This is a genomic window from Actinomadura barringtoniae, from assembly GCF_017573505.1.
In the GTDB taxonomy this organism is placed as follows: Bacteria; Actinomycetota; Actinomycetes; order Streptosporangiales; family Streptosporangiaceae; genus Spirillospora; species Spirillospora barringtoniae.
Genome location: NZ_JAGEOJ010000033.1, coordinates 1 through 91,639, shown reverse-complemented (window position 1 = coordinate 91,639; position 91,639 = coordinate 1). Strand labels below are relative to the sequence as shown.

General features: G+C 69.9%; 53 protein-coding genes. 24 read left to right on the top strand and 29 right to left on the bottom strand.

The genetic code is table 11. The features are described from left to right. The first annotated feature begins 171 nt into the window (after window positions 1–171). The 4 genes from J4573_RS49540 (at window position 172) to J4573_RS49525 (ending at window position 4,319) form a co-directional block, all read left to right on the top strand. Window positions 172–639 carry a hypothetical protein gene (locus J4573_RS49540; protein ID WP_208263433.1) on the top strand — a complete coding sequence of 156 codons (468 nt, stop codon included), beginning with the start codon at window positions 172–174 and terminating at the stop codon, window positions 637–639. Then, window positions 606–3,329 (top strand): HAD-IC family P-type ATPase, encoded by a 2,724-nt coding sequence (locus J4573_RS49535; protein WP_208263432.1) that lies wholly within the window; start codon window positions 606–608, stop codon window positions 3,327–3,329. The genes J4573_RS49540 and J4573_RS49535 overlap by 34 nt, the downstream gene beginning before the upstream one ends. Beyond that, window positions 3,326–3,763 (top strand): pyridoxamine 5'-phosphate oxidase family protein, encoded by a 438-nt coding sequence (locus J4573_RS49530; protein WP_208263431.1) that lies wholly within the window; start codon window positions 3,326–3,328, stop codon window positions 3,761–3,763. Before J4573_RS49535 ends, J4573_RS49530 begins: the two co-directional genes overlap by 4 nt. A gap of 106 nt (window positions 3,764–3,869) precedes the next feature. Then, window positions 3,870–4,319, top strand: a complete 450-nt coding sequence (locus J4573_RS49525; RefSeq protein WP_208263430.1) for a hypothetical protein — start codon at window positions 3,870–3,872, stop codon at window positions 4,317–4,319. On the opposite strand, the gene J4573_RS49520 is transcribed toward J4573_RS49525, so the two are convergent. The 6 genes from J4573_RS49520 to J4573_RS49495 all read right to left on the bottom strand — a co-directional run bounded on the left by J4573_RS49520 (window position 4,288) and on the right by J4573_RS49495 (window position 10,681). Further along, a complete protein-coding gene (locus J4573_RS49520; protein ID WP_208263429.1) occupies window positions 4,288–4,743 on the bottom strand; it encodes an RDD family protein in 456 nt (151 codons plus the stop codon). The two genes, J4573_RS49525 and J4573_RS49520, sit on opposite strands and share 32 nt — an antisense overlap. After that, window positions 4,740–5,246 carry a hypothetical protein gene (locus J4573_RS49515; protein WP_208263428.1) on the bottom strand — a complete coding sequence of 169 codons (507 nt, stop codon included), beginning with the start codon at window positions 5,244–5,246 and terminating at the stop codon, window positions 4,740–4,742. The genes J4573_RS49520 and J4573_RS49515 overlap by 4 nt, the downstream gene beginning before the upstream one ends. A gap of 66 nt (window positions 5,247–5,312) precedes the next feature. Further along, a complete protein-coding gene (locus J4573_RS49510; RefSeq protein WP_208263427.1) occupies window positions 5,313–6,191 on the bottom strand; it encodes a universal stress protein in 879 nt (292 codons plus the stop codon). Next, window positions 6,188–7,057, bottom strand: a complete 870-nt coding sequence (locus J4573_RS49505; RefSeq protein WP_208263426.1) for a universal stress protein — start codon at window positions 7,055–7,057, stop codon at window positions 6,188–6,190. The genes J4573_RS49510 and J4573_RS49505 overlap by 4 nt, the downstream gene beginning before the upstream one ends. Window positions 7,058–7,087: 30 nt before the next feature. After that, window positions 7,088–9,739: a bifunctional acetate--CoA ligase family protein/GNAT family N-acetyltransferase gene (locus J4573_RS49500; protein WP_208263425.1), complete on the bottom strand. Its 2,652-nt coding sequence runs from the start codon at window positions 9,737–9,739 to the stop codon at window positions 7,088–7,090. Window positions 9,740–9,892: 153 nt separating this feature from the next. Next, window positions 9,893–10,681 carry an acyl-CoA dehydrogenase family protein gene (locus J4573_RS49495; RefSeq protein ID WP_208263424.1) on the bottom strand — a complete coding sequence of 263 codons (789 nt, stop codon included), beginning with the start codon at window positions 10,679–10,681 and terminating at the stop codon, window positions 9,893–9,895. Between the two features lie 186 nt (window positions 10,682–10,867). Here J4573_RS49495 and J4573_RS49490 point away from each other — a divergent pair, with 186 nt between their 5' ends. Genes J4573_RS49490 through J4573_RS49480 form a run of 3 tightly spaced genes read left to right on the top strand, consistent with a single transcriptional unit; the run spans window position 10,868 to window position 14,279 of the window. Further along, complete coding sequence (locus tag J4573_RS49490) at window positions 10,868–11,974, top strand: 3-oxoacyl-ACP synthase III family protein (RefSeq protein ID WP_208263423.1); 1,107 nt, start codon at window positions 10,868–10,870, stop codon at window positions 11,972–11,974. Beyond that, window positions 11,958–12,845, top strand: a complete 888-nt coding sequence (locus tag J4573_RS49485; protein ID WP_208263422.1) for a 3-oxoacyl-[acyl-carrier-protein] synthase III C-terminal domain-containing protein — start codon at window positions 11,958–11,960, stop codon at window positions 12,843–12,845. Before J4573_RS49490 ends, J4573_RS49485 begins: the two co-directional genes overlap by 17 nt. A gap of 30 nt (window positions 12,846–12,875) precedes the next feature. Next, window positions 12,876–14,279 carry a WS/DGAT/MGAT family O-acyltransferase gene (locus J4573_RS49480; protein ID WP_208263421.1) on the top strand — a complete coding sequence of 468 codons (1,404 nt, stop codon included), beginning with the start codon at window positions 12,876–12,878 and terminating at the stop codon, window positions 14,277–14,279. A 28-nt stretch (window positions 14,280–14,307) separates the two neighbouring features. On the opposite strand, the gene J4573_RS49475 is transcribed toward J4573_RS49480, so the two are convergent. Continuing rightward, window positions 14,308–15,348, bottom strand: a complete 1,041-nt coding sequence (locus tag J4573_RS49475; protein WP_208263420.1) for a zinc-dependent alcohol dehydrogenase family protein — start codon at window positions 15,346–15,348, stop codon at window positions 14,308–14,310. Window positions 15,349–15,380: 32 nt separating this feature from the next. Next, a complete protein-coding gene (locus J4573_RS49470) occupies window positions 15,381–16,412 on the bottom strand; it encodes an Acg family FMN-binding oxidoreductase (RefSeq protein WP_208263419.1) in 1,032 nt (343 codons plus the stop codon). 203 nt (window positions 16,413–16,615) lie between these two features. On the opposite strand from J4573_RS49470, the gene J4573_RS49465 reads away from it, so the two are divergent. Next, complete coding sequence (locus J4573_RS49465; RefSeq protein ID WP_279575863.1) at window positions 16,616–16,852, top strand: CBS domain-containing protein; 237 nt, start codon at window positions 16,616–16,618, stop codon at window positions 16,850–16,852. Window positions 16,853–16,962: 110 nt separating this feature from the next. On the opposite strand, the gene J4573_RS49460 is transcribed toward J4573_RS49465, so the two are convergent. After that, complete coding sequence (locus J4573_RS49460) at window positions 16,963–17,163, bottom strand: hypothetical protein (protein ID WP_208263418.1); 201 nt, start codon at window positions 17,161–17,163, stop codon at window positions 16,963–16,965. A gap of 366 nt (window positions 17,164–17,529) precedes the next feature. On the opposite strand from J4573_RS49460, the gene gap reads away from it, so the two are divergent. After that, the gene (gene gap, locus J4573_RS49455; protein ID WP_208263417.1) at window positions 17,530–18,528 is read left to right on the top strand and encodes a type I glyceraldehyde-3-phosphate dehydrogenase; all 999 of its coding nucleotides are present in this window, start codon (window positions 17,530–17,532) and stop codon (window positions 18,526–18,528) included. Window positions 18,529–18,915: 387 nt separating this feature from the next. Here gap and J4573_RS49450 read toward each other — a convergent pair whose 3' ends face one another. Together J4573_RS49450 and J4573_RS49445 are read right to left on the bottom strand one after the other, a co-directional pair. Next, entirely contained in the window at window positions 18,916–21,858 is a 2,943-nt protein-coding gene (locus tag J4573_RS49450; RefSeq protein ID WP_208263416.1) for an ABC transporter permease, read from the bottom strand. Between the two features lie 8 nt (window positions 21,859–21,866). Continuing rightward, window positions 21,867–22,652 (bottom strand): ABC transporter ATP-binding protein, encoded by a 786-nt coding sequence (locus J4573_RS49445; RefSeq protein WP_208263415.1) that lies wholly within the window; start codon window positions 22,650–22,652, stop codon window positions 21,867–21,869. Window positions 22,653–22,887: 235 nt separating this feature from the next. Between J4573_RS49445 and J4573_RS49440 the strand changes: the two genes are divergently transcribed. The 3 genes from J4573_RS49440 to J4573_RS49430 are packed head-to-tail and all read left to right on the top strand — an operon-like array spanning window position 22,888 to window position 25,435. Further along, complete coding sequence (locus J4573_RS49440) at window positions 22,888–23,268, top strand: STAS domain-containing protein (protein WP_208263414.1); 381 nt, start codon at window positions 22,888–22,890, stop codon at window positions 23,266–23,268. 20 nt (window positions 23,269–23,288) lie between these two features. Beyond that, complete coding sequence (locus tag J4573_RS49435) at window positions 23,289–23,909, top strand: CBS domain-containing protein (protein WP_208263413.1); 621 nt, start codon at window positions 23,289–23,291, stop codon at window positions 23,907–23,909. Next, entirely contained in the window at window positions 23,906–25,435 is a 1,530-nt protein-coding gene (locus J4573_RS49430) for a bifunctional aminoglycoside phosphotransferase/ATP-binding protein (RefSeq protein ID WP_208263412.1), read from the top strand. The genes J4573_RS49435 and J4573_RS49430 overlap by 4 nt, the downstream gene beginning before the upstream one ends. 41 nt (window positions 25,436–25,476) lie before the next feature. Here J4573_RS49430 and J4573_RS49425 read toward each other — a convergent pair whose 3' ends face one another. Further along, on the bottom strand, window positions 25,477–25,929 hold the full coding sequence (locus J4573_RS49425) for a pyridoxamine 5'-phosphate oxidase family protein (protein ID WP_208263411.1): 453 nt from the start codon (window positions 25,927–25,929) through the stop codon (window positions 25,477–25,479). Next, the gene (locus J4573_RS49420; protein ID WP_208263437.1) at window positions 25,919–26,185 is read right to left on the bottom strand and encodes a hypothetical protein; all 267 of its coding nucleotides are present in this window, start codon (window positions 26,183–26,185) and stop codon (window positions 25,919–25,921) included. Before J4573_RS49420 ends, J4573_RS49425 begins: the two co-directional genes overlap by 11 nt. On the opposite strand from J4573_RS49420, the gene J4573_RS49415 reads away from it, so the two are divergent. Next, the gene (locus J4573_RS49415) at window positions 26,087–26,566 is read left to right on the top strand and encodes a pyridoxamine 5'-phosphate oxidase family protein (protein ID WP_208263410.1); all 480 of its coding nucleotides are present in this window, start codon (window positions 26,087–26,089) and stop codon (window positions 26,564–26,566) included. The two genes, J4573_RS49420 and J4573_RS49415, sit on opposite strands and share 99 nt — an antisense overlap. Here the strand turns inward: J4573_RS49415 and J4573_RS49410 are convergent. From J4573_RS49410 to J4573_RS49395, 4 genes are read right to left on the bottom strand one after another with little or no spacing between them, the layout of a single operon-like run. After that, window positions 26,471–26,890, bottom strand: coding sequence for a hypothetical protein (locus tag J4573_RS49410; protein ID WP_208263436.1), 420 nt, complete (start codon window positions 26,888–26,890; stop codon window positions 26,471–26,473). The two genes, J4573_RS49415 and J4573_RS49410, sit on opposite strands and share 96 nt — an antisense overlap. A 40-nt stretch (window positions 26,891–26,930) precedes the next feature. After that, entirely contained in the window at window positions 26,931–27,845 is a 915-nt protein-coding gene (locus J4573_RS49405; protein ID WP_208263409.1) for an RNA polymerase sigma-70 factor, read from the bottom strand. Window positions 27,846–27,847: 2 nt separating this feature from the next. After that, window positions 27,848–28,216, bottom strand: a complete 369-nt coding sequence (locus J4573_RS49400) for a DoxX family protein (protein WP_208263408.1) — start codon at window positions 28,214–28,216, stop codon at window positions 27,848–27,850. Between the two features lie 28 nt (window positions 28,217–28,244). Next, a complete protein-coding gene (locus J4573_RS49395; protein ID WP_307797523.1) occupies window positions 28,245–28,688 on the bottom strand; it encodes a nuclear transport factor 2 family protein in 444 nt (147 codons plus the stop codon). Between the two features lie 163 nt (window positions 28,689–28,851). On the opposite strand from J4573_RS49395, the gene J4573_RS49390 reads away from it, so the two are divergent. Together J4573_RS49390 and J4573_RS49385 are read left to right on the top strand one after the other, a co-directional pair. Beyond that, window positions 28,852–29,388 carry a hypothetical protein gene (locus J4573_RS49390; protein WP_208263407.1) on the top strand — a complete coding sequence of 179 codons (537 nt, stop codon included), beginning with the start codon at window positions 28,852–28,854 and terminating at the stop codon, window positions 29,386–29,388. A 60-nt stretch (window positions 29,389–29,448) separates the two neighbouring features. After that, window positions 29,449–30,735 carry an MFS transporter gene (locus J4573_RS49385; RefSeq protein WP_208263406.1) on the top strand — a complete coding sequence of 429 codons (1,287 nt, stop codon included), beginning with the start codon at window positions 29,449–29,451 and terminating at the stop codon, window positions 30,733–30,735. A 206-nt stretch (window positions 30,736–30,941) separates the two neighbouring features. On the opposite strand, the gene J4573_RS49380 is transcribed toward J4573_RS49385, so the two are convergent. Next, the gene (locus tag J4573_RS49380; protein WP_208263405.1) at window positions 30,942–31,289 is read right to left on the bottom strand and encodes a VOC family protein; all 348 of its coding nucleotides are present in this window, start codon (window positions 31,287–31,289) and stop codon (window positions 30,942–30,944) included. Window positions 31,290–31,582: 293 nt separating this feature from the next. On the opposite strand from J4573_RS49380, the gene J4573_RS49375 reads away from it, so the two are divergent. The 5 genes from J4573_RS49375 to J4573_RS49355 all read left to right on the top strand — a co-directional run bounded on the left by J4573_RS49375 (window position 31,583) and on the right by J4573_RS49355 (window position 39,422). Then, on the top strand, window positions 31,583–32,503 hold the full coding sequence (locus tag J4573_RS49375) for a hypothetical protein (protein ID WP_208263404.1): 921 nt from the start codon (window positions 31,583–31,585) through the stop codon (window positions 32,501–32,503). 610 nt (window positions 32,504–33,113) lie between these two features. After that, window positions 33,114–34,238, top strand: coding sequence for a 5-methyltetrahydropteroyltriglutamate--homocysteine S-methyltransferase (locus J4573_RS49370; RefSeq protein ID WP_208263403.1), 1,125 nt, complete (start codon window positions 33,114–33,116; stop codon window positions 34,236–34,238). 412 nt (window positions 34,239–34,650) lie between these two features. Further along, window positions 34,651–34,893, top strand: a complete 243-nt coding sequence (locus tag J4573_RS49365; protein ID WP_208263402.1) for a hypothetical protein — start codon at window positions 34,651–34,653, stop codon at window positions 34,891–34,893. A 130-nt stretch (window positions 34,894–35,023) separates the two neighbouring features. Further along, a complete protein-coding gene (locus tag J4573_RS49360; RefSeq protein WP_208263401.1) occupies window positions 35,024–35,677 on the top strand; it encodes a hypothetical protein in 654 nt (217 codons plus the stop codon). A gap of 505 nt (window positions 35,678–36,182) precedes the next feature. Beyond that, complete coding sequence (locus tag J4573_RS49355) at window positions 36,183–39,422, top strand: ATP-binding protein (protein ID WP_208263400.1); 3,240 nt, start codon at window positions 36,183–36,185, stop codon at window positions 39,420–39,422. 158 nt (window positions 39,423–39,580) lie between these two features. Here the strand turns inward: J4573_RS49355 and J4573_RS49350 are convergent, their stop codons facing one another. The 3 genes from J4573_RS49350 to J4573_RS49340 form a co-directional block, all read right to left on the bottom strand. Next, complete coding sequence (locus J4573_RS49350; protein ID WP_208263399.1) at window positions 39,581–39,916, bottom strand: ricin-type beta-trefoil lectin domain protein; 336 nt, start codon at window positions 39,914–39,916, stop codon at window positions 39,581–39,583. Between the two features lie 110 nt (window positions 39,917–40,026). Further along, entirely contained in the window at window positions 40,027–42,057 is a 2,031-nt protein-coding gene (locus J4573_RS49345) for a sensor histidine kinase (RefSeq protein WP_208263398.1), read from the bottom strand. Beyond that, a complete protein-coding gene (locus J4573_RS49340) occupies window positions 42,047–42,736 on the bottom strand; it encodes a response regulator transcription factor (protein ID WP_208263397.1) in 690 nt (229 codons plus the stop codon). The genes J4573_RS49345 and J4573_RS49340 overlap by 11 nt, the downstream gene beginning before the upstream one ends. 93 nt (window positions 42,737–42,829) lie before the next feature. On the opposite strand from J4573_RS49340, the gene J4573_RS49335 reads away from it, so the two are divergent. From J4573_RS49335 to J4573_RS49325, 3 genes are all read left to right on the top strand, one after another. Beyond that, window positions 42,830–43,591: a L,D-transpeptidase gene (locus J4573_RS49335; protein ID WP_208263396.1), complete on the top strand. Its 762-nt coding sequence runs from the start codon at window positions 42,830–42,832 to the stop codon at window positions 43,589–43,591. Window positions 43,592–43,614: 23 nt separating this feature from the next. Then, complete coding sequence (locus J4573_RS49330) at window positions 43,615–43,887, top strand: hypothetical protein (protein WP_208263395.1); 273 nt, start codon at window positions 43,615–43,617, stop codon at window positions 43,885–43,887. A gap of 154 nt (window positions 43,888–44,041) precedes the next feature. Next, window positions 44,042–45,367 (top strand): aspartyl protease family protein, encoded by a 1,326-nt coding sequence (locus tag J4573_RS49325; RefSeq protein ID WP_208263394.1) that lies wholly within the window; start codon window positions 44,042–44,044, stop codon window positions 45,365–45,367. A gap of 387 nt (window positions 45,368–45,754) precedes the next feature. Here the strand turns inward: J4573_RS49325 and J4573_RS49320 are convergent, their stop codons facing one another. Beyond that, complete coding sequence (locus J4573_RS49320; RefSeq protein ID WP_208263393.1) at window positions 45,755–48,067, bottom strand: ATP-binding protein; 2,313 nt, start codon at window positions 48,065–48,067, stop codon at window positions 45,755–45,757. 798 nt (window positions 48,068–48,865) lie between these two features. Continuing rightward, complete coding sequence (locus J4573_RS49315; RefSeq protein WP_208263392.1) at window positions 48,866–50,029, bottom strand: acyltransferase domain-containing protein; 1,164 nt, start codon at window positions 50,027–50,029, stop codon at window positions 48,866–48,868. A 218-nt stretch (window positions 50,030–50,247) separates the two neighbouring features. Here J4573_RS49315 and J4573_RS49310 point away from each other — a divergent pair, with 218 nt between their 5' ends. Continuing rightward, window positions 50,248–50,721 (top strand): XRE family transcriptional regulator, encoded by a 474-nt coding sequence (locus J4573_RS49310; RefSeq protein ID WP_208263391.1) that lies wholly within the window; start codon window positions 50,248–50,250, stop codon window positions 50,719–50,721. A gap of 29 nt (window positions 50,722–50,750) precedes the next feature. On the opposite strand, the gene J4573_RS49305 is transcribed toward J4573_RS49310, so the two are convergent. The 6 genes from J4573_RS49305 to J4573_RS49280 form a co-directional block, all read right to left on the bottom strand. Further along, window positions 50,751–51,965 carry a cytochrome P450 gene (locus J4573_RS49305; RefSeq protein ID WP_208263390.1) on the bottom strand — a complete coding sequence of 405 codons (1,215 nt, stop codon included), beginning with the start codon at window positions 51,963–51,965 and terminating at the stop codon, window positions 50,751–50,753. Window positions 51,966–52,039: 74 nt separating this feature from the next. Next, window positions 52,040–53,206 (bottom strand): MAB_1171c family putative transporter, encoded by a 1,167-nt coding sequence (locus tag J4573_RS49300; protein WP_208263389.1) that lies wholly within the window; start codon window positions 53,204–53,206, stop codon window positions 52,040–52,042. A gap of 11 nt (window positions 53,207–53,217) precedes the next feature. Beyond that, a complete protein-coding gene (locus J4573_RS49295; RefSeq protein WP_208263388.1) occupies window positions 53,218–53,934 on the bottom strand; it encodes a hypothetical protein in 717 nt (238 codons plus the stop codon). Window positions 53,935–54,535: 601 nt separating this feature from the next. Continuing rightward, window positions 54,536–65,026 (bottom strand): non-ribosomal peptide synthetase, encoded by a 10,491-nt coding sequence (locus J4573_RS49290; protein ID WP_208263387.1) that lies wholly within the window; start codon window positions 65,024–65,026, stop codon window positions 54,536–54,538. Next, window positions 65,023–81,204 (bottom strand): non-ribosomal peptide synthetase, encoded by a 16,182-nt coding sequence (locus tag J4573_RS49285; protein ID WP_208263386.1) that lies wholly within the window; start codon window positions 81,202–81,204, stop codon window positions 65,023–65,025. Before J4573_RS49285 ends, J4573_RS49290 begins: the two co-directional genes overlap by 4 nt. After that, on the bottom strand, window positions 81,201–91,562 hold the full coding sequence (locus J4573_RS49280; protein WP_243774860.1) for a non-ribosomal peptide synthetase: 10,362 nt from the start codon (window positions 91,560–91,562) through the stop codon (window positions 81,201–81,203). Before J4573_RS49280 ends, J4573_RS49285 begins: the two co-directional genes overlap by 4 nt. Window positions 91,563–91,639 lie beyond the last annotated feature (77 nt).

The following is a 91,639-nucleotide window of genomic DNA, read 5'->3' as shown; positions in this document are numbered from 1 at the left end:
AACGATGTCTCCGCAGGCCGGACGCCGGTAGGAGGCGTTGGGCGCAATGATCAGGGCCGTTGGACCCGTACCGAGATCACCCGAAGGACCCTGTCGATCAGGGCCGAATGGATCTCCTCTCGCCTCTCTCCGGCGGCTTACGGTCGCTGCAGGCCGACTGGGGAGTCCACAATGAACGTTCGTTTCGCGCGCAGAGCCTGGATCTCGGGCGACCGCCTGCGCCGGCGTTGGGGATTCGACCGCAACCGGCTCCGGCGGGGCATAGACCGCCTACAGCAGCTGGTGGCTCTGACCCTCCTGCTGCTGTACGTGGCGACGGCCACCGTCCTCACTGCCCAGGCCTGCCATCGCGTCTACGCCGCAGGGCTCCGCACCGAGAAGACCCAGGCCGCCACTCGGCACCGGGCCCCGGAAAGTGACTACCGAACGTGGCTGGACTCCCGGGGCAACCCCACAAATCCGCCGCAGACGCGCAGTGACACGCTCGCCGACACGCTCATGGCCGGTTCGTTCGTGCCGCTCCTGACCGGCATCCCGTTCCTGACCGCCTACGGGCTGGTCCGCCGCCGCCTCGACGTCAGGCGCGAGCAGGCGTGGGACCGCGAATGGCAGCACCTCGACCGGCGCCCGACACCATGACCGAGGTGCCCAGCGAGCCGAGCGGGGATCTCCGGGATGTCCGGGACGGGCTCACCTCAGCCGAAGCCAGGGAACGGCTGGAACGGTTCGGCCCCAACACTCTTCCGGCGATGCGCCGCAGAGGGCCTGTGGCACGGTTCCTCCTGCAGTTCCACAGCCCGCTCATCTACGTTCTGCTGGCGTCGGCCGTTGTCACGACGGTCCTCGGCGATCACGTGGACTCCGCGGTCATCTGCGGCGTCGTCATCGTCAACGCCATCGTCGGGTTCGCCCAGGAGGCCCGTGCCGAGAAGGCACTCACCGCTTTGATGGCCATGACGTCGACCACCGCCGAGGTGGTCCGCGACGGCTCGCTCATGACTCTGCCCTCCACCGAACTCGTCGTCGGCGACCTGGTGATCCTGGAAGCCGGGGCCAAGGTCCCGGCCGATGTCCGGTTGCTGGTCGCCGACGGCCTGGAGGTCGATGAGGCGGTCCTGACCGGCGAGTCGATCCCGAGCGCCAAGGATCCGCGGCCGCTCGAGGGCGAGGTTCCGCTGGCTGACCGGCGCGACATGGCGTTCTCGGGAACCGTGGTCACCCGCGGACGCGGCACGGGTACCGTGACCGCCACCGGATCCGCGACCCAGCTGGGCCTCATCCATCGTCTCGTCGGCCAGGCCCAGGGAGTGCAGACTCCCCTCACTCGCAAGATCGCCCATTTCAGCCGCTTGATCACTGCGGCGGTCCTCGGCCTGGCCGCCCTCACGTTCCTCATCGGCGTACTGCGCGGCCAGGCCGTCGCGGAGATGCTCACGGCCGCGGTGGCGCTGGCGGTCGGAGCCATCCCCGAGGGCCTGCCGGCGCTCGTCACCATCACCCTGGCGTTCGGCGTGGCACGGATGGTCCGCCGCAACGCGATCATCCGGCGGCTCCCCGCGGTGGAGACCCTCGGCAGCACGACGGTGATCTGCACCGACAAGACGGGCACCCTCACCGAGAACCGCATGACCGTGCGCGCGATCGCCGCGGGTGGCCGGCTCTACGCGGTCGGTGGCACCGGGTACGCCCCGGACGGTGACATCGTCGAGATGGAGGGGCACGCCCCCGTGGCCCTCGATGCGCATCCGGCCTTGGCCGCCTGTCTGACATCCGCGTTGGCCTGCAACGACGCGCAGATCACGCGAGGCACGGACGGATGGGAGGTGATCGGAGACCCGACCGAGGGAGCTCTGGTGGTCAGCGCCGCCAAGGCAGGGATCACCTCTGTTCCCCAACGACTGGAGACCTTGCCGTTCTCCTCCGAGCGGCAGTACATGGCCACTCGCCACGAGGACGGCGCGGTCCATGTCAAGGGTTCGATCGAACGAGTGCTGGCTCTGTGCGACCGCCAACTGGGACTGGACGATCAGAGAGAGCCCTTCGACCACCGAGCCGTGAAAGCGGTGACCGAGCTCGCCGAGGCGTTCGGCCGCCAAGGCCTGCGAGTGCTCGCGTTCGCCCGCGCTGAGGCGGAGGCGTCTTCGACCCCGCTCACCCGGTCTTCGATCCCGCTCACCCGGCTGTCCCACCTCACGTTCGTGGGACTTCAGGCCATGCAGGATCCGCCGCGGCAGGCCGCGGCGGACGCCGTGCGCGCCTGCCACGACGCCGGCATCCAGGTCAAGATGATCACCGGGGATCATGCCGAGACCGCAGCCGCCATCGGCACTCAGGTCGGGCTCCACGGCGAGGTTATGACGGGCACCGACATCGACGCCTGCCCTGGTGATCGGCTGCCCGGCGCGGTCGAGCGGACCGCCGTGTTCGCCCGTGTCTCGCCTGCCCAGAAGCTGCTGTTGGTCCGTGCCCTGCAGAGCAGAGCCCACGTCATCGCCATGACAGGGGACGGGGTCAACGACGCTCCGGCGCTCAAGCAAGCCGACATCGGCGTCGCCATGGGCCGTGCCGGCACCGAGGTCGCCAAGGAGGCCGCGGACATGGTGCTGACCGACGACGACTTCGCCTCGATCGAGGCCGCCGTCGAGGAGGGCCGCGGCGTCTTGGACAACCTGGTCAAGTTCATCGTCTGGGCCCTGCCCGCCAACATCGGCCTCGGACTCGTCCTGGTCGCCGCGATCGTGACGGGCGGCGAGCTGCCGATCCTCCCCGTCCAGGTCCTCTGGCTGAACATGACCGCCGTTCTGGTGCTGGGCCTGCCGTTCGCCGTCGAGCCCCGCGACGACGACATCATGCACCGGCCTCCACGCGACCCGCGTCTCCCGCTGTTGCCCCGCCCCCTGGTAGCACGGATCATGTTCGTTTCAGCGATCCTGCTGGCCGGAGCGTTCGGTCTCTTCCACTGGGAACAGGCCCACGGCGCCTCGTCGGCCGAGGCTCGCACGGTCGTGGTCAGCGTGTTCGCGGTGACGCTGGCGACCTACCTGTTCAACTGCCTGTCCCTGGACCACCCGATCCTGGTCCGTGGTGTGCGCCGCAACCCCTGGGTCGGCGCCGGCGTGGCCGGCCTGATCGTGATCCAGCTGATCTACACCTACGTGCCTGTGATGAACGACCTGTTCCGCTCCGCCCCCATCGGCCTGGCGGCCTGGGGACGCGCCCTCACCGTGGCGGTCGTCTCCTATGCCCTCGTCGAGGGGGCGAAACGCTGCTCCACGAGGACCTTTGCCCCTGCGTCCGAGCACTCACGGCCGGGGATCCTGAAACCATGAGCTACGGAACCGATGACAGCAGGCGCCTCGAACGCTCCGAGTGCCTGGAGCTGCTGCGGTCGGTGCCGATCGGCCGGATCGCCTACACCGATCGGGCATTGCCCGCCGTCGAGCCGGTCCGCTTCGCCGTCGGCGACAACCATGTGATCTTCCGGATCGAGGAGGGCACGGCTCCCGCACTGGCCATCCAGGGAGCCATCGTCGCTTTCCAGGCGGACGACGTCGACGGCGTCACCGGCGACGGATGGACGGTCAGCATCATCGGCCGTGCCCATGCCGCCCGCGACGCCGCTGCGAGCACCCGGCCGCCACGGCCCACGACGCTCCCGCCCCTCGACGGGACGGACGTCGTGTACATGCGCATCCCCAGCCAGCAGATCTCGGGCCACTGGATCGGCTCGACGGCCCCCCGCGCGAACGGCAACGCCGCCTAAGCCGAAGCGCGGCCCGACGCCCTATCGGTCCTCCGGGACTTTGGTCCCTGGCCGACGTCCGCTGACCGCCGTGGAATGGACTCTCAGCGCACGAAGGAGGCGTCAGATGATCGCAACGGAGGAGACGCAGGAACGCCGTCGACGGTGCGGGCACCACCTGGCCCGCCTGCGGATGCTGGCAACGCCCGATCACGTGCTGAGCAGCGGCTGCCCCGTCAGTGAGGTCGAGGCGGGGGTCCGTGCCGTGCTCCAGGAGGTCGAGGCCGCTCACGGCGCCGCGCCGAACGCCGCTGATCGTCTCACGCCGGTGCCCGGGATCCTGGCGGCGCGTCTTGAGAGACTGCGCGTCGCCGCCGATGACCTCGTGGACGCCGCCACCGCGGGAGACGCTCCCGGGTTGCGCCGACGGCTGTGGACGTTCGAATCGCTGACCGAAGCCATGTGGACCGTCCAGGCCGGCCTCGTCCCGGAAACACCTCGGCGTGGTCGGCGGTCGCCGCGGAGCGGCCGGGCCGAACGGCCGGTCAGGACGGCCGACGGCCCCAGTCGTAGATGACGGCGCTGCCCACCATCAGGTCCTGCAGTGAGGATCTGTGGCGGCTGACGGTGATCCACAGAAGGCCGATGGGAAAGGCCGTGCAGAGGACGGCCCGTATCAGGGCGCGCACGAAGCCGAGCGGCAGCTCCGACTGCGAGCGCACTCTCAGGCCCATGACCTGGTCCCCTGCCGTGCGCCCGCCGTTCACCCAGCCCCAGGTGAGGTAGACGACCGACAGGGTGCCGCCGATGACCGGCAGGAGCCGGCGCGGCGGGTCCGGCAGGGTGAACGGCCCGCCCAGCAGCAGATAGCGGACCGCCCCCGCGCAGACCAGGGCCAGGACACAGACCGCCGACACCGCGAACGCGTCGATGAGCGCCGCCGAGCAGCGCGACACCAGCCCCGCGCGTTCCCCCTGCAGGGCGGCCGGGTCGTCGGTCATCGTCGGTCCCGGCCGCCGCGATGTCGGGTGATGCGATCGACGAAGCGGTCCGCGCGCATGGTCTGCGCACGGAACGCGTCGACCGTCTCCTGGGTCATGGTCCCGCCCGAGTCGCGCACCAGCGCCGGGATGTCGACCTGCTGGAGCACCTGATCGACGATGGCGGCGATGTCGACGCGGTCCACCACCGCGTCGACGTCGACGCGCTCGGCGACCCGGTTCGGATCGACCCGGGCGACGACGGCGTCCAGGTCGATCCGGTCCAGCACCGCCCCGACCAGCAGGTCCAGCAGCTCACGGCCCGCCGTCCCCGCCTCGTGCTCATAGCGGATCCGTACCGCGTGACCTTGTGCGTTCCACGCCTCCAGCCGCCGGCGCACACCGTCCGGAAGCCCTGGGACGGCCGGGAGATGAGGTACGGGACGGCTGAACCGGGTGCGGCGGACGGCCGCGGTGGCCCGGCACCCCGCGTCCACGCTGAGGCCGATCAGTGTGTCGGGCATGCTCGCCAGCCCCGCCCGCGGTCCCGTGTCAGTTCTGGCGTCGCCGGCCATCACGACCGCCTCCCATCAAGGCCGGAACCCGACCGAGGACGGCACGACGGTGAGGGGACAGTGAGCCAGGTGAAGCATGGACTGCCCCACCGAACCCAGCATCAGTCCTGTGAAGCCTCCTCGCCCGCGTGAGCCCAGCACGAGCAGGTCGGCCCGCGCCGACTCGCCCGCGAGTGCGCGCGCGGGGCGGGCGTGGACGACCTCGTAGACGAGCCGGACCTCTGGGTACTTCTCACGCCAGCCGGCCAGGCTTTCGGCGAGGACGCGTTCTTCGCCGGCGGTCACGGTCTGCGCGTCGTACACCGGCGGCTGCTGGTCGCCGGACCTGGACGCGTGGGGATGCGACCAGGCCAGGACCGCCCTCAGCCTGGCGTGTCGCAGCGCCGCCTCCTCGAAGGCGAACCCGGCCGCCGCCGAGCTCTCGGTCGAGCCGTCGATTCCGACGACGATCTCGCCGTACTCGGGATGCTCCTCGCCCCGGACGACGACCGCCGGACAGGGAGCGTGGGAGACGAGCTGGAAGGCCACCGACCCCAGCAGCAGGCCGGACACACCGCTCGTCCCCCGGGTGCCCACGACGACCATCGCCGCGTGCCGCGCCTCCTCGATCAGCCTGGCGGCGGGCTGGCCTTCGGCCATCGCGCCGGTGACCCTCAGATCGGGTACGGCCCGGAGGGCACGGGCGATGCTGCGGTCGACGACGTCCTGGCCGTCGCCGCGGATCCAGTCCCGGACGGCGCCGACCCCCGGATCGACCGGAGTGTCGAAGAGCCACGGAGCGATCGCGTACACGATCCGCAGCGAGGCGTTCCGGCGCCCGGCCTCGCGTGCCGCCCAGTCGATGGCGACCAGGCTGTTCTCCGAGCCGTCGGTGCCGACGACGATCTCGGTCATGACGGTTCCTGCCGGACCACGGCCACCGGGCAGTGCGCGTGATGCACGACGCCATGGCACGTCGACCCCAGACGATGGTCCCGCTGGCTCTTGCCATGTCTGCCGACCACCAGCAGGTCGACCTCCATGGAGGCCTCCACGAGGCCCTCGACCGCGTGAATGCGAGGAACCTCTTCGACGACCTCGACGCCGGGGAATCGGCGGCGGTAGGGAGCGTGCGCCTCGACGACGCTCCAGCGGGCCTTCTCTTCCAGCTCGTCCAGGTTGATCGCCTTGTGCGAGTCCAGCAGCCATTCGGGGATGTGCCAAGCGTGGACGACCCTCAGACGCGCTCCGCGCACGGCGGCGGTCTGGAACGCATACTCCAGCGCGGGCGCGTCATCGACGAGGTCGATCCCGACGGCCATCTCCCTGCGTTCGGGGAACGTGTCACCGCGGACGATCACGACCGGCGCCGACGCGCGCTCGGAGACGCGCAGGCTCACCGAGCCCAGAAGCAGGCTGGAGAAGCCGCCGAGCCCGCGATGGCCGACGACGACCTCCGAGGCCTTCTCGGAGCGTTCCCGGAGCGCCTCCACGGCCGACTGCGTGGCGAGCTCGGTCGTCACCGCGAGGTCCGGGCGGCCCTGGCGGGCGCGCTCCTCGGCCGCGGTGAGCATCTGACGTACCGCCTCGTCGAACCGCGCGGCGCTTTCGCCTGGAACGAGCGAGGTGGGCAGGTCGAACGGCCAGCTGTAGGGCCAGGTCTCCTGGGCGTGCACGATATGCAGCTCGAGACCGCGGCGGACCGCCTCGTCGGCGGCCCAGTCCAGCGCTCGGTCGGAGGGCGCGGACCCGTCGACGCCCACGATGATCGGATCGGACATGTTCTTCTCCTCACAGGTCACGCGACGAGCTCAGCGGAGCCGTCGCAGGTAGGGGTCCCAGACACGCCGCGGTGCGAGGCGTATGCGGGCGTCGACCGCCTGGACGCCGTCCGGCCTGACGATCGTCGGATTGAGGTCGAGCTCGGCGATCTCGGGATGGTCGTGGATGAGCTGCGACAACCGCATCAGCGTGTCCCGCAGCCGGTCGAGGTCACCCGGCCGGCGGCCCGGGTGGCCGTGCAGCAGCGCGGCCGCGCGCACCTGGTCGATCAGCTCACCGGCGTCGGCTTCGGTCAGCGGGGCGAGGCGGGCGGCACGGTCCGCGGCGGCGTCGGTGTCCACTCCCCCGGTTCCGAAGACCACCACCGGACCGAAGACGTCGTCCTGGACGGCTCCGCAGAGAACCTCGACTCCGGTATCTCCCATGGCCTGAACCAGGACGCCCTGAAGAGAGTCGCCGAAACGGCGCTTCAGCCATCGGTGGGCACGCCGGACCTCTGCGGGCCCGCGCAGGTCGAGCTGCAGCGCTCCGGCCGCGGACTTGTGCACGACCCCGGGAACGTGCGCCTTCAACGCGACGCGTCCGCCCAGTTCGGCGGCCGCTCTCACGGCCTCCTCGCTCGATTCGGCCCAGCGCCACGGGACCAGAGGCAGACCGTAGGCCGCCAGAAGCCGCAGCGTCTCGCGCGGCGGAAGCCAGGAGCCCTCGGGCGCCGTCTCCAGGCAGGAGTCGATGATCGCTCGGACGTCCGCCGGACGTATCCCGTCCAGCTGGGGGACCTGTTCGGCCGGCTGCGCGCGCCAGCGCCCGTAGGACCAGGCATGGGCAAGAGCCCGGGCCGCGTTCTCAGGGAAGGCGTACGAGGGCAGGCCTCCCGCTCCCATCTGCACCGTCTCGGCCTGGCCGAGCACCACCCCGGCCACCGGTTTCCGAGTGCCGGTAACGGCCACGCGCAGATCGCCCAGCGCGGTGGGCGAGACGACGGCGAGCACGGCGTCGACGTTCTGATCGGCCGCGATCAGCTCGATCGCCTCGTGGAAGAGATCGGCTCCGACGGCCGCGGTGGTGTCGACCGGATTGCTGACGGCCGCGCAGGTGGGCAGCAGCGCCGCGAGCTTGTCCCGCACCGCGGGGTCGAGCTCGGGCACGGACAGACCCGCGTCCACGCACGCGTCGGCGGCGAGCACCCCCGCTCCCCCGGCGTTGGACACGATCGCCACCCGCGGCCCCTGCGGGAACGGCTGCCCGGCGAGCAGCGCCGCGACGTCCACCAGGTCGCCCAGGCAGTCGGTCGCCACGATGCCAGCCTGGGTGAACAGGGCGCGGCGTACGACCTCGGAGGTCAGCGCGGCGGCGGTGTGCGAGGCGGCGGCCCGGGCGCCGGGAGCGGACCGCCCGGCGATGACCGTCAGGAGGGGCAGGGAACGCCCGACGCGCCGCGCCGTCCGCGCGAACTTGCGCGGGTTGCCGAACGACTCCACATGGACGATGCCCAGCCGGGTCGTGGCGTCCGCCTCCCACCACATCAGCATGTCGTTGGCGCTGACGTCGTACTTGTCGCCCACCGAGGCGAACGACGAGACGCCGATCCTCAGCCGGGACAGGTGATCGAGAAGGCCGATGCCGACTCCGCCGGACTGGACCACGACGCCCGCGACCCCGGCCCGCGGGTGCCCGGCCGCGAACGTGGCGTCCAACCCCGTCTCGGAATTGGCGATCCCCAGGCAGTTCGGCCCGACCACGCGCATCCCGTGCCGGTGCGAGAGGGCCATGAGCTCGCGTCCCTGCTCGGCCGTCAGCCCCGAGGTGATCACGACGAGGGCCGAGACGCCTCGCCGCGCGCAGTCGGCGGCGGCTTGAACGACCCCGGCGGCCGGTACGGCGATCACCGCGAGCTCCGGCGCCTCGGGAAGATCGGCGATCGAGGCATAGCACCGGATCCCGCGCAGATCGGCGCCGGCCGCATGGGAGTTGACCGCGTACAACGCACCGGTGAAGCCGCCCGAGCTCAGGCTGCCGAGCACCGCCCCGCCGGGCGACGACGCGCCGCGGCCCGCTCCGACGACGGCCACCGAGGACGGACGCAGCAGCGGCTCCAGGCTCGCGACATCGGCGCGGCGCTCCCGTTCGGTCACCGCGTCCAGATAGTGATCGCCGAGGTCGAGCGGCATGGACACGTCCATGACGCCGTTCGCGAACCGTTGCCGGACGGGCAGCCCGGCGTCGGCGAAGACCCGCAACATGGGCGTGTTCTCCGCGAGGGTGTCCGCGCGGAAGACACGGATGCCGCGAGACCGTGCCAGCGACGCCAGATGCTCCAGCAGGAGGGTGCCGACACCGCGGTGATGCATGTCGTCGGCGACCGCCAGGGCGACCTCGGCGATCTCGGCGGCGCCGTGCGCCTCATAGGTCTCGTACTCGGCGACACCGACCAGCCGACCGTCCAGCCAGGCACCCAAGGCCCCGTGATCGGGATCGGGCTCACGGCAGATCCGTTTCGCCACCTCCTCGGCCACCCGCCGGTTGAATCCGAAGAACCGCAGGTAATGGCTTTCCGTGGAGAGGCCCTCATGGAGTGCGCGGACCGCCTCGTGATCATCGGACATGGGCTGCCTGATCTCCACCTGGGCGCCGTCCATGAGCAAGGCGAACACCGGCGTGGCCGGAATCTGCTGCGTCATGTCCCTCAGGCTCGATCCACTCGGCCGCGCGGACCACCGGCCGGAGGTCATCACGGGCAAGGACCTTCGGCCCTGCCTGGGCCTATGACCGCCGACCGAGACTGCCACGAGATCCACCATGGCCCTCGCATGCCGGAGGTGACGGGGATGGGGCTACCGAAGGTGACGGGAAAGGGACCGCCGAAGGCGAGCGCCGAGGTGGAAGACGCGCTGGGCGATGACCAGCCCGCGGCCTTCCTCGCCGCCGACCAGGTTCTCCGCCGGCACGGTCACGTCGTCGAGGTAGAGCGCGGCGGTGTTGGACAGCCGGATCCCGTGCTTGTCCTCAGGGGTCGCCGTGGAGAAGCCCTCGGTCCCCTTTTCCAGGACGAACCAGGAAGGGCCGCCGGGGGTGCGAGCCAGGACCGTGCAGACGTCGGCGATGGAGCCGTTGCTGATCCACTGCTTGCGCCCGTTGATGCGGTAGCCGGTGATCCGGCCGTCCGATTCCAGGGGGACCGCGATCGTGCGGAGTGCGCCGAGGTCGCTGCCTGCCTCCGGCTCGGTGGCGCCGTAGGCGAGCAGGATGCCCTCCTTGACGATCCGGCCGAGCCAGCGTTCCTTCTGCTCGGCGGTGCCGCCGAACAGGATCGGGTCGCAGCCGAGGAAGGTGGCGAAGACGGAGGTGGCGAGGCCGATGTCGATCCTGGCCAGCCGTTCGCAAACGCGGTAGGAGTCGAAGGCGCCGCCGCCCATCCCGCCGTACTCCTCGGGGATGAAGACGAGCTGGACGCCCAGGTCGTCGCCGCACATGGCGCGGACGATCTCCTCTGGGCAGACGTCCTCGTGGTCGAGTTCCAGCCGCCGTTCCTCCGGCAGGGCGGACGCGGTGAACTCGCCGAGCGCCTCGAGCATGAGATTGAGGGTGCCGAGGTCGAGCCCCCGGCTGTTTTCGCTGGTCATGGCCTGCTCTCGCCATCCGAGGGAGTGGGTCTTGTACCGAAGTTAGGTAAACGTCCGAGTTCTCCCTAGATGAGAAGGTCCCCCGGCCCCGGGGACCTTCGCCCCTGCCCCGGGCTCCGGAGCGGCGGCAGGCTCGGGAGTAAGGGTTCCTTCGCTCGTGAAGGGCCTCGGGACGTGGAGGCGATCATGCCGACCACCTGGCTGATGATGGAGAACGGCTCCGGTGGCCCGGCTGCCTCCTTCCATCCGGCACGCCTGGAGAGCGTGGGGCGATATCTGCCCGAGACGCGCCTGAGCACCGATGAGGTCATGGCCTCCACCCGGCATCGCACCCGGGTCGATCTGGAGCGGCTCACGGGGATCCGTGAGCGCCGTGTCACCGGTGAGGACGAGGACTCACTGTCGCTGGCCGTCGCGGCCGCCACCGACTGCCTGAACCGTTCGCGCCACTCCGCCGGCGACATTCAGGCCCTGGCGTCCTGCAGCATCACCAAGTCGCGCGACCGCCTGACGCAATGGCTCGAACCCTCGCAGAGCAGCGCCGTCGCGCAGGCGATCGGCGCCCGCGACGCCGTCACGTTCGATGTCTCCAACGCCTGCGCGGGGATGCTCACCGGCGTCTTCGTCATGGCCGACCGCGTCCATCGCGGCGAGATCGACTGCGGGATGGTGGTGAGCGGCGAGTACATCTCCCATCTCGGCGTCAACGCCGCACGGCATGTCAAGACCATCCTCAGCAAGGAGCTGGCCTCGCTCACCCTGGGCGACGCCGGGGCCGCGGTGATCATCGAGCGAGCCCCGCTGGGCGCGCCCGGCATCGAGGTCGCCGGATTCACCACCGTGTCCGGGCACAGCCGGCTGTGCCTGGCCTATCCCGCCCGGCATCATCCCGGGGCGCGCATGTTCACCGACGCCCGGGCCATCCAGCGGGCGGCGATCGCCGACACACCGTTCCTGCTCCGCGAGGCTCTGCACACCGTCGGGCTGCAGGTCGGCGACGTCGACCACCTGATCCCCCACCAGACCTCGGTCCGCGCGATCCGCAAGGGCGCCGGCGCGTTCCAGGAGGCGCTCGGAGATCAGACCCGCAACGCGCCCGTGATCACCGTCGACCGGTACGGGAACACCGCGTCGACCACCCATTTCGTCGCGCTCGCCGAGGAGCTGAAGGCCGGCCGCATCGTCGAGGGAGACCGCGTGGCGCTGCTCGCGCTGGCCTCCGGCCTGGAGATAGGGCTGGTCCTGCTCACGATCGGCCCGGAACTGGTGAATTCCCATGTCAACGACGCTTGAGACGGTCGCCGTGGCGACCCCGCCGCGCATGCGGCCATGGCACAGAACGAGTGCCCGGCTCCTGGCCGATCAGGCCGTCCGTAAGGCGGTCGCGGACGCCGGGCTCACGACCGGCGACATCGAGCTGATGGTCAACGCCGGCATCTATCACGAACGCAACCTGGGTGAGCCCGCGCTCGCCGCGCTGATCCAGCAGGACGTCGGCGCGCATCCCGAGGATCCGCACGCCGGAGAGCACGGGACGTTCTCGTTCGACATCGCCAACGGCGCCTGCGGTCCGCTCACGGGGCTGCAGATCGCCGACGGCTTTCTGCGCGCCCGCGCGATCGACCGCGCCCTGGTCGTCGCCGGCGACGGCAGCCCGGGCAGGCGGCTGGCTCCGGGATTCCCGTTCGAGGCGGCCGGCGCGGCCGTCGTCTGCATGTGGAACGAGGACGCCGCCGGTCTCGCCGGGTTCCGGTGGCGCACCTACCCCGAGTTCTCCTCCCTCTTCCAGTCGCGGGTGATCTTCGACGGCGGCAGGAACACGCTGAGAATCGACCAGGACCCCGAGTTCGCGGACAGGGCCGCGGCGTGCGCCGCCGAGGTGTCGGCCGGGTTGCTGGGCGACGCGGACATGAAGCCCGGCGACGTCGATCTCGTCGTCGCGAACCCGCTCGGCGACGCCTTCTTGGGCCCGCTCTCGCAGCGGCTCGGCGTTCCCGGCGAACGCTTCGTCAGCGTTCCCGGCGGCGACCGGATTCATACGGCAGGGCTCTTCGCCGCTCTGGCGGAGGCCGAGCGGGCGGGCCGGATGACAACGGCCGAGCGCGTCCTTCTTGTCTCGGCTGGTGCGGGCCTCGTGGCAGGTGCCGCCCTGCTCTGCAGCTGACCCCCGTTCACCACCTGAAGGCGGTGCGTCATGGAGAGAATGAGCGCTCTGGACGCGGAGATGTTCTTCGCCGAGCAGTACAGAACGCCGATGCACATCGCGTCGGTGACCGTGCTCGAAGGGCCCGCGCCGGCGTACGAGGACCTTGTCGCCATGGTCCGGGCCAGGATGATGCTGATCCCCCGTTACCTGCAGAAGGTCGTCAAGGTCCCGCTGAACCTCGGCCGCCCTGTCTGGGCGGACGATCCGCACTTCCAGCTGGACTATCACCTGCGGCACACCGCCGTTCCCCCGCCGGGCGGCCCGGAGGAGTTCCGGCAGGTGGCGGACCGCGTCCTCGCTCTGCCGCTCGACATGGGCAAGCCGCCCTGGGAACTGTGGTGCGTCGAAGGTCTCGCGGACGGCCACTGGGCGATCATCGCCAAGGTGCACCACTGCGTGGTGGACGGCGTCGCCGCCAGCGACCTGATGACCGTTCTCTTCGACCTGTCCCCCGAGACCCCGGCCGAGGGCGCCCAGGTCGTACCGCTCCGCAGTCCCGAGCCACCGCCCTCCGCGCTCCGCCTGGCCTTCGACGGCCTCCGGGACTCGATCACCGGACCGTTGCGCCAGGTCCCTGGGATTCCCGCCAGGATCCTTCGGGGCGGCGGCGTCAGGGCCGTCCTCGGGTTCTCGACGGGTCTCCCGCGCAGCGTGGAACGCATGGCCCACCATGCCCCTGACTCGCTGCCGCCCGCCGCCGGACCTCATCGGAGCTGGGTCTGGACGCACGCCGATCTCGATGAGGTCCGGCGGATCAGGCAGGTCCTCGGCGGCACCGTGAACGACATCGTCCTCGCCGCGGTCACGCACGGGCTCCGCGAGCTGCTGGCCTCGCAGGGGCGGCTCGAGGCCGAGACCGTGCTGCGCTCCTTGGTCCCGGTTTCCGTGCGTGGTGCCGACGAGCACGGCGTCCTCGACAACAAGGTGTCCGGACTGATCGCCTCCCTTCCCTGCGGCGAGCCCGACGCGTTGGAACGGCTCCAGCTGATCCGCGAGCAGATGGACGACCTGAAGAGCACTCACCAGGCCGTCAGCGCCGATGCCCTGATCAAGCTCGCGGGGGCGGCCCCCACCATGCTGTCGCTGTCCACCCGCGCCGCCCTCTCGGCCCTGCGCCCGCTGTTCCAGGTGGTCACGACCAACGTGCCTGGGCCGCCGTTCCCCCTCTATGTGCTGGGCCACCGAGTTCTCGAGCTCTACCCGTACGTTCCGCTGGCGGCGGGCGTGGCCGTCTCGATCGGGATCTTCTCCTACACCGGGCGCCTCTACTTCGGCGTCACCGCCGACTTCGACGGGCCCTTGGACCTGGAGGTGCTGACCAAGGGCATCGAGGCCGGCTTCGCCGACCTCGCAGCCCGGACGGAGGTGAGTGGAGGACGCGGGTTCAGCTGATTCAGCTGATTCAGCTGATTCAGCGGGTTCAGCGGGTGACGACGACCTTCAACGCTCCGGTGTCGGCGGCGTTCCCGAAGACCTCGTAGGCCTTCGGGAAGTCGTCGAGGCCGAAGTGATGGGTCGCGAAGCGGCCCGCGTCGAGTTGACGGCCGGCGACCAGCCGCAGGAGGGTCGGGGTGGAGAAGGTGTCCACCAGGCCCGTGGTCATGGTGATGTCGCGGATCCACTGGTCTTCGAGATGCAGCGTGGCGGGCCTGCCGTGCACGCCGATGTTGGCGATCCGCCCGCCGGGCCTGGCGAGGGCGACGGCGAGCTCGAACGTCTCGGGCACGCCGACGGCTTCGACGGTCGTGTCGGCCCCGAGTCCGCCGGTCAGTTCCTGGACGACCGCCATGGGGTCCTGCCGGGCGTTGTTCACGGTGACCGTCGCGCCGAACTGCTTGGCGGCCTCCAGGCGGCTGTCGGCGAGGTCGATCGCGATGATCTGGCTGGGGCTGTAGAGCCTGGCGCCCATGATGGCGGCCAGGCCGATCGGGCCGGCCCCGACGATCGCCACGACGTCGCCCGGTCCGACGCCGCCGTTCAGCACTCCGACCTCGTAGCCGGTCGGGAGGATGTCGGCCAGCATCAGCACGTCCTGTGTGGCGACGCCCTCGGGCACCGCGTGGACGGAGGTGTCGGCGAACGGGACGCGCACGTACTCGGCCTGCGTTCCGTCGATCTTGTGGCCGAGGATCCAGCCGCCGCCACCCAGGCACTGGCCATAGCGGCCTTCGCGGCAGAACCGGCAGGTTCCGCAGGAGGTGATGCAGGAGACCAGGACCTGGTCGCCAGGCTTGATCGTCTTGACTCCGGGGCCGATGTCTTCGACGGTGCCGACGGCCTCGTGGCCGAGGATGCGCCCATCGGTCACGGCCGGTACGTCGCCCTTGAGGATGTGCAGGTCGGTGCCGCAGATCGTCACCGCGTCGACGCGCACGATCGCGTCGCCCGGTTCGATGATCTGCGGCTTGGGGACTTCCTCCCACGACTTGTTGCCGGGGCCGTGATAGACCATCGCGCGCATGAGCTTCTCCTTGCTCGGAGTGGGAAGTGATGTCAGCTCTCGTGGGTGAGCACCTGGTCGACGGGGCGGCGGACGCTTTCGAACTTGTCGCCGGCCGTGCCCAGGCGCAGGACCATCTGCGGATGATCGCCTGCGCAGAACTGCGTCCGGATGACCTCGCGCAGCGCGGGCACCTCCAGCGCCTGCGTGTGGAACGCGGCTGCGAGGTCGCCGTGCTGCGTGGCGCGCAGGAGGACGCGTTGCAGTGCCTGCCCCGCATGAAGCCAGTCCTGGGGTGTGCCCCTCTTGGTCGAGAGCGTGCACGCCACACCGACGACAGGCTCCTCAAGCCAGTCGAGGATGGCGGGCTCGGCACCCCAGCCATGCCCTCTCGCGAAGTCCCGTCCCGCGAAATGCGGATCGGTCGGCGGCGTCTCCCGTGGATAGGCGCTCTCGGTCACGCCTTCGCGGCGAACGCTGCCGGGCGCCGGAGCCCAGCGAGCCAGTTCGCCCGCGTACGCGGGGTTCAGGTGATGCATGTGCTCCGCGGCGGCCGTGAGCGCCGCCACGGCGTTGCGGGTGTGAGTGTCGGTCAGAACGCGGAACGTGGCGCCCTCCCGCTGAGCCTCGTGCCGGAGCAGCGCCAGCAGCGACTCGTCCACCGGCTCCGGTTTGAAGCCTCCGCGATGCGTCCGCCGGCGGCGGATCTGCTCGTACAGATGGCTGTTGTCGTCCGACTTACCGGGGATGCGCAGCCCCAGATGCAGGTCGGCGAGCAAGTGAGGCCGATCGGGATCCGGCAGGAGCCGGACCTCGGGCTCATGACCTTGGTCCCGTACCGCCACCCGCAGGGTGAACAGTGCGGCGCCACAGCTGATCAGCATTTCCCGGCCGTCCGGGTCGGCCACGGTGAGCCTGCGGTCGGAATCGGCTCGCAGGCTGATCCGGTCGCCGTCGGTGGAGAACGACCACGGCTGGGTGTTGTGCACCGAAGGCGCCCAGGTGGCTGCCTCGACCGCGGAGCGCACATCGAACGCGCGCCGGTCATCCGCCCGCCCCTGGGTTGATCTCTGGCTGTGCTCCATGACGACGGGCTCCCTCCCTGCCTGGAACACCAGTCCATCAACGCCCGATGATCATCGGCAGGGCCAAAGGTCTGCCGCCAAAAGGACTTATCGCCCATCCGCCCGCGCCAGAAGACACCGAGGCTGGTGCCATGGCCACGACCCGCATACCGGGAGGGCGGATGAACACGCGGAAGGCAGTGGAGGAACGGCCCGTGTCTCAGATGATGACCACCGAGCCGCTCACGATCACGCCGGACGACTCGATGCTGATGGCCTGGGAGCTCATGGCCAGGGCGCATGTCCATCACCTCCCGGTCGTCGGCAAGGACGGGGCGCTTCGTCGGCGTCATCGACGTTCAGCTCCTCGCCGCCAACCGGGAGCCGACCGGATCGAGCCTGTGCTTCCACTGCAGGCGTCCGGCATGCACACGGGTCATAGCGTTCTCCCACCCGACTGAGCGTCATGCTCTCCCGGCCGAACGCCCGACATGACATCGCCCGCCTCACCGTCGAAGGTGATGCGGGCGCTGCCGAGCCGGCCTGCGATCAATTGGCGGAGGAATCCCGTTCATACGGTGGTGCCACTGTCGTGCATGTCGAGAATGAACGCGGCCGCCAGTGCCTTGGGACATGGCCATGCCCGCGCACAGCACGCGCAGGCGTGCCCGGCGCCCAGGTGATGGTCCCCGAGATCGCGTGCGGCACGGGTGAAGTAGGCCTCGTTCAACGGTGCGGGGCGGGTCTGCTGTTCGAGGGTCATGGTCGTCATCGTGATCACCTGCGTCTCTCCCTGGCCCCGGCATGTGCGGGACGTCCACTGCCTCGACCTTCTCTCTGTGAGCTGCGTCACGCCCGTGCTGAAGGTCCCTTCCCAGAGATCCGTCAGTCCCAGGACACACGGACCCGAGGACCGTCAGACCTCAGGGCTTCCGGCTGTAGGACGAGGAAGCGCATCGGACAAGTCTGTGAGGCAGCTCACTCCGGACACCGGACCCGGTGATCCGCCGCACAGAGGAGCAGGCCATGAAGCAGATCAGGATCTCCAAGCCCGTCCGGCGGCCGCATCCCGCACCGTTGGACCGCCGCACGCCTGCAGGCCACCTCCTCCCCTATTGATCACCTACAGGAGACCGACATGACCCCTCCGATCGGAATCAACGGGTTCGGCCGCATCGGCCGCAACTACCTGCGCTTCGCGCTGGAACACGGGCACGAAGTCGCGGCGATCAACGACATCACCGACACCGCCACGCTGGCGCATCTGCTGATGTACGACTCCACGTACGGACGGCTGGACCATCAGGTCGAGCACGACGACGCCGCGCTGGTCATCGATGGCCGCCGGCTCCCGGTGACCTCGCACCGCGACCCCTCCGACCTGGACTGGGGTGCGCACGGAGCCGAGATCGTGATCGAGTCCACCGGCAGGTTCCGGCGCCGCGACGACGCCGCGGTGCACCTGAAGTCCGGCGCCCGCAAGGTGATCATCTCCGCACCCGGCAAGGACATGGACGCCACGATCGTGATGGGCGTGAACGAGCAGTCCTACGACCCCGTCCGGCATTCGGTGATCTCCAACGCCTCCTGCACCACCAACTGCGTCGCGCCCATGGCCAAGGTGCTGCACGACGCGTTCGGCGTGGCCAGGGGCTACATGACGACCGTGCATGGATACACCAACGACCAGAACCTGCTGGACTCCCCGCACAAGGACCTGCACCGCGCCCGTTCAGCGGCCGTGAACATGATCCCGACCAGCACCGGCGCGGCGCGTTCCGTCGGAGCGGTCATCCCGGACCTCGCCGGCAAGTTCGACGGCATGGCCTTGCGCGTCCCCGTCGAGGACGGCTCGCTCGTCGACCTCGCCTGCCTGCTCGAACGACCGGCGACCGCCGACGAGATCAACCAAGCGTTCGCTGACGCCGCGGCCGGGCCGATGGCCGGGATCATCCGCTACAACACCCACCCGATCGTCTCCCGCGACGTCATCGGCGACGCCTCGTCCTGCGTCTTCGACGCCCCGCTCACCCAGTCCAGCGGCGACCTGGTGAAGATCTTCGGCTGGTACGACAACGAATGGGGCTACACCTGCCGCCTCGGCGACCTCATCGAACACGTCTCCGAAAACGACTGACCCCATCACCGACCCTGTGAGGGCCGACCCAGCACTCGGCCCTCACTCTGCTGTCCGGCTCCTCAGGAGACCGCCAAGCACCTTCGAGATCGTCGACCGGCCATCGGCTGTTCCCATTGGCCGGGCCAGTCTGACGGCGTGTTTGAGCTTCACGAATCTTGCCGTGACGCTTGGTCCCCTTGCTCGTGCACTGCGCGCGAAGCGCGGGAGAGATCACAGTCGAGCCGTACAGCGCGTCGAGCGCATGAGCCGAGGCGGCAATGACCACGATGGAAGCCTGAAACTCCTTCGCCATGGCCTCCGTGGCCGAGCTTTCCGGCCAGGTGGCCGCGGCCTCGCTACGGGCTTGCCTCGCGAGCTTTGAGCCCGGCTCGGGACGTGGCGTGGTCAGTCGCTGATACGGAGGGCGATCGCTGGGCGGATGCGGGCTGCTCGGCGGGCGGGGCCCACCGTGGCGAGCAGGGACGCGGCCAATGTTCCTCCGATGATGACTGCGAGCTGTGTCCAGGCGATGGGATAGGGCGCGTTGAGCGATCCGAAGCTGGGGCTGTTCTGATAGAGCAGCCAGGTGGTCAGCACACCCAGAAGGGTCCCGATGACCACGCCCTCGAAGGCGACGAAGGTGCTCTCGGCGTAGAAGGAGCTCCGGACCGTGCGGGCTTGGAAGCCCAACGCTCGCAGGACGGCGATGGTGCGGCGCCGTTCTCGTACGGCGCGCACCATGATGACGCCGAGTCCCGTCACGCCGATCAGCAGGCCGAGCGCCAGGTAACCGCGCATCAGAGTGAAGAACTGCTGGCTGGCGGTGAAGTTGTCCCGGACTCGTTGGGCGAGATCGGTCGTGACCATGCCTTGAGCGAGGAACTGGCCCTGCAATTGTGAACCGACCCGCTCGACATCGGCGCCCGGCGCGAGCCGCAGGAGCAGGCTGGAGGGCCGTGCCTCGGTTCCCAGGAGACCCGTCACCGCGGGCTGGCTCATCAGGACCGGATACCGGCGGGGTTCGGCGCCTCCGACGCCGTAGAAGACGATGCCGTCGGTCAGGATCCCGGCGACCGTACGGTTGTAGCTTCTGCCGGTCTGTGGATCGGTGATGACCAGCTTCGATCCGGCTCGCGGCGGTTTGCCCTGGGGGCCGCCGGTGGCGCCGTAGAAGGTGTCGATCAGCACGTACGACGGATCGCGCAGCACCAGGCGCCACGCGGCGGCGTCGTCGGGCAGGGACGACAGCCGGTCGTTGAGCGCGGGCGGTGCCGCGGCGATGTCGTCCGGGAGGCCCACCGCGACCACCGGCAGGTCCTTCGCCGTGCGCCGGAGCGGGTCGTCGGCGAGCGCATCCCCGCTCACCAGGGTCGCCGCCTTGGCGACCTGTCCCGCGAACGGCCCTGCCGTGACCGCCCGGGCGGCGTCAGGCCAGGGCACGGCCGGATTGTGGTCGGCGCGCAGGCTCCAGCCCGCGGCGGCCTTGGTCACCTCACTCTGGACGCCGGCGTCGATGATCGCCGAGATCTGTGTGAGGAGCACGACCACGAAGATCACGATGCAGTACATCGCCAGCGTCGCGCCGGTCTGGAAGCGCTTGGCGGTCGGGTAGGCGACGGCGAGCCGGGTCGCGAGGCCGGTCTGCGACGGCCGCCGCATGAGCCGCCGCAGGGGGTACAGCAGCACGTCCTGGTGCTGGCTGATCAGCAGCACGGAGGCGAAGGTCAGCATGCACCCCTGGACGATGAACGTGCCGGTGGAGGCGTCGTCGAACAGGTGCGGCCGGACCAGGTGCGCGATCAGCCCCCAGACGAAGAGCGCGAGGCCGACGGCGGTGTGGACGGGTCGTGCGGGCCAGAAGCGGCGCAGGAGCGGAACGGCTGCCACGACGGCGAGCGCGGGCAGCAGGTAGACCTGCATCCCGACCCCATGGGCGACCACGGGCACCGACACCACGACCAGGGCCACGGTGCCGGCAGCGGACAGGAGGGTGGACCTACGGCGCGCTCCTCCCCGGGGCGCGGGGGCCAGGTCGCGGATCGCCGAGATGATGTTGGTACGCGCGATGCGCACGCTGGTGATCGTCACCGCCAGCAGCGCGATGAGGAACCCCGCCGCAATCCCGTTGATCATGCTCGTGGGCGTCACGGCGAAGATCACCGACAGCTGGTTGCCGGTGTCGTTGAAGCCGTTGAAGATGCGCACGGCCAGCGCCACGACGATACGGCCGATTCCCAGGCCGACCAGGCCGCCGAGCGACACCGCGACGACCGTGTAGAGGCTCCCCTCGATCATCAGCTCGTGCGACACTCGCCGGCGGCGCATGCCGATCGCGCGGAGGACGCCGAGCTGGCCTTTGCGCTCCTCGATGAGCATCACGAAGATGTTCACGATCAGCAGGATCCCGGCGATGATGCTGAAGCTCGCCACGAACAGGAAGAGCGACCCCAGAGCGTCGCCGGTCTGCCGGGCCTGGTCGAGCACCTCCTGCTTCGGCTTCTGCAGGTCGGCGCCGCGCGCGGCGGCGAGCGGGCCGAGCAGACCGCGCGCCTGGTCGGAGACGGTGCCGGTGAGCCGCGCTCCGTCCTCGACACCTCCGCGGTTGGAGATGAACGTGGTCGTGCTGATCTCCTGTCCTGCCTGACGCGCCAGGCCGCTCAGCGTTCCGGGCAAGAAGAAGGCGTCGCGGTTCACGGCCGCGCCCACGCCGATGCCGCCCAGGCCGGTGGCCGGTACGACGGCGGAGATCGTCGCGTCCATGCCGCGCCCGTAACCGTAGAACGTGACCCGATCGCCCACCTTGGCTCCCAAGGATGTGGCCAGGTTGCCGTTCACGACCACCCGCCCCGGTCCCGGGTTAGCTACCGCCAGCCCGGACCGATGGGGTGCGCCGAACCTCGCAGCCGCACCGAAGTCCAGCTCCCAGGCCAGCACACGCGGCTCGGCCACCCGCCGCCCGCCGGACAGCACCGACGCGGCGGTCCCGGTCCCACGCATGGTGAGGACCCCATCGACGTCGGGATTCTGCCGCAGCGGCCCGAGCCGGAACGCCGCCTCGTCGCCCACCGCCGCCGACGGCGACCTGACGTACTCGTCCACCTGCCCCAGTGAGTCGTAGGCGGTCTGGCGCACCGAACGATCGAGCGAGTCGCCGACCGTGAGGCTGGCCACGATGAGCGCGGTCCCGAGCAGCGACCCGGCGACGACCAGCATCAGTTCGCCCGGGCGCCGGGACACCTGCCGCAGGGCGAGCCGCCGCAGTACGGGCCTGAAGACCACGAGGAAGATCACGAAGCCGGCCAGCAGCACGGCCGCCGCGACCAGCGGAAGAGTCAACTCGGGATACATCTGAGCTCCTACGGGCGCATCGCGTCGCCGGCGTCCGCCGGCGGCACCGTGGTGCTGTCGCCCGCCAGCCGGCCGTCACGCATCCGGATCAGCCGGCTCGCCGCCGCACCGATGACGGGATCGTGGGTGACCAGGACGATGGTCTGGCCGTCATCGGCGTTGAGCTGCCGCAGCAGGTCCATGATCTGCGCGGCCATCGCACTGTCCAGGTTGCCGGTGGGCTCGTCGGCCCACACGATGGCCGGTCGCGCGACCAGGGCGCGGGCGACCGTGACGCGTTGCTGCTCCCCGCCCGACATCTCGTTCGGGCGATGCCGCTCGCGATGCGCGAGCCCGACCCTCCCGAGCATCGCGACCGCCCGCTCCCGCGCCTCCTCCGCCGGAACGCCGACCAGCAGCAGCGGAAGCTCCACGTTCTCCACAGCGGTGAAGACGGGGATCAGGTTGTAGGACTGGAAGATGAACCCCATCGACCGCGCCCGGTGCTCGGTGCGCGCATGGTCGCTCATCTCGAACAGGTCATTGCCCTCGACCAGCACATGTCCCCCGTCGATCTCATCGAGTCCGGACAGGCAGTTGAGCAGCGTCGTCTTACCGGACCCCGACGGCCCCATCACCGCCACCAGCTCGCCGGAGCGCACCGTCAGATCCAGGTCGTCCAAGGCCAGCACGCTCAGCTCCCCGGTCCGGTAGACCTTGCGCACTCCCTGAGCAACCAGCAGCGCGTCCCCGTCGCCGACGGGCCGCTCTGCGGGATGCCGAGCCGTCCGTGCGGCCACCGAGAATCTGGACATGGCAATCCCTCCCTAGCCTGCTCCGATGCTGCGCCGACGAGGGACCGGGGCGGCAGGGTCGCAGGTCCCGGTCCGGCAGTAGAAGGGCCCGCGGGCAGGACCGGCCTGGGCCCGGTGGTGGCTCTCGGGCCATAGGGATTCGCAGAGCGGGACCTTGGCCCCTACGGAGGTGTCGGTAACCGGCGAAAGGCTTGGGCCACACGCATTCACGACACCGAGACCCGGGGGCTCACAGATGAGATCGCTCAAAGCAGAGCCGGACGCGGCCACGCCGTTCGAAACGCGGATCGAGACCGTGTCGGACGCGCAGGTGCTCGTTCAAGCACGCGGAGAGCTCGACCTCGCGACCGCTCCAAGCTTCAGCCGCGCGGTCATCAGCGCGATCGGCCTCGGCAGGCCAGAGAACGTCGTCGACATGTCCGGCGTGACCTTCTGCGACTCCCAGGGCCTGACCGCCCTGCTGGCCACGACCATCCACGCCGAGGCCGAAGGGGCGGAGCTGGCGTTCGTCCACCTCCACCCGCGTGTCTCCAGAGTGGTCCGGCTCGTCGGGCTCGACAGGCGTCTGAACCTCCCGGGCCTTCCCGCCGGTGGCGGCGAACGCGCACGGACCTGATCTTGAGAGGAGTCCCAGCCATGCTCGTCCAAGAGGCGATGAGCACCGCCGTGGTGACCGTTGCCCGCAGCGCTTCGGTCAGGCAGGCCATCCGGATACTGAACGACAACCAGATCACGGCCGCTCCCGTCACCGACGAGACCGGGCACCTCGTCGGAATCGTCAGCGAGATGGACCTGCTGCGCGGCGAGTTCGAGGCCGACCCCAGAGCGTTCGCGCGACACGTCGCGGCGCCGGCGGACCCGCCGCCGCGCCGGGTGGAGGACGCCATGACCACCAACGTGTTCACCGTCCGGCCGAACTCCGACGTCGCCGAACTCGCCGAGGTGATGATGTCGACCGGTTACAAGAGCGTTCCGGTCATGGACGGCCCCGTCATCGCCGGGATGATCAGCCGCCGCGATCTCATCGCCATCCTCGCCCGCAGCGACGCGCGCATCCGCGATGACGTGCTGGCCCTGCTCAGGGACTACCTGCGACCGGGGTTCCGCTGGGAGGTCACCGTCGCCGACGGCGTCGTCGAGTTGAGCGGCGACGGCGACGAGCGCGTGCAGAAGCTCGCCGACGACCTCGTCCGTACGGTCCCCGGGGCCACGCGTGTCGTGATCTTCGACCGCACCCGGCCTGAGCATCCGTCATGAGCCATGCGAACACCGGCCTCCCCGCGGGGCCTGACGTCAGCGCGGCGGTCAGCGAAACGCACACGGGAGTGGTGTTCTTCGTCGGGGACCGGGCGTACAAGCTGAAGAAGCCCGTCAGCCTGGGTTTCCTCGACTTCGGCACGCGAGAGGCGAGGGAGCGCGCCTGCCATCGCGAGTTGGAGCTCAACAGGCGCTTCTCCCCTGACGTCTACCTCGATGTCGCCGACGTGCACGACTCCAGCGGCAGACCTCGCGATCACCTCGTGGTGATGCGGCGCATGCCGTCCGGCCGCAGGTTGTCGACGCTGGTGGCCTCCCAGGTTGCCGTCGACGACGCACTGCGCGCCGTCGCCAGGCAGCTCGCCGCCTGGCACGCCAGGGCCCCGCGGAACGCCGAGATCTCGGCCGAGGGGACACGCGACGCTCTCCTTTCCCGATGGGCGGCGAGTTTCGATCAGGTGCGTCCTTTTCATGACCGGCCGCTCTCCTCAACCGGCGCACGCGAGATCGAACGCCTCGTCCGCGCGTTCCTTGCCGGCCGGGAACCGCTCTTCGACGCCCGCATCGCCGACGGGCGTGTGATCGACGGCCACGGCGACCTCATGGCCGACGACATCTTCGTCCTCGATGACGGTCCCCGGGTCCTGGACTGCCTGGAGTTCGACGACAAGCTCCGCTACCTCGACGGCCTGGACGACGCGTCGTTCCTGGCCATGGACTTGGAACGGCTCGCCGCACCGACGCTCGCCAGGCGTTTCATCCGCTGGTACTCCGAGTACGCGGCCGATCCGGCCCCTCTGTCACTTCGACACCACTACGTGGCGTATCGAGCGTTCGTGCGGGCGAAGGTCGCGTGCCTGCGCCACGGCCAGGGAGACCCGGCCGCCTCGGCGGAGGCGGCGGCCCTCGCCGACGTGGCGCTCCGGCATCTCCGGGCGGGCGAAGTCACCCTTGTCCTCGTCGGCGGCCTGCCCGGAGTCGGGAAGTCCACGCTGGCCGGGGCCTTGGCCGAACAGCTCGGCTGGGCACTGATCAGCTCCGATCGCCTCCGTAAGGAGTCCGCTGGGATCCCACCGGAACATGCGGCCGCCGCACCGTTCGGCACGGGGCTGTACGACCAGCCGTCCACCAGCCGCACCTATGCGACATTGCTCGACCACGCACGTCGCCTTCTCGCCCGCGGCGAGAGCGTCGTGCTCGACGCGTCGTGGACGGACCGGCTTCACCGAGAGGCCGCAGAGGCGCTCGCCACCGACCTCCACGCGACGCTCGTGCAGCTCAGATGCGAGGCACCCGCGGACGTCGCGGCGCAGCGCCTGCGTACCCGCCCTCGTGGGTACTCCGACGCCGACCATGCCGTAGCCGCTGCGATGGCGGGACGCGCCGACGCTTGGCCCGAGGCGAGCACCATCGACACCGACCGCCCTGTGGAGGAGTCGCTCGATTCCGCAGTGGCCCTCGTCCGGCCACACGGTCACGAGCACGTCTGGCACAGCCCCGTGGACCCGGTCTATGCCCTGCCCTGACCCCGGTGAGTCGCTCCGGGGGCGAGTCGCTCCGGGGCGGGTCAGTCCGGCCGCCGATCGGCTCGCACGTGGCGACCGGAGACGTGCACGGGATCGATGCGTACGCACACATCGTGGTCACCTGGCGGCCACGGCTTGATCAGATCGTGGAGCAGCCAGACCGTCACCGGTTCGTCGATGCGCCTTGCCGGACCGGTCACCTGCACGCTCCAGCCCTCCCGGTTGACCTCGTCGATGCGGTCGACCTCGAAGCCGACCAGCCCCACCCCGCCGGCCGAGGCCGGCACCGACCCCTCCGACGCCCGGAAGACGATCGCACCACTGAGCACGATGTAATTGACCGGGAAGGCAGCCGGACCGTGAGCCGTCGAGACCAGGACCCGGCCAACGCCACCGGGTGCGAGCAGACGACGACAATCGTCTGCGTCCAGGCTCCGGACGAAGCCCGATTCGGGATCCTCTGACCGCGCAAGACCGGCGACGTCATTCCTCATCCCTCTCACCACCCATCACGCCGAGCATCCCCGCCGCCTCGCAACGAGTCATCAGGGCGAAAGGCCGCTCCGGCAGGCCCTCGGTCCCTCCCTGCCACGGCGATATAAGGCCTTTGGCCTCTGCTGGGTACACGTCCCCCAGCCGAAAACTGGACGCATGAACAGCGTTGAGAACGAGTTCGAGACCCTTGATGACGCCGAATGCATGGCTCTGATGGGTTCCATGCCCGTGGGCCGCATTGTCTTCACCGAGCATGCGCTACCGGCCGTCAGATTGGTCAACTTCGTCCTTCACCAGGACTCCGTGGTGATCCGCACGGCGCCGGGTTCCAAGTTCGACGCCGCGTTGCGCGGCGCCGTCGTGGCGTTCGAAACCGACGACTACGACGCCGAGACCGGCGCGGGATGGTCGGTGAGCGCTGTCGGCGAGGCACAGGCCGTTCACGACCCGGCGGAGGTCGCCCGCCTGGCGGCTCTGCCCCTGTGCCCCTGGGTGCCTGGCCGCCACGAGCAGTTCATCAGGATCCCTTGCGAGCGGATCTCAGGACGTCGGATCGGCTCGCGCACCGCCGCCCGCCGCCGGGCAGGCCACCATCACCGTTCCCGGCCTCCCCAGAGAGCCGCAGGCCATACCTGATAGAGGTCGGCGCCGAGCCTTGTCGTGCTCGTCGCGGACACTCTCGCCCATGTCGGCGTCGGAACTCAGGACCGCGGAGGCGAGCATGATGATGACCGACAGGGCGAGGGCGCTCATGACCATGCTGGCCAGGGTGCGCAGGCCTGCGGTGGTCCATCGGATGAGGATCTGGCGGCCGGTGCCGGGGAGGATCCCGGCTGCGAGGGCGAACGGTGCGAAGCAGGCGAGCAGGGCCAGCCGCTTGACCGCTATCAGACGACCCGCGATCCGCGCCCGGCACCAGCGCTCTGCACCAGCGCTCTGCGCGTCATGGCGGCTCGTCACCGGGCATGCTGTGACACACCGGGCGCTGCGGGTGGCGTGTCTAGTGCGTGCTGCGGCGGAGTGGATGGTCGGGTCCGGCGAGCGGTCCCAGGTGGCCGAGCTTGTCGGGATTGAGGATCGAGTGGATGGTCTGGACCTTACCGTCGACCACGTCCACGGACAGGACGTCGAGCAGGTCGCCCGATGCGTCGCGTATGAGCACGCCGGGCTGGGCGTTCACGGTCGCGCGTTCGAGACGCAGGTCGAAGCGCTGTATCGCTGAGCTCAACACGGCGAGCAGACGCAGGACCTTATCGCGTCCGTACACGGGCTTGGGCAAGGACGGACCGCGGCCCCCGCCGTCGCCGTAGGTCACGACGTCCGCTGCCAGCATGTCGACCAGGCCCTCGAGATCACCGGTCTTGACGGCTGCGAAGAAGCGTTCGGCGAGGGTCGCGCGTTTGGCGGGCTGTGCCTCGAAACGCGGCCGCCGCGCGTCGACGCGGCGCCGCGCACGCGCCGCGATCTGGCGGCAGTTGACCTCGCTCTTCCCGACGACCTCGGCGATGGACGGGTAGTCGAAGTCGAACACCTCGTGCAACAAGAACACCGCGCGTTCGACGGGAGTCAGGTTCTCCAGTACGACCAGGAACGCCAGCGAGAGCGAGTCTGACAGATCCGACGCGGAACTCTCCTCGTCCACGACGGGCTCGGGGAGCCACGTACCGAAGTAGTGCTCCCGGCGGACCCGGGCCAGCCGGAGATGGCTGATGCTCAGCCGGGACACGACCGTCGACAGGTACGACCTCATCGACTCGATCACGATGCCGTCGGCCTGTGCACGATGCAGTCGCAGGAACGCCTCGGACACGATGTCCTCGGCATCGGCGACGCTCCCGGTCATCCTGTACGCGATCGAGAACAGCAACGGACGGAGCCGCTGGTACTCCTCGACGCCGGAGCTGGAATCGGTCATCTTCACATTCCCCCGAACCTGCCCGCTGCGACGACTGCCGCGACGACCAGGACCAGCGAGGTGGCCGCGACGTTGCGCGGCTCGTGGAGCCTGGCATGTGCCGCGATGGCACCGACCATGATCGCCATGAAACCGGCGGCGGCGAGCGGTGTGAGCACCGGTGCCGTGTCCGTCAGCCACGGCACGGTGACGCCGACCGCGCCGAGCAGCTCGCAGGAAGCGACGAATCGGAGCAGCGGCACCGGGAAGACGGCCACCCCCGTCTGCCCCATCTTCACGAGCTTCTCTTTCGACTGGGACACCTTGAGCGCCCCCGAATACGCGAAGACCACCGCCAGCAGCGCCTGCCCCACCCACAGCGCGACGTTCATCGTGACCTCCCCGGAGGCACGTTCTCCATCAGGTCGACCGCCCGCCGCTGCTCGCGGCCTCCAGCCGCGCCCTCATCGCCTCGGCCAATGCGTGCACGCCGGACATGGGGCGGATCATGACGAACAGCTCGTCGATCAGACCGGAGTCGTCGAGGTGGAGGAAGTCGCATCCCTCAACCTTCTTGTCGCCCGCGGACGCCTGAAAGACGAGCGCCAGGTCCCGTCCGTCCGCCGAGGCGATCTCCCGGGTGTAACGGAAGTCTCGAAGGACATCCGCGACCGCGTACAGGAGCGGTGCGACGGCGTCCCGCCCGCGATAGGGCGTGAATACGACGGGGCTGCGGAACTCGACGTCTGGCGCGAGCAGTGTCACGGCCGTATCGACGTCGTGGCCTGCCATCGCGAGCCCAAACAGATGCATGTCCACCTCCGGGATGTCCGAACAGGGATTCAGCGGCCGGGTGCGCTCCATATCCACCCCGGAAGACGCATTGGGCTCCCCGTCTGTGACATCTCGATGGTGAGGTCAGGCAGGAACGGGCTGAATCCGACCACCGAGTTGTCACAGACGGGGACCCCTGCTGCGTCTTCAGGAGTGGACACAACACTTCCTGACCGAGGAGAAGGTGCACTACGTGAAGACGTTCAAGGTAGCCATGGCCGGAACGGTGGCGTCGCTCGCCACCATGATCGCTCTACCGGGGGGCTCTGGCGCGGCACAAGCAGCCACTTCTCCCACGACTACGGCGGCCGCTTCCCCCACGATCACAGCCGGGGCGGTAGCGCGAACGGCGCCCAATGCACGCCCCGGTAACTCCCCTGCTGCCATGACCTGGCCGAAGGCGACGACGCAAGGCATCAAGGGCGCGTGGATCTATGACTACAAGAAGCCACAAACGACCAAGCACGTCCGGTCCTACGGCAAAGTCCAGATGTGCTTCAACGTAACCGGGGACCATCTCTATCAGGGTTACCGGCTGGCGTTCACACGCCGGACCGGTGGCGTGTTCGCGCATTACGTGGACATGTGGCAGCGCAAGTACTGGGGACCCAAGCACAAGACCTGCACGGGCTGGCTGAATGGACATCACGACAAGGTGTGGGCCGAGATCTATCCGATCAAGAGCCCGATTGCACACGCCAAGGCCCACATCTGGATCTACAACCCCTAGAACCGGATCTATACATCCCAACCCCCATCGCCCCGATGGCGGCCCATCACGACCAGAACCGTGACCTCCGCCCAGAAAGCAAGCGGGCGCGGCAAGCCGTGGCGGCGGGTGTTCTACGGGTGGTGGATGGTCGCCGGACTCGCCGTCACCGAACCGGTCTCCTGGGGTGTCCTCGTCTACGCCTTCGCAGTGCTGGTCGTCCCCATGCGCGCCGAGTTCGGATGGTCGATCGCACAGCTCAACGGCGCTTACACCACGGGGATGGCGGTCTCCGGCCTGGTCGCCATCCCCGTCGGGCGCCTGTTGGCGCGCCACGGCTCCCGAGGTGTCATGACCACCGGCAGCCTGCTCGGGGTCGTGGCGCTGCTGGCCTGGGCACACGTCCATTCCCTGGTCGCCTTCTACGCGGCGTTCGTCCTGGCCGGTCTGTCCATGGCCGGAACGCTCTACGAACCGGCCTTCGCTGTCACGGCCGCCTGGTTCACCTGGCATCGCGCCCGAGCTGTACTCGTGCTCACCATCGCCGGCGGCCTGTCCAGCACCGTGTTCGTCCCCCTGACCGGTCTCCTCGTCGGCGCGTACGGCTGGCGGACCACCCTGGTGCTGCTCGCCGGAACTCTCGGCCTCATCACGGTTCCGCTGCACGCAGGGCTACTGCGGCGCTGGCCCTCCGACGTGGGAGCACATCCCGACGGGCACCCCGCCGACGTCCAAGCGCCGGCACAGCCGGACACCGACGAAGGCGCGGTCACCCGCCGCGCATCGTTCCGTTGGTTCGCCCTCTTCCTGAGCAGCCATACGACCGCCAAGCTCAGCGTCACAGCCACCCTGGTCGCCTACTTCACCGGCCGCGGCTACTCGCTCCCCCGAGCCGCCCTCGCCGCCGGTGCCGTCGGCGCCTTCCAGGTCTTCGGGCGGATGACCTGCACGGCGCTCCAGCCCTCGATCCCCGCGCAGCGCACGGCCATTCTGCTGTTCGCCGCACAGGCCGTCGCGCTTCCCGTCCCGCTGCTCACCACCGGCCATGGTCCAGCGGCCACGGCCGCCATCATTACGCTCGTCGTATTCTTCGGCCTCGGGTACGGACTGCCTGACCTGCTGCGCGGCACCCTGCTCGTGGACTACTACGGGGCTGACCAATACCCCCACATCAACGGAATCATCGCCATTTTCGCGGTCGCCGCGCGTGCCGCCGGCCCGCTCCTCGCAGGCCTCGGTGTCGCCGCCTTCGGAAGCCACTCCGCCACCCTGGTCGGCGCCGCGGCCTTGACGACGCTCGGCGCCTACGCCCTGCACCGCGCACACCGCGCACACCGCGCGTTCACCACCGAAGCCGCCGCCGACTGAACTCCCCCAGCGGCGATCGAGAAGAGTTCCCGCCGCCCGGCTTCACAGAAACCACGGCCCGCTCGCAACTCGCACGTTCAGCTTTTGGGCCCTGGGGAGCATCGGTTGGGCGGCGCGCCTGCCGTCCCAGAGGTGGTGAACGCCACCCGGTGGCACGGCCCCATTTCGCCTGGCTCGCCCGCGTCCCTTCATGCCTGATCTGCGATTCAGGGCGCAGGCACAGTCTCGCCGCCGATGCCCATCTCGTTGCCGTCGGCGTCATGAAAGATCCACTTGCAGACGTTGCCGTGCTGCTCCTTTTCCACAGGTTGCAGCCCGCGGGCTGCGATCCGATCCACCTCGGACGCGGGATCCTCCACCCAGATCATGCCCACGCCGCCTCCGGCGCGAGCGGTGTCCTCGATGACGTACACATACCGGCCCTCGGCCAGCTGCCACACCGCCTCGACCTCGTTGGGCCAGAACGCCGGTTCCTTGCCGAGGAGCCTGGTGTACCAGTCCACGGCACTCTCGCAGTCGCGGACAGGGATGCCCGCGAAGATCCCCACTGCCACTGTCGGATCTCCTCTCTCACAGGGCCGGGAAGGCCGGCCAGCCCAAGGGACAGACTTCGCGCGTCCGCAAAAGTCACCGCAGCCCGCTTCAGGGGCCGCGTGGGGCAGGGATCGCCTGGGTTTGCCGCCGGTGGTGCGCCAAAGCCGGGCGGTGCAGTCCGCCTCTTCCTTCCGCGGCCCGTCGTCTGGACAAGTACTAGGCGGGGAAGGGTCCTTCAGCTGGATCGTGAAGGCCTGGCGTTGCAGGAGATACGGCGGCCACTTCGCCTCGATGATTGCCTACGATCGTGCAAATGCGTGTTCTCACCACCGTGCGAGTGGCTCCGCCGGTGCCTTTGGCCGACGGAGAGTCTGGGTTGGCGTGCACGGCCAGCGCGGAGGGCGTGATCGGTGTGCTTGCGACCAGCGAGCCCGGTCTGGCCCGAGGCTTCGTCCGTGGGCCGAACCACAATAGGATGCCGTTCTACCGGCCACCGCGATCTTGCCCGGCGGTGCTCTATACCCACGAGGCCCATGGGTGGCATCGGCTCGAACTGGCGTGCCTTCCCGTTTCCTATCCGGTGATCGCCTTGTTGCCGCGCGGCGAACTGCTGGTCGCTTGTCCGTGCATCCCGCAAGTCGGCGGCCACCCGGAACCCCGCAATGCTCATGTGTTCGGCTCGGACGGAACTCATCTGCGCACATTCGCCCTGGGCGACGACATCGAGCGGATCGTCTCGGACGATTCAGGCACAATCTGGACCACGCACGGCGAGGAAGGCTGGCCCGAATCGTTCAGTCTGGTGCGCCGAGACCCTCATGGCACATGGTTGTGGGACTCGGGGATCGCATGCCTTGACGACGCCGTCAACTCCCAGGGGGGAGTCACCTGGGCGTACCGGAGCCGCTCACTGATCCGGATCCAGGCCGGCCGCACAGCCGAATATGACAGTCCAGTGGATGACGTGCGCGCACTCGCCTTTGATGGCGACCACCTGTTGCTCGCCGGATCCGACGACCGGCTTTGGTGGTGCGCACTGGTCGACGGTGTGATCCGGCGGCTGGACGCCGCGAAGATCGTCGGACCGGCCGGGGAAACCCTGCGGGATTGGCAGATCCTCGACTGCCACGGCCCTCACCTGTACTTCCATGACCAGGGCGATGGATATCACCGTGTGGACATCACCGGCGAAGCGCACCTCCACGCCAATGGGCAGCAGGTGGGGGCCAATTGAAACGCCCCAACGCCAAGAACACCAGCCCCAGACGGAGCCGCTTCAGACGCCCCCAACGGAGCCGACTGGAGCGCCCCTAGCAATGCGCCCGGGGAACGTGCGCGAGGACGATGCCTCCTTGGGAGGCGGCCAGCCCGCGCAAGTGCTCGCCAGGCGCCGACCTCGGCCGCGTACGCCGGCGCTGGACCAGGCGGTCCGTCCGGGCAGGCGGGCCCGAGTCCCGCAGGGCTTGGTCACCACCTCATCAGCGGCCGATACAAGTACAGGCACCCGCGCGACTTCGAGAGACAATGTCTTCCTGACAGCACATCTAGGAGTCCGTACTCATCCATCTGCCGGGCGTCCGCGGTCTGAACTCGACCGAATCCTCTCGACTGTCGCGTATTAGAGTGATGGGCAGTGGAGTTGATGAAGGCGCACGTGGGATAGGTGGAGCTGGTCGGTTCGGCTGGCCAAGACCCACCCGTTCGCCCGACGCCGCGCGTCGGCTCGCGCTGGACGACTTCAGAGCGGCGGTGATCATCCTGCTCCTCCCGGATGCAGTGCCTCCTGCCTCCGTTCGCTCCCACCATGCGCCACCGCCTGATCCGATCCTCGGGAAGGGAACGTCATGGCCGCCAGGCTGACACCACCATTCCGCGCCGACCACGTCGGGAGCTTGCTCCGACCGCCCGAGCTGCTGCGAGCCCGGACCGACCAGGCCGCAGGGCGGATCAAGACCGACGAACTGCGCGCCATCGAGGACGAGGCCATCCGGTCGGTGGTGGCCATGCAGGCCGAGGTGGGCCTGCGTTCAGCGACCGACGGAGAGTTCCGCCGCGCCTCCTGGCACATGGACTTCATCTACCGGCTCGGCGGGATCAGCCCGGCCGACGAGCAGATCAAGGTCCGGTTCCACCGCGAGAACGGCGACATCGAGTTCACCACCGCCGCCCTGCGGGTTCGTGACCGGATCCGCCTCGAGGAGACCATTTTCGCCGACGACTTCGGCCACCTGCGCGACCTGGCGGCAGGGACCGGTGCGACGCCCAAGCTCACGATCCCCTCCCCCAACATGGTCCACTACCGCGGCGGCCCGGCGTCCATCGATCCGGCCGTCTACCCCGACGTCGAGGAGTTCTGGTCCGACCTGGCCTCCGCCTACGCCGAGCAAGTGCGACGTCTGGGCGAGCTGGGCTGCGCCTACCTGCAGTTCGACGACACCAGCCTCGCCTACCTCAACGACCCCGCCCAGCGCGCGATGGTCACCGAACGCGGCGACGACGCCGAACATCTGCACCTGCGCTACATCCGGCAGATCAACGGCGCGCTCGCCGGGCGACCCGACGGAATGGCGATCACCACCCACATGTGCCGCGGCAACTTCCGATCCGCCTGGACCGCGCAGGGCGGCTACGACTTCGTCGCCGAGGCGCTGTTCAGCGAACTGAACGTCGACGGGTTCTTCCTGGAATACGACGACGACAGATCGGGCGGGTTCGAGCCACTGCGCTTCATCCCCAAGGGAAAGACGGTCGTGCTGGGCCTGGTCACCACCAAGCGCGGCGCACTGGAGTCCAAGGACGACCTGAAACGCCGCATCGAGGCGGCGAGCCGGCACGTGCCGATCGAGCAGATCTGCCTCTCGCCACAATGCGGCTTCTCCTCCACGGTCGAGGGCAACGCGCTCAGCCACGACGAGCAGAAGGCCAAACTCCGCCTCATCGTCGAGACCGCCGAGGAAGTCTGGGGCTAAGACATTCCACCGCAGGCTGAGACGCGCCGCCGGAACTGAAACGCGCCAACGCGGCTGACCACCGTTGACGACCGCTAACCGCGGGCCTTGATGCACCGCGCCGTTGGTGAGCCGGAAGTCCTTCACCATCGGCAAGCTCTCGAAGAACACGGCGAGGTCCCTGGAGAAGACCAACCGACAGGTGGTGTCCTGGTTGAAGCCGCCCGGAACGTAGCAGGCCGGGTCCGACCCTGCTCACCGCGATGCTGGCCGACATGGTCCGCGCAGCGGCCGGTCACGCGCGGCGGCGTCCCCCGCCAGCAGGCCACGTTCACCATCCCGACAAGAGCGGCGGCCCACCTGCGCCAACAGGTGGGCCGCCTACGGACACCCAGCCCAGCACTTGCGAAATGAAGGACCCGGAGTATCCACCATGCTGAGACTACGCCTTCGAAGCGACGGCCCCGAGCCCGGCGGACACCGGGGACCCACCTTCACCACCCTCCTCGTGGCCGGAAGCGCCGCCGGCGCGGCCGCACTGGCCTCCGCCTACCCCGCGATCGGCTTCTCGCTCAACGTTGGCGCGACGGTCCTCGCGGCGCTCTACACCATCACCAGGCGTCCTGACCAGGACAGCCCCAAGGACGACGATCCCCAGGAGGGCCCGCTGGATTAAGCAGCGCGACCCCATGGCTCCAACCCGGCTGTGAGGTTCCGCACGTCTCTCGTGCGAGGGCGGGCCTCCTAGCGATCCACGGAGCTGTCTCTGGTGGAGGCTAGCGAGCAGATCGTTCACAATCGTGTGCATGCGAAGGTCGGATCGAATCGCTTGGTGGGCGTTCGGTATCGGCATCGTCGCGATCCTCGGTGGAGTGCAGGCCGTCGGCATGCTCGACGATCCGGCTCCGCCACAGTCGCCCTCCCCGGCCTCTGTGGACCAGTTCTGCCCGCCTGAGCCCGTCGGCAAGGCGCGGAGCGACACCTACTTCAATCGGATCGCCGAACCGTACCGAGGCAAGGGCCCGCACGCGGTGAGCCTGAGGTTCGCGGACGCCGACACCGGCGACTACTCCGAGGGACTCCCCGCCCGATGGGAGGCGAACGAGACCGGCGTGAAGCCCAAGCCCCAGCTCGTCGCCTGCGCCTATCAGGACACGGCGGGGTCGCGGGAGACCCGGGTTTGCGAATACGTGCCTGAGTCCACTGCGAGGTTGTACTCACAACTCGCGGGCAGCACACGGCCCAAGAACACAACCAAGATCTCGCTCATGAAAGCCTCCTACCTGTTCGAGATCTACGAAGCGAAGACCGCCAAACCGCTAGGCCGCTTCCAGATACCCGGCGACCATGCATGCCCAAAGACCGTCAAACTCGACGACCGGGCCCTCATCGGGCAGGCGCCGGACGCGGTCGAGTTGCACAACGCTCTGCGTCCCTACGCCGAACGCACACTCAACTGAAGGTCGGCCGGGTCCGGTCATCGGCACGACCAGAGGGACACTCAAGATTGTCTCAGGTGCTCGGCCGGCGGCATGAGCGGACGTTCCTGGGAACCTCGGGGCGAGGTTGTTGCCAGGTAGGGGAGTGGCCGAGACGCGGCCTGAATTCGCTGCCCTCGGGGTCTTTCATCGCGACTGCGTAGTGGTCGAGACCTTCGGCGTACAGGACACCGACGAGTACGGCACCAAGATCCGCTAGACGGCTCGCCTCAGCGTTGATGCGCTGCCTGCGCGCTGGGAGAGCGACCTCACGGCCACCGCTGACCGCCCGCTGGGATCGACGAATCGACAGCAGCAACCCTGCGCACCGGTCAGGAAGAGCTACACACCGCCAAGGAAGGACACGTGGTGTTCCACTATCGGCAGCATTTGATGGCGGATCACACCACATTGTGACGACCCGATCACAGATGATGGCCTCGTGTCTCCGATGCTACGGGCGGCAATCCCCCCTGGCGGTGGTGGGGTGCCGGCCGTCACCCAGCAACTCGCCGACGCTGTCTGCGCCGCGGAACGGGAGGTACTGGCCCGCCTCATCGGCGGGCCGGGGAGGCCGATAGCGGTCGAGATGGTGCTGCATACCGGTGCCGCCGATCCCCTGCCGCGTGCGGGCATCGAGGACGTGCTGGCGGACTGGCGTGGGCGGCGGCCGGTCTGGCTCGCCGTCGTCGGCGGGCCGGGCAGCGGCAAGACCGTCCGGATCATCGACCTCATGCTGCGACTGCTCGCCGAACGCGGACCCGACGATCCCGTTCCGGTGCGCCTCGACCGCGCCCTTCGCCCGGCCGGCGCCGACCTCGGCGGCTGGATCGTCGCCGTCCTGGAGTCGTACGGCCTGAGCACGGCGGACGCCCGGCTCCTCGACCGGGAGCAGAAGGTCGTCCCGGTGCTCGACGACCTTCGAGACGACGTCGCGGCGGTCGTGGAGCACCTCGGCCACCGTCCGGAGACCCGGGTGATCGTCGGCCAGCGCGTACGGGCGCCGGATGAGCCGCCGGCGCCCCGCACGATCGCCGAGATCGGGCCGATGGGGCCAGACCGCCAGCGCGCCGACGTGGCGCGGGAAGCCGCCGAGCCTGAGCGCTGGCAACCTGTTCTCGACGAACTCACCGCACACCCCCGCACGCCGCTCGGCCGCGAGTTGTCCCGGCCCTGGCGGTTCCGGCAAGCCGTCACCGCCCTGGAGGAACGGGGTCCCGACGGCCGGTACCTGCACCAGCCGCGCGATCTTCTTGGACGCCTGTCCGTCGCCGAGCTTCTGGCGGATGCCCCCGGCGCCGACCGGACACCGCCGTACGACGACGATGAGCAGGTCCTCGTCGAGCACGCCCGCGCCTGCTTGGAGGACCAGCGCGTCAGCGGCTACATCCGTGACGGCCACGTCGACGTCGGCTCGATCCTCGCCCGGCTGGACCTGGTTCATATGGCCGAGGAAGGGCGCAAGCTCTCGACGCACGAACGCGCCGCGGAGACCAGGCGGAACTTGAACCAGCTCGAGGAGAAGCTCTCGCGGCTCCGCAGTCAGGCCGCTCTCCGCCCGGGAGGTGAATGGCAGCTCGTCGCCAACGCGAGTGTGAACCTGCTGCTCCTGGTGATGTTGCGGTACGGCGTCGTCCTCGTCGGCACTTCGCGCGTCATCAGCGGAGGTTCGCTGTTCATCAGCAGAGGCTCGCTGCTGTTCCTGGTCGGCGGAGCACTCGTGGGGGCGGGCGTCGCCGCCCTCCAGTTCAGGCGGCCGCGCCACGGGGCTTTTCTGGGTGTCTGCGGAGGCGTTCTCTCCGGCCTCTGCCTGGCGTTCGCCATCGGGCGGCCCGCAGCGTTCCTGCCCGGCCTCCTCAGCTATTTCATGGTCCTCTACCTGGCGAGGACGCCGGATCCCAAGCACTGGGGGTCGAGATATCCCGCGTCCCTGATCCTCGGAGACCAGGCTTACCGCAAGGCCGCCGCGAAGGCCGAAGCGGAATGGTTGCGGGAGGCCCGGGACGCCGTGATCATCCCCGAACTGACCCGGGCGATCAACGGGCTGCTCGGCGCGGACTTCTATCGGTACCTCTACGAGTACGACACCGCCGGGCTCAAACGCGTGCACGACCTCCGGCTGTTCGTGCCCACCCGGTCCAGGGCCCGGGTGGAGGCCACGCTGAACCGCTCGGACTCGGCGAGTATCGCGATCGCCGGGCCCAGGGGTGCGGGGAAGTCGACGCTTCTGCGGTCGATCCTCCAGGAGCCGCGCCAATTCGCGGTCTCGGCGTCGGCGCCCGCTGAGTACGTGCCCAAGGACTTCCTTGTGGAGCTCTTCCAGCGGCTGTGCGAACAGTACGTCGAGTGCTACGGCAAGCGCGCGATGACCTGGCGCGCGCGGGCCCTGCGGCTGGCGCGGCCCGTGCGCCGCGTGGCGGTGCAGGCTCTCTACCTGGTCGTGGCGCTTGGGGTGCTCGTCGTGCTCTTCGACTGGCAGGGACGTCTCGCCATGGCATACCGCTGGACGAGCGGGCATCTCGACCGATTCCTTCTCGGCTTGCGGGGATCCTGGCACGACTGGGAGGGATGGGCGGCGGGCCTTGCGGTCGTCTGCCTTGCCGGGGTGGCCGCCGTCGCGTACACCCGGCGCCGACGGTCGGAGCAGGCCCGGTTGGTGCGGCGTGCGCGGAGCTACACGGCGAGGCTGCGCAAGGAGCACACCACCGCCTGGACGCTCACCGCGAATATGCCGGGTGGGCGGGGCGGGTTCGCGCGCGGCGGGACGGCCAAGGAACTGCCGTGGAACCTGCCGGAGCTGGTCGGAGAGTTCCAGCGGTTCCTGAAAGACATCGCGGAGGCCGAGGCGGCGCGTGGGCGACGGGTACTGGTCGCGATCGACGAAGTGGACCGGATTGGGTCGATCACGCAGGCCGAACGGTTCGTCAGCGAGATCAAGGCGGTGTTCGGGATCCCGCACTGCTTCTACCTGGTCTCGGTGGCCGAGGAGGTCGGGTCGGTGTTCGCCCGGCGGGCAGTGGCCGGGCGGTCGGTGTTCGAGAACGCCTTCGACGAGGTCGTGATGGTGCAGGCACTGTCGGGGGCCGAAGCACAGCACCTGCTGCAGAAACGCGTCCTGGGACTGACCGACCCGTTCGTCTATCTGGTCCACGCTCTGTCGGGCGGACTGCCACGCGAGCTGATCCGGGTGACGCGGCGCCTCATCGAAGTCAACAACGAGACCGACACGCGGCCGCGGCTGTCCATGCTGGCGTATCGCCTGGTCCGGGAGGATGTGTCGGACGCGCTCGCCGGAACCCGCAGCCACTTGACGCAACTGGCGCCCGGCCCCCCATGGGCTCCGGTCTTCGACGAGCTGCGCACCCGGATGTCCGCCCTCGACGACGGCGCCCCTCTCCTGCCCATCCTCACCGCGCTCGCCACGTTTGAGGACCGGCTGCCCTCGACCGGCCCGGCGGACGGTGCTCAGGAAGGGGCCGAGGAACCGCAGACCCAGGCGCGGGCAGCGGTGGTCGCGTTGGCGGCGCTGGCCGACCACGGCCAGACAGTGGCCATGGCGTTCAGCGAGCCCCAGTTCGACATCGAGACCGTCCGAGCCGCCAGGCCCGGCTCTGACGCCTCCTACACGGAGTTGTCGGCAGCGCGGCGGGAGCTGAGCATCTCCCCCCAGAGCGCTCGCGCGACCCTTGCCCGCTTCCGCCGCGCCACCGCCTGGACCACACCCTGACCTCGACGAACTCTCACACCCCGATCGGACGGCCAGCCCTTGACTGCGCCCGAGAGGGCCTGGATGAGGCGGCGTTGGCCGATCGGGAAGTTCAGCAGGACGGGGACCATCGTCGGCACGGTGCCGACCATGATCTGAGACCAGTCGGTCTTCGGCTGTCACTGAAAAGTGGCCAGCCCAGCCTCGACGGTGCACTTCTCCTCGAGGATGACCGCACTTGCGGTGATGGCGTTGCGGGCATGTTCGCCAGCTTCGAGCGTCTTGGGGGACTTGTTGCGGGTCGTGTCGTTCCGGAAGGACGAGACAGAATCCGCCCACTTCTGCTCGTCCGCTCCCGAGCAGCGCCAGATCTTGACCGTGGTGTTGTTCTGGGTGACGACGTCCAGGCACTTGCGGGTACCGGCCCAGGTGTGGAATTCCTTGAGTTCTTCGGCCTGCGCCGGTGCACCGGTTACGACGACCGCGAGCGAGGCCGGCACTGCGGCGAGGGCCAATGGGACGGTGCGGATTCTCCTGTCCAGGCCGCCTCCTGAACTCCGGCCGGGGCAGCCTGGTCACGGCCCTCTCAATGAAGGCGTTCCACTCCTGTTGCATTTTGGGGTGATCATGCGATGTTCGTTCTCCGGGGTAGCCGCAGGACGAACGTCGCGCCCTGGCCCGGCTCGCTGCGCACGGTCGCGGATCCGCCGTGCGCTTCGGCGAGCTGCCGCACGATGGCCAGGCCGAGGCCGCTGCCGCCGGTCTGCCGGCTGCGTGACCTCTCGGCCCGCCAGAATCGGTCGAAGACGTACGGTAGGTGCTCGGAGGCGATGCCCGGCCCCGTGTCGACCACCTCGATCAGCACGTCATCACCGGCGGCGTACGCGCGGAGACTCACCTGCCCGCCAGCCGGGGTGTAGCGGAGCGCATTGGCGAGGAGGTTGCCGATCGCCTGGCGCAGCCGTACCGGGTCGGCGTCCACGTGCGGACGATCGGGGGCTTCGATGGTCAGCGCGAGTCCGGCCGCCGCGGCGCGGTAGGCGGTCGCGATCTGCTCGAGCAGGTCGGCCACGTCGACCGGCTCGGGGTGCAGCCGTAGCTTGCCCGCGTCGGCGAGCGCGAGTTGCTGCAGGTCGTCGACGATGTGCTGCAGCAGCGTGGCTTCCTCGATCAGCGAGGCGGTGAGCACCGGGTCCAGCTCGGCCACGCCGTCCTGGGTGGCCTCCAGCCAGCCGCGGATGTTGCTCAGTGGCGTGCGCAGCTCGTGCGACACGTCGCTGACCATCGCCTTGCGCTGCTGCTCCATGCGGTCGAGGTGCTCGGACATCTCGTTGAACGCGGCGCCCAGCTCGCCGACCTCGCCCTTGGCGCGCACCCTGACCCGGGCCGAGCCGTCGCCTGCCCGCATCCGCCTGGCCGCCGCGGTCACCGCCCGTACCGGCCGCATCAGCCGGGTGGCGACGAGCACGCTGACCCCGGTCGCCAGGGCGAGGATCACCGCGGTGACTCCCGCGATGCCGTACGGGTCGATGGTCGGCGTACGGTCCTCCGGCGAGCCGATGTAGAGCAGCGCGGCGGGTGCGAGGTAGGGCTTCAACTGGGTGCGGCGCGCGGTGGCCAGGCACTCGGCGGCCGACGCCGGGGCGGCCGGCGTGCCGGTCTCGTCCAGCCATACTTCGACCCGGCTTCTCTGGCACTGCCGGACCAGGGCAGCGAGCTGGTTGAGCGCGTGCTTCTCGGTGGTGGTCGGCCCGGGCGCGTCCGGTGAGCACGGCGGTGAGCCGGGCGTCGACGGACGGGGTGGCACTGTGCTTTTCGGCGCCACTGGGGGCGGGTTCTCCGGCTTCTCTCCGGGTGCGCCGGTCGGCTTGCCCGGCGTGGTCACCGGCTGCGGCTTCTCCATCGGTTTGATCTGCGGAGCAGATTTCACTGTCGTTGCGGCCAGGGCGAACCGGGCCTCGGTGCCGCCGGCGAGCCGTATCGCTTCGTCGCCTGACGGACGCGTCCGACCGAGCAGTCCGATGAGCGCCGTTCGGGTGGGGGCAGGGCCGTGACCGGACGGCGCGCGGGCGGGCGAGCGCGCTCGGTCCGTGCCCGGGGCCGGGGTGACCGGAATGCCCTCGCGGCGCAGGTAAGGGCGGCCGCCGGGTCCGACGACGACCGTGGCGCGCTGGTTCTCGCGGCGCAGGCATGCCGCCTGCGCGTCGACCTGCTTGAGTAGCCGTGCTCGGTCGGGCTCTGGCAGCCGGAACGGGCCGGCCGCGCGCGCGTCGATGCGGTCGGTGGCGGCGCCTTGCACCAGCGAGACGTCGACGGCGAGCGGGTCGACGACGGCCGAGGGGCGCGCCGGCAGTGGCGGGCCGCCGGTTGCCGAGTCCGCGATCCGGACTCCGCCCTCGGTGGCCAGTGCGACCCGCTGGTCGCTCTGCCGGGCCAGCTCGCGCACGGTCGCCTGGACGCCGTCCCAGCGCGGGTGGCTCGCCGCGTAGCCGAGCAGCGCGTCGTTGATGCGGGCGTCGCGGGCGAGAGTCTGACCCTGCTGATGCCGGATCTCGCCGGACGTGCTGCGCGCCGCCAGCCACGCGGTCGCCACGATCGAGCACACCGCGATCAGTACCGAGCTGGCGACCAGTCGTACCAGCAGGCTATGGCGCATGGTCGCCGACCAGCTTGTACCCGACGCCGTACACCGTGCGCAGCCGGACCGGTCGCCGCGGCTGAGGTTCGATCTTCTTGCGCAGGTTCTTCACATGGACGTCGACAGTGCGCTCGGTGATGAAGCGGTCGAAACCGTGCAGGTGCTCCAGGAGTTGTGAGCGGGTGAAGACCTGCTCAGGCCTCGCGGCCAGCGCCTCCAGGATGCGGAACTCCGCGGGCGTGCACTCGATCTCGCGCCCGTCGGCGAGCACCGTGTGCCGGTCGGGGTCCACGGTGATGCCGCCGACCCGGTGCACCCGTTCACCGCTCCCCCGGCCGGTGCGCCGCAGCAGCGTGCGCACCCGGGCCATCAGCTCGCGCGGGCTGTACGGCTTGGTGACGTAGTCGTCGGCGCCGAGGTCGAGGCCGAGCAGCAGGTCGTCCTCGGTAGCGCGGGCGGTCAGCATGAGTACCGGCACGTCGGAGTCGGCGCGCAGCAGGCGGCACACGTCGAGGCCGTCGAGGCCCGGCATCATCACATCGAGGAGCACGAGGTCGGGGCGGCGGGCGCGAGCCTCGTCGATCGCGGCGCGCCCGTCGTGGGCGACGACGACGGAGTGCCCCTCGTGCTGGAGATAGCGCCGCAGCAGCTCCGCCTGTTTGACGTCGTCCTCCGCGACCAGGACATTCGCGCACATAAACCTCGAGCGTAGGCGACCGGTGACCGGGACCACGGGATCATCACATCGGCCTCACAGGTTCTTCACTTTTCTTGGCCAGCATCTCGCGGCATGCGCCACGTCAAGATTCATACCGGCGCCCTGCTCGCCACCGGCCTGATCGCCGGACTGGCCGGCTGCGGCTCGTCGAGCGACGGCAAACCGGCGGGCGGCTCGCCCAAGGCCGGCCGCCCGGCCGCGACCGCCGAGCCGCAGCGGGCAGCGCAGCGGCAGAGCGGTGCGGAGATAGCGACCGTACGCGGCCGCCAGATCGCCGTGCACGAGCACAAGGGCGACGCAGCGGTCTGGAAGACACTGTCCAGCCCGAACGAAATGGGCGCCACCCGGGTCTTCCTCGTCGACGCCGAGGACGGCGACTGGCTCAAGGTGCTGCTGCCTGTTCGCCCCAACGGCAGCACCGGCTGGGTGAAGGCATCCGACGTCACCCTGTCATCGACGACCCACCGGGTGGAGATCGACCCGAAGGCGTTCACGTTCACCGTCTTCGACGGCGACAAGGTGCTGCGCACCGGCAAGGTCGCCACCGGCGAGGGCGGCACCCCCACTCCGGCCGGCCGCTTCTACTTCACCGAGCTGGTCAAACCGCCGAACCCCAAGGGCGACTACGGCGCGTACGCCTTCGGTCTGAGCGGCTTCTCTCCGACGCTGCGGACCTTCGCCGGCGGCCCCGGGCAGCTCGCCGTGCACGGCACAAACAGGGCGTCGGCGCTGGGCGGCAAAGCCAGCCACGGCTGCGTGCGGGTCAGCAACGACGACATCACCTGGATGGCCAAGAACCTGGCGATCGGCACACCGGTCGTCGTCAAGGAATGAAAACACCATCGGAAGGACCATCGATGCACCTGAAGTCCCTCACCGCAGCCGTCGCGCTGGGCGTCGGCCTCACCGGCACCGGCCTGACCTCCGCCGAGGCCGGCACCGGCCTGACCTCCGCTGAGGCCGGCACCGCCACGCCCACGCCGCCCGCCGCCCCCGGCCACCTCCCGTCCAGGCACCCCGGCCACCTCCCGTCCAGGCACCCCGGCGACAACCCGTCAAAGCCCGGCACGCCGCCGATCGCCGCAGCGCCTGGCAAGGCCATCCCCAAGGCGCCCAACTACACCGGCTGACCCCGAGACCTCAGGCCCGCGCGCGCCTCGCGGCGTGGCGGGCCTGAGGAGATCTCGGCCGCGGCCGACCTCGATCCAGATCTGCTGAAAGCCCTCCGCCAGGCTGCAACGACGGACGCCGCGAGCGGAGGGCGATCACGAAAGGAGAAGACCCGTGGCTCATCACGGACAATGGAACCGGCGTTCGGTGCTTCGGGGCGCGGCCGCAGTGGCCGGTGCCGCCGCGACCATACCCCTGCTGGGCAAGGCGGCCGGCGCGCGAACCGGCGGCAATGACGCGGACGCGTTGTTCAAGGCCGGGAAATTCGAACAAGCCGGCCGCGCGTATGAAGAGATCCTGAAAACAGACCCCACCGACCTGCACGCGGCACGCCAGCGCGGCTACGTCGGGCTCCTGGCCAACAAGTTCCCCGACGCCGAGAAATACCTCAACATGGCCCTCAACCTTGCACCCGACGACCAGGAGACCAACCAGCTCCTAGGCGACTGCTACATCCGGCAAGACAAATACTCCCTCGCCGCACCGCGCTGGCAAGCGGGCGGCGAGCAGGGCTACGCTAAATGGTTCGCGGCAATCCGCGGCGAGGCGTATCAGATCCACGGTGACATCGGCCGTGTGGAATGGAAGCAGCTGGATCCGGAACCGCTGGTAGAGGCCTCACTCAACGGCGGCCCGCCGAAGCTCCTGACGTTCTACACCGGCGCCTCGAACCTGAGCCTTTCCGCGTCCGCGGCCAAAGAGGCCGGTCTGGACCCCGTCTACAAGGAAAAGACCGAGTACGAAGGCACCGAAATATGGGTGTACTACGGGATGCTGGACTCCCTCAAGCTGGGCGGCATGGAGCTGCGCAACGTCCCCGTGGGCTGGTCGTCGACGGAGTCGGGCGCAGACGTCGACACTGACAGCGCCGGAATGATCGGCACCTGGGTCTTCTACCACTTGCTGACCACCTTCGACTACGCCGGCCAGTCGCTGATCCTCCGCCGCCCGACCCCTGCGGCAGCCAGGAAACTACGCGCCGACGCCGCCCGGACGGGCACCAAGCCCCTGCCCATCTGGCTGGCCCGTGACCACGACGTCAGCAGCATCGGCAGCATCACCGGCTCCACCAGCTCCGGCCCACGGGTGATGGGCGTGAACTTCGGCGGAAGAACCGGCACGGCCACCGCGGGCACGGCCCTGGAGGTGGCCAAGCAGTTGGGCATCCGCACCGACTACGACCGCCCGCTCCAGACCGGTGCCCACAGCCATCCAACCGTCATCTACCCCTGCTACCCCAAGGAGATCCGCCTCGGTGACGCCGTCGCCAACGACGTCTACTGCGAAGCGGACAAGAACAACGGAATCAACAGGCCCTGGCCCTACGGCCCCGGATACGACGAGACCGGCCACTTCCCCCATTGCTTCTTCAAGCCCTACAACATCACCCTCGATTTCACCACCATGAACCTCTACATCGCCCGCGGCAAGGCCACCTGATCACCACCGCGCCGGCCGATCTCTTGATCTCGCATCGAACGGCGTGGCCTCGACGAGCCTGACCGTGAAACCCCGGCATTGAAATGTCCCCGATGCCGAACCAGGGAGACCCTATTAACGCGGAGGGCACGCTGCGGTTCGTGCCCTCCGCAGCGCATGCGATCAGCAGAAGGCAAGCCCCCCGTTTCCGGGTTCATGCGAGGTGGTCGTGGCCGCTCGAACCACTGCATTCTGCGCCTGCGACATCGATGGTCCGAGCGCCCTCCTGGCAGCAGATGAGCGCGTTCACATCCAGGTCACAGGCTTCCGCACCGTGCTGTGACTCCTCGGTCGTTAGAAAGCTTGCGGCGAAGGAGCCCCGACCGCCGGGTCGGGGGTTTCGTTCTGCTAGTCCTCATCCGGCCGGAAGTCGTCGAGGCGGTCGCGGATGTGGGCACGGCGGGAGATGCCGAGCTTGGCCAGGATGTGTTCCATGTGTGCGTCGGCGGTCCGTTTGGAGATCACCAGACGCTGGGCGATCTCCCGGTTGGACATGCCCTGGGCGGCGAGCCGCGCCACTTCGTACTCGCGGCGGGTGAGGACCGTACTGTCGTCGCGGACCGACGATCCGGGTACGGCGCTGAGCAGCTTGTCGGAGTCGGCCTCGGCGGAGGCGATCACCAACTCCAGCTCGCGGGCGGCGCCCGCACGCCACAACTCCTGGTAGCGGACCTCGTCGAGCGCCTGGTGGATGGTCTCGGTGGCCTGTTCGTGGAAGGCTTCCATGCGGGGCTGGCCGCTGAGGCGTTTGCCGGCGCGCCGCCACAGTACGTCGGCCGTCCCCAGAAGCCAGGTCGCCCGCTCAGGACGGCCCGCGTCCGCGGCCAGCCAGGCCAGCAGCTCCAGGCAGTAGGCCGTACCCACCGGGTCGCCGATCTCATGCTTCATGCGCAGCCCGACGCAGGCGGCGGCGGTGCATGCGGCGGCCTCGCCCTGCAGGAACCGGGCGACGCCGATCATGAAGTAGTTGTAGCTCTGCATCCACCGCTCGCCGCTGCCCGCGCCGATCATTTCAAGGGAGCGCTCATTGTCGGCCACGGCCTTGTCGAGCCGGCCGCTCTGCAGGTACATGTACGCGCGGCAGCCGTAGAACAGGCTCAGGCCGACCGGGCTGTCGATCGGTTCCAGCAGCCGGGCGGTGATCTCCTCGGCGGCGGCCGCGGTGTCGTGGTCGCCGAGGAAGGTGTATCCGAACATCACGTACATCTGGCCGCGGCCCTCCAGCCAGGGGTCGCCGATCTGCCGGGCGACCTCGGCGGACGCCTTGGCATCCACCACGCCCACCGCCGGGTCGCCCTGGAAGATGGCCAGATGGGCGCGGATGTTGAGGGCCCACGAGCGTTCCTTGCACGGCTCGGGGAACTGTTCGAGGACCTTGGTCTGCCAGTACCGGCCTTCGGTCAGCCGCCCGATCATGAGCCAGTAGCACCACAGGCCGCCGGACAGGGCGGCGGCCTTGTCGCCGTCAGACCGGGAGACCGCATATTCCAAGGCGACCCGCAGGTTTTCATGGTCGCGGTTGAGGGTGTGGGTGCGTTCCATCTGGTCGGTGTCGAAGGTGTGCTCGCCGTACTCCTCGGCGAGCGCGGTGAACCGGTCGAGGTGCCGTTCCCGTACCTGCAGCTCGTCCTCGGTCGCGGCGAGCATCTGCACGCCGAACTCGCGGATCGTGTCCAGCATCCGGTACCGGTCACCGTACGCGCCGCCGACGCGCTGGATCACCGACTTGTCAACCAGGTTGACCAGCGCCTCCAGGACATCCTCCAGCGGCAGCTCGCCGCCCGCGCACACCTGCTCGACGGACTCGATGTCGAACGTCCCGGCGAAGACGCCGAGCCGCGCCCACAGCAGCTTCTCCTGCTCGGTACAGAGGTCGTAGCTCCACTCGATGGCGGTACCCAGGGTGGCATGCCGCTCGACGCGGGAGTTTCGATTGCCGGTCAGCAGCCGGAACTTCTGGTCGATCCGGGCGGCCAGCACCTCCAGCGGCAGCGCCCGCAGCCGTACGGCCGCCAGCTCGATCGCCAGCGGGATGCCGTCCAGGCGGCGGCACAGCCGCACCACGTCCGCGTGGTTGGAGCCGTCCACAGCGAAGCCGGCCACCACCTCGGCGGCGCGCTGCTCGAACAGCTCGACGGCGTCGCCGCCGTCGCGGGCGTCGATCGGCAGTGGGTCCACCGGCAGCACGCGTTCACCCGGTGCGTCCAGCGGCTGCCGGCTGGTGGCCAGCACGCTGACCCGCGGGGTGGCCCGCAGCAGCGTGTCGGCGAGGCTGCCGCAAGCCTCCACCAGGTGCTCGCAGGTGTCCAGCACGATCAGCGTGTGGCGGTCACGCAGGTAGTCGATCACCGCGTCCAGCGGCGTCCGGGAATCGTTCTCCGGGATGCCCAGCAGCGCGGCCAGGGTGCCCGGCAGCAGATCGGGATCACGCAGCCCGGACAGTTCCGCCAGGACCACCCCGTGCTCGTACCGCGCGCCCTCCATCGCGGCGGTCCGCAGCGCCAGCCGGGTCTTCCCCACCCCGCCGGGACCCAGCACCGTCACAATACGAGAGGTGTCCAACGCGGTCGCCAGAGCGGTCAGCTCGTCACCCCGCCCCACGAAACCCGTCGTCTCCTGCGGCAGGTCACCGGTGAGTCCCTGAATCGTGGTGAGCGTCATGACACCCCAATGATCACTGTCAGTCGCGGCGCGCGCTGCGCACTCTAAGCCGACGTGGCACTCAGTGATGGCAAAACTACAAAAATTGCACGAACAGGGATCAGGTGGTGAAGTCGCCGTCTACGGGAAGGTCGGCGCCGGTGATCTAGCGACCGCCGGGGCACCTCAAGCCACGCGAGCGCGATCACAGTCCTGGCCTTCAGTCCGGACGGCCAGGGCTGACGAGCGGAGGTGACGATCAATCAGCCCTTCTATGGCCGACAAACTGCCCGGCGGGCACCAGACGTAAAAGTGCCCCTGACCAGGCACTTGGTCAGGGGCACGTCTTGGGGTGGGTTAGCGGACTGGGAGGCCCGTCAGGGTGCGGCCGATGACCAGGCGCTGGATTTCGGAGGTGCCCTCGAAGATGGTGAAGATCCCAGAATTCACCCCTATTTCACCAGGTCAGAGCCTTGCAGGCTGCGCGAACTCAGCACAAACTCAGCACGCCGCCATGACTGCCCCTAGAAAAACGGGGGGTATACCTCAACGCCGCACCGCTCTACGACATGACGACGAGTTCACTGGACCGAACGACGACCGGTCACAGGTTGTGGACTGGTACCTGAACGATCACTGATCCCAGCCTTAGCGTCGAAGCCGCCTTTGCCCGGACCGAGCACGACGACCTCGGCGGAGCCGTACCGCGTCGACCAACGCCGCGGGTGCGGATCCCTACTGCAAGGCTCTGGTGGTAGCTGACCGGGGCGAGCAGGACACCCCCGAGGTAGTGCAGGTTGTCGTGGCGGGGCTGGTCGATCAGGCCCCGTTGTCGACCGTCTTTCGGGAGGCTTGGAAGGCGGCGAGCCGTTGGGTTGCCAGCCTGACGACCTCGTTTCTGGCTTCGGCCCAGAAGGCCGCGAACTCGTCCTGTGTCACCTCGGGCACGAGGTGGGTGCGCACGAAGTCGAGGTCGTCGGTGGAGGCGAGTCCGGCCGCCTGGAGCAGGGTCAGCGTCTCTGGCAGCCGCAGCCGGTTGTCGCGGGTCAATGAGAGCGTTGACAGGATCGACAGGTCGTTCCCGGCGATGCCGTGCAGCGCCTTGGAGACCAGGGTGGAGAGTGTGGCCCGCCCACCTGCCTCGACGAAGACGCGCTTACCGCGCCCGTAGAGCGCACGCACCGCGGTGGAGAACTGCACCGGCAGCGTCAGGTGGTCTGCCAGCAAGTCAGCCAGGTCCGCGTCGGGGTCGTAGAAGCGTTCCAGAATCGGCGAGTACACCGGAACGGCCAACGGGCGCCGGGGAATGCCCCGCGCGAAATTGGCGAGTTCCGGCACGAGCGCGGGGTTGTGAACGAGGAAGGGAGCCTCCAGATCCGCCCAGCCGAGTCGCGCCGCCGACGCGGCCGCCCGGACCTGTTCGATCACGTGGGGCGGGCCACTGAGAAGCGTCCGGCCGTCGTGGGTCTCGCCGGCGACCGCGAGGAGCCGGTGTCCGATCAGGCCGACCAGGTGCGCAACGCGGTCCGGGTCGGCCGCCACGGCGATCAGCGCGCCATCGGCCGCTCCACTTTCGGCCAGGAGTTGGGTGCGGCGGATCACGATGCGTGCGCCGTCCTCCACGGTGATGGCTCCCGCCGCGACCATTGCCGTGATCTCCCCAAGGCCGTGCCCCATCAGGGCGGCCGGGCAGACTCCATGGCTGGACAGAACCTGGTGGGCGGCCATCCCGGCACCGTAGATCGCCAGTTGGGACACCCATGGATCACCGTGCTGAAGCACGATCAGCTCGACCGCCTGGTCACCGAAAAGCACGCCGGAAAGGCGGCGCTCGAACAACTCGACCGTCACTCTGTCGATTCGCGCGAACACATCTCGGACCTGAGAATGGCTGTGGTGGGCCAGACGGAGCGCCGCGCCGTCATATCCGTCCTGCCCGGGAAACAGCACGACCGGACCATTGGCCAGTTCCATCTCGGGCATCCCTCCGTGCAGGAGCGTCGGCCTCATTGATCCGGGATTCACCGGCGATCCGGGCTCATCTCGTTCAACTCATGTCGAAGGCCCTGGCACTGATGTCGACACGAGTCGAAGCTCGTTCCCGTACTATCCAGCCGGTTGACTGGGATGTCAACCAGTGTTGATGGTCGGCATCCACGGGTCTACTCTTGTAAAGTGTCGGCAGGAACGGGGCATCGCTCGTGACGAGCTCGGAGCAGCGGCAACGGACGCTGGCAGAGAAGCTCAATCACCTGTTCGCGACCGTCGCGCCCCATGGCAGAGGCCCCTACAGCAACGAGGAGGCGGCTCAGGCGATCACCCTCGCCGGTGAGCCCATCTCCGGAAGCTACCTCTGGCTGCTGCGCAAGGGCCAGCGCGACAATCCCACGCTTCGCCACCTCGAAGCGCTCGCGAAGTTCTTCGGTGTGCCGCCCGCCTACTTCTTCGACGACGAGACCGCGGCGGCGGTCGACGCCGACCTCGCGCTTCTCATCGCGTTGAAGGATCTCGGCGTACGCGAGGTGGCGCTGCGCACGGCCGGACTCGCGCCGGAAAGCCTCGCGATGATCACCGAGGTGATCGAGCGGGTCCGCCAGCTGGAGGGGCTTCCCGCCTCAGCCGAGGATTCCGCAGAAGGTTCCGCCGAAGGTGAGGATCTGACCCCGGCGGGTTGATCTGACGCGCAGACCTACGACTCGCAGACCTACCAGGCGAGCGGCAGGCCGCGCAGACCGCGGACCATCAGTCCGGACTTCCAGTCGAGGCCGTCCTCTGGAACGGCGATGCGTAGGTCGGGGAACCTCTCGAAGAGCGCCCCCAGCGCGACCTGCAACTCGATGCGGGCCAACTGAGCCCCTAGGCAGTGGTGGGGGCCGTAGCCGAAGGCGAGGTGGGGATGCGGCTCGCGCGCCAGGTCGAGGCGGTCGGGCGCGTCGAAGATGCTCTCGTCGCGGTTGGCCGAGGGACGCGCGACGAGCACGACATCGCCCTGCTGGATGGCCGCTCCGCCGAGCTCCAGGTCCTCGGTCGCCACCCGAGGGAGCGCGGCGCTGCTGTTGTTGAGCGGTACGAAGCGCAGCAACTCCTCGATCGCGTTCGGCAGCAGGGCCGGATTCGCGCGCAGCAGATCGAGCTGGTCCCGGTGAGTGAGCAGCGTGTAGGTGAAGTTGACGATCTGGCCGGCGGTCGTCTCGTAGCCGGCGACCAAGATGCCGGTGCTGAGGCTGACCAGCTCTCGCTCAGTGAGCTTGTCGTCGACGTCACGCGCCTGGATGAGCGCGCTCAGCAGGTCGTCCGCGGGTTCGGCGCGCCGCCGGGCGACCAGTTCGCTGAAGTAGCCGTCAAGCGCGGCGGCCGCGGCCCGGATCTCCTCGCCCGTGTGGGCGGTGGTCGACACGAACGCCTCCGACCAGGCCTGGAATCTCTCGTGGTCGGGTTCGGGCACGCCGAGCAGCTCGCAGATGACGGTCACCGGTAGTGGCAGGGCGAGCTGCTCGGCCAGGTCGGCCGGTGGGCCGGCCTCGGCCATCCGGTCCAGCAGGCCGTCGGCGATCTGCTGGATGCGCGGCCGGGTCTGTTCCAGGCGCCGTGGAGTGAACGCCTTGGCGATGAGCCCGCGCAGCCGGGTGTGCTGAGGGGGGTCCATGCTCACCATGGAGTCCGGCCGGCTGACCGTGCCCGCCTCGGTGAGGCGCGGCATGTCGCGCATGCCGCGGCGTACCGCCTCCGCCCGGCTGAAACGCGGATCCGAGAGGGCCGTTCTGACATCCTCGTAACGGGTCACCAACCAGGCCGGTTCCCCGAACGGCAATTTAATCTTCGCAACCGGTTGATCCGCTCGCAGACGCGCGTATATCGGGTCCAGGTCCAGCTTGCTGTCCGCAGGGAACGGATACGAGATCGGAGATGAGTCGGTCATCGTCAGTCCCTGCTCCCCAATGGTCCGCGCTTACGGCAACAGCTCACAAACGTGCCCTATCGCTTGCTTGGCTGTCAAGGGCGGGAAATCGCGGCGGGACCCGTCGGCTGACCGCGGCGCCGTCGAGCAGTCAACTCATCCGCAACAAGGCCGAACCATTGGACCTCCTCGTCTGTCGAACGAACAGGGCCACCGGTCCCGGTTTCATCATTGGCCGGAATGTCCCCGGCGCGGTAACGCTGGATCGCGCCCAGGAGAAGCCGGGCCTCTTGGGCAGCGGTGATTCGCTCTGCCTCTCCCCGGCTTGCTGCCGGTCGACTATCGTTGTCCCGCAGCCGGTAAGGCGCCAGGATCAGCAAAGCGTCATTTATTTCAACCAGATACCGATGAAGCTGTGCGGCAGGATCCTTGGAGAATTCGCCGGTCGTATCCAATACCACGTCGGGAACGACCTCGGTCAACGCTTGCCACATGGGGCGCAGGCGCCGGACAGCTCTACGCTGGCGCATTCTCTGGAAGGGGGCCAGCATTCCCGGCCCCCAGGTCGCGAGGGAAGCGCCCAGGACGGTGAGTACGCCGCCCGGCACGGCCAGCACTTGGGTGATGACCTGTTCGTCGCCGGGCAGGTCCTCCCCCATCAGGCCAGCGATCACAGTCGCCTCTCGGTACGCCGCATAAGCGATGGCGAGGATGGCGCCCCATCCCACCAACTGCATGCCGAGTCGCAGGTAGCGCATCCTCGTGTGGCGGCTGTACCGGAACGTCAACTGCGCAAGGTCGCTCGCGACAACGAGAACATAGGCCGTCGTGAGCATGAAATAAACGGCGACTGCTGGATTCGTTGCATATTCGGTCACGAACTCGGGACCATCGGGAAGCCGCTGCGGAAGCAACAGCAGTCCCATGGCCACTACCGTGACGACCGCAACCACCTGGCGCGACCTGACGCCGGGCTTCGCTCCGTGGATGAATCGCATCGTCATGATCTGCAGGGCGCAGGACGTCATGATCCCGAAGCTGTTGGCCGCCCACCGCGCGAATCCGGGAAGCTGCGATGTGCGATCGATGAACTCACGAATGGACGGAGCAAAGAGAAGTGTGGCTAACGTAAGAGCACCCAGCGCCGCACATAGGGCAGGCAGCGCCTCCGGGCGGCCGGGGCGCCAAAGTTGCGATACTTTGCGGACGAATGCGGTGAACGCGAGGAGGGCGATGAAAAGGTAAGGTAGATTGTCGACCATTGAGGAATCCTTTAGGCCCGGCCCCAGGCATCCTCGACGCGACGGATGACGGCCACCGTCTCCGGCGGAATGTCACGATCACGGGTCTGATGCCGGCTCAGCGGCCGACCGGCAAGGGTCAAGGTGGCAAAGACCTCCGCGTCACGCTCCTCTGCCGCGCTGTATGCGCTCCTGCCAAGGACCATTTCGATCATTCTTGGATCCAGATGCGGCACAAGCGCCTGGAGAATCGCCCCCGCGTCCGGGCCCAGCCCCGAGCGGCCCCGGTGATCGAGCAGCATGTGCCCGACCTCATGCAGAATGATGTTGGCCCGATGCCGAGCCGATGAAGTCCTGGCATGAAAGATGTAGTCGCACGAGCGTGCACTTATCCAGAGCCCACAGGGAACCTTCTGACGCCCGTGCACCTCTTGCAGAGATATGGCGCGGTCTCTCCGTCGCCCCAACCTGTTTATGAAAATATCCGCATCGAAGGGATCCGGAAAGATTCCGTCAGCCTCCATTTCAGCGATGACCTTCTCGATCGACATTTTCCGGCTACCCATACAGCCTCCCCGGGGCGCGAAACAGTAGTCGATCAAGGGCCCAGGATGGAGCCGGGCGGGCGGGATGTCAACCGAGTTGCTGACAAAGCGAGACACTGGGTTCAGAGCGTTGTGGGTGGTGGCTCTTTGCTGATGGTTGCCGGGCTCGGCGGTCATCGCGGCGGCATCGGACAGGGCGAGCATGCTTTGGCGGCGTCGACGACACGTTCCGCACCGCCAGCTACCTCGACCTTCACGCCCGCGCCGGCTCTTCACCTGGGCCTACACATCCTCACCCACGATGGTCTGCCTGTGCATCGAGCCCGGGCCTAATTCCACGTCACCATCAGGGATGCCGACGGCGGAGTCCTCAACGGAGCCAGTAGCTGTCGCCTGCACGTCCCACCCGACGTCCCGGCTGCCCTTTACCGGGCCGCCACCCTCTAGAACATCGCCGGGGTATGTAGATCGCCCAGGCCTTGTGGCGGAGTTGCCGCCTGGCTCACCCAGGATCAACGGGAAGGCGGATCGGATGAACCAGTCGGTGCGGGCCGGGTCGTTGATGCCCTCGACCAGTGTGTCCTCATCAACGCTGAGCGGTACACCACGTATAGCGGCCCTGGCGTCGAGGTTCGGGGCCCTGACGGCGCACCCACCCCGACGCCTGGGTGCTCCACGGGGGCTCGTCAGCACCACCCCCGGCCAGCTGTCAAGCGTCGAGAAGAAGGAACTGGCCGAGTTACGGCGCCGTATCCGGCAATTGGGGACCGGTCAGGACTCTGCCGGTCCGGTGGTTGCCGGTGTTTCACATCGTGAGCAGCCATGACGCGATGGCCGACCAAGTCTGCTCCACCATCTCCGGTCTGAGCATCTCCGAATGGACGCAGGGCAGGCGTACCTCGGTGACGGCTCCGCTGACGTAGGCCGCCCATCGTGCGGTTGTGGCCTCGCCGTCGTCGCGAGTTCTGTCGGCGACCAGGAGCAACATCCCCGCGCCGAGTCGGCCCGGCCGGTGCCTGCGGGCGAGGACCGCGTTGTTCTGGAAGATCTCCGCGAGGCGAAGCATCTCGGCATCGGACAGTCCGTTCAGTGATTCGTTGACTTCCTCGCGCATGCGCTCGGCCAGCTCGACAACGTCGTCGGGATCGGGCTCGTCCTCGACGGGAGAGCCGTTTGCGCCCAGGAGCACTGGCCGGGAGGCGGCCGGATACGTGTCCAGCACGACCAACTCGACCTGTTCGCCTGCGGCCTCAAGCTGGACGGCCATCTCGTGAGCCGGGATCCCGCCGAAGGACCATCCGAGCAGCCGGTAGGGGCCCTGAGGCTGAATGGCCCTGATGCGCTGGATGTAGTCGACGGCCATTTCCCGAACCGACTTGGGCAGAGGCGAATCCTGGACAATGCCCTGTGCCTGGAGGCCGTAGAGCGGGATCTCGGGGTCGGCCAACCGCGCCAGCGGCAGGTAGCACCAGCTCAGGCCACCGGCCGGGTGGATACAGAACACCGGCGGCTGCGAGCCCGTGTCCCGGATGGTGAGGACTTCCTCGAGGGCCCCGCCGGCGGCCGAGAGATCCAGCCTGCGCATGAGGCCGGCGACGGTCGGTGCCACGAGCAGGGTGTTCAAGGGAAGACTGAGCCCGCGCTCGCGCAGGCGGGCCATCAGCCTGACGGCCAGCAGGGAATGGCCACCGAGAGCGAAGAAGTTGTCGTCCACCCCGACATCGTCAAGGCCCAGAACGCCGGCGAACTCCTCACAGATCAGTCGCTCCAGATCGGATGCCGGGCCGCGACTCGCCCGAGCGGTGGACGCGTACTGCGGCGCGGGCAAGGCGCCGCGATCGAGCTTGCCACTGACGAAGGTCGGCAGCTCGGCAAGCCGTACGATCGCCGTCGGCACGAACTGGGCCGGCAATCGATCGGTCGCGAACTCGAGCACGCGTGCCTCGAGTTCCTCGTCTGCGCCGAAACCAGCAGCCGGGACGACGTAGGCGACCAACCGCGGGTCCTTAGGGAGATCCTCACGGATCATCACTGCTGCCTGGGCGACGTCCGGGTGCGCCACCAGGGCGGCCTGTACCTCACCCGGCTCGATACGGAACCCCCGTAGTTTCACCTGGTCGTCGGCCCGCCCTGCGAACAGCAGTTGCCCATCGGGGCTCCAGCTCACCCGGTCCCCCGTTCGGTACATTCGCTGTCCGGGGATCCACGGGCAGCCGACGAATCGCTCCGCGGTCAAGCTCGGCCGTTTCACGTAACCATGGGCCAACTGCTCCCCGGCCACGTAGAGGTCGCCGACCACTCCCGCCGGGACCGGTGAGAGCGTCTCGTCCAGCACGTACGTACGGGTGTTGGCCACCGGTCGGCCGATCGGGATGCCTTCCTCCCGTCGCTGCGTCCGAACCAGGCACCGCCAGGCGGTCGCGTCCACCGTGGTCTCGGTCGGTCCGTAGAGGTTCGTCAGGGCGACCCGATCGTCGAACACCTCTGCGAAGCGCTCCACCACCGTCTCGGGCAGAGCCTCTCCGCCGGAGAACACGGCCCGCAACCCGGCGCATCGGGCTGCGGCGGGCTCGTCGAGAAAGGCCGCCAGCATTCCGGGGACGAAATGCAGGACGCTGATCCACTCCCTGCAGGCGAGATTCGCGATATAGCCCGGGTCGCGCTGCCCACCGGGCCGAGCGATGACCACGGCAGCCCCGTTGACCAATGGCGAGAACATCTCGAGGATCGAGACGTCGAAAACGAAGGGCGCCTTCCAGAGGACCCGATCCGCGGCGGTCAACGGGCACCAGGACTGGAACCATGCCAGGTGGTTGACCACACCGGCGTGCGGAACGAGAACCCCCTTCGGCCGCCCGGTCGAGCCGGAGGTATAGATGACGTAGGCCGGGCTCAAAGGCGAGACGGGCCCCATCCGCTCCGAGGGCATCAGCTGGCCCTCCGGCAGGCGGTCGAGGATTTCGGAGATGCGAGAATCGTCGACCACTAGCAGCTCGACGTCATCGGGGATGCTCTGCCCATCGGGGCCGGGAGAGGCGAGGAGATCGGCGATCGCGGCGTCGAGCAGGACGAGCCGCACCTGGCAGTCGTCGAGCATGAACCGGATGCGCTCCAGCGGGTACCCGGGGTCGACCGGCAGGTAGGCCGCCCCCGTCTTCAGCACTCCAAGGAGGACGGCCAGCAGATCGGGCCCGCGATCCATGACCACCCCGACGATGTCGCCAGGACCGATTCCACGGCTGATCATATGCCGGGCCAGCCGATTCGACCGGCCGTCCAGCTCGGCATAAGACCACCCCTGGTCCTCGAAGCGAGCTGCCAGGGCCTCTGGGGTGGCGGCGACCTGGCAGGCGAAGAGTTCGAGGATCGTGTGCCCGGATATCGGTAGGTCTGAAGTGCCCGGGTGCCCCAGCCGCAGGAGGCGCTGCTGCCAAGCCGGTTCCATGACCTCGACGTCCGTTAGGCGAGTGTCCGGTCCGCCGTCCAGTGTCTCTGCGAGCGCTGCCACCAATCCCGAGGCGGCTCGCACCACCATGTCAGCGACCTCGCCCGGAACCGCTGGCGCGACAGCGTCAACGATCACCTCGAACGATCCCTCGTCGACGTCGTCCACCGAGACGGTCAGTGGGTAGTTGTTCCGGCTGCGGGTGTAAATCGTACGGATGCCTTCTAGACCCTGAGCCTGGCCCTCGGGCCCCGGAGAGGACCCACCGTCCATATGCCGATAGTTCAGCAGTGACGTGAACAGCGGACTCCCGGCGGGCACAGCACTGGCTCGCTGTGCCAACACCAGCGAAGCCTGCTCGTGTTCCAGCAGGCCGGCCAACTGAGTCCGGGTCGTTCCCAGCGCGGTACTGACACCGTCACCGACGTTCACCCGCGCCGGGAGCGTGTTCATGAACAGCCCGGGCGACCGATCGGCGCCGCTTCCGGCATCCAGCCGACCGGCGAGGACGGTGCCGAACACGACGTCCTGGCGACCGCTCAAAGTGGCGAGCACCCGGGCCCAGGCCAGGTGCCAGAGGACGGCCGGACTGGTACGACAGCGGCGCGCGGTCGCGCGGATGGCGGCCCCGGTCTCGTCGTCAACTCGGCGGTGGCCCCGCTCGGCCGCGTGCCCATCACCGCGTGCGTCGGTGAGACCGTATGGCGTGGTCGGTTCTTCGACGTCCCCGATCAGGTCGCTGAAGAAGAGCTCGTGCCGGCCCTCCCGATCCGGATCGGTCGCGGTCGCGGCGACGAACTCGCGGAACGGGACGGGCGCGGGCAGGCCTGCCGCCCGGCCCGCCAGGATTTCTCGGACCTCCTCAAGCAGGACCTCCTTGCCGGTGTGATCGGCGGCCAGATGGTGCAGTCGCAGCAGGACCAGCCATCGGTCACCGACCTCGGCCACGTGCAAGTCCATGAGAGGCGCGCGGGTCACGTCGAGCCCGGGCGGAGCGGCCGCCAGGAGCGCCTCGACGGGGTCGATCGGGCTCTTCCCGTCTCGGTCGGTGAGCGTGACCTCGACCGGAACGAGGGCCACCTGCCGCCACACCACCTGAACCGGTCGTGGCACCCCGTCCCAGACGATCGCGGTCCGGCAGACGTCGTGACGCTCGATCACCGTCCGGAGCGCGGAGACGATGGCGTCGAGCCGCGACCGCGAGTCGACCTCGAGGACGGCGGGCGAGAGGTAGGCGTCCGGCCCACTGTCAGCCAGCAGGTGGTGGAACAAGATTCCGTCCTGCAGCGGGGCGAGAGGGTAGATGTCGGCCACGTTCGCCGCACCTCCGTCCACCGAGTCCGCCACCTGGGCCAACTCCGACGGTGAGAGGTCGGCGAGCGGCACCATTTCGGGCGTCAGCTCCCGTGTGCCGACCGGTATCCGGCTGCGCGGCACGGCACGGACCGGCTTCGTTATCGCGGCGGCCAGCCCGGCCACCGTGGGCGTCTCGAACAGAGCCCGCACCGAGATGGCTATCCCCTGTCGACGCAGACGCTCGACCAGCGCCACCGCCCGCAGTGAGTGGCCGCCGAGTGCGAAGAAGTCGTCGTCGGCGCCGACCTGTTCCAACCCTAGGGTGGCGGCGAATGCATCGGCGATGACTTCCTCGCGTGGAGTCTGCGGCGCCCGGCCCACTGAGCCGGTGCCCGGCGCGGGCAGCGCGGCCCGGTCGAGCTTTCCGTTGCCGGTCAGGGGCAAGGCGGACAAGACCACGACGGCCGGGATCATGTGCTCGGGTAGCCGCCCGACGAGGAAGGAGATGAGCCTGGCGGTGAAGTCGTCACCGGTCGCGCCCTCCTGGGCGCGGGACGATTCGGCCGGCACGACGTAGGCCACCAGTCGCGGACCGGCCACTGGATCCAGGTGGACCACCACGACAGCCCGATCGACCTCCGGGTGTGCGATCACAGTGCCGGCGATCTCGCCGGGCTCGACCCGGAACCCGCGGACCTTGACCTGGTCGTCTGCCCTGCCTGAGTGGACCAGATTGCCGGAGCGAGTCCAGCGGGCGCGGTCGCCCGTCCGGTACATCCGCTCCCCCGGGGCCCAAGGGCAGGCGAGGAATCGTTCGGCCGTCGCGGACGGGCGACCGACGTAGCCTCGGGCCAGCCCCGTGCCGGCCACGTAGAGGTCACCGACCACTCCTGGTGGCACCGGGGCGAGACGTTCGTCCAGCACGTACGCTCTCGTGTTCGCGATCGGGGTCCCGATCGGCACGGGTGACGTCGCGTCCGTCACAGCGTCCGGTCCGGCAGTGTCGAACCGACCCGTGGTGACGCCGATGGTGGTCTCGGTCGGACCGTAGTGGTTGTGCACGGTGACGCCCTGGGAGGCGGCGGTCATGACCAACTCGCGGATCCACGCTGCCGGGGCTGCTTCGCCTCCGAGCACCAGTGTCCGCCGGGGCAGGAGGGGACCGATCCCGACGGCGGCGGTGAGTGCCGCCAGATGGGACGGCACGACCTTCAGGTGGTCGATCCCGTGTGCGGCCAGATAGTCCGCGACCGCTGACGGGTCGGTTACCGCGTCGTCGTCCAGGATGTGCAGCTCGCCACCGCTGGCAAGGCTGGCGAACAGCATGGTGTTGCCCAGGTCTGTGACTTGAGCCTGAAGCAGGCCGTATCGCTCGCCTCGACTGCCCGCGATCCCGAGCCGACCGGGAACGGAGCCGACGTAGTTCGCCACCGCCTCATGGGTGACCGCGACGCCCTTGGGAGTGCCTGTCGAGCCGGACGTGTAGATCATGTAGGCGAGGGTCGCCGGGTCGGGCTCAGCGGCAGGTGTCGTATCCGGCGAGGCGGTTATCAGCCGCTCGGTCTCCGGGTCGTCGAGGGCGACGGTCCGCATCCGGCCGGCGGGCAGGTCATCGAGGACCTCGAGGGTCCCAAGAACCAGCGTCGCTCGCGCATCCGCGAGCTGACGGGCGATCCGATAGACCGGTTGGCTGGTGTCCAGCGGCAGATAACCGCCGCCGGCCTTCCAGACGCTCAGGATGCCGACCACGGTGTCCACCCCGCGGGGCAGGCAAAGGGCCACGACCGAGTCCGGCCCGACTCCGAGCGAGCGAAGGTGGTGGGCAAGCCGGTTCGCACGCGTACGCAGCTGCCCGTAGGTCACCGTCTGGCTCCCGGCGACCACTGCGACGGCGTCCGGATGCTCGGCGGCGACGGCATCGAAGCGCTGAATCGGCAGGACCGATGCCGGTGGACCTGCGGTCGCGTTCCACTCGTGCAGCACCAGCCGCCGCTGGTCCGTATCCAGCACGTTCACGTCGGCGGCCCGGATCCCGGGATCAGCGACCACAGTGCTCAGCACATGCTGGAAACAGTGGGCCAGGTCGATCGCCGTCGCCTCGTCGAACAGGTCGGCCGCCGCGGTGAGGGTCCCGCTGATGCCGTTCGGTCCGCCCGGACCTGACCTCTCCCCCAGCATGAACAGAAGGTCGAACTTCGCCGCGGATCCGACGGCCTCCTCGATCACCAAGTCGGCGCCGCTGTGCCGGATCTCGGGGAGATCCAGGGCGACTGGGACGGCCGCCCGCATGGTGAGCATGACCTGGTACAGGGGGTGCCTGGCCAGCGAGCGGGCAGGAGCGAGCTCCTCCACCAGGCGCTCGAAGGGCACGTCCTGGTTCGCGAACGCCGACAGTCCGACGTTCCGTACCCGCGCCAGCAGTTCGGCGAACGTCGGGTCGCCGTCCACGTCGGTGCGCAGCACCAGGCTGTTGACGAAGAATCCGACGAGCGGCTCCAGCGCTTCGTCGTTCCGTCCCGCGACCGCCGTGCCGATCGGGATGTCCGGTCCGGCGCCGAGCCGGAAGAGGGTCAGGGCCAGGGCGGCCTGGACCACCATGAACGTCGTGACCCCCTGCGAGCGCGCCAATGCGGCCAGCTCGGCATGCACATCGGCCGGGAGGTCGATCTCGACCGTGTGGCCGCGGTAGGAGGGGTGGGCCGGTCGGGATCGGTCCGCAGGCAGGGCGAGCTCCCGGGGCGTGTCCGCCAGGGTTCGCCGCCAGTAGTCGATCTGCTGGGCGTGCAAGGAGTGTGGGTCGCGCTCGTCACCGAGCAGGTTCCGCTGCCAGATCGCATAGTCGGCGTACTGAACCGGCAACGCCGGCCAGTCGGGGGCGGCACCGCGGCGGCGCGCCTCGTAGGCGGCTGAGAGATCGGCCGCCAGCGGTGCCCAGGACCATCCGTCACCGGCGATGTGGTGGACGACCACCACCAGCACGCAGGTGTCGGGTGCGGTGACGAAGGCCCAGGCTCGAAGGGGTATCTCGGCAGAGAGGTCGAAGGCGTGTCCACTCGCGGCGATCACGGCCGCCTGCAGATCGGCGTCCTCCAAGTGCACCACCTGGAGGACGTCCGTCACCTCATCTGGATCGAGGATCCGCTGAAAGGGCTCGCCGTCAATGGCCGGGAACGTCGTACGGAGCACCTCATGGCGGCCGAGCACGTCGGCGAGCGCGGCGCCCAGAGCCTCAAGGTCGACTACGCCGTCCAGACGGACGACGACGGGACTGTTGTAGGCGACACCGAACCCTTCCATCTGCGCCAGGAACCACAACCGCTGTTGACCGAACGACAGCGGGATGCGATCGGGCCGCGCCATGGCACGGATCGGCGGCCGTAGCCGGGGCCCGTCGTCAAGGCCGGCCAGGCGGGCGGCCAGTCCGGCTACCGTCGGGTTCTCGAACAGAGTCCGCAAGCTGAGCTCGACGCCCAAGGCGGAGCGGATCCGCGAAACCAGCCGAGTGGCCAGCAGGGAATGGCCGCCTACCGCGAAGAAGTCGTCATCCATGGCTACGGAGGGCCGGCCAAGGATGCCGGCGAACAGCTGGGCAAGGATCTCCTGACGAGGGTCCACCGGACCCACGAGAGCCGACCTGGCCGAAGTCCGTTCCGGGACGGGCAGAGCCCGCCGGTCGATCTTGCCGTTGGCGGTCAGCGGAAGCGCCGGCAGTTCGACGATATGGGCGGGGACCAGATGGGCGGGCACACGTTCGGCCAGAAAGGTACGGACGCTCCCGGCGAGGTCCGGGTCTTCGGGCACCGAGTCCCCGGGGACGACGTACGCGGCCAGGTAGGTGTCCCCCGGCTCGTCGGCGCGGGTGACGACCACGGCCTGGCGCACCCGCGGATGGGTGCCGAGGACCGCCTCGATCTCCCCGGGCTCGACCCGGAAGCCGCGGATCTTCACCTGCTGGTCGGTCCGGCCGACGAACACAAGCCGGCCTTCGGAAGTCCATCGCACGCGATCACCGGTGCGGTACATCCGCTCCCCGGGCTCCCACGGGCAGGCGACGAAGCGCTCGGCGGTGACGGACGGGCGCCCGACGTATCCGCGGGCCAGGCCGAGGCCGGAGACGAAGAGTTCGCCCACGGCGCCCACCGGAACCGGCGCCAGGAACTCGTCCACGACATAAACGCGGGTGTTGGCGATCGGTGTGCCGATCGGACGGCTCGCGCGCGGGCCGTGGCGCCGCTCCGGTGTGCCCGGACTTTCGGTCAGGCAGGTCGTGATCACGCCGATGGTCGCCTCGGTCGGCCCATAGTGGTTGAAGACGTCAACGCCTCGTGCCTCGGCCTCGGTCACCACCTGTTCCAGCCACTCCGCGGGCGCGCTCTCGCCGCCGAGCACGAGTGAGCGCCGGACCCCGAAAGCGTTGAAACCGGCGGCTGCGGACAGGGCGACGAGATGCGACGGCACGGCCTTGAGGTGGTCGGTCTCCCGGTCGGCGAAGCGGCGGGCCAGGGCATCGGCGTCCGTGGCCTCGTCCTCCCCGACGATGTCCAGGCACCCGCCGGTGGCGAGGGCCGTGAACAGGACGGTGTTACCGAGGTCGGTCTGCGGGCCTTGGAGGAGCGCGTACCGGGCGCCCCTGGCGCCCATCCCGAGTCGGCCGGGCACTGAGGCGACATAGTTGGCGAGCGCGCCGTGCACGACACCGACGCCTTTCGGCGTCCCGGTGGACCCGGAGGTGTAGATCACGTACGCCAGGCTCTGGGGTTCCCGCCCCGAGGGTGTGAACGTTGGGCTCGTCGCGTCGTCCGCGGGATCGTCCAGCAGCATGACCGAAACGGCCCCAGACACCTGCCCGGCCGTCGTGCGGTGCGCCAGCACGAGCGCGGCACCCGCATCGCCCAGCTGGAACGCCAGCCGCTCCGCCGGCTGCTCCGGGTCCAGCGGCAGGTAGGCGCCCCCGGCCTTCCAGACGGCGAGCACCGCCGTCACCAGGTCGATGCCGCGCGGCAGCACGAGGCCGACCACCGACTCCGGGCCGATGCCCCGGGCCTGGAGACGCGCCGCGAGGGCCGTGGCCCGGGCGTCGAGATCGGCGTACGTCATCTGCCGGTCGGCGTCGGCCACCGCGGCTGCGTCCGGGGCCTCGCGCGCACACGCCTCGAAGCGCTCCAGGACATCGCCCTCCGGAGAGGGGGCTGCCGTGTCGTTCCAGCCGAGCAGGAGCCGCGTCCGCTCCCCCGGCTCCAGCAGGTCGATCGAGCCAACCCGCACGCCGGCATCGACGGCGACGGCGGCCAGCACGCGTTGCAGGCGATCCACGAGCCGTTTCACCGAGGCGGCCTCGAACCGGTCGGCCGCGGCGATGAAGCTGCCGACGATGCCGGCCGGGTGCCCGGAGTCGTCGAAGACCTCACCCGCGGTCACTTCGAGGTCGAACTTCGCCGACGGCCGGACCGACGGAAGCCCGGCCTCGTCGCCATCGCCGGAGGCCGGCACCCGGGTCTGCATCGCGAGCATGACCTGGAACAGCGGGTGGCGGGCGAGGGACCGGCTCGGTGCCAGTTCCTCGACGAGCCGCTCGAACGGCACATCCTGGTGAGCGAAGCCGTCCAGCGCGATGTCCCTGACCCGGCCGAGCAACTCGGTGAAGGTGGGGTTGCCGGACAGGTCCACGCGCAGGACCAGGGTGTTGACGAAGAAGCCGACGAGGTCATCGAGTTGCTCGTCGTCGCGGCCGGCGGCCACGGTCCCGATCGGCACATCGGTACCCGCTCCGGACCGGGACAGCAGGATCGCCAAGGCTGCCAGGACGACCATGAAAACGGTGGCGTCGGCCGAACGGGCCAGGTCCGCCAGGGCGGCGTGCCCGGAACCGTCGATCTCTAGCGCCGCCACGTGTCCCTGATGGCCCGCAACAGGTGGGCGCGGGCGGTCGGCCGGAAGGTCGAGCTCCTCGGGGAGCCCGTCGAGGGTGCGCCGCCAATAGGTCAGCTGGGAGGAGACGCGTGAGTCCGGGTCCTCCTCCGATCCGAGCACTTCCTGCTGCCACAGCGCGTAGTCCGTGTACCGGACGGGCAGGGGCGGCCACTCTGGGGCCTCGCCGCGGACCCGGCTGCGATAGGCCGAGATCAGGTCCCGGGACAGCGAGCGCATCGACCAGCCGTCGCCCGCGATGTGATGCACGGTCACGACCAGCACGGATCGGCCGGCGGTCCGGAGGAGGTTCGCACGGATCGGAATGTCCTGGGCCAGGTCGAAGCCGACGTGGCCCGCGTCCTCCACGGCCCGGGTGAGGTCGGTCTCCGCGACCGTGTCGGCCGTCAGCTGCCAGCAGATCTCCTCGACCTTCAGGATCTGCTGGTAGGGCTCGCCGTCGACATCGGGAAAGCAGGTACGGAGCACCTCGTGCCGGCCGATCACGTCGCGGAACGCCAGGTCCAGCGCACCGAGGTCGACGTCTGTGGACAGCTGAAAGGTGTCCGTCATGTTGTAGGTCGGGCTCGGGCCCTCCAGTTGGTGGATGAACCAGAGGCGCCGTTGGGCATGGGACAGGGGAATCACTCGTCCTCCTTCCGGTCGATCCGCCGCAGCGCCGGCCGGGCCCGGGCCGGGCCACCGAGCTGTTTGGCCAGCTCTTCCACCGTCGGCGCGTCGAAGAGTGCCCGCAGGGTCACGTCGCGGCCGAGCCGGCCGCGGACCCGGGCGATCAGCCGGGTGGCGAGCAGTGAATGGCCACCGAGGGCGAAGAAGTCTTCATCCGCTCCGACCCTGTCCAGGCCGAGCACCTCGGCGAAGATCTCGGCGAGCGCGCTTTCGTCCGGTCCCGACGGCGCGCGCCCACCTCCGGCGCCGGTGGCGGCCGGAACGGGCAGCGCGGCCCGGTCGAGCTTGCCGTTGGGTGTGAGGGGCAGCCCGGGCAGGACGACGACGGCGGGCGGGACCAGATACGCGGGCAAGAGCGCGGTGAGATGCGCGCGCAGCTCGCGGACCAGCTCAGCGGCGGCCTGCTCGTCGACGTCGGCAGCCGGGCCCGGGACGACGTAGCCGACCAGCTGCTGATCGCCGAGCGGGTCCGCACGGGCGATCACGGCGGCCTGGTCCACCTGGGGATGCCGTGTCAGGGCCTCGGCGATCTCGCCGGGCTCGATCCGATGCCCTCGGATCTGCACCTGGTCGTCACTGCGCCCGGCGAACACGAGCTGTTCGTCGCCGCTCCAGCGCGCCCGGTCGCCGGTGCGGTACATGCGCTCCCCAGACGCCCAGGGGCAGGCGACGAACCGGCCTGCGGTCAGGCCCGGCCGATTCAGGTAACCGCGGGCGAGCCCACGCCCGGCCAGGTAAAGGTCGCCTTCCACTCCGGGAGGCACCAGGCCCAGCCGCGAGTCGAGCACGAAGGCACGGACCCCGGTGATCGGCCGCCCGATGGCGACGACGCGGGCGCCGGGCTCGCAACGCCACACCGTCGCGTCGACCGTCGTCTCGGTCGGACCGTAGGTGTTGAACAGCGTCCGGTCCTCCGACCAGCGCGCGGCGACCGCGGGCGGGCAGGCCTCACCGCCGACTTCCAGAACCAGACCGGCGGGGAGCGCGCCCGGTTCGAGGTCGGCCACGACGGCTGGCGGCAGCGACGCATGGGTCACGGCGTGATCGGTGAGGACGGCGACGAGGTCCTCGCCGGCGCGAGCGTCCGGTGGCACGACGACCAGCTCCGCGCCCGAGGTGAGGGCCAGCGTCCACTCGAGGGCGAAGTTGTCGAAGGTGGCGGAGGCGAACTGCGCCACCCGTGATCCCGGTCCGGCGCCGAACCGGGACAGCCCGGACACGGTGTTGGCCAGCCCGGCCTGGGTGACGACGACGGCCTTGGGGGTCCCGGTCGACCCAGAGGTGTAGACGATGTAGGCGGCACTCGCGTCCGGGCACGCCGCCACGGGAAGCCCGGCACCGGCCTCGCCGTCAGGGAGCGTCCCCGGCTCGTCGATCGCGACCAGCGGCACACGGCCACCGGCCGGTCCGCTCAAGGCGGGGAGCCGGGCCGTGGAGGTCAGGACCATGACCGGCCGGGCGTCGTCGAGCACGAATCCCAGCCGGGCCGAGGGATGGTCGGGATCGATCGGGAGGTATGCGGCACCGGCGGCCAGGATGCCCAGCAGGGTGGCGATCAGGTCGGGCCCGCGGTCCAGAGCGACGCCTACGATCGCGTCCGTGCCGATCCCCCGCGTGGTGAGGAGACGGGCCACGCGGCCGGCCTCCACAGCCAGCTCTCCGTAGGTGAGAGAGCGTGCGGGACCTGAGACGGCCGGGGCCCCGGGCGCGGTGGCCACGGCGTCCGCGACCAGCGACAGGACCGGCGGCGCGGCCGAATCTGGCGGCGAGCCGGAACCGAGGCACAGAAGTCGGTCTCGCTCGCCGGAGGACACGACGGCGACATCGCGCAGCGCTGTCGCCGTCTCCGGCTGAGTCACCGCCTTTTCCAGCGCCGTGACTATCGCGGCCACGGTCGTGATGAACATCCGGGCGATGAGGTCGGGATCGGCAGGGGCGACCGCGTCGACCGTGCAGCCGAATCCTCCCGACGGGCCTGCGTCGTCGACCGACACGCTGATCGGATAATTCGTGCGCTCGTGGACATCCAGGGTCCGCACGCCCGCGAGCGGTTCGCCGGCGGTTTCGGTGCCGGACGCCGCCGATCCGGTGGGCGGGGAGTGGCGCGCGTTGAAAAGGGTGGTGAACAGTGGAACGTCGGCGGGCAGTCGGCCGGCCCCCAGAGCCGCTGACAGGGGGGTGTGCTCATGCTCCAGGAGGGCCGCCAGATGCGAGCGCATGCGAGCCACGGAGGTCAGCACGTCGTCCTGGTCGATTCGGAACCGCACGGGCAGGGTGTTCATGAACAGGCCGAGCACGCGATCCGCTCCGGCGCCGCCGTCCATGCGGCCGAACAGGACGGTGCCGAAGACGACGTCAGGCTGCCCGCTCAGAGCGCTCAGAGTCCGGGCCCAGGCGACGTGCAGCACCGTGGCCGGGCTGGCGCCCGCCGCCTTGCTCACGGCCCGCAGACGCGCGGAGAGGTCGAGGTCGAGCGACCGGTCGGCGGTGCGGGCGTCCGAGCCGTCGCCTCGCACGTCGAGCAGGCCGTACGGCGCGGTGGGCTCGTCGACGTCACCTAGGAGTTCCGCGAAGTAGGCGGCATGCCCGGCCGTCCGCTCCTCGGTTCCGCGCGCCTGGACGACGAAGTCCCGGAATGGCAGCGGCGCGGGCAGGTCGCCGTGGCGGCCGGCCAGGATCGAGCGGATCTCGTCGAGCAGGACGTCCATGCCGGTGTGGTCGAGCGCCAGGTGGTGCAGCCGGACCAGGGCCAGCCAGCTCTCGTGGCCGTCGGCGGTGACGTGGACATCGATGAGCGGGGCCCGGGTGACGTCCATCCATCCACCGGCGACCGCGCGAAGGCGGGCCCGCGGGTCGGCCCCGGGCACATCCGAGTTCGCCGGCGGCACCTCGGTGATCGGAAGGGGGGCCTGGCGCAGCACGACCTGCACAGGCTCGTCGGCTTCCTCCCAGAGCACCGCGGTGCGGCAGATGTCATGCCGGTCGACGACCTGCTGCAGGGCGGCCAGGAACGCGTCCAGACGAGTCCGGGAGTCGAATCCGAGGAGGAACGGGGTCAGGTAGGCGTCGGGGCCGGCTCCATCCGCGAGGAGGTGATGGAACAGGATTCCTTCCTGCAACGGCGCGAGGGGATAAAGGTCGGCGACGTTGGGGGCACCACCGGGGATCCGGGCGGCGATCCGGTCGAGTTCCTCCGGCGTGAGGTCGACCAGGGGCAGCATGTCCGGTGTGAGCCGGACGGCGCCGTCGGGGATACGGTTCGGCGGCACGGGGAGCGTCGCGTGCCCCGAACTCGCGGCCAGGCCTGCGACGGTGGGGGTTTCGAAGAGCGCCCGCACCGACAGGGACACGCCCTGGGCCCGCAGCCGCTCGACGAGCGTGACCGCCAGCATGGAGTGGCCGCCGAGAGCGAAGAAGTCCTCGTCGACCCCGACCGACGGGCGGCCGAGCACGTCGGCGAAGGACTGAGCGATGGCCTCCTCCCGGGCGTCCGCCGGCCCGCGGCCGGACGGCGCCGGCCCGGTGCGCGGGGCAGGCAGAGCGGCCCGGTCCAGCTTCCCGTGGGCGGTCAGTGGCAACTGATCCAGCGCCACGAACGCCGTCGGGACCATGTGGGCCGGCAGCCGTCCGGCGGTGTGGCGGCGGAGCGCCTCGTCCAGCTCCGCCCCGGCGCCGTCGGCGGGGACGACGTAGCCGGTCAGCCTGCGGTCGCCGGGGACGTCCTCTCGGACCACGACCGCCGCCTCGGCGACGGCAGGGTGAGCGGCGAGCACGGCCTGGATCTCCCCCGGCTCGATCCGGAAGCCCCGGATCTTCACCTGGTCGTCCTCCCGGCCCCGGTACAGCAGGCGGCCGTCCGCGGTCCACCGGCCGCGGTCGCCGCTACGGTACATGCGGCCTCCCGGCTTCCCGTCGGGGTCCGGGAAGGGGCAGGCGACGAACCGCTCGGCGGTCAGCTCCGGCCGGCCCACGTACCCGCGTGCCAGGCCGGGTCCGACGACGTAGATGTCGCCGGTTCCGCCGGCCGGGACGGGCTGCAGCGCGCCGTCGAGGACGAGCACTCGGGTACCGGGCAGGCCGGGCCCGATGCCGGGGGGCTCGCCCGATCGCACCCGTTCGGCGTCGACGTCCCAGCGCGTCACATGCACTGTCGTCTCGGTGATGCCGTACATGTTGACCAGGCGGGGGGCGACGCCGTCCGCAAGCACGGGCCAGGCCTCCAGGTGGGACCGGTCGAGCGCCTCACCGCCGAAGATCACAAGGCGGAGGGAGGCTCTCGAGATCTCGGGCCCGAGCTCGGCCGCCAGCTGGGAGAACGCCGACGGCGTCTGGCTCAGGACGGTCACCTGGTCGCGGACGAGCTGTTCGACGAAGTTCTCCGGCGACCGGGAGACGACGTAGGGGACGACCGACACCCGGGCCCCGTGGAGGAGCGCGCCCCACAGCTCCCAGACGGAGAAGTCGAAGGCGTAGGAGTGGAACCAGCTCCAGGTGTCCGCGGGCCCGAGGGCGAACGCCTCCCGGCCGGCCTCGAGCAGGCTGATGACGTTGCGGTGGGTGATCGCGACGCCCTTGGGCCGGCCGGTGGATCCCGATGTGTGGATGACGTAGGCCAGATGGTCCGGCCGCAGCGGTGCCAGCCGCTCGGAATCGCCGATCGGGGAGCCGTCCTCGGCCGCGAGGCCGGCCACCGTGTCCGGCTCGTCGACGACGATCATCGGCAGCGACCCAGCCCGGGTGCCGGCCAGGTGGGAGGCGCAGGCCTGGTCGGCGAGAACTGTGGCGGGCGCGACGTCGGCGAGGACATAGTCGATGCGGTCAGCCGGGTAGGCGGCGTCGAGTGGCACATAGTGCCCACCCGCCTTGAGCACCGCGAGCAGGGCCACGATCAGCTCGGCTCCGCGCTCCATCACCACCGCGACCGGAGCGTCGGGCCCGACTCCGGTCCGCACGAGACGACGGGCAAGGCGGTTCGCCCGGAGGTCCAGGTCACCGTAGGTGAGCAAGCGGCTCCCGTCCAGGACGGCGACCGCCTCGGGAGCCTGGTCCGCCTGCTCCTGGAAACGGTCCGCCAGGGTGGTCGTCCGGTGCGCGGGGGCCGGGCCGGCCCCGCCTGCCGCGAGCATTACCTCGCGTTCGCCCGGCGCGAGCACGTCGAGCCGCCCCAGGGGTCGCCCCGGTTCGTCGATGGCGGCCGCGAGCAGCCGGACGAACCGCCCGGCCAGATCGGCCACGGTAGGCGGCTCGAACAGATCGGCCGAGCCGATCAGGGTTCCACGGATGCCGGCTGGACCACCGTCGTCGGCCGTGGTCTCGCCGAGGGCCATTTCCAGGTCGAATCGCGCGGTGACGGGCAGTCCCTCCGCCAGGGGCACACCGGCGACGGCGACGCCTGGGAAGTCCAGGAGGGCCGGCTCGACGTTCTGCAGGGTGAGCACGACCTGGAACAGCGGGTGCCGGGCGAGTGAGCGTTCGGGCGCCAGCTCCTCGACCAGTCGCTCGAAGGGGATGTCCTGGTGGGCGTGCGCGCCCAGATCGGTCTCCCGCACCCGGCGTAGCAGTTCGCGAAAGTCCGGCTCGCCCGAGAGGTCGGTGCGGAGGGTGAGGGTGTTGACGAAGAAGCCGACCAGGTCGTCGAGTTGCTCGTCGGTGCGTCCGGCCACAGGCGTCCCGATCAGGATGTCGGTGCCGGCTCCGAGACGGGTGAGGAGGGCGGCGAAGGCCGCCTGCAGCACCATGAACACGGTGACGCCTTCGGCGAGGGCGATCGCACGGAGTCGGCGGTGCAGGTCGGCGGGCACGGTGACCGGGACGGCGTGCCCGCGGTGCGACTCGAGTGCCGGTCGCGGCCGGTCGGCGGGAAGGTCCAGTTCGGGCGGGACGCCCGCGAGCCGGCGTCGCCAGAAGGCGAGCTGACCGGTCGGATCGTCGTCGCCATCGCCGAGCACCTGTGCCTGCCAGACGGCATAGTCGGCGTATTGGACGGGCAGCGGCGTCCACTCCGGTGCCCGTCCGCCCGCGCGTGCGACGTAGGCGCGGGACAGGTCGCGCCCGAGCGGGCTCAGCGACCAGCCGTCGGCGGCCAAGTGATGCACGACGACCACCAGGACGTGCTCTTCCTCTGTGGCCCGCAGCAGCCAGGCCCGGACGGGCAGGTCGGTGGCGAGGTCGAAAACGTGCCCGGCCGCCCGGTGGACCGCGGAGTTCAGAGCCTCCCGGCGCTCCGAATCAGGGACATCCTCCAGCGAGACGGCCTCGAAGGGCACGTCCAGTTGCTCAGGGCGCACCACGTTCTGATGGGGCTCCCCGTCAACGACGAGGGGCAGGGTACGGAGCACCTCATGGCGGACCAGTACGTCCCGGAAAGCGGTGGCGAGGGCCTCGCCGTCGAGCGGGCCGTCGAGGGAGACCACGAGGGGAATCGTGTACGCCGTGCCTGGGCCGTCGAGCCTGTCCAGGAACCAGAGGCGGCGCTGGCCGGACGACATGGGCGCCGGCCCGGGATACCGGCCGCGGGTCAGGGCCGGCCGCGTGGCGGCCTCGCCGGTGGACTCACCCAGCCTGCGAGCGAACCCACGGACCGTCGGTGCCTCGAACAGCACCCGGAGGGCCGGCTCGGCGTGCAGGACGGTTCGCACGCGCGACAGCAGCCGGGTGGCCAGCAACGAGTGGCCACCGAGAGCGAAGAAGTCATCGTCCACACCGACCTCGGGGCGCCGGAGCACCTCGGCGAACAGCTGTGCCACGACCCCCTCCAGGGTGTCCTGCGGGCCGTGGGCGCGCTGAGAGACGGCGACCGCGGGGACCGGGAGCGCCCGACGATCGAGCTTCCCCCCGACGGTGAGTGGCATGGCCTCCAGGACGATGACGACCGAGGGCACCCAGGCCCGGGGCAGCCGGGCCGCCGCGAGCGCACGCAACTCCTCGGGCAGGATCTCGCCGGCCGCGGACGAGGCCACGACGTAGGCGACGAGCCGCGGACCTTCCGGGTCGTCCTTCCGCAGGACGACGGCGACCCGTTCGACCAGGGCGTGGGCGGTGAGTACCGCCTCGATCTCGGCCGGCTCGATCCGATACCCGCGCAGTTTCTGCTGGTCGTCCTCGCGTCCGGTGAAGACGAGTTCGCCGTCCGGAGTCCAGTGGGCTCGGTCTCCAGTCGCGTACATGCGTTCTCCGGGTGCGGCCTGACCGGCGGCGAAGGGGCAGGCGACGAAGCGCCGGGCGGTCAGACCGGGCCGCCCGCTGTACCCCCGGGCGACCTGGACGCCGCTCAGGTACAGGTCGCCCACGACGCCGGCGGGCACCGGCGAGAGCAGCTCGTCGAGGACGAACGCCCGGGTGTTCGTCACGGGCCGTCCGATGGGGACGGCGTTGCGGGTGCCGGGCTCTCGGCCGGGATCGAGCCGCCAGGCGGTGGCGTCGACCGTCACCTCTGTGGGGCCGTAGAGGTTGGTCAGCGCGACGTGATCGCCGAACGTCGCCTCGAAGCGGTCGACGAGCGCCGGCGACAGCGTCTCGCCGCCCGACAGCACGTGCCGAAGGCTCGAACAGCCCGCAGCCGACGGCTCGTCGAGGAATGCCTCCAGGAGGGTCGGAACGAAGAAGAGGACGTTGACCTCCTGTTCCTGGACCAGCTCGGCGAGGTACTGGGCGTCCAGATGGCCGCCGGGCCGAGCGACGACCACCGTGGCTCCGGTGGTGAGGGGGGCGAACAGTTCCAGGATCGAGACGTCGAACACAGGTGGCGCCTTGAAGACGACACGGTCCCCCGGGGCGATCGGGCACCAGTCCCGGATCCAGCCGAGATGGTTGGTCAGGGCGGCATGCGTGATGACAACGCCCTTCGGCGTCCCGGTCGAGCCGGACGTGTGCATGACATAGGCAGCCCCCGCCGGCCGGAGAGGCCGAGGGGCGGGCTCGGCCGAGGCAGGTGCCGTCTCCTCGACGAGGACCACGGGAGAGTCGCCCCCCAGAGAGGCGAGCGCGTCTGTGGTGACCACCGCGCAGGGCCCGATGTCGTCGATGAGCACACGAATCCGGTGCGGTGGGAACTCAGGCTCGATCGGGAGGTAGGCCGCGCCCGCCCTGAGCACGGCGAGCAGGCCGATCACCAGGTCCAGGCCCGGGGGCAGGAGTACCGCGACCACGGGTTCGGCGCCGTCGAGCTCCAGCGTGAGCCGGGCAGCGAGTCGCCTGGCGCGGGCGTCCAGCTCACCGAACGACAACGTCCGTCCCTCGAAGACCACGGCGGGTGCGTCCGGGGCGGCGGCCACGACGGCGTCGAACTGCTCGATGACAGAACGGAACGGCGACTCCTGGGCGGTGTCGTTCCACCGGTCCAGGACCCTACGTTCGCCGCCCAGCACGTCCAGGAACGCCGGCGGCCGGCTCCTTCCCGTCCTCTGCGCGGCTTCGAGTGCATCGATGAGGCTTGCGACAGCGTTCACCGTCAGGTCTGCGACGTCGCGAGCCGGTACCGGCGGCACGGCGTCCACGCTGATCGCGAAACCCCCTTCCTCGTCGTCGATCGAGACGACGAGCGGATAGTTCGTCCGTTCTCGGACCAGGACGGTCCGGAGGCCGGCGGGCGGGTCCGGGGCGTCACCGTCGAGAGGAGCCGAGCCGAAGCGGTAATTCAGAACCGAAGTGAACAGGGGAAGCTCCGGAGCCACGCCGCTCGCCTGCTGGGCCAGGGTGAGCGGTGCGTGCTCGTGCTCCACCAGGGCGGCGAGCTGACGGCGCATCCCGTCGATCGTTCTCAGCAGGTCGGTGCCGTCCAGCCGGGCACGCACCGGCAACGTGTTCATCAGCAGGCCGAGGGCGCGTTCCGCACCCGGCCCCGCGTCCATGCGCCCGAGCAGCACGGTCCCGAACACGACGTCGCGACGGCCGCTCAGCGTGGCCAGCACCCGCGACCAGGCGACATGCCAGAGGGTGGCCGGGCTCACCGCCAGGTCCCGCGCTGCCTTTCGCAGCCGGTCGGCGAGATCCCCGGGCAGCTCCTGGTGGGCCCGCACGGCGTCGGCGCCGTCGCCTCGCACGTCCTGGACTCCGTACGGCGTGGTGGGCTCCTCGAAATCGCCCAGCAGGTCCGCGAAGAAGCGCTCGTGGGCGGCTCGGAGCGCTGGGTCGGCCGAGCGGATCCGCGCGACGACGTCGCGGAACGGCAGGGGCTCGGGCAGGTGGTCACTCCGTCCGGCCAGGATCTCCCGGATCTCCGCGAGGAGCACTTCGATGCCCGCGTGGTCGAGCAAGATGTGGTGCAGCCGGATCAACGCCAGCCACCGCCCGTCGCCGAGGGCGGCGGTGTGGACGTCCATGAGGGGTGCGCGGGCGAGGTCCATGGCGAAGCCGGTCAGGGCGGCCAGATCACCTGCGGGATCGGACGTTCCGGGCTCGACGGGTACATCGATGACCGGGAGGTCGGCCACCCGCAGCACGACCTGGACGGGCTCGCGGAGTTCCTTCCAGACGATCGCGCTCCGGCAGGAGTCGTGCCGGGCGATCACCTGTCGAAGCGCGTCGAGAAAGGCCTCCAACCGCTCGCGGGAATCGAGTTCGACAACGGTCTGGCCGACGTAGGCGTCGTCCTGCCCGGGTGCGAGGAGGTGGTGGAACAGCATCCCTTCCTGGAGCGGCGTCAGCGGGTAGACGTCCGCGACGTTCGCGGCCCCTCCCTCGACGCCCTTCGCGATCGTGTCCAGTTCCGCGGCGCTGAGCCCCGCAAGGGGAACCATCTCGGGTCGGAGCTCCGTGGTGCCCTGCGGGACGGATCCGGACGCACCGCCAAGCCTCCCGAGGTCGGTCGCCGCGGCGACCGCGGCGAGGCGGGACGGCGTCGGCGACTCGAACAGCGCCCGGACTGGGACCCGCAGACCCGCGGAGGCCAGTTCCTCGATCAGTACGACCGCGAGCAGCGAATGCCCTCCAAGGACGAAGAAGTTGTCGTCCGGGCCGACCTCGGCCAGCCTGAGCACGGTCGCAAAGGCTTGGCAGACCGCCGCTTCGCGGGGATTAGCAGGAGCGCGGCGCGGGCCGGCCTCCGGCCGGTCCGGGGCCGGGAGCGCAGCAGTGTCCAGCTTGCCGTTGGCGGTGAGGGGAAACGTGGTCAGTTCTACGACGGCCGGGACCATGTAAGCCGGCAGGCGGGCAGCGAGGAAATCGGTGACCCCACGGGTGACCTGCGGTCCGGCGTTCTCGGCGAGCACGACGTATCCCACCGGACGGGTGCCGCCGAGGCCGTCGTCCCTGATCACGACCTCGGCCTGCCGGACCTCCGGATGGCCGGCGAGCACGGCCCGGATCTCACCGAGTTCGATCCGAAACCCACGGATCTTCACCTGTTCGTCGTCCCGCCCGGCGAACAACAGGTCCCCGTCCGAGGTCCAGCGGACCCGGTCGCCCGTCCGGTACATGCGTTCGCCCGATCCCCAGGGGCAGGCCACGAACCGCTCGGCGGTGAGGGCCGTCGGGCCGAGGTAGCCGCGGGCGACCCCTGTGCCCGCGACATAGAGGTCACCGACGACGCCGGGCGGCACCGGGGTGAGCCTGCCGTCCAGGACGTACACGCGAGCACCTGCGATGGGGCGGCCGATCCGGACCGGTGTGGCGTCGTCCGGTGGGCAGCGCCAGACGGTGGCGTCGACCGTGGTCTCGGTCGGACCGTAGGTGTTGAACAGGGTCCGGCCCCGAGACCAGCGAGCGGCGACCTCGGGCGCGCAGACCTCGCCTCCGACCTCGAGCACCCGCAGGTCCGGTAGGTGGACGGGATCCAGGCCGCCGACGACCGCAGGGGGAAGCGATGCGTGCGTGACGCCCTCAGTGCGAAGGAAGGCGGCTAGTTCCGGGCCCAGCCGACGGTCGGGCGGGACGATCACGAGCGTGGCCCCGGTGGTCAGCGCAAGGGTCCATTCGAGGGCGAAGTTGTCGAACCCCGGCGACGCGAACTGGGCCACGACCGACCCCGCAGTGACGCCGAACCGCCGAAGGGCCGCGGCGGTGTTGGCCAGACCTGCATGGGTGACGACCACGCCTTTCGGCCGCCCGGTCGAACCGGATGTGTGGACGATGTAGGCCGCGGCGGCCGGGTGCGGGGCGCCGGCACCCGCCGGCGCGGCCCGGCGGCCGTCTGCCCCGTGGAGCACGTATCCGGTGCGGAGCACGAGGCTGGGCGTGGCGTCCCGGAGGACGGCCTCGAGGCGCCCCTCGGGCAAGTCGGGGTCCAGAGGCAGATAGGCGGCACCCGCCTTGAGGACGCCCAGCAGTGTGGTCACGAGCTCGATCCCGCGGGGCAGCTGAAGGGCGACGACGTCTTCCTCCTCGACGCCGTGCGCGCGCAGGTCGTCGGCGATCTGGGACGAGCGCCGGTCCAGCTCCGCATAGCTGACCTCCGTCCGCCCCTCCCGCACCGCCACGGCCCGGGGTAGCGCGGCGACGTGGCGGGCGAAGCGCTCAAGGACAGGCTCGGCGTTCGTCACCCGATGGCCTGCCCCGCTCCAGGACTCGACCAGCTCTGACCTCTCGGCCGCCGCGAGAACGTCGATGCCGCCGACCTGCTGGTCGGGTGCGGCCGTCATGAGCTCGAACACCTGGACCAGACGCGCCGCCAGCCTCTCGATGCTCGCCCGGTCGAACAGGTCATCCGTGGCGACGAGGCTGCCCCGCAGCCCCTGCGGTACGCCCTCGGCGTCCAGCGTCTCGGTGAAGGTGAGATCGAGATCGAACTTCACGGTCGTCGGACCGTCGCCGCCCTCGAGGCCGGAGGCACGAAGGCCCGGCAGCGTGAGCGGCACGCCCGTTGCGGTGTTCTGCAGGCTGAGCATGACCTGGAACAGCGGATGCCGGCTCAGCGAGCGGGCGGGCGCCATCTCCTCGACCAGCCGCTCGAACGGAACGTGCTGGTGACCATAGGCGGCGAGCGCCGTGGTCCGGACCCGTGTGAGCGCCTCGCGAACCGTCGGATCGCCGGAGAGATCCATCCGGAGCACGAGCGTGTTGACGAAACACCCGACGAGCTCGTCCAGGTCGCTCTCGTTCCGGCCGGCGATGACAGTGCCGACGGGCAGGTCGCACCCGGCCCCGAGACGGGACAGCAGGATGCCGAAGCCCGTCTGAAGCGCCATGAAGAGCGTCGCGCCCTCTGCGCGGGCGAACTCCTGGAGTCGCTCGTGCAGGTCGGCGGATACCGAGAATCCGACGAGGTGGCCGCGCTCGCCGGCCACGGGCGGACGGGGGCGGTCCCACGGCAGGACGAGCTCCTCGGGTACGCCGTCCAGTGCTTCTCGCCAGTAGGCGAGGTCCCGCTCCAGCGCGGTGCCGCCGGCTTCCGATCGCGCCGTCTGGCGGATCGCGTGGTCCGCGTACTGCAGCGGTAGCGCGTGCCAGTCCGGTGCCCGGCCGTTCCGCCGCGCGGTGTAGGCCTGGGTGAGGTCGCGAGTGAGCGGCCCCCATGACCACCCGTCGGCGGCGATGTGGTGGAGGACCACGACCAGGATGTGCTCGTCAGGTCCGGTGGTCATGAGGGTGGCCCGGATCGGGAGGTCTCGCGCGAGGTCGAAGGGGGCGACGGACAGCTGCCGGACCGCGGCCGTCAGCCGGCCGGCGGCGCCGTCCTCGACCCGTTCGTGGCCGAGTTCCCAGCCGTCGCCGGTCCGGATCTCCTGGTAGGGCGTGCCGCCGGAGGACGGGAAGGTGGTGCGCAGGATCTCGTGCCGATCGATGACATCACGGAAGGCCGCCTGCAGGGCCGGCTCGTCCAGCACACCGGTCAGCCGCACCGCGACTGGGATGAGGTAGGTCGATCCGGGCCCGTCGAGCTGGTCGAGGAACCAGATACGTTGCTGGGCGAACGAGAGCGGCAGCCGGTCCGGGCGCGTGGACGGCGGCGGCACGACCGGTCCGGGCGATCCCGACGACTGCCGCTCGCGCACGAGGTCGGCCATCTGGGCGACGGTCGGGTGGTCGAAAAGATCGCCGATCTCCAGCGCGACGTCCAGCAGGGCCCCGACCTTGGAGACGACGGCCACGGCGAGCAGGGAGTGCCCGCCCCGGGCGAAGAAGTCGTCGTCCACGCCGAAACTGTCGAGGCGGAGTGCCTCGGCGAACTGGTGTGAGAGAAGCGCCTGCAACGGGTCCTCGGCGACCCTCTCGGTTGAGGACCCGTCCGTGGATGGTTCGGGCAGCGCGGCCCGGTCCAGCTTGCCGTTCGGAGTGAGCGGAAACTCTTCCAGGGTGACGACTCTGGCGGGCACCAGGTGGCCGGGCAGCGTGCTCGCCAGCCGGCTCACCAGCTCGGCCTCCGTGGCCGCCAAGGCGGCCACGTCGTGAGGCGCGGCGAGAACGACGTAGGCGACCAGGCGCCGGTTTCCCTCGGCGTCCTCCCGGGCCACGACGTGAGCTCGCTCCACTTCCGGCAGGCGAACCAGCTCGGCCTCCACCTCGGCCGGCTCGATGCGGAAGCCGCGGATCTTGATCTGCTCGTCGTCGCGGCCCGCGTACATCAGCTGCCCGGCGGCAGACCAGCGGGCTCGGTCCCCGGTTCGGTACATCCGCTCACCGGGCTCCGCGAACGGGCAGGCGACGAAACGGCTCGCGGTCGATCCGGGCAGGTTCTGATAGCCCCGGGCGACCTGGGCCCCGGCGACATAGAGATCACCGACGACGCCGACCGGAGCCGGCGACAAGTGCTCGTCGAGAACGTAGACGCGGGTGTTCGCGATCGGCCGACCGATCGGCACCACCTCTCCGAGGTCGCCGGCATCTGCTGCCGTGACCTCGAAGGCCGAGCACCCCACGACCGTCTCGGTGGGGCCGTACTCGTTCACCACGACCGACCGCGGTGCCCGGCTCAACCAGTCCCGCACCGTTCCCGGCGGCAGTGCCTCTCCCCCGACCACCCACCTGGCCGCCGCCCCGGCCGCCGCCGAGGGGTCCAGCAGTTCCCCCAGGAGGGGCAGGTGAGCCGGCACGATCTTCACCAGACCGAAGCCGCCTTGGTTCCGCAGCAACCCGCTCAGCCCGTCGATCCCGCCGCGACGGCTGGCCACCACGGTGCCACCCGCCACCAGGGGCACGAAGAGGCTCGTGACCGTCAGGTCGAAGGAAATCGAGGAGTGCAACACCGCCGCGTCGCCGGACGACATCCCGTAGGTCCAGGCGGCCCAGCTGAGGTAATTGGCCAGCCCGCCGTGGGTGACGACGACCCCCTTGGGCCGGCCGGTGGAGCCGGACGTGTACATGACGTAGGCCGCCCGGTCGGCGTCCAGCGGGCCGCCCCGCTCGTCGTCGCGAACCGGGCCGCCCGGCCGCCCGGACACCGCCGCCCGGACTTCGGGCTCGTCAACGACCACCAGCGCTGGACCCCGCAGAACGTCGTCCAGGTTCGCCGCCGACGGCCGATCGGCGAGCACGGCGAGGGGACGGGAATCCGAGAGCAGGCGGCCGATGCGGCCGGCCGGGTACTCGGGGTCGACGGGCAGGTAGGTGCCACCGGCCTTGAGAACGGCGAGGATGGCCACCACGAGGTCGGCTCCGCGCCCCAGAACGACCGCTACGACCGACTCCGGCCGAACACCCAGCGCGAGCAGGTGGCGGGCCAGCCGGTCGGAGCGGTCGGCCAGCTCGGCGAAGGAGAGCTCGCGACCGTGTTCCGAGACGGCGACACCGTCCGGCCGTCGACTCGCCACGTCGTCGATGAGGTCGACGACGCTCCGTCCGTCCGGTGCCGAACTCGATCGCGGCCGGTCCGCGGGCGGCCGGTTCCAGTCCTTGAGCACCAGTTCCCGCTCGGACGGCGTCGTGACCTCGATCCGACTGAGCGGAACCTCCGGGTCCTCCGCGACCGCCTGGAACATCCGTGTCAGCCGGTCGGCGAGCCGGTCGACACTCGACCGGTCGAAACGATCGGCCGAGCCGACCAGGGTTCCGCGTAGACCGGCGGGAGCGCCGTTCGCGTCGAAGACCTCTGAGACAAGGACGTCCAGGTCGAACTTGGCCGCCGTCGGGGCGGCTCGTCCGGTCGACGGTGGGGCTGAGGCGGAGACCCCGGGCAGGGCCAGCGCCGCCCGTCCGGTGTTCTGCACGGTGAGCATGACCTGGAACAAGGGGTGCCGGCCGCGGACTCGGCTCGGCGCCAGCTCCTCCACCACCCGTTCGAAGGGGACGTCCTGGTGAGCGAACGCCTCCAGCCCCGCCTCGCGGACCCTCGCCAGGATCTCCCTGAAAGCCGGGTCGCCGGACAGGTCCGTGCGCAGCGCGAGCGTGTTGACGAAGAAGCCCACCAGATCGTCGAGCCCGGAGTCGGTACGGCCGGCGACGGCGGTACCGATCACGATGTCCGCGCCGGCACCTACTTTCACGAGCAGCGCCGCGAGCGCGCCGTAAGCGACCATGAACGGCGTCGCTCCGGTGGAGCGGGCCACGGCGGCGAGCCGGGCGTGCACCGCCGCCGGTACCTGGAAGGCCACGGAGTGGCCCAGCCGGCTCGGGGCGCCCGGCCGTGGACGGTCGGCGGGCAGGTCGAGTTCCTCGGGTGCACCGGCCAGCTGTCGCCTCCAGTAGCCGATCTGCTGCCCGATCAGTGACTCCGGGTCGCCGTCGTCCCCGAGGAGCTCACGCTGCCAGAGGGCGTAGTCCGCGTACTGGACCGGCAACGGCGCCCAGTCCGGCGCCCGGCCCTCGCGGCGGGCGGCGTAGGCGAGGGAGATGTCCCGCCCGAGCGGCGCCATGGACCAGCCGTCGCCGGCGATGTGGTGAACGACCACGACCAGGACGAACTCCTCGTCGCCGAGATCGAACAGGACGGCCCGGATCGGGAGGTCCGTCGCGAGGTCGAACGGCCGGCGGACGATCTCCTCGAAGCGGGCGGCGAGTTCGCCGGCCGCCGACCGTTCGACGTCGAGCCGCCAGTCGAGGGTGCCGGGCTCGTGGATCTCCTGCTCCGGTTCGCCCTGGAACGCCGGGAACGTGGTGCGCAGCACCTCGTGGCGCTCAAGGACGTCCCGGAGAGCGCGGCTCAGCGCGTCGACATCGAGCCCGCCTGTGAGCCGGACCGCGACCGGGCTGTTGTACAGCGCACCCGAGTCGTCGTCCTGGCTGAGGAACCACAACCGGCGCTGGCCGTGCGAGAGGGGGATCATCGGCCCTCCCCGTTCCGGCGCATGGGCCTGAGCGGCGGCCGGACACTCGGCCGAGTCTCGGCGTTGCGGGCGAGCGCCGCCACGGTCGGCCATTGGAAGACGTCCCGGATGCGCAGCTCGGAGCCGCTGCGCTCCCGGAACCGGGTGACCAGGCGGGCGGCGAGGAGCGAATGCCCGCCGAGGTCGAAGAAGTCGTCCTCGGGGCCGACGTCCACCCCCAGCACCTCCGTGAACACCTCGCACAGCAGGCGCTCCCGCTCCGTGGCGGGCTCGCGCCGGCCGGCCGCGGGCTCCCTGCGAGGGGGTGCCGGAAGGGCGGCCCGGTCCAGCTTTCCGTTCGCGTTGAGCGGCATCGCCTTCAGCACGACGACGGCGGAGGGAACGAGATGGACCGGCAGCCGGCGGGCCACGGCGTCGCGCAACGTCCGGTCGACGTCGTCGTCCGAGGACTCGTTCCCCTCCGCGACGACATATCCGACGAGACGCCGGTCGCCGGCGAAGTCCTCGCGAACGACCACGGCGGCCTCCGCGACCAGCGGGTGGTCCGCGAGCGCGCTCTCGACCTCCCCGGGTTCGATCCGGAAACCTCGGATCTTCACCTGGTGGTCGTCCCGGCCGGCGAACACGAGCATGCCGTCTCGCGCCCACCGGGCCCGGTCGCCGCTGCGGTACATCCGCGCGGCGACGTCCCACGGGCAGGCCACGAACCGCTCGGCCGTCTGGCCCGGCCGGCCCAGATAACCGCGTGCGAGACCGGGACCGGCCAGGTAGAGGTCACCGGTCACGCCGGGTGGCACCGGATTCAGGAAAGCGTCCAGGACGAAGGCCCGCGTGTGAGGGATGGACCTTCCGATCGGGGTTTCCGGCCGGCCGGCCTCGCACCGCCAGACGGTGGCGTCGATCGTCGTCTCCGTCGGGCCGTAGGTGTTGAACAGCGTCCGTCCCGGCGCCCAGCGCTCCACGAGCGCGGGAGACGGCGCCTCGCCTCCCACTTCCAGGACGACCTCGCGCGGGACGGCCTCCTCATCGAGCGTGGCCAGGACCGCGGGAGGCAGTGAGGCATGCGTGATGCCCTCGTCGCGGATGAACCGGGTGAGGTCCTCGCCCAGGCGGGCGTGAGTGGGAACGACGACCAGGGTGGCTCCCGAGGTCAGCGCGAGCGACCACTCGAGAGCGAAGTTGTCGAAGGTCGAGGACGCGAACTGCGCCACGCGGTCACCGGGCCCGGTACCGAACCGCGCCAGCGCAGCGGTGGTATTGGTGAACCCGGCGTGGGTGACGACGACTCCCTTCGGCTTTCCGGTGGATCCCGACGTGTGGACGACGTAGCAGGCATCGGCCCCACGTGGCCGGGTCCGGGAGCCGACCTCGTCCAGCGGCGTCCCCGGCATCGAGGCCATCTCCGTCGCGACGGCCGGATCGTCCAGGGCCAGCACCGGCACTCCGTCGAGGCGCCCAGCGTCGCGGGAGGTGGCGAGCACCAGTTCCGGGCACGTGTCACCGACGAGGAACGCCAGCCGCTCGGAAGGGTGGTCCGGGTCGAGGGGCACGTAGGCGCCGCCAGCCTCCAGGACGGCCAGGATCGCGACGAACAGGTCCGTGCCTCGGACCAGGAGGAGCCCGACCAGGGAACCGGGACCCACGCCGCGGCCGGCGAGGTACCGGGCCAACCGGGACACCCGCAGACCCAGGTCGCCGTAGGTCAGCCGGCTGTCCGCGGCCTGGATCGCGACGTCGCCGGGAGCTGTGGTGACCCGTTGCCGGACCAGGTCCGTGATCGGAGCCGGTACGAGATGCTCGGCCGGCTCCGGCGGCGGAGCCAGATGCGATGTCTCGGCCGCGGTCAGCAGCGCGATGTCGCTGAGGCGGGCGTCCGCCCGGGCGGTGACGTCATCCAGGACACGGGCGAACCGATCGGCGATGGAGGCGACCGTCTCGGGATCGAAGAGGTCGGCAGATCCCACCAGGCCGACGCTCAGCCCGGCCGGTCTCCCCTCCTGATCCAGCATCTCGCCGACGGTGAGGTCGAGGTCGAACTTGGCCGCCGGCACCGGCTTGAGCCCGTTCAGGGGCAACGGGGCCGGAAGGCCCTCCAGGTCGAAGGCGGACCGGTCGGAGTTCTGGACCGTGAGCATGACCTGGAACAGTGGATGCCGGGACAGCGACCGGCTGGGTGCCAAGTGCTCGACCAGCCGCTCGAACGGGGCGTCCTGGTGAGCCAGGGCGTCCAGGAAGGTCTCGCGTACACGCCCGAGGACCTCCAGGAACGTCGGGTCGCCTGACAGGTCGGTCCGCAGGACGAGGGTGTTCACGAAGAACCCCACCAGGTCGTCGAGTGCCTCGTCGGTACGCCCGGCAACAGCGACACCGATGGGGAGGTCGGTGCCGGCTCCGAGCCGGGACAGGGTGACGGCGAGGGCGGCCTCGAGGGCCATGAAGATCGTCGCGCCCTGGGTCCGGGCCAGTGCCGTCAGCCGGCGGTGCACCTCGGGTGCGATCCCGAGCGTCACCTGGTGACCTCGGTAGGAGGACTCGGCCGGCCGCGGCCGGTCGGCCGGGAGGGCGAGTTCCTCGGGTATCTGCAGGAGGGTCTTCTCCCAGAACCGGACCTGCCGCTGGAGCAGGGCGTCGGGATCGCTCTCCTCGCCCAGGAGCCGGTTCTGCCAGATCGCGTAGTCGGCGTACTGGACTGCCAGGGGCTTCCACGCCGGAGCTTGCCCTTCACGGCGGGCCGTGTACGCGGTGGACAGGTCGCGGGCCAGGGGCGCCCACGACCACCCGTCCGCGGCGATGTGATGGAGCATGATCACCAGCGTCGACTCCACCGCTCCGGAACCGGATGGCGATCGGAACAGCCACCCCCGGATCGGCGGCCGGGCGGCCAGGTCGAACGGGGTGGCCAGGGCGGCGGCGACCGCCGCATCGAGGCCGTTGGCAGGCACGTCTCGCGTCTCGAGGAGGCGGCCGACCTGCTCGGGCGCGAGGATGCGTTGATGCGGCTGCCCGTCGACGAGTTCCGCGAGGGTGCGCAGTACCTCGTGGCGGGTGACGACGTCGTGCAGGGCATCCCCGAGGGCACCCGCGTCGACGTCACCATCCAGGCGCACGACGACGGGGATGGTGTAGGTGGTGCTCGGGCCCTCGAACTCGTCCAGGAACCAGAGCCGCCGCTGGCCGTGGGACATGGGCGGCAGCTCCGGCCTGGCCGCGCCGCCGAGCGCGGGCCGCATGGCCGCCTGGCCGCGGTCACCGGTGATCCGGGTCGCCAGCGCGGCGACCGTGGGCGCTTCGAAGATCGCCCGGACGGGCACCTCGGCCCCCAGCACAGTGCGGATCCGCGACACCAGCCGGGTGGCGAGCAGCGAGTGACCGCCGAGGGCGAAGAAGTCCTCCTCCGCCCCGACCGACTCCAGATCGAGGATGTCGGCGAAGACGTGGGCCAGGATCTCTTCCTCGGGCGTGGCCGCTCGGCGGCCCCCGGCCCGTCCCGGTGCCGGCAGCGCCTTCCGGTCGAGCTTCCCGCTTGTGGTGAGAGGCAGCTCGGGCAGGACCAGAACGGCGGCGGGCACGAGGTACTCCGGGAGCCGACCGGCGACGAAAGCGCGCACCTCGCGGACCAGGTCGTCGTCTGCCGCCCTCGCATCCCGGACGCTGGCCGGCACCACGTAGGCGACCAGCTGCGGCCGCCCGGGCACATCCTCCCGAGCGATCACCGCCGCCGTCTCCACACCGGGGTGAGCGGAGAGTGCGGCCTGGATCTCACCCGGCTCGATCCGGTAGCCGCGGATCTTCAGCTGATCGTCGCCGCGTCCTGCGAACACCAGGTCGCCGGACGCGGTCCACCGGGCCCGATCGCCGGTGTGGTACATGCGACCGCCGTGGATCCAGGGGCAGGCCACGAACCGCTCCGCGGTGAGCGCGGGCCGTCCGGTGTATCCGCGGGCCAGGTTGGCCCCGGCGACGTACAGATCACCGAGCGCACCTGTTGGCACGGGCTGGAGCTGGTCGTCCAGCACGTACACGCCGGTGTTGTCGAGCGGGCGGCCGATCGGCACGGACCCGGTCGCGGTGGAGATCCGTTCCCGGTCGGCTTCCCAGGTCGTCACGTCGACCGTGGCCTCGGTCGGCCCGTAGATATTGGTCAGCTCCGCGCCCGGGAGCAGGTCGAGGCACCGGGCAGCCAGGTCGGGGTAGAGGGTCTCGCCGCCGCAGTACACCTGCCGGAGCGCGGTCGCATCGGCCGCCGCCGGATCCGCCAGGAACGCCTCCAGCAGAGTCGGAACGAAGTAGGCCACGGTGATCCGCTCGTCGCGCATCGCCCCGGCGAGGTAGGCGGAGTCCTGGTGGGCCCCAGGCCGGGCCATGACCACGGTCGCGCCGGCGATGAGCGGGGTGAAGAACTCGAGCAGCGAGACGTCGAAGACGTAGGGCGTTTTCTGCAGTAGCCGGTCGCCCGGTCCGAGCGGGTGATTCTCCTGAGACCAGAGCAGGTGGTTGGCCAGGCTTCGATGGCTGACCGTGACGCCCTTCGGCGTGCCGGTCGATCCGGAGGTGTACAGCGTGTAGGCAGCGTTGTCCGGAAGCGGGCCGGCTGGGAGCGGACCGGACTCGGTCGCGGTCTGGGCCACGGTCGAGGGGTCGTCGAGCAGGAGCCGCGGTAGGCCCGGATCGTCGCAGGCGTCCTGGAGGGCTTCGTCGGTGAGCAGCACCGCCGGTTGCGCCTCTGCCAGGATGTGGGCCAGTCGAGCAGGCGGGTGGGTGGGGTCGAGCGGGAGGTATTGGGCACCCGTCTTGAGGATCGCGAGGAGGGCGGTCAGGAGGGTGGTTCCCCGATCCAGCATGACGGCCACCACCGACTCCGGGCCCACGGGAGGATGGAGACGGCCGAGCACGCGCGCGAGCCGATCGGATTCGCGGTCCAGTTCGGCGTAGGTCCGCTCACCGTCTTCGCCGGTGACGGCGATCCCGTCCGGGGTCGCCGTCGTCTGGGCTCGGAACAGATCCACCACGGTGACCGACCGGCACGGGCGGGAATCCACGCGGTTCCAGTCGTCGAGCAGGAGCGAGCGCTCGGTCGGCGTGAGGAGGTCGAGGTCGCTCAACCGGCGCTCCGGGTCGGCGACCATCATCTCGACGGTCCGGGACAGTCGGCGGCCGAGGATCTGGACCGTGGCCGGTTCGAAGAGGTCGGCCGCACCAGTGAGCACGCCCTTCAGGCCGGCCGGCCGGCCCGACTCGGCGTGGTTCTCGGACACCGTGACCTCAAGGTCGAACTTGGCGGTGACACCGCCGGCGCTCTCCGGATCGCCCGCTCCGGTGGTGACGTCGGGGAGGTCGAGCGTCGCGTCCGCGGTGTTCTGCAGCGTGAGCATGACCTGGAAGAGAGGGTGCCGTCCCAGGGAGCGGGCCGGCGCCACAGCGTCGACGATGTTCTCGAAGGGGACGTCCTGGTGGGCGAATGCCGCGAGCGCGGTGGCCCGGGATCTCCCGAGCGCCTCGGTGACCGTCGGGTCCTCCTTCAGATCGGCCCGCAGCACCAGGGTGTTGACGAAGAATCCGATCAGTTCCTCAAGGGCGGCGTCGGATCGACCGGCGACCACGGTCCCGATCGGGAGGTCCGTCCCCGCTCCCAGCCGCGAGAGGAGCACGGCGAGTGCGGTGTGCAGAACCATGAACACCGTCACGCCCTGGGCCCGGGCGAGCTCTACCAGCTGTGCGTGCGCCGCCGCGGACAGCGTGAAATCGCAGGCGTGGCCGCGGTGGGAGGCGGCCGCGGGCCGGCCGTGGTCGGCGGGAAGGGCCAGCTCACCGGGGATTCCGTCGAGCGCCTCCCGCCAGTAGGCGAGCTGACGCCCCGCGCGCGATGCCGGATCCTCCAGGTCGCCGAGTGTCTCACGCTGCCAAAGAGCCACGTCCGCGTACTGGAGCGGCAGGGGCGTCCAGTCCGGAGCCGAACCGCGGACCCTGGCGGCGTAGGCGGTCGCCAGGTCGTTCGCCAGCGGCCGCCAGGACCAGCCGTCGGCGGCGATGTGATGCAGGACGACGACAAGGACGTGGTCGGCCGGCCCGGTGGTCAGGAGCGCCGCTCGGACGGGCAGTTCGTCGGCCAGGTCGAACGGGCGGCCCTTGATGGCCGCGATCGCATCGTTCAAGTCGCATTCGGCGACCGTTTCGACCGCGAGCTCCCACCGTAGCTCGGCCAGAGCCTGGGTCTGCTGGAAGGGCTCACCGTCGATGGCCGGGAACCTGGTGCGCAGCACCTCGTGACGATCGAGAACGTCGCGGAAGGCCGCTCGCAAGGCTTCGACGTCCAGCTCCCCCGTCAGCCGCGCCGTGACCGGGATGGTGTAGACCGGCTTCGGGCCTTCGAGCTGGCCCAGGAACCAGAGCCGTTGCTGGCCGAAGGACAGCGGGACGCGGTCCGGCCTCGGGCGCGGCGCCGGCAAGGATGGGGTCACCAGAGCCCTTCCGGCCGTCCCGGGCGCCTCATCCAGGGTCGCGACGAGGGCGGCCGCGGTGGGGTGGTCGAAGATCTGGGCGATCTGCAGATCGACCCCGAGGGCGGCCCGCAGCCGCGACACCAGCGACACCGCGAGCAGGGAGTGGCCTCCGAGGCCGAAGAAGTCGTCGTCGACCGACACCGAGTCACGTCCCAGGACCTCGGCGAAGAGCTGGGTGACGAGCACCTCGCGCGGGTCGTCCCCCGATCCCGTGGCCCCCGGACTGGACGGCTCGGGCGCTGGTAGAGCGCGCCGGTCCACCTTGCCGTTCCGGGTGAGGGGTAGCTGCGGGAGCACGACCAGCATGGCCGGTACCAGATGATCGGGCAGGCGGCCGGAAAGCCGCCCCCGGACTTGCTCCGCCCAGGAACCGTCATCATCGGGGGTTCGCGAGGAGCTCGCCACCACGTACCCGACCAGGCGCGCGTCTCCCAGAGTGTCCTCCCGGGCGACCACGGCGGCCTGTCCGACCTCAGGGTCGGCGGTCAGGGCGGCCTCGACCTCCCCCGGTTCGATCCGGTATCCGCGGACCTTGACCTGGTCATCGGCGCGGCCGACATAGACGAGGTTCCCGTCAGCTCGCCGGAGGGCCCGGTCCCCCGTCCGGTACATCCGCTCGCCACCGGCCTGCCCGGCGCCAGGGAACGGACAGGCCACGAAGCGTTCCGCCGTGAGTGCGGGCCGTCCCACGTACCCGCGGGCGAGTTGGTCACCGGCCACGTAGAGGTCGCCGATGACGTTGGTGGGCACCGGGGCCAGCGACTCGTCCAGCACGTACATGCGGTTGTTCGCGGCCGGCCGTCCGATCGGAACGACGTCACCGAGGTGGTCCAGGTCTCGGGCGCGGACCTCGTGCGTCGAGCAGCCGACGACGGTCTCGGTCGGGCCGTACTCGTTCACCACGACACTGTCCGGCGCGAGCCGCAGCCAGGAGCGGACGGTCGCCGGCGGCAGTGCCTCGCCGCCGACCACCCAGCGGGCGGCCGCTCCGGGCAGGTCGGCGCCAGGCACGAGGTCGGCCAGCAACGGGAGATGCGCCGGCACGACCTTGACAAGCCCGAACCCGGTCTCACGGCGGAGGATGCCGGCGAGACCCCGCACACCCTCGCGTTCACCGACGACGATCGGGGCTCCGCTGACGAGAGGTACGAAGATGCTGGTCACGGTGAGGTCGAACGCGATCGACGAGTGCAGCACGGCGCCGGCGCTACCGGCCACGTCATACGACCGAGCGGCCCAGGTCAGATAGTTCGCCAGGCCGCCCCGAGGGATGATGACGCCCTTCGGCGTGCCGCTCGAACCGGAGGTGTGCATGACGTAGGCGGCCTGCTCCGGGCGGACTTCAATTCCCAGTGGGGTGTCGTCCTGGGAGTTCACGTCCGCGTCGGTGACCGGATCGTCCATGAAGACCGACCGCACCGTCGCCGGGAGACCGGCGCCGAGGTCACGATCGGTGACGATCAGGCCCGCCCTGGCGTCGTCGATGAGGAAGCGCGCCCGCTCGACCGGGTGGGCGGGGTCGACCGGCAGGTACGCGGCGCCGGACTTGAGCACGGCCAGCAGTGCGGTCACCAGTCCGGCACCCGGACGCAGCCGGACGGCGACCACCGACTCCGGCCGGGCGCCCGCGGCCACAAGATGGCGGGCGAGCTGGTTGGCCCGGCGATCCAGGTCGGCGAAGGACAAGCGGGTTCCCTCGTCGATGACCGCCGGTGCCTGGCCCTGGTTCCCGCGGGCGACCACCTCGATCTGGCTCACGAGATCCGGTGCCGGCCGGTCGGTGGTGGTGTCGTTGCCGTCCTCAAGCAGGCGGGTTCTTTCCCGGTTCTCCAGGACCGCGACCCCGTTAAGGGGCCGTGGAGGCTCACCGTCCAGAGCCAGCTCGGCAGCGGTGACGAGGTTCTCAAGGGTGGTGTGCATGAGCCGAGCGACGCCGTCCGGGTCGACCGGCGCCACGGCGTCGACGGTCAGCACGAGACCCTGCTCGCCGAGGTCGTCGACGGCGACGGCCAGCGGGTAGGTGTTGCGATCGCGCGTGTACACCGTCCGGATGGTGGGGGCGCCCTCCTGCCCGCGTGCAGAGGGCGGGGCGCTCGTGTGGCGGTAGTTGAAGAGGGACGTGAACAAGGGGAACCCGACGGGGACAGCGCTGGCCTGCTGGGCGAGCGCCAAGGAGGCATGCTCGTGCTCCATCAACGCGGCCAGCTCAGCCCGCAGTGCGTCGACCGCCTCCAGGACCCCTGTGCGGTCCACGCGTACACGCAGCGGCAGGGTGTTCATGAACAGCCCCGGCGCGTCGTCGGCTGCCCCGGGCACGCTGAGGCGCCCGAGGAGAACGGAGCCGAAGACCACGTCCTGGCGTCCGGACACCGCGGCCAGTACCCGTGCCCAGCAGAGGTGGAGGACTGTCGCCGGGCTGGCACCTGCGCGGCGGGCGACGGCGCGCAGGCGTCCGGTCAGTGCGGCTTCGATCGGGAGGTGGCTGCGGATGGCCGATGCTCCCGCGGTGCGGGCGTCGAGCAGTCCGTAGGGAGCGGTCGGTTCCTCGACGTCGCCCAGCAGATCGGCGAAGTAGCGCTCGTGGTCGGCGCGACGGTCGACGTCCCCACGGGCCTGCATGACGAACTCCCGGAACGGCACCGCCGAAGGCAGGTCGCCGGAACGGCCGGCCAGGATCTCCCGCACCTCGCCGATGACGGCTTCCAGCCCGAGATGGTCCTGGGCTATGTGGTGCAGGCGCACCAGAGCGAGCCAGACGCCAGGCTGCGGTTCTGCCGTGTGCACGTCGATGAGCGGGGCCCGGCCGAGGTCCATGGAGCTACCGACAAGGTCGGCCAGCGCGGCCGGTGCCTCGTCCGCCGACGCCGTGAGTTCGACGGGAGCGACGGGGATACGGGCCTGCCGCCAGACCACCTGTACCGGTTCCCGCAGGCCGTCCCAGATCACGGCGCTGCGGTAGATGTCGTGACGGTCGACGACCTGCTGCAGGGCGGCCACGAAGTCGTCTCGATGCCTACGGCTTTCACAGGCCACGACGTAAGGGGACAGGTAGGCGTCGGTTTCGCCACCCGCGAGCAGGTGGTGGAAAAAGATGCCCTCCTGAAGTGGGGTGAGGGGGTAGACGTCGGCGATGTTCGCGGCGCCGCCGTCCACGGCGGCGACGACGAGGTCCAGTTTTTCCGGAGTCAGTTCAACCAGAGGCAGCTGATCCGGGGTCAGCTGCTGGGCGCCGAGCGGGATCCGGTTCGGCGGCACCGGCACGGGTGGTGCCGTCGTCACGCGAGCCAGGCTCGCGGGTGTGGGGTTCTCGAAGAGCGCGCGAACAGATACCGACAGCCCCTGAGAGCCCAGACGCCGGACGAGCTCGGCGGCGAGGAGGGAGTGGCCGCCGAGGGCGAAGAAGTTGTCGTGGGGGCCGGCGATGGCGGGGAGCCCGAGGACGTCGGCGAAGAGGTGGCCGAGGATTTCCTCACGCGCGTCGGCCGGGGCCTGGTCACCGGTGGTCTCGGCCACCGGGTCGGGCAGGGCACCGGTGTCGAGCTTGCCGTTGACGGTGACCGGCAGCCCGTCGAGAACCACCAAGGCCGACGGAATCATGTAATCAGGCAGCCGATCGGCCAAATACCCTCGCACGGCCACCAGATCCAAACCGCCCGAAACGGGCACCAGGTAGGCGACGAGGGCGTCATTTCGGGCGATGACCGCGGCATGAGCGACATCACGGTGCCCACTCAGATGGGTCTGGACTTCACCGGGCTCGACCCGGAAACCCCGGATCTTCACCTGGTCGTCGGCCCGCCCATCAAAGGCAAGCTCACCATCACGCGTCCAATGCACCCGATCACCGGTCGCATACATCCGCTGGCCGGCGCCCTCGCCCGGATCGGCGAACGGACAGGCGACGAACCGGGACGCTGTCAAGCCAGGCTGACCGA

Coding starts and splice junctions, on each gene's coding strand:
- J4573_RS49305 (WP_208263390.1), bottom strand. CDS start 51,965: ATGACCGACTCATCTCCGATCTCGTATCCGTTCCCTGCGGACAGCAAG.
- J4573_RS49490 (WP_208263423.1), top strand. CDS start 10,868: ATGCCGACCACCTGGCTGATGATGGAGAACGGCTCCGGTGGCCCGGCT.
- J4573_RS49450 (WP_208263416.1), bottom strand. CDS start 21,858: ATGTATCCCGAGTTGACTCTTCCGCTGGTCGCGGCGGCCGTGCTGCTG.
- J4573_RS49335 (WP_208263396.1), top strand. CDS start 42,830: ATGCGCCACGTCAAGATTCATACCGGCGCCCTGCTCGCCACCGGCCTG.
- J4573_RS49425 (WP_208263411.1), bottom strand. CDS start 25,929: ATGAGGAATGACGTCGCCGGTCTTGCGCGGTCAGAGGATCCCGAATCG.
- J4573_RS49330 (WP_208263395.1), top strand. CDS start 43,615: ATGCACCTGAAGTCCCTCACCGCAGCCGTCGCGCTGGGCGTCGGCCTC.
- J4573_RS49540 (WP_208263433.1), top strand. CDS start 172: ATGAACGTTCGTTTCGCGCGCAGAGCCTGGATCTCGGGCGACCGCCTG.
- J4573_RS49365 (WP_208263402.1), top strand. CDS start 34,651: ATGCTGAGACTACGCCTTCGAAGCGACGGCCCCGAGCCCGGCGGACAC.
- J4573_RS49420 (WP_208263437.1), bottom strand. CDS start 26,185: ATGCTCGGTGAAGACAATGCGGCCCACGGGCATGGAACCCATCAGAGC.
- J4573_RS49505 (WP_208263426.1), bottom strand. CDS start 7,057: ATGTCCGATCCGATCATCGTGGGCGTCGACGGGTCCGCGCCCTCCGAC.
- J4573_RS49495 (WP_208263424.1), bottom strand. CDS start 10,681: ATGACCAGCGAAAACAGCCGGGGGCTCGACCTCGGCACCCTCAATCTC.
- J4573_RS49520 (WP_208263429.1), bottom strand. CDS start 4,743: ATGACCGACGACCCGGCCGCCCTGCAGGGGGAACGCGCGGGGCTGGTG.
- J4573_RS49440 (WP_208263414.1), top strand. CDS start 22,888: ATGAGATCGCTCAAAGCAGAGCCGGACGCGGCCACGCCGTTCGAAACG.
- J4573_RS49480 (WP_208263421.1), top strand. CDS start 12,876: ATGGAGAGAATGAGCGCTCTGGACGCGGAGATGTTCTTCGCCGAGCAG.
- gap (WP_208263417.1), top strand. CDS start 17,530: ATGACCCCTCCGATCGGAATCAACGGGTTCGGCCGCATCGGCCGCAAC.
- J4573_RS49445 (WP_208263415.1), bottom strand. CDS start 22,652: ATGTCCAGATTCTCGGTGGCCGCACGGACGGCTCGGCATCCCGCAGAG.
- J4573_RS49515 (WP_208263428.1), bottom strand. CDS start 5,246: ATGCCCGACACACTGATCGGCCTCAGCGTGGACGCGGGGTGCCGGGCC.
- J4573_RS49395 (WP_307797523.1), bottom strand. CDS start 28,688: ATGGAGCGCACCCGGCCGCTGAATCCCTGTTCGGACATCCCGGAGGTG.
- J4573_RS49475 (WP_208263420.1), bottom strand. CDS start 15,348: ATGCGCGCGATGGTCTATCACGGCCCCGGCAACAAGTCGTGGGAGGAA.
- J4573_RS49435 (WP_208263413.1), top strand. CDS start 23,289: ATGCTCGTCCAAGAGGCGATGAGCACCGCCGTGGTGACCGTTGCCCGC.
- J4573_RS49485 (WP_208263422.1), top strand. CDS start 11,958: ATGTCAACGACGCTTGAGACGGTCGCCGTGGCGACCCCGCCGCGCATG.
- J4573_RS49345 (WP_208263398.1), bottom strand. CDS start 42,057: ATGCGCCATAGCCTGCTGGTACGACTGGTCGCCAGCTCGGTACTGATC.
- J4573_RS49370 (WP_208263403.1), top strand. CDS start 33,114: ATGGCCGCCAGGCTGACACCACCATTCCGCGCCGACCACGTCGGGAGC.
- J4573_RS49530 (WP_208263431.1), top strand. CDS start 3,326: ATGAGCTACGGAACCGATGACAGCAGGCGCCTCGAACGCTCCGAGTGC.
- J4573_RS49295 (WP_208263388.1), bottom strand. CDS start 53,934: ATGCTCGCCCTGTCCGATGCCGCCGCGATGACCGCCGAGCCCGGCAAC.
- J4573_RS49415 (WP_208263410.1), top strand. CDS start 26,087: ATGAACAGCGTTGAGAACGAGTTCGAGACCCTTGATGACGCCGAATGC.
- J4573_RS49360 (WP_208263401.1), top strand. CDS start 35,024: ATGCGAAGGTCGGATCGAATCGCTTGGTGGGCGTTCGGTATCGGCATC.
- J4573_RS49470 (WP_208263419.1), bottom strand. CDS start 16,412: ATGGAGCACAGCCAGAGATCAACCCAGGGGCGGGCGGATGACCGGCGC.
- J4573_RS49375 (WP_208263404.1), top strand. CDS start 31,583: ATGCGTGTTCTCACCACCGTGCGAGTGGCTCCGCCGGTGCCTTTGGCC.
- J4573_RS49500 (WP_208263425.1), bottom strand. CDS start 9,739: ATGACGCAGCAGATTCCGGCCACGCCGGTGTTCGCCTTGCTCATGGAC.
- J4573_RS49300 (WP_208263389.1), bottom strand. CDS start 53,206: ATGGTCGACAATCTACCTTACCTTTTCATCGCCCTCCTCGCGTTCACC.
- J4573_RS49525 (WP_208263430.1), top strand. CDS start 3,870: ATGATCGCAACGGAGGAGACGCAGGAACGCCGTCGACGGTGCGGGCAC.
- J4573_RS49320 (WP_208263393.1), bottom strand. CDS start 48,067: ATGACGCTCACCACGATTCAGGGACTCACCGGTGACCTGCCGCAGGAG.
- J4573_RS49280 (WP_243774860.1), bottom strand. CDS start 91,562: ATGTATGCGACCGGTGATCGGGTGCATTGGACGCGTGATGGTGAGCTT.
- J4573_RS49430 (WP_208263412.1), top strand. CDS start 23,906: ATGAGCCATGCGAACACCGGCCTCCCCGCGGGGCCTGACGTCAGCGCG.
- J4573_RS49465 (WP_279575863.1), top strand. CDS start 16,616: ATGATGACCACCGAGCCGCTCACGATCACGCCGGACGACTCGATGCTG.
- J4573_RS49460 (WP_208263418.1), bottom strand. CDS start 17,163: ATGACGACCATGACCCTCGAACAGCAGACCCGCCCCGCACCGTTGAAC.
- J4573_RS49285 (WP_208263386.1), bottom strand. CDS start 81,204: ATGATCCCCCTCTCGCACGGCCAGCGCCGGTTGTGGTTCCTCAGCCAG.
- J4573_RS49535 (WP_208263432.1), top strand. CDS start 606: ATGGCAGCACCTCGACCGGCGCCCGACACCATGACCGAGGTGCCCAGC.
- J4573_RS49510 (WP_208263427.1), bottom strand. CDS start 6,191: ATGACCGAGATCGTCGTCGGCACCGACGGCTCGGAGAACAGCCTGGTC.
- J4573_RS49405 (WP_208263409.1), bottom strand. CDS start 27,845: ATGACCGATTCCAGCTCCGGCGTCGAGGAGTACCAGCGGCTCCGTCCG.
- J4573_RS49400 (WP_208263408.1), bottom strand. CDS start 28,216: ATGAACGTCGCGCTGTGGGTGGGGCAGGCGCTGCTGGCGGTGGTCTTC.
- J4573_RS49315 (WP_208263392.1), bottom strand. CDS start 50,029: ATGCCCGAGATGGAACTGGCCAATGGTCCGGTCGTGCTGTTTCCCGGG.
- J4573_RS49340 (WP_208263397.1), bottom strand. CDS start 42,736: ATGTGCGCGAATGTCCTGGTCGCGGAGGACGACGTCAAACAGGCGGAG.